Here is a 112,286-nt window from a genome sequence, read left to right as displayed (position 1 = left end):
AAATCGTCCTGCAATTCACCCCATTCGCCGAGAAAAGCACCGCAATTGCTGCAATAAATTGGCGTCGACTCCGTGGCGTCGTCGGGAATGTCCATCTGGATCGTCCCACAAGTCTTGCAATCGAGTTTGTCGTCCAATTTGCGTGCCATTTTCCAATGATCGCGCATTTTCACACAGGAGCCAATTGTCGATTTCGTACAGAGCGGTGCCTGCGATCACCCTCTGCTTCGTCTTGATCCGGTCCAAGATGCGGATCAAGCGATGGCACGTTTCCGTGCGAGCGGCTCAGACGGCAAGCTGACGTCGGTCCGATGTTTTTCGCGTTCAGGGCTTCCGGGCCGGCAGTGGTGGAGAGGGTTGGATTCGAACCAACGTAAGCTAAGCTAACGGATTTACAGTCCGTCCCCTTTAACCACTCGGGCACCTCTCCAATCTGCCGCCGCAGCCATGCAACGAGGCATTCGCGCCAATTTCGGACCCGAGTTGTGTCTTCTCCGAAACCAGCGAAGCGCCTTATGGCGGCAAGGCCAGTGGGTGTCAACCGCGCAGGAAGGTTTTTCGATGTTGTTCGCCGGCTGCGGCGACAGGGCATATCCTTGGCGGGAGGAGACGGCTATAGAAGCCGGCCATGAGCAACAATTCCAATACCCCGAAAGACACCCACTACGCCAAGCTGCGCCGCGCCTTTCGCGACGAGAAAAGCGGCGGCGCGCCGGCGTTCAAGCCCCGGCAACCCGTGCCACCAGGCGAAAACGCGGCCGACGGGCTGGTGCGGCTCTACGGCCTGCATACGGTGCGTGCGGCACTCGACAATCCGCGCCGCCGGATCAAGAAAATGCTGGTGACGCGCAATGCGGCCGAGCGCCTTGAGATAGCCGATCTCGCCGCCTTGCCCTTCAAGGCGGAACTGGTCGAACCCAGGGACATCGACAAAGTCACCGGCTCGGACGCCGTGCATCAGGGCGTACTGATCGAGGCGGAGCCGCTGAAGCCCAAGCGCCTCGACGCACTCGGCGACACCAGGCTGGTGCTGGTGCTCGACCAGGTCACCGATCCGCACAATGTCGGCGCCATCCTGCGTTCGGCGGTGGCTTTCGGCGCCGGCGCGTTGATCACCACGGCCCGCCATAGTCCGCAGGAATCCGGCGTGCTGGCAAAATCCGCCTCCGGCGCGCTGGAGCATATCGATCAGATCGAGGTCAAGAACCTCGCCGATGCGCTGGGCCAGTTGCACGAGGCCGGCTTCCAGACCATCGGGCTTGATTCGGACGGGCCGGCGGAACTCGAAATCAGCTTTGCCGGAGACCGGATAGCGCTGGTGCTCGGCGCCGAAGGCAAGGGCCTGCGCCAGAAGACGCGCGAGACCGTGACGACGTTGGCCCGCCTCGACATGCCCGGCGCTATCCGCTCGCTCAACGTGTCGAACGCAGCGGCGGTCAGCCTTTATGCAGCGCGGGCATTTCTGAAGCGCGGCTGACTGGGAGCGGCAAGCCTCTCGCCAGGAACCAAAACGGGTTCCGGCGACGCTTGCCGGAACCCGTTCCTGGGTGAGGACAAAAGGTGACGGCTTGGGAACGTTATGCCGCCCTCTCCCGACCTATGCCGCTTTGCCTTTCACTTCGGCTGGCTCGCCACCGATCTCGAAATTCGCCATCCGCTCCAGCGCCCTCACCAGCGCGGAATGATCTTCCTTCGCGCCGCCATTGGCCGCACAGGAATTGAACAGCTGCTGGGTGGTCGAGGTGTTGGGCAGTGACACACCGAGCGCCTTCGCACCCTCCAGTGCCAAGTTGAGATCCTTCTGGTGCAGTTCGATGCGGAAACCCGGAGCGAAGGTGCGCTTGACCATGCGCTCGCCATGCACTTCGAGGATGCGTGACGCTGCCAGCCCGCCCATCAGCGCCTGCCTGACTTTGGCCGGATCGGCGCCCGCTTTCGATGCAAAAACAAGTGCTTCGGCGACGGCTTCAATGGTTAGCGCGACGACGATCTGGTTGGCGACCTTGGTGGTCTGGCCGACACCGTTCGGCCCGACCAGCGTGATGTTCTTGCCCATCTTTTCGAAAACCGGTTTCGCACGCTCGAAGATCTTTTCGTCGCCGCCGACCATGATGCTGAGGGATGCTGCCTTGGCGCCGGCCTCACCGCCCGAAACCGGCGCATCGAGATAGGCGCAACCGAGATCGTTGATCCTTTTTGCGAATTCCTTTGTCTCGATCGGCGAGATCGAACTCATGTCGATGACGAGTTTGCCCTTGGTCAGGCCGGACGCGACGCCGTTCTTACCGAACAGCACCTCGGCCACCTGTGGGGTATCCGGCACCATGGTGATGATGATCTCGGCGGCCTTGGCCACGGCGGCATGGCCGGCAACCGTCTTCAGGCCCTTGGCAATGAGATCGGCCGGCGGCTTGGAGCGATGGTCGCTGGCGATGACGCTGTAGCCGGCGTCGAGCAGATGCCCCGCCATAGGCGCGCCCATGATGCCGAGGCCGATAAAGCCGATAATTTCCATTGTTTCTCTCCGTCTCTGTCAGGGCAGCGTGCCGTGGCGAAATTCCCACTACGCCGCCGCGCTTCCCCGCCCGGTCAGTTCCCTGAACCAACCCAGTCCGGCTTCCGTCCCCGCCTTCGGTTTGTATTCCGCCCCCACCCAGCCGGAATAGCCAATCCGATCGATATGGTCGTAAAGGAAAGGATAATTGATCTCGCCCGTCCCCGGCTCGTGACGGCCGGGATTGTCCGCAAGCTGGATATGCGCGATGCGGCCGAGGTTTGCCTCGATTTTACGGGCGAGATCCCCCTCCATGATCTGCATGTGATAGATGTCGTATTGCAGGTACAGGTTCTTCGAGCCGACGCGGTCGATCAGGGCCAGCGCCTGGTCGGAATAGTTCAGGAAGAAGCCGGGAATATCGCGCGTATTGATTGGTTCGATCAGCAGCTTGATGCCGGCGTGCTCCAGCTTCTCCGCCGCGAAGGCGAGATTTTCGGCAAAGACATTTCCAAGCGTATCCCGTGCAATGCCCTGCGGCGCGATGCCGGCGAGGCAGTTGACCTGCCCGCAGCCAAGCGCCTGCGCATAGGTGATCGCCTTGGCAATGCCCTGGCGGAATTCCGGCACGCGATCCGGCAGCACGGCGATGCCGCGCTCGCCCTTGGCCCAGTCACCCGCCGGCAGGTTGAACAGCACTTGCGTCAGGTCGTTCTTCTTCAGTCGTGCGGCCACCACATCGGGCGCGTGATCATAAGGGCCGACATATTCGACACCCTTGAAGCCGGCGCGGGCGGCGGCATCGAAACGGTCGAGGAAATCATGCTCGCCAAAGAGCATCGACAGATTGGCTGAAAACCGCGGCATTCTTTTTCTCCCTGGGGCATCGGACCCAAAAGTGGAAACCGGTTTTGGGATAATCCGATGTTCAAACAAAAATTAGTCGAGCATCACGATCGCGGTCGGCGCGTCTTCCTGACGTTCGGCAAGGTCCTCGAATTCGGTGATCTTGTCGATCTCGGTGCCCATCGAGATGTTGGTGACCCGTTCGAGAATGAATTCGAGCACGACCGGAACCTGGTGTTCCCTCATCAATCGCTCCGCTTGTTTGAAAGCGCCGGCGAATTCCTCCGGCTTGCGCACCCTGACCGCCTTGCAGCCCATCGCCTCGGCGACGGCGACATGGTCGACGCCGTAGCCGGCCTCGGGATCGCCGGTACGGTTGATGTTCTCGAAGGCGAGGCTGACCTCATAATCCATCGAGAAACCGCGCTGGGCCTGGCGGATCAGGCCGAGATAAGCATTGTTCACGACGACGTGGATGTAGGGCAGCTTGTGCTGCGCGCCGACCGCCAGTTCCTCGATCATGAACTGGAAATCATAGTCGCCCGACAGCGCCACGATGGTGCGGTCTGGATCGGCGGCGCGGACGCCAAGTGCTGCCGGCAGCGTCCAGCCGAGCGGACCGGCCTGGCCGCAATTGATCCAGTTGCGCGGCTTGTAGACATGCAGGAACTGCGCCCCGGCAATCTGCGACAGGCCGATGGTGGTGACATAGGTAACGTCACGGCCGAACGCCTTGTTCATCTCCTCATAGACACGCTGCGGCTTCAGCGGCACCTGGTCGAAATGCGTCTTGCGCTTCATCGTCTTCTTGCGGCCCTGGCATTCCTTGGCCCAGTCCGACCAGTCGCGCAGCCTGCCCGCCGTCTTCCACTCGGTGGCGACGTCGAGCAGCATCTTCAGCGCCGCGCCCGCATCGGAGACGACGCCGAGATCGGGCGCGAAGACACGGCCTATTTGAGTGGGCTCGATGTCGACATGGATGAATTTCCTGCCGTTGGTGTAGACGTCGACCGAGCCGGTGTGGCGGTTGGCCCAGCGGTTGCCGATGCCGAAGACCAAATCGGCTTCCAGCATGGTGGCGTTGCCGTAGCGGTGCGAAGTCTGCAGCCCGCACATACCGGCCATCAGCCGGTGATCGTCGGGGATCGTGCCCCAGCCCATCAGCGTCGGGATCACCGGAACGCCCGTGATCTCGGCAAATTCGATCAGCAGGTCGGAGGCGTCGGCATTGATGATGCCGCCGCCGGCGACGATCAGCGGCTTCTCGGCCGCGTTGAGCATCGCCAGCGCCTTTTCGGCCTGGGCGCGTGTCATCGCCGGCTTGAATGGAGCCAGCGGCTCATAGGCATCGATGTCGAACTCGATCTCGGCCAGCTGGACGTCGACCGGCAGGTCGATCAGCACCGGACCCGGCCGCGACGAGCGCATCAGATGGAACGCCTTCTGCAGCGCCATCGGCACCAGATAGGGCTCCATGACCGTCACCGCCCATTTGGCGACGGGCGCGGCGATGGCGGCGATGTCGACAGCCTGGAAATCCTCCTTGTTGAGGCGCGCGCGCGGCGCCTGTCCGGTGATGCACAGGATCGGAATGGAATCGGCCGCGGCCGAATAGAGCCCGGTGATCATATCGGTGCCGGCCGGCCCCGAAGTGCCGATACAGAGACCGATATTGCCTGCCTTGGCGCGGGTATAGCCTTCGGCCATATGCGAGGCGCCCTCGACGTGGCGGGCAAGGACATGGCGGATGGTGCCCCTCGCCTTCATCGCCGAATACAGCGGATTGATCGCCGCGCCCGGCACGCCGAAGGCACAGGAAATGCCTTCCTTTTCGAGAACGAGAACAGCGGCATCGACAGCGCGCATCCTTGCCATTTCCAGCCTCCACGAGATGATTGTTGGATGGCTAAGGATGTCACCGGGCCGGCTATTTTTCAATTTTTCCAGAATATTTTTTCATTTTGAGAAAACGATGACTATTCACTGATTTCATTGACTTTTCTCTTTTCCAGGGATTTGCGCTCGGGAATTCCTGAAAAACTTTTTCATTGCATCTTGGAAGAAACGCCCGAGAATGCCGGCCATGGAAACGAACGAAAAACGTCAGCGCGGGCGTCCGCGCTCCTTCAATGGTCCGGCCGAAGCTGCCTCGGTGCAGTCGCTCGACCGTGCCTTGCGCATTCTGGCCATTGTCGCGGAAGGCAGCGGTCTGTCGCTGAGCGAGATATCGGCGCAAAGCGGGCTCGCCGCCTCCACCGCCTACCGCATGCTGACGACGCTCGAAAACCACGGCATGGTCGAGTTCGATACATCAGACCAGCTCTGGTCGATCGGTGTCGAGACCTACCGCATGGGCGCGGCGTTCCTGCGCCGCCGCAAGCTTGTGGATCGTGCCCGCATCGTCATGCAGGAACTGATGGAGAAGACCGGCGAGACCGCCAATCTCGGCGTCGCCGAGGACGACTGCGTGGTTTTCGTCAGCCAAGTAGAAACACACCAGGCGATCCGCGCCTTCTTTCGGCCGGGAACGCGCAGTCCCTTCCATGCCTCGGGCATCGGCAAGGCGGTGCTGGCGCATCTCGAACCGGAGCGCGTCGGAGCCATCCTGCGCAAGGTGGGCCTGCAGCGCTATACGGACAAGACCCTTTCCGACATCTCCTCCCTCGCCCATGATCTGGCGGCCACCAAGCATCGCGGCTGGTCGGTAGACGACGAGGAGCGCCACCCCGGCATGCGTTGTGTCGCCGCCGCCATTTTCAACGAGTATGGCGAACCGATCGGCGGCGTTTCCGTTTCCGGACCGACGGTGCGGGTCACGCCCGACCGACTGGCCGAGATCGGCCCGCTTGTGCGCGACGCCGCGATCCAGGTGACCAAGATGATAGGCGGCGTGACGGTCAGTTGATCACCAAGCGCATGGCAAGGTGTTTGGAGCCGCATGTCCGACATGGCGCGCGCTGAATAAAATTGGCCGTCTTGCCGTGGCGCCCGAATGCATGCGACAGGGCGCGAATGAGGAAAATGGTTCAGCTTCTGCTCGCCGCTTCGCTTTGCGGATGCGTGGCGACGACGCCACGACCCGATACCGGCGGCCAGCGGGTCAATCCCATCCCGATCTCACTCGCGCTGGAAGAGATCATCACGACCGGTATCCGCCAGCGCCTGCTGGATTCGGCTTCCGCCAGATTCGGGACCATGCTCGCCGGCGAGCGAACGCTTGACGGCCGCCAGGAGATCGTGGTCTGCGGCACCGTTAACGCCAAGACCTCGCCTGGCGTCGATGGCGGCGACAAGCCATTCATCGCCAAAGTCTATCCGCAAGCCGCAAGCAGCTTTGAACTGGTCGCGATGGGCGACGATACGGAGGCTGCCCGGCTTCAAATTGGCGGCTCCTGCCGCGCGGCCGGTTTGCCGATCCTCGACCCGAAGACGCACCTCTAGAAGACGGCCTCCAAACGACGAAGAGGGGCTGCCTCGCAACCCCTCTTTCCTGTCGCCCGCCTCCCCTCAGAGTCGGCAGTAATGGCTGTAGCCGTCATGGCCGATATAGGTATCGGAATCCGGGTCGTAGCTCGCGTAACGGTCGAAGCAGCGGCGGACGTGCCAGGAACCGCCATCTTCGTCGGTATAGACCGTACGCGGTTGCTGCTGGGCAAGCAGGCTGCCGAGGACGAAGCCGCCGACGCCGGCGGCGATGCCGATGCCGAGGTCGTGGTGATGCGAGTGAGCCGCCGATGGCTGGACGGTGCCGACCAAAGCAGTGGCGGCGACGGTGGTGGCGATGAGGCTGGAAACGAGTGTGCGCTTGAACATGATGATCTCCTTGCTTCGTTAACCGAGGCGATCCATCCGCCTCTTGATCATCTGTCGCCGCGGCATTGAAAAAGGTTCGACGGGGGTTTGATTTTTTTTCGAGGAAGCTGGGATCCGCTGCCTGAAGGCGCGGCGGCCCCGCCGGCGTTGATCATCCAGATTCCGGCGCTTCAGGCACCTTGCGCTCAATCGCGTCATCGGCCGTGACGGCGACAGATCGATGCAAAAAGGGCGGCCGAAGCCGCCCTTTTCTGGATTGGTTTTCAATCACGCCGTCAGGCTGCGCTCAGTAGATGATGATGCGGTGGTGGTGATGACGGTGATGATGATGGCCATAGATCCACCAGTAATCCGGGTAGTCCGGGTAATCCTGATAGTAGAGGTAGTCGTCGAAATGACGATGATGGTGATGCATGCCATGAGCCGACGAAGACTGGACGGTGCCGGCGAGCGCGCCGGATGCAACGACGATGGCGACGAGGCCGGAAACAAGACTGCGCTTAAGCATAATGATCTCCTGGATCCTTTGATCGAAGCGACCATTCGCCTCCAAGGATCAGTCGGCGCGCCGCGGCGAAAGGTTCGACAGTTCCGGAGATTTTTTTGAAACACGGTGGGCGTGTAGTGAGCAGGCAGTTCGCGCCATGACCACTTTACTCACCACGAGCTCAGCCCATGCCGGTGATATGGCGAAGCCAGAAGGCAAGCGCGATGAAACCGATGATCGTTGTGACGCCCGTCCAGTCGACATTGGCCTTCTTCACATCGCTGATGAGCTTCACCAGCAGCATCCACGCCACGATGACGATAGGGAGAATGATGACAAGCCTTATCATGCGACACTCCAATCCGAAGCGATTGCACCCTCATCCTCATGTAGGAAGCGCGTTTGCGGATTTCAGCACGGGCCATGGCGTCATCCACCACGGCCGACGCCCAAAAACGGAGTTTTGTCTTTACTGGCGCAACAAATATGCTAACCGGAGCGCCATGCCCTTGTAGCTCAGCTGGTAGAGCAGCGGTTTTGTAAACCGAAGGTCGGCGGTTCGATTCCGTCCGGGGGCACCAGCCTTCGCTCTTCGAGCTCCGGGTGGCGGGCCACCCCAAGCCCTTAGACGCAGGTCCTCCGAAACCCCGGTGTAGAGCGATTACGAGCGCCGCCACTCTCTATGAGGCGCTCGCGATTTGGGCCGACACGTTCGTCCTGGTGAACGTATTCCTCACCCTCACAGACTTGTAGACATAAGCAGCCCAGATGCCGACCCCCACGAAAGACGCGAGGGGTGCCACCAGCGCATCGCCTGCGAGCACCTGGTTCACCGGAACGCCCAGAATTGACGAAGTCCAGATCGTATCCAGGACAAAAACGACAGGGATCGCAAGGCACTGAAGCAGAAACAATTGCGGGAACCGGCGGCTTCGCCGCAGCATCGAAACCAGCACAACCAGCTGAAGCGCCAGAAATGCGAGATTGAGGGCAACCTCCCCATACACCGCCAGCGGCCCATTTGGGAGAGTCATGAGTTGCCGGTAGCCGTCGGCCGAATTGGCGAAGTCGGCGAGCGTGCGCAGCGGTGACAATGTCTGACCGATCGCCAGCAGCATCAGCCAGCCACCGAAGCCCACAAGAGCCTCAGGATTCTGTGACGGCTTCGCGGCTGACCGGACAGCAAAGAAAACAGGCACGCCGATCAGCAGCAGCACGATCACCCAATGCCAGATGGAAAACGTTCCCATTTATTCCCCCTTTTTAATACCCTTCTAAGTTGTACCAGATTTCAAGTTCAACTCAAGAGCTGAATTTTCGTAGACAACGATACCGAAGCGACGATTTCTCCTGCCTGCTCCCTCACACCCCGATCGCCGCCGCCAATATCCTGCTCTGTCCCGGAAGCGGCCGGCTGCCATCTGCGGGAACACTCCTGAGAAACCGCTAGCGCCGCCGGGCGTCGGCGAAGACTTGGTTGGTGCAGGATCGATGAGCCTATTTTGGCGGCCTACAGCGCTCTTTGCGGGCAAGGCATCCCGGCGGCATCACCGCAGCGTGAGGCCGTGGGGACCGGCCTGGCGCTCATTTGTTCCGACTGGCGCACCAGTTCGGCGAAGACAAGCGCAAAACTTCCCAACATGACAAAGACGATGATCAGGCGTGCTACCGGCAATATGTCGGCCTCGTCTGGCTGGCGCATGTCCCCCGGCATCAGGATCCGCGGGATCACGCGCACAAATCTAACGTGCCGCAGCGCCCTTGCGTCCCGAAGGATAAGGTAGATGCTGCGAGCGCCCCACGCCACCCATGCCGGCTAACATGATCGGTCCGGCTTTACGAGACCTTAAGCCTGGCATTAACCATCACATTCGGTCGCGCCACGACATCAACCGCGACCGCCCCATGCGGCGGCACTGCCGCACCGTCGCTCCGTGAACCGGCAGAGGCTCTCTTTGCAGACCCGCCCGCCTCATGCTACCCCGGCGCTGGCGCGGCCGGAACCTGCCGGCGCCAATCGGTCGCGATCGGGAAGCCATGAGCACAGCCGCCAACAGCATCGCTTTCGTCTCGTCCGAGACAACAGACGCCAAGGCGGCGCTGGAGAGCCTGTCGGCGCGCTATGGCCAATGTTCGGTCGCCGAGGCGACTGTTGTGGTGGCGCTGGGTGGCGACGGCTTCCTGTTGCAGACCTTGCGCGACACGATGGGTACGGGAAAAAAAGTCTACGGTATGAACCGTGGCACAATCGGCTTCCTGATGAATGAGTACCGGTCGGGAGGACTCACCGAGCGCATCGCGGCCGCTGTCGCCGAAACGATCCGCCCGCTGGAGATGCTGGCAACCACCTCGGATGGCGAACAAGTCACGGCGCTCGCGATCAACGAAGTTGCGCTGTGGCGTCAATCCTATCAGACGGCCAAGATCCGCATCAGCGTCGATGACCAGATACGGCTCGAGGAACTGAACTGCGATGGCGTCATGATCGCGACGCCAGCCGGATCGACCGCATATAATCTTTCCGCGCACGGCCCTATCCTTCCGCTCGACGCGCCCCTTTTGGCTCTCACGCCGGTCAGCCCGTTTCGTCCGCGACGCTGGCGCGGCGCATTGCTTTCCAACAAGGCGACCGTGCGCTTCGACATTCTGGAGTCGGAAAAGCGGCCGGTGAACGCAGCCGCCGACCACACGGAGGTCAAGGCGGTGACCTCGGTCACGGTACGGGAATCGCCGACTGCCACCGCGACTTTGCTATTCGATCCCAACCACTCCTGGAACGAACGCATCCTGGCCGAACAGTTCCGTTACTGAGCCGGCACAGAGACAAGCGGCCGGATTAAGCATCGCGATTAAGGTTACAACTTCACAATCGCGCCAATCCTGCCCGTTTCTGTTGACAAATCGTGGGCTTGCGCCTAATCGCAATACCAATCTTGCAGGCGCGTGGCGCTTGCCGCGACGAATGACGTTGCGCTTCCCCGAACCAGCCAAAGACAGCAACACTTGTCCTCAGACACGACGATCGCTCAAGAAGCGTTGACCTTTTCAGACCTCGGCCTATCGCCGAAGGTGCTTTCCGCAGTCACCGATGCCGGCTACACCCAGCCGACCCCGATCCAGGCTGGCGCGATCCCGCACGCCTTGCTCGGCAAGGACGTGCTGGGCATTGCCCAGACCGGCACCGGCAAGACCGCCTCCTTCGTGCTGCCGATGCTGACCCGGCTCGAAAAGGGCCGCGCCCGCGCCCGCATGCCGCGCACGCTGATCCTGGAGCCGACGCGTGAGCTTGCCGCGCAGGTCGAAGAGAACTTCGTCAAATACGGCAAGAACCACAAGCTCAACATCGCGCTGCTGATCGGCGGCGTGTCGTTTGACGAGCAGGACAAGAAGCTGGAGCGCGGCGCCGACGTGCTGATCGCTACGCCAGGCCGTCTGCTCGACCACCGCGAGCGCGGCAAGCTGTTGCTCAACGGTGTCGAGATCCTGGTCATAGACGAGGCCGACCGTATGCTCGACATGGGTTTCATTCCCGACATCGAGCGTATCTGCGAGATGATCCCTTTCACCCGGCAGACGCTGTTCTTCTCGGCGACCATGCCGCCAGAGATCACCAAGCTGACGGAAAAATTCCTGCATGCGCCGGTGCGCGTCGAGGTCTCCAAGGCCGCGTCGGCGGCTACCAACATCACCCAGCGGCTGGTCAAATCGGGCTCGAAGCCTTGGGACAAGCGCGAAACACTGCGCAACCTGATCAAGGCCGAGGACGCGGAGCTGAAGAACGCGATCATCTTCTGTAATCGCAAGATCGAGGTTTCGGAGCTGTTCCGCTCGCTGCTGAAATATGACTTCGACGCCGGTGCGCTGCATGGCGACATGGACCAGCGCGCGCGCATGCAGATGCTGGCCAATTTCCGCGACGGCAAGCTGCGCTATCTCGTCGCCTCGGACGTCGCCGCGCGCGGCCTCGACATTCCCGATGTCAGCCATGTCTTCAACTACGACGTGCCGATCCATGCCGAGGACTATGTCCACCGCATCGGCCGCACGGGCCGCGCCGGGCGCTCAGGCAAGTCCTTCACCATCGCGACCAAGTCCGACACCAAGTATATCGACGCCATCGAACGGCTGATCGGCACCAAGATCGAATGGCATGACGGCGACCTGTCGACGGTGGTTGCCAGCGAAGGCGAGGACGATGCTCCGCGCCGCGGCAAAGGCGCGCCGCGCCGCGCCGGCCGCAAGGACGAGGACCGCAGCGACAGGGGCGGACGCAAGAAGGGCGGCGAGCGTCGCGGCAGACACAGCGAGGAAGATGCCGCGACCGCGGTTGCTCAACCGCAGCCCGATGTGGCCGAGACGGCCGATATTGTCGAACGGCGCGCGCGCAAGGATGCAATCCGTTCGGAAAACACCGAACGCAAATCATCCGACCGCAATGAGCCGCGCGCACCTGAGCGTGGTGACACCAGGCCGCAGCGCAGCAACAACCGCCCTGCCCGCCACCATCAGGAAGACAACGACACCACAGTCGGCTTCGGCGACGACATGCCGGCCTTCATGCGCATCGTCGCCAAGGTCTGATTCCAACCAGCAAGCCGGCTACCCGGCTTGCCTCCTTTTTTGCCCTGCCGCCAAGAGCAATTCGAGGAAAAGCCGCCTAGCGCTTTTCCGTCCGGAATTGCGTGGAAACGAAGCATTGGCGCGGTTCGGCAATTCTATTGGACGCTGGTCCGCTCCAGGTCACATCGGTCCGGGCATCATCTTGGTCGGTTTCTCCAGCATCGGAAACTCGGCCTTGTTGCATTTCACCTTCGGATTCGTCGGACTGAACATGCCGTTTGGATTGTCATCGAGCCAGGCGTGAAGATCGTAGTGGACGAACTCCTTCGGGATGAGCGGATAGTGCCCCTCCATCGGGCCCATGAAGGTTTGACCAAACAGCTTTGGTGGCTCCTTGACGTCCGGGGTCAGCGGCACCAGCCACTCCACCCCAACCAAATGCAGGCCTTTTTTCGTTGGTTCGTAGATCAACACATTGGGATGCATCGGATCTAGTTTCTGGCCGACACTTGGAACGTTGACGAAATGGATGCCCATGGCGCCCTTCGGATAATCCATGGAGCCGGGTATCTTTTCTCCGCTGTAGTAGACGCAGCCGACTGTCGACAGGTAGAGATCGCGGACGGCGGCGGTGTAGTCCTGATATTTGGCGAGCGATTTCTTCAACGCGTCGATGTCGGCCTTGTTAGTGTCCTCGGCATGAGCCGTGGCGAGGCCTAACCATGCACCTACAACGCTTGTCAAAGCGAGGACGCCGCAGCGCCCAAGACTGGCTGTTCTTGTCATGCATTCCTCCCAGATTTCATGATCTGGCCGTGCAAGACCGAGGCGGCAAAGATGTTGATTGCGCGGCCGATTAAACCGCCCCATCCCCTCTGGAACAGCGTCGATGCTAATCCTTTCCACGGCTGCGGAAAAGAACTTATTAGATATTGCTAATTTTATTTGATCGCCGTCATGAAACCGGGCGCCAAAATACGCCTGGATAAAAAACGGCCCGTTGGGGGCCGTTTTTCGCATGAGACGCCATTCTGCTCAGGTGAGCGGCGACAGCTGGATCTCGACGCGTCGGTTCTGGGCCCGGCCCTCGGCAGTGGCATTGGAGGCGACGGGCCGCGTCTTGCCAAATCCGGTGACGGCGAAGCGGCGCTGATCGACGCCCTGGCCGGACAGATAATTCGCGACCGCCAGCGCACGGCGCTGCGACAGATCGAAATTGTGCTGGTCGCCACCGGTCGAATCGGTATGGCCGAAAACGTCGACCGTGGTCTGCTTGAACTTCTTCAGCACCAGCGCCACCGAATTCAGCACCTGGTAGAAGCCGGGCTTCACCGCGTCCTGGTCGGTGTTGAAGGTGATGTCGGACGGCATGTTGAGGATGATCTGGTCGCCGCTACGGGTGACACTGACGCCGGTGCCCTCGAGCTGCCGGCGCAATTCAGCCTCGTTCTGGTCCATGGTGGCGCCGATGGCGCCGCCTGCCAGCGCGCCGATGCCGGCGCCGATCAGCGCATTGCGGCGGTCATTGCCGCCGGCAAGCAGACCAAGGCTGGCGCCTGCCAGGGCGCCAAGACCCGCCCCTGCGGCCGTGTTGGAAATCTTCTGGTCGCCCGTATACGGATCGGTGGTGGTGCACGCGGTCACGAGCAGAGCCGTCGCCATAACGACGAGCACGGTCTTCTTCATAGAATGGTCCCTCTCCAAGTCACGCCTTACGATGGCGCCAAATCAGCCCTTGTCGCGACTTGTACCACGAAATGCGGCGAAAAACGGAACGGGAAAAGTGGCCGTCGCGGCTTTTCCCCCGGGGTCCGTTGCGCATCGAAGCACCTTGGCCGGCTACCAGAGATTCTTGCCGTCAATGACCACCACTTCGACCTTGTCGAGGTCGAAGTCATCGAACAGCCGCGAGTTGACGCTGATCTTCGGATTGTCGAAATCCGGCTCGCCGGTCGACCAGTCCGGCGTTTCGGTGAAGGTGCCGCAGCCGCAGGTTGCGCAAAAACCATGCTTTACGGTCTTCGAGCCCCATTGGTAGAAGGAAACGTTCTTCAGCGGCGTGATGAGCTTGAACTGGGACGGGGTGTAATAGGCCCAGAGCGAGCCGCGTTTCGAGCAGAACGAACAGGTGCATTGTGTCACCGTCCGCGGCGCCTCCGACACCTCGAATATCGTCGCCTTGCAGTGGCAGCTTCCCTTGATGGCCATGAACATCACCTCTCCATTGTCCGTCGCCCAAGCGGCAAGGCACCATAAAGAAGCGATCCTGACAACCGTCCGTCAGCAGACGCGTCTGCCGAATGGCGTTGGCCGCCGGCGCAGCATCAAAAAGAGCGCGGCGGCACGAACAGGCATATCGTCTTGCCGGCGTCGAGACCGGCCTGATGAGCGCACCAGTGAAACTCGCCGTCAGGGCTGTCCTTGATGCGCTTGTCCGTCATGGGAACCACCTCGCCGGTGCCGGCGATCACGTAGCCCTCGGGTTTCTCCAGCACCTCGCCGGTATGCGTGGCACGACAGTCATAGTTGGCGCAGCAGGCGAATGGATAGCTCCAACCCTGCGGCTTTGCCGCCGTGGGCGTGGCGTCATGAGCAAAGGCAGCTGGCGCGCACATCGCGATCACGCCGACGGCGAACAGGGAAAACATAAGTCGGCCGACCGGTTGAACGGCTCGGGCCGATCTGGGAGTGGCAGCGGACATAGGACGTTCCTTTCGAGCGTCAAGCATTTCGCCTGCCCGTTCCCGGAACGTTTCTTCCCAGTGGCCGGATCGTCAGGTCGCAGATATGCCGCGTCCGGCCATAAATGCTTTTTTGTTTCCCAGCGCTTGGATGCTGGGCTGATTCCTTGGTCGGCGCAAGAAGCCGCAGCGCCCGGATATGGGCGCAAGCGCATGACATACTGCTACCGCTGACGAGATTCAGGCCAGGTTTGTTCCCGGCAGGCGGGGCATGCAAACAACGGGATTGATCCGGAGTGGTTCCAGCCGGCCGATCGTCAGATGCGGGCAATCACATGCTCTTGATCACTGGTGACATTGCCGCAGATCGTCCGCGATGGAGAACCAGCCGCCCTGCAGCCACGAAGATGTGGGCAGCCGGACGAATGACAAACATGCGACGCGCCCGTTTTGGGGACAGGAAAAGACCCTCTTCCCGCACGAGAGCAATACGCCGAACCAGAAACCTTGCGATGGCCGGCGCGCTTGTTGCTGGCACCGGCGGAAGCGTGTGGTCAACCGCTCACCGCACGGCGATACGTCCGCTTTTGCGACGAGCTCGCCGTCATTGCCCGCATGAGCAGCCTAATCCAGGTCGGCTACCACTTCGCCCGCGCCGCCCTCGATGCGTTGCGACAGCGAAGCTTCCATGAAGTCGTCGAGGTCGCCATCGAGCACGCTAGACGGGTTGGTGCTTTCGACGCCGGTGCGCAGATCCTTCACCAACTGATAGGGCTGCAGCACGTAGGAACGGATCTGGTGGCCCCAGCCGATATCGCTCTTCGACGCCTCGGTCGCGTTGGCGACCGCTTCGCGCTTCTTAAGCTCTTCCTCGTAGAGTCGCGAGCGCAGCATTTCCCAAGCCTTGGCTTTGTTCTTGTGCTGCGAGCGTTCGGCCTGGCAGGCGACCGCGATGCCGGTGGCGATATGGGTGATGCGCACGGCCGAATCGGTGGTGTTGACGTGCTGGCCGCCCGAGCCGGACGAACGATAGGTATCGATGCGCACGTCGGATTCGGAGACGTCGATCTCTATCCTGTCGTCGACGACGGGATAGACCCAGACGCTGGAGAAGGACGTATGACGGCGCGCATTGCTGTCATAGGGTGAGATGCGCACCAGGCGGTGGACGCCGGATTCGGTCTTCATCCAGCCATAGGCATTGTGACCCTTGATCAGCAAGGTGGCGGACTTGATGCCGGCCTCTTCGCCGTCATGCACTTCCAGCACCTCGACTTTGAAGCGCCGGCGCTCGGCCCAGCGCGTGTACATGCGCAACAGCATCGAGGCCCAGTCCTGGCTTTCGGTACCGCCGGCGCCGGCATGGATTTCGAGATAGGTGTCGTTGGCGTCGGCCTCGCCCGAGAGCAACGTCTCGACCTGGCGGGCCTTTGCCTCCCCCTGCATCGAGCGGATCGCGGCCTCGGCCTCGGCGATGACGCCTTCGTCGCCCTCTTCCTCGCCAAGCTCGATCAGGCCGATATTGTCTTCCAGCGCCTGGGTCAGGCCCTTGACCGCCGCGATGCCTTCCTCGAGGCCCTGGCGTTCGCGCATCAGCTTCTGCGCTTCCAGCGGTTCGTTCCAGAGGCTTGCGTCCTCGGCCCGCACGTTCAGGTATTCAAGCCGCTTTATGGCCTGATCCCAGTCAAAGATGCCTCCTCAGCAGGGTAATCGCCTGCCTGATCTCATCGACAATATTCTGCGTTTCCGCGCGCATGGCCTGATATTTTGTCCTGTTGCTGAATGACGCTTCGGTCGGCGCGATACATAGGGACGGTGCCGCCATGTGTAAAGCGAAATGGGCCAGCCTCAGGCTGGCCCGTTCGGACGTTTGAATTCGTCAGTAAAGGCCGCCGCCGCCGTCCTGGATGGCCTGGTTGGCCTGCGGCGACAGTGCGCCGCCGGAAGCGTTGGAGCCATCGGCGCCCATGCCGATCACCCAGTAGCTGTCGGCGGGGCCGGTGCCCGGCTTGAAGGCCTCGATGATGGTGCCGGGATCGCCCGAGGAGGCGCGCATGCCGGTCTTGCGGTTGATGGCGATCAGATTCATGCCGTCGGGCACCTTGAAGTCGACATTGGGCGTGCCGTCCAGCGCCACGCGCATGAAATCCTTGAAGATCGGGGCGGCAAGACCGCCACCGGTGGCGCCATGGCCAAGGCCGCGCGGCGTGTCGTAGCCCATGTAGAGACCAACCACGAGGTTCGGCGTATAGCCGATGAACCAGGCGTCCTTCTCGTCATTGGTGGTGCCGGTCTTGCCGGCGATGTGGCGGCCAAGCTCGCCGATGGTGGCGCCTGTGCCGCGCTGGACGACACCTTCCATCATCGAGGTGATCTGGTAGGCGGTCATCGGATCGAGCACCTGCTCGGAATTGTCGACCAGTTCCGGCTCCGGCTGGTTTTTCCATTCAGGCGCGTTGCAGCCTTCGCAGCCACGCTCATCCTGCTTGAACACCGTCTTGCCGTAGCGGTCCTGGATGCGGTCGATCAGCGTCGGTTTGATCGACTTGCCGCCATTGGCCATGATCGAATAGGCCGAAACCATGCGCATGACGGTCGTCTCGCCCGAACCCAGCGCCATCGGCAGGTATGGCGCCAGATGATCATAGACGCCGAAGCGCTCGGCATATTCGACGACCAGTTTCATGCCCATGTCATTGGCAAGCCGCACCGTCATAAGATTGCGCGACTTCTCGATGCCGGAACGCAGCGTTGCCGGGCCGGCGACCGTGCCGTCATAGTTCTTCGGCGTCCAGGTTGTGTTGCCGCTCTGGATGGTGATCGGTCCGTCCATGATTACGGAGGCCGGGGTATAACCATTGTCGAGCGCGGCCGAATAGACGATCGGCTTGAACGACGAGCCCGGCTGGCGCATCGCCTGCGTGGCACGGTTGAATTCGGATTGCGAATAAGAGAAACCGCCGACCATGGCCAGCACGCGGCCGGTGTGCGGATCCATCGCGATCAGGCCGCCTGCCACCTCGGGAACCTGGCGCAAGCTGTAGGTATTGTCGGAACCGTCGTTCTTCTGGACGAAGATGACGTCGCCCGGCTTCAGCACGTCGGCCGGCGACCTGGCCTTGACCGTCTTGCCGTCGACCACATGGCGCATGGCAAAGCCCATGTCTTCCTTGCTGACGGTGCCTTCGACGCGTTCCTTCACGATATCGCCCGACGCCTGGCGTGCGGGCTGAAGGCCGATCGACAGCCCGGACGCCGAACTGTCGAGCACGACGGCCAGCGACCACTCGGGAACGTCTTCCAGTCCCTTGACGGCACCCAATGGCACACCCCAGTCGCCGGAGACGTCGATCGTCTTCACCGGCCCGCGATAGCCGCGCAAAGTATCGTATTTCATCAACCCATTCTGCATCGCCTTGCGGGCAATGAGCTGGACCTTCGGGTCAAGGGTGGTGCGAATCGACAGCCCGCCCTCATAGAGGGCGTTCTCGCCGTAGCGGGCGATGATCTGCCGACGAACCTCTTCCGTGAAATACTCGCCGGCGAAAAGGTAGGAGCCGGTGCGGCGCGGAGCAACGCCAAGCGGCTCGGCCTTCGCTTTCGCGCCCTCTTCGGGCGTAACGTAACCGTTTTCGACCATCTGGCCGATCACCCAGTTTCGCCGTTCGATTGCCCGGTCGGCGTGCTTGAAGGGATTGTAGTTGGCCGGACCTTTCGGGAGCGATGCCAGATAAGCGGCCTCGGCAACGGTCAGTTCGTTCACCGATTTATCGAAGTAGGTCAGTGCGGCACCGGCAACGCCATAGGCATTGAAGCCGAAGAAAATCTCATTGAGATAGAGCTCGAGGATACGATCCTTGGAATAGGCCTGCTCGATGCGGAACGAAAGGATGGCTTCCTTGACCTTGCGTTCCAGGGAGCGCTCGTTGGTCAGCAGGAAGTTCTTGGCAACCTGTTGGGTGATCGTCGAGCCGCCCTGCATGGGGCCACCCGAAACGTAAGTCATCACCGCTCTGCCCAACCCCGTTATGTCGACACCAGGGTGGCTGTAGAAGTTCTTGTCCTCCGCGGACAGGAAGGCCGCCTTGACGCGATCCGGGACGGCCTGGATCGGCAAATAAAGGCGCCGTTCCCGTGCATACTCCGCCATCAGCGCGCCATCCGAGGCATGGATACGGGTGGTCACCGGAGGCTCGTACTTGGCCAGCACTTCGTAGTCAGGCAGATCCTTTGCCACATGGCCGATGTAAAGGGCAACGCCCGCCGCGGCCAGGAGGGCCAGCGTCGTGCCGATGCCGAAGAAATAGCCAATGAGACGAATCATACCCGCTCCAGTCCTTGGTTCGGGAATTTCCTAAACGAAGCCGCCTTCCACGCAAGCTTTCGAGCCGGTCCCAACCCGTAATCGAAAACCCATGTCGCCACCATGTGGACAAAATACGGCAGGGCCGCGTTTCGCGGCCGCAAGCCGGAAATAAAAGCGGCGAGTGTTGTCATCCCGCAACGCCGCCTCTGGTTGCAGGCGCTGCCGGGCATTGTCAACCTCCGGTTCGGGCCCCGGCACGGGCGGAAGCGAACAAGGCGACGGCGTTGGTGATGCTTTGCGCTGCCTTGCCGCGCCACTCGGTGTCGAGCAGTTGCGCCTCGTCCTTGGCGTTGGAGAGATAGCCGAGCTCGACCAGCACGGACGGCACGTCCGGGGCCTTCAGCACCTTGAATCCGGCCGAACGCTGCGGATTGTTGATAAGGCCGACGCTGGTCGAGAGCTGACCGACCAAGGTGTGGGCAAAACTCATCGAGAAATTGTGCGTCTCGCGGCGGATCAGGTCGATCAGGATGTCGGTCACTTCCTTGTTGTCGTCCTTGATGACCATGCCGGCGAACTGGTCCGACAGGTTTTCACGGTCGGCAAGCGCCTGTGCTTGAGGGTCGGAAGCCTTGTCGGAGACCGTATAGACAGTGGCGCCGCGGATGCCCTTGACGCTGATCGTGTCGGCATGGATCGAAATAAGCAGATCGGCCTCATGCTGGCGCGCAATGCGGACGCGGTCGTCCAGGCGCAGATATTCATCGGTATCACGGGTCATGAAGACATCGTATCTGCCGACGGCCGCGAGCTTGTCGCGCAGCTCAGTGGCAAAGGCCAGTGTGACGTTCTTCTCGATGGTGCCGTTCAGGCCTTCGGCGCCGCCGTCCACGCCGCCATGGCCGGGGTCGATGACGACGGTGAACCTGTGGCCGGGATTGGAGACAGGTCCCGTGCCGACCCGGCCGCCTTTATCGGTCGAAACCGTGGAACCGGTGGTCAGCGCCTGATTGGCAAGGGCGGCGTCAAACTCACGTTCGGACGCCGCCGACATGTCGATGGCAATGCGGTAGCCGGTTCCGTCCTCGTTCTTGAGCACATCGAGCTTGTCGACGGCGAACGGTCCCTTACCTGTCAGGATCAGTCGCGAAACGCCCTCGCCGAGTTCGCCGAGCCGCACGCCCTTGACCAGGCCACGCGGCTTCAAATCCTTGGCATCGATGGCAAATCGGGTGTTCGCAAGATCGATGACAAGGCGGTTGGGTCCGCGCAGCAGGAACCATTTGATGTCAGGCTCGCGATCGAAATCCATGACGATGCGCATCTTGGTGGCATCGCCGGCCATTTTGTAGCCCTTCGCCACAAGCGGCGCGTCGGCGGCACTGGCAATCGTGGAAAAGGCGGACGAAAACACCACCAGCAACACGAGACAGAAGGCACGCAGAATCTGGCCGCCAACACGACATCCCTTGTCTGTGAAGTCCGCCAGTCCCATCTCTCTTCTAGTCGCTCCCGCTTTGGCGCCAGGCGCCGGCTCGTTTAGTCGAAGTGCCGGTTAGGGCCGCGAACTCGATTAACGATTGGTATCCAGAGAAGGTTAACCAAGCCTTTTCACGCAAGGATCGGAACCAGGCTTACGCTACGGAACTGCTTTTTGCCGGCATCGGAAATCGGGGTTGCCTTCCAACCCGCCAAATCATAAAAGCGATGGTGGATCACTGCAATCCTGGAACCGCCCTCCTCCGCAGCTTCCTGCTACAGGGTCAGATGAAAGGCGGCTCCTTTCGCTTCACGCGAAAAGGCTTCAGGTGATTGCGACGAATTTCGCAGGTGTGCTCCCGTGGCGGGGGAATCGCCTGCGTGAGGAAAACGGCCGGGTTTGTTCCCGCGCCGGCTCTGTATGAGCAAACAAGCTGGTCCGGTTTCCGGGCTTTGGTTCAAAAGGTTCTGCTGGTGACGATGGCTTCAAGCGCAATCATGGAAAGGTCCGCATCAAACCGCGCCAATATGGCTGCGGGCGGCACCGCCATGACACGCAGGCAGCGTCCGGCGGACGTTCAATTATCCGGCACCCACTCTCATCCAGACACACAGCAGCGGGCTTTGCCCCGCCAGCTGCGGCTGACGGCTGCCGGGGGGAAACGAAATAATGCCCAACAAAATGCTGATAGACGCCTCCCACCCGGAGGAAACACGCGTAGTCGTCGTACGCGGTAACCGTATCGAAGAATTCGACTTTGAATCCCAGGACAAGAAGCAGCTCAAAGGAAACATTTACCTCGCCCGCGTAACGCGCGTCGAACCCTCCCTTCAGGCAGCCTTTGTCGAATATGGCGGCAACCGTCACGGTTTTCTCGCCTTCAGTGAAATACACCCCGATTACTACCAGATTCCGGTCGCCGACCGTCAGGCACTGCTGCGCGCGGAAGCGCAGGAGGCCGAGGACGAGGAGAACGAGGACGGCGAAGGCGACGATCGCCAGAGCCGGGATCGTGGACGGCGCGGTCGCCGGCGCGGCGGCAAGACCCGCGACCGTGGTGAAAACAGACGCGATGCCGGCACGGCCGATTCCGGCGAGGCAAACGAAGCCGCCGGCGAAACAGACGAAAACAACGACAATGGCCCGGATGCCGTAACCGAGGACATGTCCGACGTTTCAGGGACCGCGGAATACGCGTCCGATGCCTCGGAAGACGCCGGCGCATCCGTACATGACGGGGGTTCTTCCGAACAGGATGAAAACGAGGCCAGCGAGGGAGGCCCCAAGTCGATCGCCGCCTCCGTCGAAGGCGATGTGATTTCCGAACCCGTCCCGCAGGCGGAACAGGGCAGCGAGGCCACTTCCTCCGACAATGATCGCGGGATGCTCGAGGAGGTATCCTCTTCCCATCCAGACGATCATGAGATCGAATCGGTCGGCGCCGAGGACGCGCTCGAGGAAGTGCGCAACCGCCGCAAGCCGGTGCGCCGCCAGTACAAGATCCAGGAAGTGATCAAGCGCCGGCAGATCCTGCTGGTGCAGGTCGTCAAGGAGGAGCGTGGCAACAAGGGGGCGGCGCTCACCACCTACCTGTCTCTTGCCGGCCGCTATTCGGTGTTGATGCCGAACACAGCGCGCGGCGGCGGAATTTCGCGCAAGATCACCAGCGCGGTCGACCGCAAGCGCCTCAAGGAAGTCGTTGCCGATCTCGAAGTGCCGCAAGGCATGGGCGTCATCCTGCGCACCGCCGGCGAGAGCCGCACCAAGGCCGAGATCAAGCGCGACTATGAATATCTGATGCGGCTGTGGGAGAACGTGCGCAGTCTCACGCTGCAGTCCACGGCCCCTGCCCTCGTCTATGAGGAAGGCAGCCTGATCAAGCGCTCGGTGCGCGATCTCTACAACAAGGACATCGACGAGATCCTGGTTTCCGGCGAAGAGGGCTATCGCGAAGCCAAGGACTTCATGCGCATGCTGATGCCGAGCCACGCCAAGGTGGTTCAGCCGTTCCGTGACACGACGCCGATCTTCGTGCGCAACGGTATCGAGGCGCAGCTCGACCGCATGCTGCAGCCGCAAGTGACGCTAAAGAGCGGCGGCTACATCATCATCAACCAGACCGAAGCGCTGGTCGCCATCGACGTCAATTCGGGACGCTCCACCAAGGAGCACTCGATCGAGGACACCGCGCTCCACACCAATCTGGAAGCGGCCGAGGAAGTCGCCCGCCAGCTCCGGCTGCGCGACCTCGCCGGCCTGATCGTCATCGACTTCATCGACATGGAGGAGAACCGCAACAACCGCTCCGTCGAAAAGCGGCTTAAGGATCACCTCAAGAACGACCGCGCCCGCATTCAGGTCGGCCGCATCTCGCATTTCGGCCTGATGGAGATGTCGCGTCAGCGCATCCGCGCCAGCGTGCTGGAATCGACCATGAAGCCGTGCCCGCATTGCGGCGGCACCGGCCATGTGCGCTCCGATTCGTCGGTGGCGCTGATGGTGGTGCGGGCGATCGAGGAGTTCCTGCTCAAGGATTCGCGCAGCCACATCACGGTGCGCACGCCGGCCGCGACCGCGCTCTACGTGCTTAACCACAAGCGCGGCACGCTGGTGGAACTGGAAAGCCGCTTCGGCCTGACCGTCACCATCGAGGCCGACGATGCGGTCGGTGCCCAGCACTACGCGATCTTCCGCGGCGCGCTGGCCGAAAAGCCGGAAGGCTTCGTCGAGGCGCGCAGCCTGCCGGCCTATGTCGAGCCGGAAGAGCCCGAGGACGAGATTGTCGTTGTCGAGGAAGATGACGAAGCACCGGTACCGGCCGAGCAACCACGGCACGCCCAGCCGTCACAGCATCAGCAGCCCAGATCCGGCGAGGAAGGCGAAGGCCGCGACCGCAAGCGCCGCAAGCGTCGCAGGCGGCGCGGCGGCAAGGATCGCGAACGCGAGCATGGCGCCCCGACGGACGGCGCGTCCCTCTCCACGTCGGATGACGGCTTCACCGCGTCGGAAGGCGCGGCGGACCATGACGATGCCGAGGCAGACGACGAGGCTGCGGTCGCCGCAAGCGAGACCGTCGAAACGGCGGAAGCATCCGACGATGGCCAGGGCAAGAAGCGCCGGCGCGGCAAGCGCGGTGGCAAGCGCAATCGTCGCGAAGACGGTGAAGGCGAGACTGAGGCGGCGGCAGGCGAAACGACCGAGCCTGCCGAAGCTGACGCTTCCCTGAGCGAGCCTGCGGCGATCGAGCCGGTGGCTGCCGCTGCCGTCGAAGAACCGGCGGCTCCAGTCAGCGATGAGGTGCCAAGCACCGAGAAGCCCAAGAAGCCACGCCGCGCAGCCAAGCCGAAGAAGGCAGCAGCCGAGGCCGTCGCCGGGGAGCCGACCGCGGAAGTGGCACTCGCCGAAACGCCAGCCACGGCATCGGACGAGGCGGCGGTCGCCGGAGAGACACCGAAAGCCCGGCCATCACGCCGCAAGCCGGCAGCCGCCGATACACCTGTCGTACCGGTGGTTTCCTCGACCGTCGCCGATGAGCCGGAAGCCAAGACCGAAGAAAAGCCCAAGCGTGCCGGCTGGTGGCAGCGGAAAGGCTTTTTCTAAGCTTTTCAAGTGCTTGAATTGGTTTTATAACAAAAAACAATCCCGCGCCGATCGAAACGAACGGCGCGGGATTTTTCATATCCGGCAGGTCGTGATCCTATGGCGCGAAGATCGACCAGTTCATCATCCTGGCGAGCTTTTCCAGCGCGAGCGAACCCAGCTTGGAATTGCCGTTGGCGTTGAGGCCGGGCGACCAGACGGCGAGCGAAGCGACACCCGGCACAATACCCAATATGCCGCCGCCGACGCCGCTCTTGCCGGGGATACCGACACGGAAGGCGAAATCGCCGGAGCCGTCATAGTGGCCGCAGGTCAGCATCATGGCGCCGATGCGCCGCGCCCGCTCCGCCGACACCACGGAATGTCCGGTTGCCGGGTTCTTGCCGCCATTGGCGAGAAAGCGGCCGGCCATCGCCAACTGTCGGCAGCTCATCGCGATGGCGCAATGGTGGAAATAGACACCCAGCGCCAGTTCCGGCGCATGATGAAGATTGCCGAAGGATTTCATATAATTGGCGAGCGCAAAGTTGCGGTAGCCGGTGGCGCGTTCCGACGCCGCGACCTCGCGGTCGATGATGATTGTCTCATCGTCGCAGAGGAACTGGATGAAGCGCAGGATCTCGCCGATCGCCTCGCGCGGCTGGTGGCCTGCAAGCAGGATGTCGGAAATGACGATGGCGCCGGCATTGATGAACGGGTTGCGCGGAATGCCGTTCTCATGCTCGAGCTGGACAATCGAGTTGAACGGGTTGCCGGAGGGCTCGCGCCCCACCCGCTTCCACAGTGCGTCGCCGACATTGCCGAGCGCCAGCGTCAGGGTGAACACCTTCGAGATGCTCTGGATCGAAAAAGCCTGGTCGGCATCGCCGGCCACCAGCGTGCGGCCGTCATTGGTAACGGCCGCGATGCCGAATTTCTTCGGATCGACCTTGCCCAATTGGGGAATATAGGTCGCGACATCGCCGCGATCGGTGCGTTCAGCCATTTCCGCCGCGACTTCCGCCAGCGCCTGTTCGAGCGGCATGGCGTTACCTCAACCAGCGTTCGATGCGCGCCATCGCCTCGACCATGTCGTCGTGGCTGCCGGCATAGGAAAACCGCATCGTGCGGTGCCCCGCCCGAGTGTCGAAGTCGCGGCCGGGCGTCGCCGCCACATGCGCCTCGGCCAGCATCTTGCGGGCAAAGGCCATGCTGTCATTGCTGTGCCGGGTGACATCGCAAAAGGCATAGAAGGCGCCATCCATGGGTGCCGCCAGGGGAAAACCCAGCTCCGGGAGCCGCTTCATCAAGAGCTCGCGATTCCAGGCATAGCGCCGTTTTACCGCCTCCAATTCCTCGGTTGCGGCAAAGGCCTCGATCGCCGCGATCTGCGACAGCTCCGGCGGCGAGATGTAGAGGCTCTGGCCGATGCGTTCGACGGGGCGCACGAGTTCCTCCGGCAACACCATCCAGCCGATGCGCCAGCCGGTCATGCAGTAGTATTTCGAGAAAGAGTTGATCACAGTCACGCTGTTGCTAAAGGCGAGAGCCGTGGTGTCGGGGGCGCTATAGGCCAGCCGATGGTAGATCTCATCGGAAATGACGGCGATACCGAGCGACTCCGCCGTGGTGACCAGGATCGCCAGCTCGTCGGCCGGTATGACGGCGCCGGTCGGATTGGCCGGACTTGCAAACAGCACGCCCTTCAGCGGCTTCTCGCGATGCGCGGCCTCCAGATGGCCGGCATGCAGATAAGCCGCGTCACCGAGCTCGATTTCGACCACGTCGATGCCGAGGGCTGCCATGATGTTGCGATAGGCGGGGTAGCCGGGAGCGGCGATGGCGACCCGATCGCCTGGATCGAACATCGCCAGGAAGGCAAGATTGAAGGCCGCCGACGATCCGGTGGTCACCGCGATCCGGCCGGGGTCGACATCGAGGCCATAATGATCCGCGCAGTGCCCGGCAATCGCCTTGCGCAGCGAGGCCAGACCCAAGGTGTCGGTATAGCCTATGCGTCCATCCTCCAGTGCCTTGGCCGCGGCGGCGCGAACCCGTACAGGCGCTGGATCGGATGGCTGGCCAACCGCCATGGAGATCACCGGTATGCCTAGGGCCTTCAGCCGGTTCGCTTCGGCCAGCACATCCATGGCGTGGAACGGCTCGACATTGCCGCGATGGGAGAGCGAAACGACCATTTTTACCCCTGTCCCGAGGATTGAGCGCGCCAGGTCCTGACGCATGCGCCGCACAAATGCCCGATTGATGTGAGGATCACAAGTTGAGGAAGTTTTTCAGGCGCCGACTTTTCATCTTTCGCCCGCTCGTCTACCAGTGGACACATTATGTTGAGCCGACCCAGATCGACGATTGCCAACGCGGCGCGTGTCTTCGCGACGATTTCGCTTGCCGCCGCAGTTGCCGTGGCCGGTTCGGTGGCCGCCTTCGCCCAGGGCGTGCCAGTCGTACGCGACGCCGAGATCGAAGCTCTGGTGCGCGATTATGCACGGCCGATCTTCAAGGCGGCCGGGCTCGCGAATGACGGCATCGACATCGTGCTGGTCAACGATTCCAGCTTCAACGCCTTCGTCACCGGGCGCCGGCTGTTCATCAACACCGGCGCACTGATGACGGCTGAGACGCCGAACGAAATCATCGGCGTCATCGCGCACGAAGCAGGCCATATCGCCGGCGGCCACCAGCAGAAACTGCGCGAACAGCTCGAACGCGCCAAGACAATGGCCATCATCGCCACCTTGCTCGGTGCCGGCGCCATGGTTGCCGGTGCGACCACCAACAGCCGCGGCCTTGCCGGCGCCGGCATGGGCGTGGCGGCTGGCGGCGGCGAGATGGCGCAGCGCAGCATCCTCGCCTATCAGCGCACCGAGGAAATCACGGCCGACCGCTCGGCCATCACCTATCTCAACGCCACCGGCCAGTCCGGCATGGGCATGCTGAAGACCTTCCACCGCTTCCAGACAGCGCTGTCGCTGTCGGGCGCGCAAGTCGATCCCTACCGGATCAGCCATCCCATGCCGCAGGACCGCATCGCCAACCTCGAAGTGCTGGTCAAGCAGAGCCCTAATGTCGACAAGCTCGACCCGCCGACGCTGCAGCAGCGCCACGACATGATGCGGGTGAAGATTGCCGTCTACATGGAGGGCCAGGCCGCCGCGGCGCGGCTGATGCAAAAGATGCGGGGCAGCATGGCGGCGCTCTATGGCGATGCCCAGTCGACCTATCTCTACGGCAATCTCGCCTCGGCGCTCGCCAAGACCGACGCCCTGATCAAGGCGCAGCCCAAGAATGCCTACTTCCAGGAACTGCGCGGCGATATATTGATGAAAGCGAACAAGCCCAAGGATGCGGCCGACGCCTACGCCAAGGCGGCCAGCCTCGATCCGGCACGGTCCGGCCTGCTGCCTGTCTCGCTTGGCCAGGCGCTGATGGCGGTCGGCACGCCCGACTCGCTCAAGAAAGCTGTCGTGCAGATCAACAACGGCCTGGGGCGCGACAAGGAAAATTCCACCGGCTATCGTTATCTGGCACAGGCTTACGGCGAGCTGGGAGACATACCGGGCGCCGAGCTTGCCACCGCCGAAGGCCATTTCTATTCCGGCGACTACAAGGATGCGAAGATCTTCGCCATGCGGGCGCAACAGCAGATGAAGCGCGGTGAGCCACGCTGGATACGCGCCCAGGACATCATAAACTACAAATCATCAGGCAAGAGCCAGTAATCTCATGAACCCTCCGGCCGCGTGCTGCGACAGACCGGAAAACAGGCAGAAGGAACGAGAACAATGAAAAAGGCACTGCTGCTGGGCACCACGGGGGTTGCGGTCGCCCTTGCCATGCTGGCTTTCGGTTTCGTGGCCGGCAGTCCGCAAATTGCAAAGGCCGGAACGGCACAGCCTGTCCAGACGGCTCAGCCTGTCCAGACGGCACAGCCTGTCCAGACGGCCGGGGCCGACACCAAAATCGACCGCACCGAGGTCGAGGGAATCATCCGCGACTATCTTCTGAAGAATCCGGAAGTGCTGCTCGAAGTGCAGGACGCGCTCGAGGCCAAGCAGAAGGAGGAACAGCGGCTCGCGGCGCTCGGCGTCATCAAGAACGCCAAGGACCAGATCTTCAACTCCACCTTCGACGGCGTCGTCGGCAACCCGAACGGCAAGGCCACGATCGTGGAGTTCTACGACTACAATTGCGGCTTCTGCAAACGCGCCATCGAGGACATGCGGGCCCTGACCAAGTCCGATCCGGATCTGCGTTTCGTGCTCAAGGAATTCCCGATCCTCGGCCCGGATTCGCAGAAGGCCAGCGTCGTTTCGATGGCGTTCCACCTGATGATGCCGGAGAAGTACGGCGAGTTCCACAATGCGCTGCTTGGCGGCCAGGGGCGCGCCACCGAGGCAACAGCGATCAAGATCGCGCTTTCGCTCGGCGCCGACGAGGCGACGCTGCGCGAGAAGATGAAGGACGCGTCGATCCCCGAGGCCTTCTCCAAGACCTACGATCTTGCCAATAAGCTGCAGATCACCGGAACCCCTTCCTACGTCGTCGGCAACGAGGTCGTGTTCGGGGCACTCGGGCAGGAAGTGCTCGCCGAAAAGATCAAGGCGGCGAAAGCCGCGCTTTGACCGGCGAGCGGTTTTCTTCACGGGCGCATTTCGGCCTGTTGTGGACAGTGAAAGAACGCACTTGCGCTCTTTCCGCAGGCGACTATGCCCGGTATAGAGGCCCAGCGCGCCGGCTTGACGCCGGCGCCGGAAAAGGTCGGCTTTCTTGAAAACGGTTTTCGTCCTGAACGGTCCCAATCTCAACGCGCTCGGCAAGCGCGAGCCGGGCATCTATGGCGGCAAGACGCTCGCGGCCATCGCGGACGACTGCAAGCAGGCAGGCAAATCGCTTGGGATCGAGATCGATTTCCGCCAGTCGAACCATGAAGGGGAGCTTGTCGACTGGATCCAGGAAGCCGGCGACAAGGCCGCCGGCATCGTCATCAACCCAGGCGCCTACAGCCATACCTCGATTGCCATCCACGACGCCATCCGCTCGATCGCGCCACTGCCGGTCGCTGAAGTTCACCTTTCCAACATTCACGCGCGGGAACCGTTCCGCCACGTCTCCATGGTCGCGCCGGTCGCTGTCGGCATGATCTGTGGCTTTGGGCCGCTCGGCTACACGCTGGCGCTGCAAGCGCTGGCCGCACGCCTATGACCGGCCAACAAACAGAAGGCTCGAAAATGTCGATAAAGAAGACCGGTGTTGACCAGCAACTGATCCGCGATCTGGCGGGCATACTGAACGACACCAACCTGACCGAGATCGAGGTTGAACTCGGCGACCTGAAGGTTCGGGTGTCACGGCAGGCGCCCACCGTCCATGCGATCGCCGCACCGCAACCGGCCTATGCGCCGGCAGCGGCCGCCCAATCTGCAACGGCGGCTGCCCCGGCCGCTGTCGACGTGTCGAAGAACGCCGTCCCTTCGCCCATGGTCGGCACCGCCTACCTGGCGCCGTCTCCTGACGCAAAGCCGTTCATCGAGATCGGCCAGAAGGTCAAGGAAGGCCAGACGCTGCTGATCATCGAGGCGATGAAGACAATGAACCAGATCCCCTCGCCGCGCGCCGGCACTGTCACGGCGATCCTGTTCGAGGACGCGACGCCGGTCGAATACGGCATGCCGCTCGTCGTGATCGAGTAGAGCGGACCTGATGTTCCAGAAGATCCTCATCGCCAATCGCGGCGAAATCGCGCTCCGGGTGCTGCGCGCCTGCAAGGAACTCGGCATCCAGACCGTGGTGGTGCATTCGACCGCCGACGCTGACGCCATGCATGTCAGGCTCGCCGACGAAAGCGTGTGCATCGGTCCGCCGCCGTCGCGCGACAGCTATCTCAACATTCACCAGATCGTCGCGGCATGCGAGATCACCGGCGCCGACGCCGTGCATCCTGGCTACGGCTTCCTGTCGGAGAACGCCAAGTTCGCCGACATCCTGGCGGCGCACAACATCACCTTCATCGGCCCGTCCGGCGACCATATCCGCATCATGGGCGACAAGATCGAGGCCAAACGCACGGCAAAGCGCCTCGGCATTCCGGTGGTGCCCGGCTCCGATGGCGCGGTGACCGAAGAAAAGGAAGCCAGGCGCATCGCCGCCGAGATCGGCTACCCCGTTATCATCAAGGCGTCGGCCGGCGGCGGCGGACGCGGCATGAAGGTGGCGCATACCGAGGCAGACCTCGAAATCGCCCTGCAGACGGCGCGCTCGGAAGCCGGCGCGGCCTTCGGCGACGACGCGGTCTACATCGAGAAGTATCTGGAGAAACCGCGCCACATCGAGGTGCAGGTGTTCGGCGACGGCTTCGGCGGCGGCGTGCATTTCGGCGAGCGCGACTGTTCGTTGCAACGGCGCCACCAGAAAGTCTGGGAAGAGGCCAATTCGCCGGCGCTCAACGCCGAGGAACGGTCGCGCATCGGCGGCATCTGCGCCAAGGCGATTGCCGATCTCGGCTATTCGGGCGCCGGCACCATCGAGTTCCTGTACGAGAATGGCGAGTTCTATTTCATCGAGATGAATACGCGCCTCCAGGTCGAGCATCCGGTGACGGAAGCGATCACCGGCATCGATCTGGTCCACGAACAGATCCGCGTCGCTTCCGGCGGCGGCCTTTCGGTCAAGCAGGAAGACATCAAGTTCAACGGCCACGCCATCGAATGCCGTATCAACGCCGAGGATCCGCGCACCTTCACCCCCTCGCCCGGCACGATCACCCATTTCCACACGCCCGGCGGCCTCGGCATCCGCGTCGATTCCGGTGTCTATTCCGGCTACAAGATCCCGCCCTACTATGACAGCCTGATCGGCAAGCTGATCGTGCATGGACGCAACCGCGTCGAATGCATGATGCGGCTGCGGCGGGCGCTCGATGAATTCGTCGTCGACGGGATCAAAACGACATTGCCGCTGTTTCGCGATCTCGTCGGCAATGCCGACATTGCCAATGGCGACTACGACATCCATTGGCTGGAAAAATATCTGGCCAAGGGCGAATAGCCCCAACTTAGCGCTATGATGACGCGATGACCCGACCCTACGCGCCAGGCTATCGCATTCCCACCGACCTTCTGCTCAAGGCATACGCCTCGGGCGTCTTTCCGATGGCCGAGAGTGCTGGTGATCCGGAGGTCTTCTGGGTGCGGCCGGAGACGCGCGGCATCATCCCGCTCGCAGGTTTTCACATACCCAGAAGCCTGAAGAAGACGATCCGCAAGCACGCATTCGAAATTCGTTTCGACTTCGATTTCGAGGCGACGATCGACGGTTGTGCCGAGAAGCGCGAAGAGCGCCGCTCGACCTGGATCAATGCGCCGATCCGCGAGGCCTACGTGCAGTTGCACCGCATGGGGCACTGCCATTCGGTCGAGGCCTGGCGCGAGGGGCGTCTGGTCGGCGGGCTCTATGGAGTCTCGCTGGGGCGGGTGTTTTTCGGCGAAAGCATGTTTTCCAAGGAGACGGACGCGTCGAAGACCTGCCTGGTGCATCTCGTCGAGCGCCTGAAGGCTCGGGGCTTCGCGCTGCTCGATACGCAGTTCACCACCGAACACCTCAAGCGCTTCGGCGCCGTCGACGTGCCGCGCGGCAAATACGAAAAGATGCTGGCCGACGCGCTGAAAGGTGAAGCGGTCTTTTTTCCGTAGGGATCAAGGCCTATTTGGCGGTGGCCGCCAGCGGCGTCTGCGCATGGAACATCATCTTCCAGCCGTTGGCGCGATGGACGTAGCCGGTGCTGACCAGCGCTGCATAGGGCTCGCCATTCTCCCTCGTCGCGCGCGCTTCGTAAGTCAGCATGACAATATCGCTACCGGGTTCGATTATTCCCTTGAGCTCGATGTCGAGGTCGCGCCAGCGGTTGGATTTGGTTGCGGTCTTGGCCAGATCGGCATTGTCCATCGCCTGTGCCATCTGCGGAAACGCTACCAGGCATTCGGTATCAACATTGGCAGCATAGTAGCTGGCGTCACCCGTCCAGAACCCTTTTTCGAGTTCCAGCAACTCGGCCTTGTTGGCCATGATCCGCTTGCTGTCCGACATTGGCGTGTCCTCCACGCGCGTGGTGATTGTCCAACGCGCGCCAGCCATGGCGGTTCCAAGAGATCAGTTGGTGTCCGTCGTATCCGGTTCCGCGGCGTCGTCGGGCTGTGCCGCGTCCGGACTGACCGTGGGCTTTGGCTTGGCCGAGGCAGACTGGGTTGCGGCTGGCTTCGAAGCGTCGGTTTTCGCCCCGTCGGCCTTGGTCGCACCACTCTTGCCAGCGTCGGGCGCCGGCACATCCGACTTCTGCTTGCACGCCTTCAACCAGACGTCATAGACGGCATGTTCGACGGCATTGAGACCCGGGCTTTCGGCGAACATCCAGCCAGTGAAGATGCGGCGGATCTTGCGGTCGAGCGTGATCTCGTCCACCTCGACGAAGGAGTCGGTCTTCGGCTCTTCGTTCTCCGGCCGGGAATAGCAGACGCGTGGCGTAACCTGCAGGGCGCCGAACTGCACAGTCTCATCGATATAGACATCGAAAGTAATGATGCGGCCGGTGATCTTGTCGATGCCAGCGAACTCGGCGACCGGGTTGGTGATGCGATCCGATCCCGCGGGCGCCGTCGGCGCCGGAGCGGCGGGTGCAGGTGCGGGTGAAGCCGAAAAGGCGACGGTGCTGACGGCGAGGCTGGCGGCTAGCGCCAGACCGCCTGTCGATATCAGGTTGAAAAAGCTCATGCAGGGGTACCGGTGGTTCGCGCCCAGGTGATTCCGTCGATCGCCAAGGCTAGTCGCCGTTTTCTGATCAGCAAGCAGCTAAACACCAATTGTGGCGATAAAGGACCGGCCTGCACCTTACCGTTACAACCCGCGCCGTTACGACCCCGGCGTCCATGCGTCGTAATCGCCGGTGACCTGCGGGCGATGTTGATTGGTCAGCAGCGAGCCCTTCGGACGATAGGCCGCTGGCGTGCCGGTCAGATTTGGTAGATGCGGCTTTTGCCATTCGCGCGGCCGGTAGTCATCGCTGGGGGGAGCGACATCGACCCGATGGTGAATCCAGCCGTGCCAGCCAGGCGGGATGGCCGAGGCTTCCGAATAGTTGCGGTAGATGACCCAGCGACGTGTGCGGCCTTCCGAATCGATGCCGCCTTCGTAATAGACATTGCCGGCCTCGTCCTGGCCGACTTCCTTGCCGTGCCGCCAGGTGTGCAGGCGCGTTCCCAGCGTCTGGCTGTTCCACCAGGTGAAAAACTGCGTCAGGAAAGTCTTCATTTCAGAACCCTCGCGCTGGCGGCGCCCGTTTCCTGCTTATGGCGTCAGGCCTTCGGGAAGGCAAGGGTTTTGCCACGGGGAGCGGCAAATGGCGCGCCAGGGCCCGACACAAGCCTGTGATCCCAAGGGGTGGCCGGATGCGCGCTTGCCAAGCCTTGCCGCTCTTTCTAAAGCTCTGCGCGCCCATGCGGAAATCTATCCGGCCGGGGGCAGAAGGAGGCGACGATTGGCCACGCAATTGCCGACCACCGATATCCGCATCGGCGCCGACCTGATTCGCCGCCGCAAGGGCGGCACGCCGATCGTCTGCCTCACCGCCTACACCTACCCGATCGCCCGCCTGCTCGATCCCTATGTCGACCTGCTCCTGGTCGGCGACAGCGTCGCCATGGTCCTGCATGGCCATGAGACGACGCTGGGCGCCTCGCTGGAGATGATGATCGCGCACGGCCAAGCCGTGATGCGGGGCTCGGCCAAGGCCTGCGTCGTCGTCGACATGCCGGCCGGTACTTATGAGGATTCAGCCGCGCAGGCCGTGGCCTCGGCGCGGCGCATCGTCGGCGAGTGCGGCTGCCAGGCAGTGAAACTCGAGGGAGGCGTCGACATGGCCGCTCAGATCGCGGCGATCGTGGCCGCCGATATCCCGGTCATGGGCCATATCGGCCTCCAGCCGCAATCGGTGGAAAAGGATGGCGGCTACAAGATCAAGGGTCGCACGGACGAGAATGTGGCCGCCCTGATCGCCGACGCGAGCGCGGTCGAGAAAGCCGGTGCGTTTTCCCTGGTCATCGAAGGAACGGTAGAGACGGTCGCCGCGGACATCACCCGCCGCATCGCCATTCCAACGATTGGCATCGGCGCCAGCGGCGAGTGCGACGGCCAGATCCTGGTCATCGACGACATGGTCGGGCTAACAGTCGATCGCGTGCCTAAATTCGTCAAGCAGTATGCCGACCTGCGCAGTGTGATCCAGCATGCCGCCGAGCGCTACGCATCGGAGGTGCGGGACCGCGATTTCCCCGGCCCCACCCACGTCTTCTCGAGAACAAATGGCAGGGATGAATCATGAGCCGGCCCGACGTCGTCGACAGCGTTGCCGCGCTTCGCGCGCGAATTAGCGACTGGCGGCGCGATGGGCTGCGCATCGCCTTGGTGCCGACCATGGGGGCATTGCATGACGGGCATCTTTCGCTGATCAAGATCGCGCTCGAAAGAGCGGATCGCTGCGTGGTGTCGATCTTCGTCAATCCGACGCAGTTCGCGCCGAGCGAGGATCTCGACAAGTACCCGCGCCAGTTGGCCCGCGACCTCGACATGCTGGCGACGGCCAAGGCAGATCTTGCCTTCACGCCTGATGTCAGCGAGATGTATCCCGCCGGTTTTGCCACGAGAATCTCGGTCGGCGGCCCGTCAGCCGGGCTCGAAACGGACTTTCGCCCCACCTTTTTCGACGGCGTCGCCACCGTGGTGGCCAAGCTTCTCCTGCAGGCTGCACCCGACGTCGCCATCTTTGGCGAAAAGGATTATCAGCAGCTTTGCGTCGTCAGGCAGCTTTGCCGCGACCTCGACCTGCCTGTCGAAGTCATCGGCGCGCCGACCATACGCGATGCGCATGGCCTCGCCATGTCGTCGCGCAACGCCTATCTCGATGAAGCCGAACTCCGGATCGCGCGCCAGCTCAACCTTATCCTGCGCAAGGCGGCGGCGGCGCTGGCGGCGGGCGCAGGTCAAGAGGAAACGATCGCAGACGCAAGCCGCGCCCTGATCGCGGCCGGCTTCCAGAAGGTCGATTACGTCAAGGCCCGCGAAAGCCTGACACTTACGCCATGGCGGCACGACCGAGCGGGCCGCGTTCTCGCTGCCGCCTGGCTGGGAAAAACCAGGCTGATCGACAATGTGGAAGTTCCCACCGCCTGATCGGCGCGCGCTGAAAGCTCCGGCCTGAGCCGCTGCCTGGCAGGATCCGGCTACGTTGCCTTCTTGTATTTTTCGAGAAGTTTATCGAGGTCATTGACGTCCAGAGGCAGATGTCCCGCCGCCGGATCGTCTGCCGGGTTGAATGTGACGACGATGTCGCGCCACAAATCATAGTGGGCGGCGACGGCGGGTGGGTCCCGCCAGGGCACGGCCGATCACTTATGCAATAACCGTAAGGTCAAAGCCCACGCTCAGGCCGCTTCGTCGGCGCGCTTCTTTTCGATCTGGCCGATGGCGTCGACCACGGCGTCGAAGGTCAGCATGGTTGACGCATGGCGCGCCTTATAGTCGCGCACCGGCTCCAAATAGCCGAGGTCGGCGAAGCGTCCTTCGGGTGGCGCGCCGTTCTCCTTCAGCATCTTCAGCATGGTCTCGCGCACCGCGCGCAATTCCTCGGCACTGGCGCCGACGACATGTTGCGCCATGATCGAGGACGATGCCTGTCCGAGCGCGCAGGCTTTCACGTCGTGGGCGAAGTCGGTGACCACGCCGTCCTCCATCTTGAGGTCGACGGTAACGGTCGACCCGCACAGCTTGGAATGCGCCTTCGCGGTCGCGTCGGGATGATCGAGCCGGCCGATGCGCGCGATGTTTCCGGCAAAACCGAGAATTTTCGCGTTGTAGACGTCGTTGATCATTATTTTCCAATCCGTCGCCGCCAAGCAAACAGCGATTGCCGTTGTTGCGTCTTTCATTCGCCCGGCACGACCATATATAATGCTGGCAGTCCGGTATCGACAAGGCGGCGAGAGCCACTGTCCTTGCCGGGAAGTTCACGCCGCTTACGGGGCTGGAAACGGGGCGAGTTTCCGACACCGAAAGGTCGTGGTCCGTTCAACTCGTTCCTCCTGAGAGAGGGACTACGGGAGACGCCTTTTATGGATGCCGTCATCAAGAAACTCATGCCCCAGTCGGCCTATATGGAAAAGCCGGTCACCGACCGCCCGAGCGAGGTCGAAGTCGAGGCCGCCGTGCGCACATTGCTGCGCTGGACCGGCGACAACCCGGATCGCGAGGGTTTGATCGATACCCCCAAGCGGGTGGCCAAGGCGTTCCGTGAAATGTTCGGCGGCTACGATATGTGCCCAGCCGAGGAGCTTGGCCGTACTTTCGAGGAGGTCGCCGGCTACGACGATCTCGTGATCGTCAAGGACATCCAGTTCCATTCGCATTGCGAGCACCACATGGTGCCGATCATCGGCAAGGCGCATGTCGGCTATCTGCCCGACGGCAAGGTCGTCGGCCTGTCCAAGATCGCGCGCGTCGTCGATATCTTCGCCCATCGCCTGCAGACGCAGGAAGCCCTGACCGCGCAGATTGCCGGGGTCATCCAGGACGTGCTCAACCCGCGCGGCGTCGCTGTCATGATCGAGGCCGAGCACATGTGCATGGCCATGCGCGGCATCCGCAAGCAGGGCTCAACCACGCTGACCTCCACCTTCACCGGCGTTTTCAAGGATACGCCCGAAGAGCAGGTTCGTTTTGTCACCATGGTGCGCGGCGGCAGGGCGTAAGCCCCTTGCCGACGTCACGGTCAACAGGAAAATGGACCGGCAATGTCGGCACTGGAATTTCCGGAAGCTCCCTCGGACAAGAAGATCCTGGAAGAAGGCACGGTGTTCTCGCCGCGCTTCGATGCCGCTGGTCTTGTCACCGTCGTCGTAACCGATGCCGCCGACGGCATGCTGCTGATGGTCGCGCATATGAATGCGCTGGCGCTGGCGCTGACGCTGGAGACCGGCATTGCCCATTACTGGTCGCGCTCGCGCAACGCACTCTGGAAGAAGGGCGAAACCTCGGGCAATTTCCAGCATGTCGTCGAGATGCTCACGGATTGTGACCAGGACGCCATATGGTTGCGCGTCAAAGTGTTGGGCCATGACGCAACTTGTCACACTGGCCGGCGTTCATGCTTTTATCGGACGGTGGGGCTGATCGACGGCAAGGGGACGCTTGCCGACGACGGCAGCAAGCCGCTGTTCGATGCGGAAAACACCTATCGAAAGCCATCAGCTTGAACCTTCTGCCTCACACCGATCACATAGATTCATCATTTCGATACGGCCCATCCGTATAGTAGCCTGGGACAAGGGAGATCATGATGCTCGAATGGGCGTCATTGCCTAACAGACCAGATGTCAGGGAGGCCAACGGCCTGTCCTCGGCCGGCGGCGCATCCGCGACAAAATCTCCAAAGAAAACCGGCATTTCGCTCGCGCTCGGCGGCGGTTGCGCCAGAGGCTGGGCTCATATCGGCGTGCTGCGGGCGCTCGATGAAGCCGGCATCGAAGTTTCCATGATCGCCGGCACCTCGATCGGTGCCCTGGTCGGCGGCTGTTATCTCGCCGGCAAACTGAATGAGCTGGAAGAGTTCGCCCGGAGCCTCACAAGGCGGCGCATCTTCGGCCTGCTCGATCTCAACCTGCGCGGCAGCGGCCTCTTCGGCGGCATGAAGCTGGACGCGCGCCTGCGCGAGCACGTGGCAGGTATCCGCTTCGACGATCTGCCCAAGCCATTTGTCTGCGTCGCGTCGGAAATCCGCACCGGCCACGAGATCTGGCTGTCGAGCGGCTCGCTGATCACGGCCATGCGCGCATCCTACGCGCTGCCGGGCGTGTTCGAGCCGGTCGATTGCAACGGCCGCGTGCTGGTCGACGGAGCGCTGGTCAATCCGGTGCCCGTTTCGGTCTGCCGCGCCTACGAGCAGCCGCTCGTCGTGGCGGTCAACCTCCACTACGACCTGTTCGGCCGCGCCGCCGTGATCAAACACAGTGCCGGCGAGCTGGTTATCGAAAAGGAAGCGCCAAGGCCCGGCCAGGTCAACTCCCAGCACCAATCGCACCAGACGCGTCTGGGCATCACCGGCGTGATGGTGGAAGCCTTCAACATCATCCAGGACCGCATTTCACGGGCGAGGCTTGCCGGCGATCCGCCCGACATGTCCCTGCAGCCCAAGCTCAGCCATATCGGCCTCACCGAGTTCCACCGGGCCGACGAGGCGATCCAGATCGGCTATCAAGCCACGATGGCGCAGATCAGCGAACTGACGCGGCTGCAGACGGTTCTCGCCTAGATCATCTCATCAAGCTCTATTCGCTTCGGCATAAACTGATTGCAAATGCAATTAGTTATGGTGATCTGGGCCGATCGAAGCGGAGATGCCGATGGCCAGGATTGTCTATTCCATGCTGACGTCGTTGGACGGCTATATCGCCCGATCGGACGAGGACATCGGCTTGCCGGTGCCCGAAGCGGAGCTGCACTAGCATTTCAACGACATGATGAGACAGGCCTCCGCCGTACTCGCGGGACGGTGCATGTACGAAACGATGCGCTTCTGGGACAGTCCTGAGCGCGAGACCGGTACCGACGAGGTCGAGCGGGATTTTGCCCAGGCATGGCGCGAAACGCCGAAGATCGTTTTCTCGACCACGCTTCGGCAAGTCGGGTTCAATGCCCGCTTGGTGGATGACGATGCCGAGAACACGGTACGAACCCTCAAGGCGCATGCCGATGGCCTCGTCATCCTCGGCGGTGCCGACCTTGCGGCCTCTCTGATGCGAGCCGGTCTCATCGACGAATACCGGCTCTATATGCATCCTGTGGTGCTGGGTGGCGGCAAGCCTTATTTCCAATCCGGCCTGTCGCTGGCGCTGAAACCGCTCGGTACGGAAAGTCTTACCCAGGGCGTGACGTTGCTGCGTTATGCGCCGGCCGGCTGAATTGCCCGGTTTCCGCCGCGCGCCTACGCCCGTGCGGCATCGATAATGCGAAATTGCATCGTACGGTTGCCGTTCCAGTGATTGCCCGACAGCGAGCCGGCGACATGCATCGTCTTGCCCCGGTTCTTGAACAGGAATTCGCCAAGCACCGTGTCGACGGCGCGAAAGGCGATCGCCTGGATGCGGCCGCCGCTCTCCGACTGTAAGTCGGCGCGAATATGATTGGTGCCGACCGGCCTGATATCGACGAGCCGATGGCGCGGCAAAGCGAAAACCGGCGCGATATGCCCAGCGCCGAAAGGGCCCGCCTTCTCCAGGGCGTCGAGCAGGCCTAGCGTCGCGCCTTCCGCGGCAAGCGCGCCATCGATGGCCAGGGTTTCCTCATCCTGCAACCGGAAAACGTCGGCGGCCGCCCGCTCCTCGAAGAAGGCCCTGAGCTCGCCCAGCCTTGCGCGCTCGACGGTGATGCCAGCAGCCATGCCATGGCCGCCGCCCTTGACGATGAGCCCGGCATTGGCGGCTTCGCGCACCAGCCGGCCAAGGTCGAAACCCGACACCGAACGGCCCGAGCCGGTGCCGGTGCCGTTGGCGTTGAAGGCGATGGCAAAGGCCGGCCGCCGAGCGTGATCCTTCAGTCGTGAGGCAAGCAGGCCGACAATGCCGGGGTGCCAGTTGTTGCTGGCGGTGACGACGATTGCCGGGCCGCTGCCGCCCGCGAGCTCGGCATCGGCCTCGGCGCGCGCGGCGGCGAGCATCTCCTGCTCCATCAGCTGCCGTTCCTGGTTCAGCCGGTCGAGCGTCTCGGCGATGGTCTGCGCCTCGACCGGATCGTCCGTTGCAAGCAGTCGGCTGCCGAGAGCCGCATCGCCGATGCGCCCGCCCGCATTGATGCGCGGGCCGATCAGATAGGCGAGATGGAAGGTGCTGATCGGCTCGCCAATGCGTGACACCCGCGCAAGGGCAGCCATCCCCTCATTCTTCTGCTGCCGCGCCACTTGCAGGCCCTTGACGACGAAGGCGCGATTGACGCCCGTGAGCGGCACCACGTCGCAGACGGTGGCAAGCGCGACGAGATCGAGCAGCGAAAGCAGATCCGGCGGCGTGGCGTCGGTCATCGCGCGCAGCACCTTCGCGGTTTGCACCAGAGCGAGAAAGACCACGCCGGCGGCGCAGAGATGACCCTGTCCGGAAAGGTCGTCGTCGCGGTTTGGATTGACGACGGCATGCGCCGCCGGCAGCGCGCCGCCAACCTGGTGGTGGTCCAGCACCACCACATCGGCGCCCGCCTCCTTGGCGGCCTCGACGGAGGCGGCGCTGTTGGTGCCGCAATCGACGGTGACGATCAGCGTCGCGCCGCGCGAGACCAGTTCGCGCATGGCGTCGGGATTGGGACCGTAGCCCTCGAAAATACGATCCGGGATATAGATTTCCGACGGCACCGAGAAATGCATGAGAAACCGCTTCAGCAAGGCCGACGAGGCCGCGCCATCGACGTCGTAATCGCCGAAGATCGCTATTTTCTCCCGGGCAACGACGGCGGCGGCGATGCGGATAGCAGCCTTGTCCATGTCGGTCAGCGAGGCCGGATTCGGCAACAGGTCACGGATCGTCGGGTCGAGAAACCGCTCGGTCTCATCGACGGCAACGCCGCGTCCGGCAAGAACGCGCGCGACGATGTCGGGCACGCCATGACCCTGCGCGATGGCAAGCGCGATCATGTCCTGCCGTTTGGTCAGCCGGTGCTCCCAGGAGAGACCGGTCGCCGACTGCCTGACATCGAGGAAGAGGCGCCTGTCGCCCATCATGCGCTTTGCCAACTCATGGTTGGCGGCAGGATAATGCATGTCGCCCAAAAGTGTGCAGCGGTTTTGGGATAACGACATGCAGGCGTCGCAGAAGGATTCAAGAAAAACTACGCTTTCCGCTTTTCAGCCTGGCGCCGGACCCACTCGTCGGCTGCATCTCCCATCGTCTTTTCCCGACCGTCCTTGAGCCATGCCATGAAGGGTCGATCGAACCTGAACGTGTCGCCGCATTCGCGGGTAAGAAAGCGGCGCACGTTCTGGGTGTTGCGGTAGGATTTCGTCACAGGAGTGGCACGCGAAATCGGATCCGCGTGCCAGTCGAACACCGTCATCGTTAGTCCTTGCGCGGCCAGGTTCAGATGCAGCCAATGGCTAACAACTGCGGCCCGGCTTCGCAAGCAGGTCTAGAACTTATCCAGATCCTGGTGCCGGGCCTTGATCTCCCGCACGGTACGCGACGAGGAGCGCAGCACGATCGTATGCGTGGTGATGTAGGTTCGGCCGAACTTGACGCCGGCCAGCATGTTGCCGTCGGTGACGCCGGTGGCCGCGAACAGCACATCGCCGCGCGCCATGTCCTCGGCCCGATAAACCCGCTTCGGATCGGCAATTCCCATATTGGCCGCGCGGGCGACCTTCTCGGGCGTATCGAGGATCAGCCGGCCCAGCATCTGGCCGCCGGTGCAGCGCAGGGCGGCCGCGGCCAGAACGCCTTCCGGTGCGCCTCCGGTGCCGAGATAGATGTCGATTCCGGTTTCTTCCGGGTCGGTGGTGTGGATGACGCCGGCGACGTCGCCGTCGCCGATCAGCCGGATCGCGGCGCCGGTGGCACGCACGGCGTCGATCAGCTTGGCGTGGCGCGGCCGGTCGAGGATGCAGGCCGTGATATCGGACACAGCGACGCCCTTCGCCCGGGCAAGGCTGGCGATGTTCTCGGCCGGCGTGGCATCGATGTCGATGACGTCTTCGGCGTAACCCGGACCGACCGCGATCTTGTCCATGTAGACGTCGGGCGCGAACAGCAGGCTGCCCTTCTCGGCGATCGCGATCACGGCAAGCGCGTTCGGCAGGTTCTTGGCGCAGATTGTCGTGCCTTCGAGCGGATCGAGCGCGATATCGACCGCCGGGCCTTTGCCGGTCCCGACCTCCTCGCCGATATAGAGCATCGGCGCCTCGTCTCGCTCGCCCTCGCCGATCACCACCGTGCCCTTGATGGCGAGGCGGTTGAGTTCCTCGCGCATGGCGTCGACGGCGACCTGGTCGGCAGCTTTTTCGTCGCCGCGGCCGCGCAGCCGGGCGGCCGCGACGGCGGCCCGTTCGGTGACGCGCACCAGTTCCATGGTGAGTATCCGGTCAAGGCCGGCGACGATGTTCTGGGCCACATTCATTTCGGCAAATCCTCGTTTGATGCCGCCTCCCGCCGGAGGCGCGCCTGTTTTGTCAAACGAGCATGACAACGGCAAGACCTACCGGAAGCTTTATCGAAAGGACAGCAATATCAATCGATTGAACCGCATTCCTGAAACAATGCCCACCGGTTCGAGACGACCCGGGCCAACACGAAACGGGAAATTCCCGTTCCTCGCAGCCTAGAAAACCGCGAGGTATTTGAGCAGCGAAACAATGCCGATGATGATGACGATGATCTGCACGATCTGTCTCATTCTGGCGTCGAGCGGCAGTCGCTGGACGAGATACAGAACCAGGATAATGACCAGGAATGTAATGAGAATGCCGATCAGCATGGACGACGCCATGATACCCTCCCCGAGACGGCCGTGTTGAAAAACGTAGCGAGATGGTGCGGCCGGCCAAGCTGGCCGCCCTTGCGGCTAATGGTACCAGCGGCGCGGCGTGTCGTTCATCGACTGGCCGATCGCGAGGCCGGCCAAGAAGCCAAGTAAGCCGATCACCCCAACCACTGCGGTCGTCGTGCCCGGATTTTCGCGCGCGGCTTCTGAAACGGACTGAGCCTGGCTGCGCAACTGCTGCGCTGTCCGCGAGGCGCGGGAAGCGGCTGTATCGTAGAAATCCGATGCCTGTTCGCTGGCGTCATCGAGCATTTCCGCGCTGCGCGCCGAAATGCTCTTGTTGATCTTGGTGATCTCCTTGCGCAGGTCGGCGATCTGCTTTTCCAGCGTCTTCTGGATGTCCTCGATGTCAGGAGGGCCGGATTTGTTGGTATCAGCCATGAAGCGGCTCCCTTGGTTGCTGACCAAGAGAACGGTGCCGACGCCAATTCGTTCCGGGCGGCAGTGGGATCCTCACAGAACGGAAATGCGCCGCCGGTGGTTATGCCCGCGACGACGAGGCCGCTGCTACCCTGCTCGCTCGATGCGGATGACCTGCGGCTTGTCGGTCAGATGGCCGTCTTTGGTGATGCCGTCGACGGCCTTGCGCACGGCGGCCTCGGTGGTCTCGTGGGTGACGAGGATCACCGTCTTCTGCGCCGCCGCCTCACCGCTGACCGCGTGCTGGACGATCGATTCCAGCGAAATATCATTGTCGGCCATGCGCTTGGCGATTGCTGCGAACACGCCGATGCGGTCATGCACGGTCAGCCGGATGAAGTAGCCGCCGGCGTGGCTGCGCATCTGCGCCTTCTTATAGGGTTTCAGCTCCTTCGCCGGCAGGCCGAAGACAGGACCATGCTGAAAGCCTGGCCGGCTCTTGGCGATGTCGGCGACGTCGCCGATGACCGCCGAGGCGGTGGCGTTGCCGCCGGCGCCGGGACCGGAGAGCAGCAATTCGCCCAAAATGTCGGTCTCGATCGCCACCGCATTGGTGACGCCATGCACCTGCGCGATGACGGAAGCCGTCGGCACCATGGTCGGATGCACGCGCTGCTCGATGCCGCTTTCGGTACGCTGGGCGACGCCGAGCAGCTTGATCCGGTAGCCAAGATCGCCTGCCGCACGGATGTCGGCCTGGGTGATGTTGGAAATGCCTTCCATGTAGATGTCGTTGGCGGCAATCCTGGTGCCGAAAGCAAGGCTGGTCAGGATCGACAGCTTGTGCGCGGTGTCATGGCCCTCGATGTCGAAGGTCGGATCGGCTTCGGCATAACCCAGCCGTTGCGCATCCTTCAGCACGACGTCGAAGGAAACGCCCTCGGCCTCCATGCGCGTCAGGATGTAGTTGCAGGTGCCGTTGAGAATGCCGAACACACGGCTGACCGAGTTGCCGGCCATCGCTTCGCGCATCGTCTTGATGACGGGAATGCCACCTGCCACCGCGGCCTCGTAGTTGAGCAGCACGCCCTTCTTCTCGGCGATTTCGGCAAGCGCCACGCCATGCTTGGCAAGCAGCGCCTTATTGGCGGTGACGACATGGCGGCCGGCTTCGAGCGCCGCCTTCACAGAGGCACGCGCCGGCCCCTCATCGCCGCCGATCAGCTCGACGAAAACGTCGATCTCAGCGGTCTGTGCCATCTTCACCGGATCGTCGAACCAGTTCGCGGAGCTCAGATCGGTGCCACGGTCGCGTTTCCGGTCGCGTGCCGAAACCGCCGACACGATGATGTCGCGCCCGCATTGGCGGGTCAACTCCGCCGCCTTGTCGCGCAACACGCGCGCCACCGATGCACCGACCGTGCCAAGTCCGGCAATTCCAACACGCAGTGCTTCAGCCATGGAAGGCGGCGCCCCTCAAATCAGATCGAATTTGTATTTACCGGTGGGCGGAAAGCGGCACCACATTGTTGGGCTGCTTGGCGCTGGCAGACAGGAAGCGCTTGATGTTGCGCGCCGCCTGGCGGATCCGGTGCTCGTTCTCGACCAGCGCCACGCGCACGAAATCGTCGCCATGCTCGCCGAAGCCGACACCGGGCGCCACCGCAACGTCGGCATGCTCGATGAGCAGCTTGGAGAATTCGAGGGATCCCAGATGCCGGAACGGCTCCGGGATCGGCGCCCAGGCGAACATCGAGGCCGCCGGTGCCGGAATGGTCCATCCGGCGCGGCCGAACGCATCGACCATCACGTCGCGGCGCTTGTGATAGATGTCACGCACTTCGGCGATGTCGGCGCCGTCGCCATTGAGCGCGTGCGCGGTCGCCACCTGGATCGGCGTGAAGGCACCGTAATCGAGATAGGATTTGACCCGGGTCAGCGCCGAGATCAGCCGTTCATTGCCCACGGCGAAGCCCATGCGCCAGCCGGGCATGGAAAAGGTTTTCGACATCGAGGTGAACTCGACGCAGACATCGATGGCGCCCGGCACCTGCAGTACCGAGGGTGGCGGATTGCCGTCGAAGTAGATTTCGGAATAGGCAAGGTCGGACAGGATGATAATGTCGTTCTTCTTGGCGAAGGCCACCACGTCCTTGTAGAAATCGAGCGAGGCGACCAGCGCCGTCGGGTTCGACGGATAGTTGAGGATCAGCGCCAGCGGCTTCGGGATCGAATGGCGGACGCCGCGCTCGAGCGCGGGAATGAAGCCATCATCGGGCTCGACCTGCAGCGAGCGGATGACACCGCCCGACATGATGAAGCCGAAAGCGTGGATCGGATAGGTCGGGTTGGGGCACAGGATCACGTCGCCCGGCGCGGTGATCGCCTGCGCCATGTTGGCGAAACCTTCCTTCGAGCCAAGCGTGGCGACCACCTGGGTGTCGGGGTTGAGCTTCACGCCGAAGCGGCGGGCATAGTAGTTTGCCTGGGCGCGGCGCAGGCCGGGAATGCCGCGCGATGAGGAATAGCGGTGCGTCCGCGGATCGCGCACCACCTCGCACAATTTGTCGACGATGGCCTTGGGCGTCGGCAGGTCCGGATTGCCCATGCCGAGGTCGACGATATCGGCACCGCGCGAACGGGCGCTGGCCTTGAGCCGGTTGACCTGCTCGAACACGTAAGGCGGAAGCCGGCGGACCTTGTGAAATTCTTCCATGGCAGTTCCAGACAGCAAGGGTGCGTTGGGCGCGCGCTATATACTCATTTGCAGGTAGGGTCGAGGGCGGGGTCGCATTTGCCTTCGATCTGCTTCAGCGTCTGCGGGCCATGTTTCTTGGCGAGATCGGTCAGCGCCGCCTGGTTGGTGACGGCCGCGCCGCCGCTCTTGGCGCCTTGCCCGTTCTCGTCGGCCTTCAGTTGGGCGAGCTTGGCGTTCTTCTCGGTCTCGGTGAATTGTTTCGCCGCCACTTGCGGCGGGATGTTCAGGTTCGGAAAGGTACCGGTGTCCTTCGGACCCGCGTCGGTGGCCATCGGCACCGGACCGCCGGTATTTGTGCTCGAGCATCCGGCAACGCCCAGGAGCATGATTGTCGCGCCAATGCGGCAAAAGTGGCCGGCACCGAAAAAAACAGTCTCGCCAAACTTAATCGTCATATTGTTTCCTTGGCAGCCGGGGTAGAGCGAGATTGGACCCTGTCGGATGTCCCATGTTAATATGTCAAGAAAACGCTTCCGGAGGAACCCCGCGAACCATGTCCAAAACACCCGATTCGGGCAAAGCGGAAGATGGCGGACCTTCGACGGTCGAGCAATATCTGGTGAAGGACCCGGAACGCTTTGCGCTGAACATGGCGCGGATGATCGAGCAGGCCGGCAAGGCGGCGTCCGCCTGGGCCGAACCGCGCGAAAAGGGTGAGGTGCGCGACCACGTCGCCGAGCCGGTCGTCGACATGGTCAAGACCTTCTCGAAGCTCAGCGAATACTGGCTTGCCGATCCGCAGCGTGCGCTCGAAGCGCAGACGCGGCTGTTCGCCGGCTATATGACGGTTTGGGCGAACGCCATCCAGCGCGTCAGCCCGAACGCCGAGGATGCCGACGATGCCGTCAAGCCGGAGCGCGGCGACAAGCGCTTCCAGGATCCGGAATGGGGCCGCAACGCCTTCTTCGATTTCCTCAAGCAGGCCTATCTCGTCACCTCGCGCTGGGCGTCCGAACTGGTCGAGCACGCCGAAGGCCTGGACGAGCATACCCGTCATAAGGCGAGCTTCTACGTCAAGCAGGTATCCAACGCCATCTCGCCATCCAATTTCATCCTGACCAATCCGGAATTGTTTCGCGAAACCGTCGCCTCCAACGGCGAAAACCTGGTGCGCGGCATGAAGATGCTGGCCGAGGACATCGCCGCCGGCAAGGGCGACCTGAAATTGCGCCAGGCCGATTATTCGCCCTTCGAGATCGGCAAGAACATCGCCACGACGCCCGGCAAGGTGGTCGGCCGCAGCGACGTCGCCGAGATTATCCAGTATGATCCGGCAACCGAGACAGTGTTGAAACGCCCGCTGCTGATCTGCCCGCCCTGGATCAACAAGTTCTACATCCTCGACCTCAACCCGCAGAAATCCTTCATCCGCTGGGCCATCGAGCAAGGCCACACCGTTTTCGTCATCTCCTGGATCAATCCGGACGAACGTCATGGCGCCAAGAACTGGGAAGCCTACATCCGGGAAGGCCTGCAATACGGCCTCGACACGATCGAGAAGGCGACCGGCGAGCGCGACGTCAACGCGATAGGTTACTGCGTCGGAGGCACGCTGCTGGCGGCGGCACTGGCGCTGATGGCTGGAGAAGGCGACGACCGCATCAAGTCGGCGACCTTCTTCACCACACAGGTCGACTTCACCCATGCCGGCGACCTGAAAGTGTTCGTCGACGAGGAACAGGTCGCGGCGGTGGAAAAGGCGATGAACGAAAAGGGCTATCTCGACGGCACAAAGATGGCCACCGCCTTCAACATGCTGCGCTCGGGCGACCTGATCTGGCCCTATGTCGTCAACAACTACATGCGCGGCAAGGATCCTCTGCCCTTCGACCTGCTCTACTGGAACGCTGATTCGACCCGCATGGCGGCGGCCAACCACTCGTTCTACCTGCGCAACTGCTATCTCGAGAACAACCTCTCGCGCGGCATGATGGAACTTGCGGGCCACACGGTCTCGCTCGGCGATGTCACCATCCCGGTCTACAACCTCGCCTCGCGGGAAGATCATATCGCGCCGGCGCTGTCCGTCTTCCTCGGCTCGAAATATTTCGGCGGCAAGGTCGAGTACGTGATGGCGGGATCGGGGCATATCGCGGGCGTCGTCAATCCGCCCGCATCCAACAAATATCAGTACTGGACTGGCGGCCCTCCGAAAGGCGACTTCGACCAGTGGATAGAAAGCGCCACGGACCATCCCGGGTCCTGGTGGCCACACTGGCAAAGTTGGATAGAGGCCAAGGACAACACCCGCGTACCTGCCCGCAAACCCGGCAAGCATATGAAAACCTTGGGCGATGCTCCCGGCACCTATGTCAAGGTACGTGTGTAACGGACTGTAATGTCTGGTGAGTTGACGCCCCCGCAAAAGCGGGCGAAATGGTGTCGTCAACCATTAAGCAGCCGCAATTCGGCATTCGCTGCAAAAATACTTACAGGCTTGCTGATTTGACACAGGTCTCGTTTCCGGATCGGAGACAAGGGTCACCTTGACGCAGACATACCAGTCAGCGCCAAGGATACACCGACCGGACATCGAGGGGGAATTTGACTTTGAAATCAGCAGGATGGAGCCTCGCAAAGGGAGAACGCCGCGTCATCGTGGCAGCATTCTGCTCGATGCTTCTGGCCTCCTGCACATCAGCTGGCGATCCGACAATGTCGGTCGGAATGCCCGGCTACAATGCTTCCGCATCCGACATCCACGCCGCCTCCACGGGCAAGCCCCTGGCCGCCGATTCGTCGTCGCAGGTAGCGACGGAGCAGACGACGGTGATGAGCGAAAGCGACACGGCACTCCCCGAAAAGGTTGCCTACCTACCGATGGCCAAGCCTGGGGCCACTTTCCCGCTCACCATACCAGCCAGCGCGGAAACGATCGCGGGTCAGACGCCGCAGTCATTGCAGCAGCAGGTACAGACGGCGCAGCAGACCGACGCGGTCGCCCAGAAGATCGCCGCCGCCGATGCTGCCGCGACGGCGCCGAAGCCGGCCGCGGCACCGGTAATGAACAATCCGGTTTATGTGACCGCTGGCGAGGCGCCGCAAGCCGAGGCGCCGAAGAAAAAAGGCTTCCTGGCCTCGATGTTTGGCGCCACCCCCGCTTCGGCAACACCCGCTCCGCTGGTCAACACACGATCGGGCGAACAGCCTGCCGCGCAGGCCAAGCCTGCCCCGGCGGCAGCAAAGCCGATCATCACACTGGCCTCGGCCGATTCCACGGCAAAGCCGATACAGTTGGCTTCGACCGGGGACTATGCCGGTCACATTACGGGTAGCGATGCCCTGCCTGGCGTGCGCCAGACAGCCCTGTTCGAGATCAAACGCAAATCCGGCCTCGACGACGAAAGCGACGTCGACCTCAATGAGGACGAAGGCTCGGGCGGCAGCTATCAGGTTGCGTCTGCGGCCGGCATGGCGCGCCTGGCGCCCAACGGACTGCTGAAGCAGAATGAGAGCGTGGACGTCGCCTGCCTGAAGCCATCGCTGGTGCGCGTGCTGAAGACGATCGAAGGCCACTACGGCCGCAAGATGATGGTGACCTCGGGCTATCGCGACCCGGCCCGCAACCGCCGTGCCAACGGCGCCAAGAATTCGTTGCACATGTATTGCGCCGCCGCCGACATCCAGGTGCCCGGCGTCTCCAAATGGGAGCTTGCGAGCTACATCAGGACCATGCCCGGCCGCGGCGGCGTCGGCACCTACTGCCACACCGAATCGGTCCATGTCGATGTCGGCCCCGAGCGCGACTGGAACTGGCGCTGCCGCCGGCGCAGCGGCGGTGACGACGGCTAGCAGCGATTTGACGGACCGGAACCTCAGCAGGCCCGAGTCGTTCCCATGTCGTCACCCTTGGCTAAGCAGGAGCGAAGCTCCGTCGCGAAGACCCGAAATCCATGCCGTGACCCTGGCAAAGATCGCAACGGGAGCAGAATTCTGCACCACGGCAACGCGTTGAAGTCGCGGCATGATTCTCGGGTCTGCGCCGCTTCGCTACGCTCCTTGCTCCGCCCGTGGATGGCGAAGCGACTAATGTCACCGCTGATCGCCAAGCCCTGCCGACCCCTCGCGAAATCGCTGATTTGGCAGGCTGGAAAAAAGTTGTCCAAGGCGGCACCTAACGGGTTGCCGGTTACGCGCAACGCCAGTATAAGCCGCTTCGTCTGAGCGCGCCCATCGTCTAGCGGTTAGGACACCGCCCTTTCACGGCGGTAACAGGGGTTCGATTCCCCTTGGGCGTACCAGATCTTCCGGACCTCCAGTCCCTCTTCCGATTCTACGCAGCGAACGCCTGGCCGATGCAATTTGGCAGGGGCGCATCGCGTCGACAACATTGCGGGTTACGGCATCCGTTGCAGCCGATACCCCATGCCTTTCGCGCTAGTCTAGCGCCCGGCTCCTCTGTCTTGTCGATCAGACGGGCCAGTGATTAAATGGAATACGAAGGGAGCGCTCATATGGCAGTTCACCTTTCGGCGGATATACGCGCTCCCGTGGCAACGCCACCAAGATATCTCTTTGGTCGCTCGCGGACTTTCTGATGCTCGGCGGCGGCGCATTCCTGATCTTGCCGGCGCTGTACTTCGTGCCACTGAGATACGAAGGTCTCGTGGCGGCGACGATGCTTTTCCTGGCTTATCTGATCAACTATCCGCACTTCGCCCACTCATACCAACTCTTCTACCGCAATTTTGGGCGGAAGCTGCGCGGCGACGGCTACGACAGGAACCTCCAGATCCGCTACATCGTCGCCGGCATCATCGTTCCCCTACTCATGGGTGCATTTTTTGCCTACGGCTCGATAACGGCGAACGCCCGGCTGCTGGGCAACGCAACCAACGCGATGTTCTTTTTCGTGGGCTGGCACTATGTCAAGCAAGGCTACGGTATGTTGATGGTGGATGCCGTCCTGAAGCGCAGGTTCTTCACCGATCCGGACAAGAAAATCCTGCTGATCAACAGCTATGCCGTTTGGCTGTTCGCATGGCTTCAGACGAACACGGCGGTCAGCCAGGGAAAATACCTGGGGCTGGAATATTATACGTTTGCCACCCCTGCATGGCTCAACGCGATTGCGGTGGCGGCCGCGGCCGCTTCCACGGCCGCCACTGCCGTGATGCTGATCAATCGTTGGAGCAGGAATGGCGGCAGCCTGCCGTATAACGGCGTCATCGCCTACATCGCATCCCTATATCTCTGGATTCTGATCGTAAGGACAAATCCGCTCTGGCTGCTTGTGGTGCCGGCGCTCCATTCCTTGCAGTACCTGGCGGTGGTCTGGCGTTACCAGAGCAATGTCGAGCGTGACGGGCGCGATGCCGAGAAAGTTCCGCCATCCAGAATCCTGTCCGTCCTTGGTCCGGCTTACAGGGTGCGGCTTCTGGAGTTCATCAGTGCTGGCCTTCTCCTCGGCGGTCTGGGTTTCTGGCTGGTGCCGACCGTGCTGACGGCCCTTGTCCCCTATGACCGGGAAGTCCTGGGATCGTCGCTGTTCTTCTTCATCGTGTTGATCTTCATCAACGTGCACCATTACTTCCTCGACAATGTGATGTGGCGCCGCGGCAACCCCGAAGTGTCGAAATATCTGTTCCGTTAGAACTTTTTTTGCGCTCAAGCGGAAACGCTTGGCGTAATGCGGAAATGGAGCAGGGATGGATCCACTCCCGCCCGATCCACCAGTCCATCAGCTTCGGAATTTTGGAGGCCTCGCCTCGGAATCGAACCGAGGCTTCCGAGATTTGCAGTCTCTAGCGTAGCCGCTCCGCCACGAGGCCATACGTGCTCTGGTAACGGGCAGAAGTTTAAAGATCCTTGATGTCTTGGATAAAATTCGGCTACGCCCCACTGTGAAAAAGAGCCCGTCACGCCAGAAAGCGCGACCCATGACTCCTTTGCCAGACTTGAATTGCATGCTCGTCAACGAGGGGAACTCATACAGCCCGGCCGCAGGGCTCGAGGCCAGCAGATTCGCGGTCTGGCGGACTACGTGGCTAACCGCCGACCAGCGGCACGGCAACGGTCGTCGCGTAATTGATCGGGTAGGCGTTGAAATATGGGAAATCTATGACGAACGCATAGGCAGCGGTCAGGTGCGCCATGCGAAAGCCGCCGGTCGCCGGGTCGGTGGCGATCGTGACGTTCACATTCTTCAGACCCAGCGCAAGCAGTTTCTGCGTCGCGATCGCCTGGATGTCGGCCTGGGTCAGCGTGTTGTTAAGCTGCAGGGACCGTGCGGACGCCTCCAGCGTGTAGCGAACGCTGGAGGCCGTATTCATCGACCAGCCGAAGGCGAAGATTCCGAATAGCAGCATGATAAGGAACGGTGCGATCAGCGCGAATTCGAGCGCGGCTCCGCCCGATCGATTGTCCCTGAAGCCTCCCGTATTACCGAACACGGATCAGCTCCTGCTGGCCGATCGCGCTGGGGGCGGAAAACACGCCGAACGTAAAGGGCGGAGTCCACGTCGCCGATGCGTCGATCTGGACAAAGACCGACGGTGCCTTCGGCCCGCTGCACAAGGTCGAAGCGTCGACCACGGTCGTGCCGCATTTGTAGATCCGGCTCAGCGTGACCTGACCGTCGTCCGGCATCCTCTCCCAGTTCGCCATTGCCGCGGCCCGTGTCGCGCTGTCGTCGGCGGAGCCCGCCAAGACCATGTTCGCCGCCGTCTTCACGCCGGCGCGCATAGACAGCGAACTCGTGACGTATGACCAGCCGTCGGCGATGCCGAGCAGTACCAGGCAAAGGATGGGCAGGACCATCGCGAACTCAACCGCGGCTGCACCCGCGTCTTCGCGAATGGCTGGGATCAATCGATAGGCCACGCGCTTCATTCGACAATCGCGACCGACGCCGCCGCGGGGATGTCCTTCATTCCCAGGCTCGAGCAGTCCTGGTTGATCGTGGAATTGCCGGACCACTGGATAGTGTCGGCCACAATCTGCGTGCAGCCATTGTTGCCTGAGAAGTTGCCCAGGTAGTTCACTTGCTGCTTGGAGAAATAGATGGCGCCGGTCAGCAAGGATGTTGCCGTACCGTTGAAGGTACTCTGCGCCGCCGTGCCTGTCCTGTCACCGTAGAACAGCATGCCGGAATAGGTGCCCGACTGCGGCGCGCTGAGCGTCACGGTCGCGTTCCCGTTCATGCTGACGGTGCTGCTGCCCGCCATGAAGATGGTCACGCCGTCGCCCTGGATGACCGCGCCCGCGTTGATTTTCAAATTGCCCTGGACAACATAGACGCCGGGAGAAAGCGTGACATTGCCGTTGAGGCTCATGCCACTGCAATAGGTCCCGGGCTGGATCGTTTGGGTCGACTTGCCTCCGTTGACATTCTGGCATGGGTTGCTGGCGGCGGGCGCCGGCACGCTGGCGAAAGGATCGGGTACGGGCAAGGCCTGGGTGATCGGCGCCTTGCAGATCGTGGTCACCGGATTGTTCAGCACGACGCCGCCCGCCGAGATCAGGCAGTCGGCCGTGAGAGCCGCCGATCCCTGCACCTTGATGGCGTCGCTGGCGATCGAATTCGTCATGATGACGCAGCCGTTGAGCGTCATGCTGGTGCTGCCGGAGAAGAGCACCGACTGCGGTGCCGACGGATTGAGCGCCCGGAGGCAAGCCTTGGAGGCGTCGGTGATGAGCGCCACCGCCCTCGCCTTTTCTGGAACCTGGCTCTGAGTGAAGATCAAGGTGAACATCCGGTCGAGATTCTGGCCGAGGACCACCTCGACGGCCTTTTTGGCAATGTTCGGCCCTGACGTCGGCGGCGTATTGACGACGATGGTGCCGTTCCCGAGGCCGTTGTCGGTCGCCGACTGGGTCGCGGCCGCGACGATCGTCGGCGTGTCGGAACCCGCGATCTTCTCCAGCGCGCCGGCATAGGCCGCGGCATCCGCCGTGGCCTGCAATCTCAAGCTGTTGTAGTACCAATAGGAGGTTTCAACGCCAAAACCCGCCGCACCGACAACGATCGGCAGGGTAAGGGCAAAGATGGTGGCGACGTTCGCAGCTCTGCTGCGGCGCATACCGGCCGCCACGAGCCGAATCCGGGTGAAGCAGTTGAACAGCATGATCAATTAGAAAGCACGCATGTATGAATGAACGGCTAAAAAGTTCGATTCACTTTCTACGAGACAACCATTGGCCAGCAGCCATTGGCTCCAACAGCCGGCCTCGGTACGCGCACCTTCTCGGCATGCCATGGAGGGCAAATGACGCATTTCCGGCGTCGCCAAGCGTGCAGCCTGCTTGCGGGCAGGATTTACTTCAGGCGGTAAGGATCGGGACCTCTTCCACGGTCGCACCAGCCAATAACTCTCTTTGAACGGCAAGGAAGAACCTGCGCACTTCGTCACCGGCTGCCGTTCTGTCTCTGCCCGTCCCGACAATGAGATCGAGCAATTCCGCCGCCTTTGTCTTCCAGAACGAGGTGGCGGTCTCGCCATGCAGATTGCCGAGCTTGGCGGCAACTTCCCTGACCAAGAACAGCTGACGATCGATCGGGAACGCACGGACTTTTTCTGAGGACATCTTCCGACCCATGAAACTGACGCAACGAATCAACCATTGCCGAACAATCAATGGCTAACCGCGAAGGTGGAAACGGAAGCTTAACAGCGCCGGCCAATGCATCGCCGCAGGCGAATCGTCATGCACACTCAAGCTGAACGCAGGCGAATCGTCATGCACACTCAAGCTGAACTGGTTCCCCCCACTCGATGACGCCCTCAGGCCTGCAGCGCTCTCGCCTCGCCGCCGCGCTTGCGCGGCGCCATCATGTCGCCGGCCATCAGTCCGGCGACGCGGCAGAACGCCATGAACGCCCGGCAGGCGTCTTCGGTCTCGACCACATCGACCGTGGCACCGAAACAGGCATTGAAGGCTTTCTGATACACCGGTCCCTGCCGGCGCGCCGGCCAGTCCTGCAGAAAATCGAGCGCCTGCTCGACGCTGTAGATTTCCTCGACGGGCAAGCCGGGGCCTGGTGCGATGCGCACCGGCACCTCGAATTGCAATCTGTCCATCCGACACCTCCCGACCGGCATCGCCCAAGCAACGCCGCTCATCGTCAAAAGTTGCTTTGTGCGGTGTGCCATGGAAATGTGTCGTCACTGCGGAAAACTGTCTCCTTTGCTGCATCTGGCAAGGGAAGGTCTGCCGGCTTCGAGCGGCCGGCAGACCTTGCCGGCGGCGGCGATTACTGGTTGGCCGGGTCGGTCTCCGCGTCGAAGGCCGTGCGCCTGACCGGCGGGGCAAGCGAATATCCGGGCCGTAGGGGCCGCATCAGGCAGTTCGTCCTTGAACCTTTCGCCCTCAGGTGCCAAATCTGGTGACATCTCCGCGCCCGCGCTCCTGCGGCGCGCCACCTTCTATATGGGCAAAATGGTCACCTATCTCGACGCCGCCACGGCACCGCTCAGAAACACCGGCCAAATCCGCCTTTATGGCGAGGAAGGCTTTGCCGGCATGCGCAAGGCATGCGACCTCACCGCGCGCTGCCTGGACGAGCTGGTGCCGATGGTCGGTCCCGGCGTCACCACCGACACCATCGACCGTTTCGTCTTCGAGTTCGGCATGGACCACGGCGCACTGCCGGCCACGCTCAACTATCGCGGCTACACGAAATCGTCCTGCACCTCGATCAACCATGTCGTCTGTCACGGCATTCCCGACAACAAGCCGCTGAAGGATGGCGATATCGTCAACATCGATGTGACCTACATCCTCGACGGCTGGCACGGCGATTCCTCGCGCATGTATCCGGTCGGCACGATCAAGCGGGCAGCCGAACGCCTGCTCGAGGTCACCCACGAATGCCTGATGCGCGGCATCGCCGCCGTCAGGCCGGGCGCGCGCACCGGTGTCATCGGCGCCGCCATCCAGACCTACGCCGAAGCCGAGCGCTGCTCGGTGGTGCGCGATTTCTGCGGCCACGGCGTCGGCCAGCTTTTCCACGACGCCCCCAACATCCTGCACTACGGCAATGCCAATGAAGGCGTGGAAATGCGCCCCGGCATGATCTTCACCATCGAGCCGATGATCAATCTCGGCCGGCCGCATGTGAAGGTGCTGTCGGATGGCTGGACGGCGGTAACACGCGACCGCTCGCTGTCGGCGCAATACGAGCACACGATCGGCGTGACCGACACCGGCTGCGAGATTTTCACGCTGTCGCCCAAAAAGCTCGACCGCCCTGGCTTGCCGGTTTAGGAGGCCGTGGTGAGGTCTTGGATGGCGGCCTATTTCCAGTGTTTGCGTGGCCGCCAGTCTTCGTCCTCGTCCTGGTCTCGTAACCAGCGCATTATTTCGCGGCAACTGCGCGGACGGCCATCGCTGACCCTGCCATCGGTGCATGGATCGTAGCGTTCGCGCGGGTACGGGTAATAGTCGTGCCTTTCCCGATAACGCTCCCGGCGATCCAGCATGCGCAGGATCTCGCGGCAATTGTGCGGCCTCCGGTCGCTGTAACGGCCGTCCGTGCAAGGATCATCATATTGGATGAAATGGATCGGGTTCTGATCAGCGCGCCACCGGCCGGGTACGGCATCGATCACCGGGGCAGCCATTGCAGGACTGAAGCTCAGAAGCAGCCCGGCGGGCAGCAGGATACGAATGGGCCTGGGCATCTTGGTTGTCTCCGAATGGGGCGTCATCGATGATGACACCGAGAGCCTGCGCGACTGCCATTGCCGCAACATTGCGTAGAAGTCGGAGGCTTACTCATTCCTTGCCGCCGAAAAAACCTCGACCGCCCCTGCCCGCCGTCCTAGTATTTCGCGGGGATCAGCGATCATTGCTCAGCTGCGACTGGATATGGGCGGCACATGGCGACACAAGGCGACGACGACGAACGGAGCTTCTTCTCCGAGGTGCCGGTGCGGCCGGCGGCGAGAGCCAAGGCGGCAGTCGATGAAAAGCCGCATTATCTCGGCCATCGCGATCGTCTGCGCGAGCGCTTTGCCTCGGCCGGTCCGGATGCCTTGCCCGACTATGAACTTCTGGAACTCCTGCTCTTCCGCCTGATCCCGCGCGCCGACACCAAGCCGGCCGCCAAGGCGCTGCTGGCCCGCTTCGGCACCTTGGCCGAAGTGCTCGGCGCGCCCATCGGCCTGTTGCAGGAGGTCAAGGGCATCGGCCCGGCCGTGGCGCTCGAGCTGAAGGTCGTCGCGGCGACCGCGCAGCGCATGGCGCGCGGCGAGGTCCATGGCCGCGAAGTCCTGGCCTCATGGCAACAGCTTCTCGACTATTGCCGCTCGGCCATGGCGTTCGAAGCGCGCGAGCAGTTCCGCATCCTGTTCCTCGACAAGAAGAACGCGCTGATCGCCGACGAAGTGCAGCAGACCGGAACGGTCGACCACACGCCGGTCTATCCCAGGGAAGTGGTCAAGCGCGCGCTCGAACTGTCGGCCACCGCGATCATCCTGGTGCATAACCACCCCTCGGGCGACCCAACACCGTCGCGCGCCGATATCGAGATGACGAAGGAGATCATCGAAGCGGCCAAGCGGCTGGCCATTTCCGTGCACGACCACATCATCATCGGGCGGAAAGGATACGCCAGCATGAAAGGCCTGCTGCTGATCTAGGTCCAAAATCCCGCGAGGCAGCACCGCCACTGCGCTGGCGATTATCCTGGCCGGAATTTGAAATCATTCAATCGTGGAAAGAATGATGCTGATACCACGCAGTTCGCGGATCAATCTTCCAGGTGACGACAGCCCAAACGACCGCCACTTTTCGAAATCAAGGCGGATCGGTCTTGCAGTTGCCGGCAATCTGGCTGACCGCCTCACCGAAGCCGGCCAGGTCGAAATCGGCCTGACCGCGCCCGGACAGCAGCCCGAAGCGCCACGACAGCAGCAGGCGGTTTGCCGGAACGAGGCGCTTGATGCCATCGGCCCCGTCGCGCATCAGCAGCCTGCCGCGCGTGCCGACGGACCAGCTCTCATCGAATTTGCTGTCGCCGTCGATGGTGACCGACATGGTGATTTTCCGGCTGGCGGAGACGGCGTCGTTCAATTGCAGCCATTCGGTCCAGACCGGCTCGCCGTCTGCCCGGCAGGCAATGGTCAGCACCGGGCTGTAGCTCAACGCGCCGCCCCCGGTGATTAGCTTGTTGGTGGCATAGACCGATGCGGTGACGAGGCCGTCATTGCCGGTGTCGAAACGCCAATTGTCCGTGCCGGCCCCGGCAGCGCCGCAGGCCAAGGCCAGGAAAAACACCGTGGCGGCAGCGCGCCTCATTTCCACCCCCAGCGACATCACCAATTACCTCTGGTCTTCCAACCAATCAGATAATGATCAAGGCTTCGTATCGCCACTGGCGCCCATCACGAGCCAATTCGATGTTGCAGTTTCGCAACGAAAAAGGCCGCCCGAAGGCGGCCTTTCGGAATTCGTCGGAACGTGCGCTCTACTCGGCGTCCTTGGCCGCTTTTTTCTTCGGTGCGGCCTTCTTCTTCGGCTCTTCCGCGTCGTCGGCTTTCTTGTCGTCAGCCTTCTTCGCGGCGGCCTTCTTCGCCGGCTTCGCCTTGGTCGCGGTTTCGGCCTCCTCGTCGTCGGCCATCAGCTCTTCCTTGCTGACCTTGACGTCGGTGACCGAGATCTGTTCGAGCAGGTGGTCGACAACCTTCTCCTCGAACATCGGCGCCCTGAGCGCGTTCAGCGCCTCGGGGTTGCTGCGGTAGAACTCGAAGGCTTCCTGCTGCTGGTTGGCCGGGAAGCGGCGAACCTGCTCGAACAGGCCGCGCTGGAGTTCCTCGTCCGACACGGTGACACCGGCCTTCTCGCCGATCTCGGCCAGCACCAGGCCAAGGCGCACGCGGCGCTCGGCAAGGCGCATGTATTCGGCGCGTGCCTCTTCCTCGGTCGTCTCTTCGTCGGCGAAGGTGCGACCGGCGGCTTCCAGGTCGCGGTTGACCTGTGCCCAGATGTTGTTGAATTCCGCCTCGACGAGCTTCGACGGCGCTTCGAACGAATAGGCTGCATCGAGTTGATCCAGCAGCTGGCGCTTCACCTTCTGGCGCGTCATCGAGCCGAACTGGTTCTCGATCTGGCCGCGCACGATGTCACGCAGGCGCTCGAGCGACTCCAGGCCAAGGTTCTTGGCGGTCTCGTCGTTGATTTCCAGTTCGCCGGGCTTCGACACTTCCTTGACAGTGACGTCGAAGGTCGCTTCCTTGCCAGCCAGATGCGCTGCCTGGTAGTTGTCCGGGAAGGTCACGGTGACCTGCTTCTCGTCGCCGGCCTTGGTGCCGATCAGCTGTTCCTCGAAGCCCGGAATGAACTCCTTGGAGCCCAGCACCAGCGGCTGATCATTGCCGGCGCCGCCTGCGAAAGCCTCACCGGCGATCTTGCCGACATAGTCGATCGAGACGCGGTCACCTTCGGCGGCCTTGCCGGTCTTCGGCTCGTAGCTGCGCGCCGATTCAGCGACGCGCTTGACCTGGTCGTCGATCTCCGAATCCGGAACGTCGAACACCTGGCGCGTTACCTTGATGTCGGAGAAATCCTTGATCTCGATCGCCGGAATGACCTCATAGTTGAGGCGGAATTCGAAGTCGGCGCCGCCGGCCAGGATCTTCTCGGCTTCCTTCTCGTCCTCGGTCATGATGACCTCGGGCTGCATGGCGGCCTTTTCGCCGCGCCCGGTGATGATCGAACGGGTCGAGTCGTTGAGGATCTCGTTGACCACCTCGGCCATGAACGACTTGCCATAAACCTTGCGCAGGTGCTGCACCGGCACCTTGCCCGGACGGAAGCCGTTGATGCGAACCTTGTCGCGGGCGTCCGACAGCCGCGCCATCAGCTTGGCTTCCATATCACCGGCCGGCACGGTGATCTTGATCTCGCGCTTGAGACCGGAATTGAGTGTTTCGGTGACCTGCATCGTAAAACCTTTGTTTTCACCAATGAGGCTGCCAAACGGCTCCCTGCCGTTCACAGCCTGCCGGTAATTCTTGCCGGGAATGGCTTTTGGTACGGAACCTGGCGATTTGACCGGAAATACGGCTCAAACTCTCCCAAACTGCGTTCCAAAATGTGAATAAGTTCTTGTTTTTCCTACTTCTTATCACATCTTGTAGAAGCGGATCGTCGCGTCCCGTCACATTTGACACGCCTTTTGTCACAGGCGAGCCTAATTTTCAACAGTCTTCGCGTTTAGGCGAATAACCAACATTTCGGCCCTGACCCGATATCTTGTCTCCGACATTGACAGAATGATGGCTACATGGGATTGCCGGGTCATGCGGATGTGGCGGAACTGGTAGACGCCCTGGATTTAGGTTCCAGTGCCGAAAGGCGTGGGGGTTCGAGTCCCTTCATCCGCACCAACCCCACGTGACCGTTTGGCTCCGCCTCATCCCGGATCTGTTGCCATCGTTCCGCGGCCGAAACCCTGTGAAAAGTCCTACCGATCGATCGCTTGAGAGATTGCCGATAATGAGGTCAACTCATTGTCGGGAATGGCGGAACAATGATGATGCTTGAATACTGGAACAAGGCCCACATCTGTGGGCTGCTCTCGGTGCGCTTCGGGCTCACGAGTTACCTGGAGATCAACACGAGCACTACTGGCTTCAGGTATATAGAAGCGGCACAATTGGGTTTTCAGCCCTGCATGCGCCTAGTGTATCGGGCAACTGAGCCGCCAGTCGATGGCCTCCCCGTAGATTTCACCTCCACAGACGAGGATATTGCGGCATGTCTCAATGACGTGCGCCTAAAGGGGCAGACATTCGACATTGTGTTCGTTGATCCGCACCACACATACGAATGCTCGGCGCGCGATATCCGGGAAGCCTTCCGCATGGTCTCGCCCGGGGGTGCCGTGGTGGTGCATGACTGCCTGCCCCCAAACCGGACCGCAGCCAATCCCTCCTTTTTCCGCGGTGAGTGGTGCGGCGTGACCTACAAGGCATTTATTGATTTCGTTCTGGGCAATCCGGATCTCGACTATTTCACTGTGGATGCCGACTACGGCTGCGGCGTTATCCTGAAACCCAAGGGGGCCGTCGCCAAGGTAAAGAACTGGCTGCGCGCACGGCGCGTTCGCGCGTTGAGAGACGAATGGCGAGCGATCGGGAATGATTTCGACGCGGCATTCGACAGATTCGTGACCGACAAAATCAGACTCCTCCGCATTGTCGACTTTCGACTGCTTCGCCGAAAGCTTCTCTGAAATCACATTATGGGCGCGATGGACATCAATAAAGCGGCTCCTCGAACAGCGTCTTGTCGCCGTCGACCAGTGCCTTGATCTGCGCGGTGCCGTCGCTGGCGAGCGCAAGCCTTATCCCGAACGGGCGCACCCGCATGTCGCTCTGGATCGCCATCCCCTCGCCTTCCGGCAGGTAGAACCGCTCGATGCCGTAGTCCGGCGCGATGGTCATGCCCTCGCTGCGCAGATCCCAGCCTTCGGCGACATGGCCTGCAATATCAGCCTCGTCGGCAGCGGCTAGCGCCGGCGCCTTGCCGAGCCAGGCGGTGGTCGGCGTCCAATAGCCGTCAGCACCCTTTTTCAGGCGGACCACGATCGACGTATCGTCGCTGGAGAATTTGCCGGCGGGAATGTTGGCGATCATTTTCACCGGAATGCGCGAAATCGCGTAGCCGAGGATGATGTAGTCGCCGCGCAAGAGATCGCGCGGATCGACGGGTTCGATCTTCAGCAGCACTTCCTTGCCGTTGCGCAGGATCGCCGCCCGGCCGGCGATGATCCAGCTCAGGAACCCGATCTGGACGAGCGCCAGCACCAGCGCCGAGATAACAAGCCTCTTTCCGGTCATCATGCGGTGGCTCCCCCCGTTGCCGGACCCTTCATGCGTTTTTCGACGCGGATGATGATGATCGCCAGGATGCCGAGCAGCACCGCGGCGGCAAGGAAGAAGCCGGCCGTGTCGAGCATCGACTGCAAGGTCACGACATAGATCATGGCGAGTTCGAAGGCGAAGCCGAGATAGGCAAGCCAGCGCAGGCCACGGCTCTCCCGTCCCGCCAGCACGATTGCCGCGACGATGCCCGCCAGTGCGACGACCGAAGCGATGGCGAAACCGCTGTTGTAGGTACTTTCGTCGGCCAGTTCGAACTGGATGATGGCCAGGCCGGCGAGGAAGCCAAGCAACGCGTGCAGCGGCAAGCGGCCGCCAAGCCGCACGATCCTGTCGACCGGTTCCGGTGCAAAGACGGCAACAGCGAAAAGCACCACAGAGACAATGACCAGCGGGATCGCCACTGGCAGGGTCGCACGGTCCATCGCCAGCAATACGAGATAGAAGAGCAGCGACAGGATGATCAGGTGCCGCGCCGGCTGGCTGCGGGTCCAGAACGAGACGGCAAACAGCACGATGGCCATGACGACGAAGGCATGCGGAAACTCACTGCGGCTGTAATAGTCGAACCCCTTCAGGAATAGCCAGGCGTCGGCGATGCCGACCGAAGCGACGGTCAGCGGGTTCGACCGCAGCGCGACCGCCGCCAGCGCCGTTCCGGCGCCCCAGGTGACCAGCGCGGAAGCCTCGTCGCCGGACAGATGGTACATCTGGCCGATCAGCGCGATCGAACCGCCAAAGGCAGCCGCCGCCACGATCCACAGGGCTTCGGCGATCGCCGCGTGGTCGCGCGTCTTCAGCACCGCGCCGCCGACATAGCCGCCAAGGATGATGGCAAAAAGCGCGGCCACCCGCGCCAGCCGCGGGATCGTTTCCCAATTGGCGGCGACGAAGATAAGGACGGCCGCTCCAAAGAGCAGGGCTGCCATCATCGCCAGTATCGAGCCGAAGCTGAGCGACTGGCGTGCGTTGATGTCGACGTCGCGCCTGAGCACATCAGCCGTCGAGGCGTCGATCAGTCCGGCCTGCCGCCATCGCTCGATGTCGGCCCTGACCAGTGTCGAATACCCCGCCATGTCCTCACTCCCCACCCGGTCGTCGTTTTAGCCGACGCAGCCAAATCCTTGACGCCACGGCACTTTCTGATTCCAGCTTCTTTGTGTCAGGTCCGTGAAGCCGCGTTAATGTTGCATTGCACAATTTGCATTGCTGCCATGCAGTCATAGCGCTTTTAAATCGATGTGGGCCCCCTATTTATGGTTCGTACACAAACGGAATGATCCGCGAAAAAGACGAAACGAGAACTACCATGAACCTGATCCGCAACTACCGCAACTGGCGCCGCTACAGGGACACCGTGTCCGAGCTGAGCCGCCTGAGCAACCGCGAACTGACCGACCTCGGCATCAGCCGCAGCGACATTCCTTACGTCGCTCGCAAGGCGGTCTAATTCTTCGGACCGCGAATGGTCCGAACAAGTTTCTGAAAAGAGAACGACAATGAACCTGATCCGCAACTCTCGTAACTGGCGCGTATATCGCGAGACGGTTACCGAGCTGGGTCGCCTTTCGAACCGCCAGCTGCATGATCTCGGTATCGTCCGTGACGAAATCAAGATCGTCGCCCGCAAGGCGATCTAACCAAGGAATTTCGCTGGGGTCGACCTCCTCCCCGACCCAAGCGAAGACGGTCAGCCCTTATCCTCCTCCCAAGGGTTGACCACCAAAACGGCGCCCGCCGCACCTCCTCCCGCGGCGGGCGTTGTTTCCCAGGCAAAACGAGTTTTGCCCAGAGGCTTTGCCCCTCTTTAAAGTGGCGAAAAGAATTTCGTCAAAGCCGACCTCCTCCCCGGCGATGACGAATAGGCCCAACCTTCACCTCCTCCCGAGGGTTGGCCACCCAAACGGCGCCCGCCGCACCTCCTCCCGCGGCGGGCGTTGTTTCCCGGGGCAAAACGAATTTTGCTCCAGAGGCTTCGCCCTCGCTAAAAATGCGAAAAGAATTTCGTCTGAGCCGACCTCCTCCCCGGCTACGACGAATACGGTCGGCCTTCACCTCTTCCCGAGGGTCTACCCCAAAAACGACACCCGCCGGACCTCCTCCCCCGGCGGGTGTTGTTGTTTTCAGGGGCAGGCTTTCCCGACCAGGCGTTTCGCGCGCGCGACAATTGCAATCGCCGCGGCAAGCGATTATTCCGGCGCCATGAGCAAAAATCCAATCCATATCATCGGCGGCGGCCTCGCCGGTTCCGAAGCGGCATGGCAGGCGGCTGAGGCCGGCGTCCCCGTCGTCCTGCATGAAATGCGCCCGGTTCGCGGCACCGACGCCCACAAGACCGATGGCCTGGCCGAACTCGTCTGTTCGAACTCCTTCCGCTCCGACGACGCCGAAAACAACGCCGTTGGCCTTTTGCATGCCGAAATGCGGCTCGCGGGCTCACTGATCATGAGCGCCGGCGACGCCAACCAGGTGCCGGCCGGCGGCGCGCTGGCAGTCGACCGCGACGGTTTTTCCGACGCGGTGACGAAAAAACTCGAAGCACACCCGCTAATCACCATCGAGCGCGAGGAAGTTCCCGGCCTGCCGCCGGCGGAGTGGGACCAGGCGATCATCGCCACCGGGCCGCTGACCGCACCATCGCTTGCCCAATCGATCGCCGAGGCGACCGGCGCCGATGCGCTGGCCTTCTTCGACGCCATCGCGCCGATCGTCCATTTCGATACGATCGACATGGACACCTGCTGGTTCCAGTCGCGCTATGACAAGGTCGGACCGGGTGGCACCGGCAAGGACTATATCAACTGTCCGATGGACAAGGATCAGTACCTCGCCTTCGTGCAGGCGCTGGTCGACGGCCAGAAGACCGAATTCAAGCAGTGGGAAGGCACGCCCTATTTCGACGGTTGCCTGCCGATCGAGATCATGGCCGAACGCGGCGTGGAGACGCTGCGCTACGGACCGATGAAGCCGATGGGCCTGACCAACGCGCACAACCCGACGGTGAAGGCCTATGCGGTCGTCCAGCTGCGCCAGGACAACGCGCTGGGCACGCTCTACAACATGGTCGGTTTCCAGACCAAATTGAAGCACGCCGAGCAGGTGCGCGTGTTCCGCACCATTCCGGGCCTGGAAAACGCCGACTTCGCCCGCCTGGGCGGCCTGCACCGCAACACCTACATGAATTCTCCGATCTTGCTCGACGGCTCGCTGCAGCTGAAATCGCGTCCCGGCCTGCGCTTTGCCGGCCAGATCACCGGCTGCGAAGGTTATGTCGAGAGCGCCGCGATCGGCCTGCTCGCCGGACGCTTCGCCGCCGCCGAGCGACTTGGCCATGCGCCATCGCTGCCGCCGCTCACCACCGCCTTCGGTGCGCTGCTCAACCACATCACCGGCGGCCATATCGTCTCCGACGACGAGCCCGGCAAACGCTCGTTCCAGCCGATGAATGTCAATTTTGGCCTGTTCCCGCCGGTGGAAGCGGTGAAGATCGAAGGCAAGCGTCTGCGCGGCAAAGATAAGACGGTTGCCAAGCGCCATGCCATCACATCGCGCGCGCGGGGCGATTGCCGGCAATGGCTGGGTTTGCCGGCACAAACGGCCGAAGCAGCAGAATAATTTATGGCTGACAGGCTGCCCCAAGTCTTGCCGCCGGTTTTGCCGACAAGCGATGAAGCTTTCACCGGCGACTATGAGGTTATCTGGAGCATCTACATCAGATGCAACAACCTGCAAAAGCTACGGTTCACATACCGGCGCTCGAGGCGCTGATCGGCCAACCCCATGGCGGCGAAGGTTGGTTGTACGAAAATGCGCGCGGCGCTCCGCGCCTTCCAGCGCGAAGAGGAAGAGCATGCAAAGCTGATGGCATCGATCCGGGCACTGGTGAGGGCGTCGATGGGGGATACGAGGCCTGCCGTTCCGCTCGACGAAGCAATCGACCGGGTAAAGAGCCGGATTTCGCAGCTGGCACAAGACAATGATCCAGCATCTCGTCGTCGTTCTTAGCGAAAAACCACACTGGCTCTACTTCATGGCGGAGGCTCCAATGGGCATCAGGTGACGGGAGATCGCTTTCCAACTTGAACCGGATATCGCGCAGGCGGCAGCGAGAGCGTGGTCATGGCTTTTGCCAGAGCCGGACCCCGCTTGTCTGCTCAATGGTGGGAGGCATGTTTGTCGAGCGACCGAACAACGCGGTTCATTGCCTGGACACGGGAAGGGGCTTGGCCGAGCAGGTAGCTCACAGCAGGACGGACTTTGAGGAGATGATCAGGACTGCTCCTGATCTGGTTAATGAGTGGTTCCTTCCGCCGCTTGTCGAACGCCTCCACGCCGCAGGCAAGAAGCCGAAGGTGGGAGAATGCTACGGCTTCACCATCTTGCCCGCCTTTGCCGAGGGCAAATTCGATGTCGAAAACATGTTTGTGGTCCCCGTGAGTGAGCAGTTCGTAGGGATGGCCGATATTCATCGCCGGCTGAGCGAATTGTCCGACGGCTCAAGGGTACGGCTCAAGGGTACGGCTCAAGGTGATCGATTAGGCGCGTAACGCTACTCGGCAGGGTCGGCACCTACCCTCGGCAATCCCGGCTTCCCCCTTCGCTGGGATTCCGCCTGACATAGGCGGCCTTCAGGCTTTCCGAAGTTTCACGGGAGCCGTCATGGCTCCAGCCGGGCGGCTTGATCAGGTAGTTCAGGCGATCGCTGAGTGTAAGCCCCGGTGCAAACGCATCCCTGAACATGCCGATCCACTCGTGGAACGCCACTTTCAGCGGATTGAAGGTGCCGAGATTCCTGACGATGCCGTAGGGCGGCCGGTCCTCCTCCAGCTCTTCGACGAAGGTGCCGAACATGCGGTCCCAGATGATCAGCGTGCCGGCATAGTTGGCGTCGAGATAGCGCGGATTGGTGGCGTGATGGACGCGGTGGTGCGAGGGCGTGTTGAAGACGAATTCAAACCAGCCCCACATCTTGTCGATCGTCTCGGTGTGGATCCAGAACTGCCAGACCAGGTTGAAGCCGAAGGTGAAGGCAATCACCGCCGGGTGAAAGCCGAGCAGCACCAGCGGCGCCTGCAGCACGAACATGAAGGTGAACAGCCCGGTCCAACTCTGCCTGAGCGCCGTCGACAAATTGTAGTGCTGGCTGGAATGGTGATTGACGTGCTCCGCCCACACCCAGCGCACCCGGTGCGCAATACGGTGATAGACGTAGTAGCGCAGGTCATCGAGCAGGAAGGAGGCCAAGAATACCCAGACCGATAGGCCGAGATTGAAGATACGGAACTGCCAGAGCCAGAGCAGCGCCCAGTAGGAGACGACGCCAAGCAGCAGCCCGGCAACGACATTGCCGGTGCCCATCATCAGGCTGGTCAACGTGTCGCGCGTCTCGAACGAGCCCTTCGCGCGACCTGTGCGCACCAGCCATAGCTCGATCAGGATCGCGGCGACGAAAAACGGAATAGCCAGTTGGGTGACCTGCGGAAAATCGTAGCTGTCGATCACGCGGCCTCCCTGGCGGAACTCGTGTCTCGCGGATCGAGGGCGTTCAGCAAGGCCCGCGCGTCGGCGGTATTGGCGAAGCGGAAGCGGCCGCCCTTCCAGGTGAAGTCCGTCAGCCGCATCAGAATTGTGTTCGTCTCGTCAGGTTCGGACACCGCGGCGTCCGCAGCAGTGACGATACGCGTCAAGAAACAGTCGCCGATGCCATGAACGATACCGATGCGCCCTCGCCCCATATCCAGAAACGCCGTCTTGGCATCTGTCGTTAGGCAGACTGTGACGGCCATCTCGTCCGGAAAATCTTCCGCGAAACGGCCCAACACCTGGTCCGCGCCAGCCAGCGTTGCTTCCTTGCTGCCGCCGGTGAAATGCACGGCGGCAACCGACAGCGCAATGCCTAGCACGACGATCGCGACCAGCACGGCAAGCTCATGGATTTCCTCCTGGCCAGCCTGTCGTCTTCGGCAACAGTTCTCGGCAGGCCGACTCCTTAACACGATTTACGTCAAAGTTTCGGCCAGCCCTTGCCTGCACGACGCAGCAGCAACCAATGCCGGCGCAATGCCGACAGCCGTGCCACGCCGCCGAGCGGTGCGTGGCGCGGGCCTTCCATCTTGTCGAGATAGGCGCGTGACAGCGCCAGCGGCAGGAATGCCGGACGCAATGACCCCGGCAGCGCGGCGGCACCCCGCTCGAAGGCCGAAAGATGTTCGCGCGCCAGCGCGATCATCGCGGCCACCGCACGCTGGGCGCCAGACCCGCCGTCACCGGCAACAAATTCTTCCGGCGACGAGCCCGCCGCCGCCAGGATGTCAGCCGGGATAAAACACTGCCCGCGCCTGCGGTGCAGCGGCAGCAGAAGCAACAGCCCCGTCATTGTCTGGGCGCAGCCCGCCCTGCCCGCCAGTTCGGCAAATCCTGGCGCCTCGGCGGAATCGAGCACCATCGCCGCGAGTTGAATGAGCGCGGCCGCCGTCTCGCCGCAATAGCCCTCCAGATCGGTGCGCGATGGCATCGGGTCATCATAGAGATCGAAGATACGTGCCTCGAGCATGTTCTCGAAGGCCAGTTTCTGCAGCTTGAATGCTGCAATGGTGGCGTTCAAGGCTTCGGCAACCGGATGACCAGCGCCCGCCTCGCCGCCGGCGTCAATGACATCGCGCCACCACTGCAGCCGCACCTCGCCGGGCAACGCCTCATGGATGCGGTCACGGATGCCGGCGATCTCGGCATTGAAAGCGTAAAGCGAAAACAGCGCGTCGCGCTTGTCGGCAGGCGCGTAGAGGCCGGTGAGATACCGGTCATGGTCGGCGGCGCGCACCGCCTCCATGACGATTTTGGCATTCTGCGACATATCAGTCGACGGCGATGAGCGCGGCAGCCACGGCGCGGTTTTCCGCCAGAAGGACGTTGTAGGTCCGCACTGCTGCCCCGGTCGACATCGGGTCGAAGGCTATGCCTGCATCCTTCAATGCCCCCCGCAGTGCCGCCGGCAACGGCCGCAGATCCCTGCCCATGCCCACCAGCAGGATCTCGACCTTGCCGGCCTCGGCCAGAAGCCGGTCGAAATCCGCAACCGTCAGCGCCAGGGGGTTTGCCGGCTCCCAGCCGTGGATGCCGGACGGCAGGCACATGAGCGAGCCGCGATGCGACATGTCGGCAAAGCGGAAGCCGCCATTCCCATAAGCCTCGATTGGGGCGCGGCCAGGGAAATGCGCCTCGCGGATGACGATGCCTTTGCCGGTCACCACTCTGTCACCCCTTCGGGCCCGCGCGTCAGGTCGCGACCGCCTTGCCACCGTTGACCGGCTTTTCCTCATCGGCTGAAGCCTGCGGCCGCAGCTTGAACAGGATCAGCAGCGGCGCCGCGATGAAGATCGACGAATACGTGCCGAACACGACGCCGAACAGCATCGCAAGCGTGAAGGAGCGGATCACTTCGCCGCCGAACAGCACCAGCGCCAGCAGCGCCAAGCTGGTCGTCACGGACGTCAGCGTCGTTCTCGACAACGTCTCGTTGATGGCGTTGTTCAACAGTTGCGGCAACGGCATTCGCTTGTATTTTCGCAGATCCTCGCGGACGCGGTCATAGACGACGATCGTGTCGTTCAGCGAATACCCGATGATGGTCAGGATCGCCGCAAGGGACGACTGGTTGAATTCGAGCCCGCTGATGACGAAGAACCCGAGCGTCATGACCACATCGTGCACCGTCGCGACAATGGCGCCGACCGCGAACTGCCATTCGAACCGGAACCAGACATAGACCAGGATGCCGACCAGCGCGACGATCATGGCTATCGTTCCTTGCTTGGCCAGTTCGCCCGAAACCGTCGGGCCAACCACTTCGACGCGGCGGAAATTATACTGGTCCTGCAACTCGCCGCGCACCTTGTCGATCACGGTCTGCTCGGCATTTTCACCCGCGTCTTGCGTGCCGACGCGGATCAACACGTCGTTGGGTGCACCGAACTGCTGCACCTGCACTTCGCCGATGTTCAGTTCCGTCAATCTGCCGCGGATGTCGGCGAGATCGGCAGTGCCCGACTTGGATTGTACCTCGATCAGCGAGCCGCCCTTGAAATCGATGCCGTAATTGATGCCGACACTCATGAACAGCACCACGGACAGTATCGACAATGTGCTCGACAGCCCGAACGTCCACCGGCGGATACCCATGAACGGAATTTTCGTGCCCGGTGGAACGAAGGTCACCGGTGCTTTCGGCAATTCCTTCGGACGGGCACGCCGCAGCCAGATCGAGACCAGCAGGCGGGTGAAGGTGAAAGCGGTGAAGACCGTGGTCAGGATGCCGATGGCATAGGTGATGGCAAAGCCCTTCACCGGTCCGGTTCCGAGATAGAACAGCACCACGGTCGCAATCAGCGACGTGACGTTGGAATCGACGATGGTCGCCAGCGCCTTCGAGAAGCCGGTGTCGATCGCCTGGATTACCGAGCGACCGGCGCGTCGCTCCTCGCGGATACGCTCGTAGATCAGCACGTTGGAATCGACCGCCATACCGATGGTCAGCACGATACCGGCAATACCCGGCAAGGTCAGTGTCGCGCCAAGCAGCGACAGCAGCCCGACGATCATCGCCACGTGCACCGCCAGGGCGATGTTGGCGAGGAAGCCGAGGAAACCGTAGGCGACGAACATGAACGCCACGACGAGGATCGAACCGATGATGCCGGCGACCTTGCCTGCATGGATCGAATCCTGGCCAAGGCCCGGACCCACGGTGCGTTCCTCGATGACGGTCAGCGTCGCCGGCAGCGCACCGGCGCGCAAAAGCACGGCCAGATCATTGGCGCTCTGGGCGGTGAAATTGCCGGAGATCTGACCCGTGCCGCCGAGGATCGGCTCGCGGATCTGGGGCGCCGAGATCACCTGGTTGTCGAGGATGATGGCAAACAGCTTGCCGACGTTCTGCGCGGTGGCCTGGCCGAAGCGTGCGGCGCCCTTCGAATCGAAGCGGAACGAAACCACCGGCTCGTTGTTCTGCGAATTGTATGTCGCCTGTGCGTCGACGAGGTTTTCACCCGATACGATGACGCGGTTCTCGATCAGGTAGGGAACCGGCGGATCGTCCTGCGAATAGAGCACCGAAGAGCCGGCGGGCGGGCGCCCCTTGAGCGCGTCCTGCACCGGCATCGACTGGTCGACCATCTGGAAGGTCAGCTTCGCGGTCTGGCCGAGGATTTCCTTCAGCCGCTGCGGATCCTGCAAGCCAGGCACCTGGACGAGGATGCGGTCGTCGCCTTGCCGCTGCACGATAGGCTCGGTCGTGCCGAGTTCGTTGACGCGGCGCTCGACCACTTCGATCGACTGCGCCAATGCGGTCGAAGTGCGGTATTTAATGCCGGCATCGGTGACGGTGAACTTGAGCAGGCCCGGCTCGGAATCGTCGAGCGACATTTCCTGGATGGAACCGCCGGTGAACAGGCCGGCAGCCACAGGATCGGTCAGGGTCTTCAACGCTTTCTTGGCGGCTTCGAGCTGAGCAGGATCGGTGATGCGGACCTGCAAGGTGCGTCCCGTGCCGCCCAAGCCGGTATAGCCGATCTTGGCATCGCGTAGCAGTGTACGGATTTCATCGCGCGTCGTCTCGAGCCGATCCTTGATCAGATCGTTCTGATTCATCTCCAGCAGGATGTGCGAACCGCCCTGCAGATCGAGGCCGAGTGTCATCTGCCGCTTCGGCACCCAGCTGGGGAGTTGGGCCAGCGTGCTGGCGGGGAACAGATTGGGCGCGGCGAGGATCACTGTGGCGGCCACGGCCAGCCAGATCAGGATCATCTTGAAGCGCGAAAAATAAAGCATATGGCGTCGTCCGTCAGAGCGTGTCCGCGGATCGCTCCGCCTGGAATTTGGTTATTTCTTGGCGTTCTGGTTAGCGACCGGTTCGCCCTTGACGCGCACGTCGGCGATCGTCGAGCGCAGTGCCGTCACCTTGGTGCCGCCGCCAAGATCGATCTCGAGCTCGTTGTCGTCGATCACCTTCGTCACCTTGCCGACGAAACCGCCGCCGGTGACGACGGTGTCGCCGCGACGAACCGCCGCCAGCATCTCGCCGCGCTTCTTCAGCTGCGTGCGCTGCGGGCGGATGATCAGAAAATACATGATCACGAAAATCAGGACAAACGGCAAAATGCTGATGAACATATCGGGAGAGGCGCCGCCGATGCCTTGGGCGTATGCCGGTGTCACGAACATCGAGGTACTCCTGAATTTTGAAAAGCAGCCGCCAAACAGTTAAGCGAGATTTGGCGGCCCCGCGAAATTTGGCCGGAATATAGTCGGTAAAGTTGCCAATGCAACTGCGCGGCCGGGCAAATCCGCTGCTTTTCCGGCCTGTTTAGCCGTGTTAGAGCAGGATCACGAAAACCGACACCCGGTTTTCGGAAAAGATCACGTTCGAACAAATGGTTGCAACCGGTTTCGAAACCGCCGGAATCGAACCGGGTCCGCCTGCCATCGCAAGAACCAAAGCAAAAGACCTGATATGACCGATACCAGCATCGACGCCCTGAACCAGAAACTGGACCGCCTGATCGAGGCCGTCAGCCGCCTCGCTCCGCCGCCCGTGCCTGAAACCGACCTCAACGTAGCCGATTGCTTCGTCTGGCAGGCCGATCCCGGTTATCTGGAGCCGGTGGGCAAGGTAAACCGCGTCGACATTGGCCTGATCCGCGGCGTCGACCGCGTCCGCGACATCCTCGTCGACAATACCGAGCGCTTCGCCGCAGGCTTCGCTGCCAACAACGTCCTGTTGTGGGGCGCGCGCGGCATGGGCAAATCGTCGCTGGTCAAGGCCGTGCATGCGCAAATCAATGCCAAGACCCACTCCGGCCTGCCGCTGAAGCTGATCGAAATCCACCGCGAGGATATCGATACGCTGCCCAAGCTGATGAGCCTGCTGAAGACGGCTCCCTTCCGTGTCATCCTGTTTTGCGACGACCTCTCCTTCGATCATGACGACACGTCCTACAAGTCGCTGAAGGCAGCGCTCGAAGGCGGCGTCGAGGGCCGCCCGGCCAACGTCATCTTCTACGCCACCTCGAACCGCCGCCACCTGTTGCCGCGCGACATGATCGACAATGAGCGCTCGACTGCCATCAACCCGTCCGAAGCGGTCGAGGAAAAGGTCTCGCTGTCCGATCGTTTCGGCCTGTGGCTCGGCTTCCACAAATGTTCGCAGGACGAATATCTCGACATGATCAATGGCTATGCCAGCCACCACGGCCTCGACATCGACCCCGAGCAGCTACGGGCAGAGGCGCTGGAATGGGCAACGACGCGCGGCAGCCGCTCCGGCCGCGTCGCCTGGCAGTTCACGCAGGACCTGGCCGGCCGGCTTGGCAAGCCATTGAAGGATTGAGGCGTTTGATCGCGTCGCCAACGCGATCAAACGCCAATGTCATTTGGGCGGCTGCGCCCGTCGCAGGTCGCGCGGCGTTTGGCCGATCTCGCGGCGCATCCAGTGCGCCAGATGTGACTGGTGCGCGAAGCCCGTCATTTCAGCCACTTCGCTTGTGCTGAGATCGCCTCGCTGCAGCAGAACACGTGCGCGTTCGACGCGACGTCGCAACACATAGCGGTGCAGGGTGACGCCCGTCGCCACCTTGAACCATATCCGCAAATGCGAGCTGCTCGCGCCGGCAACACGGCTTAGTTGATGGATCGAAAGCGGCTCGTGGAGAGCCGCCTCGATGTGTTCCAGCACGCGCTGGAGCTGGGCATTCGACAATCGGTTCGTTCGATCGATATCAGGTTCACCGAGGCCAAGCAGCCGCACCGCCAGTGCGGCGCCAATACTGTCGGCAAACAAAGGATCGCTCGGCGAATTTGCGTTCAGCTCACTCTCGAGCGCTCGAGCGAGATGTTCGATGCGCTGGTCACGAAGCAGGTGACGCGTGTCGAGCCGCAATGCCTGCGCCTTGCCGCCAAGCTCCGCCGCCACCCTTTCCATCAAGGCTGGCTGCAACGCGATCTCGATCGTGTCGAACGAGGTTTCGGCCTCGAAGCCGCCCTCCTGACCGGCCGGCACCAGATCAATATCGCCGGCGCGCCTGACGAAATATCGTCCGACCTGATTGCAGTAGGAGCGCGTCGCAGCGCTGGCATGCACCATGATGCGATGGTGTGGCGCCCGGGACAGGCGGTGGACGCCGGCTTCGATATGCCGGGAGGCTATTGTTACGTCGGACGCGACTTGGGCCGGAGCGTATTGCGAACGCATGTCTCTCGATTCATAGCAAAACCTGTTCAAGATTTGGCAATTCCCGCGCGATTTTCAATGCCTTGGACCTGTACTCACGCCTCTCCTTCAAACTTGGACGAGAGGTTATGCCATGAGTTTTTATGTTGTTGTCGGAGCCGGCCCGGTCGGTCGCGAAACCGCTCGCCTTCTTGGCGAGGAAAGAGATGATGTCGTCCTCACCAGCCGGAGTGTCGGTTCGAACGCATTGCGGAATGTACGGGTCGTGCAGGCCGACGCCACCGATGCGTCGGAACTCGCGCGTGTCTGCCAAGGCGCCGATGCCATCTTCATGTGCGCCATGGCCGCCTATCACAGGTGGCCGACCGATTTTTTCCCCATCATCGACGGCACCGTGCGCGCGGCGGAAGCGGTCGGCGCGAAGCTCATCGTGCTGGGAAACCTGTATGGCTATGGGGAAAATGCCGACAGCCCGCTTCGCTCCGACCTTCCTCTGGACCCGACTTCAAAGAAAGGAACCGCGAGGACAATCATGTGGCAGCGGGCGGTCCGTGCCGACGTACCGGCGATCGAAGTGCGGTCGAGCGACTATCTCGGGCATGGCGCCATCAGCTACTTCTCGCTGGTCGCTCTGCCCTCCATCATCGAGGGAAAGCCCACCGCTTTCATTGGAGACCTCGATGCGACGCATGCGTGGACCTTCACCAAGGACGTCGCCAGGACGCTTGTCGCGGCCTCCCGTTACGCGGGCGAATGGGGGCGCGCGTTTCACGTCCCCTCGCAATACGCCTCACCCAGGCAGCTCATCCAGAAAACCGCTGCGATGCTTCGACGAGAGGTTTCAGAAATCCGATCCTATTCCACTGCCGAGATGGAGGCATCGGGCATGCATGAACTCATCGAGATGAGCTATCTTTTCGAGAACCCCTTGCTGGTCGATTCTTCCGACGCCGAGATGCTTCTCGGTATCAAGGCCAGCAGCCTTGAGGTTATGATCGCCGACACGCTACGCGATCATCTTTGAGCCTTGAGAAGAAGGCATCCGACAAAACTGAAAAAGCCCGCTCCTTTCGGGGCGGGCCTGAGCCGGCGGGCCGGACTGGAGGTCAGACGGCCCGCAAATCGCTTTTTTATTCTATTCGAGATAGCCTGACGGATCGACCGGAGCCGAGTTCTTGCGCACTTCGAAGTGCAGCTTCGGCGAATCCGTCGTGCCGCTCATACCCGAGAGTGCGATTTCCTGACCGCGCTTGACCTTCTGGCCGCGCTGCACCTCGATCGAGCTGGCATGCCCATAGACGGTGACCAGACCATTCTCGTGACGCACCAGCACCGTGTTGCCGAATTCCTTCAGCCCGTCGCCGGCATAGATGACGACGCCGTTCTCGGCCGCCTTGACCGGCGTTCCTGCCGGCACGGCGATGTCGACGCCGTCCTTGCCGGATCCGAAACCGGAAATCACCCGGCCGCGAACCGGCCAGCGCATCTTGCCGATCCCAGTGGCACCCGGCGCCACCGCGTCGTCGTCCTCGGCCTGCTGGATGACCTTCGCGTCCTTCTTCGGCGGCGTGTAGGATGCCAGCGTTTCCGACGGCGTGGTCTTTGCCGGAGCTTGCGTGGTTGCCGTGGTCACCGGATCGACCTTGGCCGGCTTGGCGCTGGCTACTGTCGCTGTTCCGCCCGCCGGCACCTTCAGGGTCTGGCCGATTTTGAGCAAGCCATCCTTCATGCCATTGGCCTGCTTCAGCGCGACGACGCCGACGCCGGTCTTCCTGGCAATCGAGGACATCGTGTCTCCCGACTGGACCGTATAGGTGCCCGCGGAGCCGGTTGCCTTGGCCGGCTGCGCCGGCTTGGGCTCCTTGGGCTGGCTCGCGGCGGCCGACGCGTCGACCTGAGCCGCGGACTTACCCTCCTTGAGCTTAGGCTGCTGCGGCAGCACGGCGACCTTGTCCGGCGCGGTGGCCGGCAGATCGTGCTTGCCGTCTTTCGCCGGCTTTGCGTCGACAACCTTCGGCTCGCCCTTGCTTGAATAGCCATAGGCCGGGATGACGATCTTCTGGCCGGTCTTCAGCCCCTTGGTTGGGCTCAGGCCGTTCACCTTCATGATGACATCGGCCGGCACCTTGTAATGCGCAGCCAGGCCGGAAATGGTCTCGCCGTCCCTGACGACGATTTCTGTCGCGTGCGGTGTGCCTGCCTGGGCCATCCTCGGCTCGTCGGGCTGGGCATTCTTGAAAGGCTTGGCGGCCGGCGCGACAGCACCGGTCGTCGTCCTGTCGACATGAGGAGCGGGCCGAACCAGGGCCGGCGCCGATGCGACGCGCACCGGATTGGCGGCGGGCGCGAGCGCTGGAGCCGGCTGCGCCTGCGCGGAAGCCGGCGGCGGCAATGGCCGGCTGGAAACCGGTTCGAGACTGGAGCGACTGACCGACTGCGTATGGCTGCCGTCGAGCGGAGCTGCCGAGACATCGCCCGGATAGGGCTGCACCGCATCCTGCTTGTTGATGATGGCGCGCTGATTGTTTGTCGAGGAGGTGAAGACGTCATCGACACTGTTGAACCGCGAAGCCTGGGAACTGCACCCGGCCGCCGCGCCCGCAATCATCAGAACAGCGCAGCCCCGCGCCAGATTGCGACTATTTGCCTTCAAAACACTGAGTTGCATCGCACTAACCCGCACAAACGCTGCACCAACTGGACAGGATTAAAGCGCGTTAATGTTACTGGCCGGTTAACCCATTAGAATCCGACGAAAATTTTCTTAAAACATTTGAGGATGGTCAGCGATGCCGATAGCCGGGCCCGAAAGGGATCTGGCAGCCGGCCTGAAACTAGATAACCGCTGCCAGGCTGCGCAGAATTGGTTGCAGCCGCACCATGCCGATATCCTCGCGTTCGAAACGGCTGCCGACCTTGGTGAGCTTGGCCAGCACCTGCTCGCCCTCCTCCGGCCCGATCGGCGCGATGACGATGCCGCCGCTCGACAACTGGTCGAGCAGGAAACGCGGCAGGCTGTCGAACGCCGCCCAGGCCACGATGCGGTCAAACGGCCCCTCATTGGGCAATCCGTTGGAACCGTCGGCCTGGCGCACGATGGCATTGCCGATGCCGAGCGCCTCGAATCGCTGCCGGGCTTGCTCGACCAGCGTTTTGTAGCGATCGACGGTCACGACGCGCGCCGCCAGCCGCGACATGACAGCCGCCGTGTAACCTGAGCCGGTGCCGATTTCGAGCACGCGGTTTCCCGCTTCGATGGCGAGTGCGGCGATCACCGCCGCCTGCATGTCAGCCCCTTCGATCGCTTCGCCGCATTCGATCGGCAGCATGCGATCCGACCAGGCGATCGGGTGGAACTGCGCCGCCAGGAAGCCGCGCCGCGGTGTCGCCTCGAAAGCCGCGACCAGCGCCTTCGGCACCGTTCCCCTGCCGCGCAGGCGCAGCAAGAAAGCGGCAAATCCTTCGCGATCGTCGATTGGAAAGCCTTGGTTCATGCAAGCGCCTTGCTCAATTGGTCACGGGTCTCATGCGCGGTAAGGTCAAGCTGCAACGGCGTCACCGACACCAGCCGGTTGCGCAGGGCAAAGAGATCGGTTCCCTGCTTGCCTTCGACCGGCTCGCGGCCGAAGCGCAGCCAGTAATAAGGCAGGCCACGGCCGTCGCGGCGCTCGTCGACCCACAGGCTGTGCACCAGCTTGCCCTGCGTGGTGACCACAGTGCCGGCCACCTCCTCGGGAAGGCAGTTGGGGAAATTGACGTTGAGCAGGACGCCATCGGGCAGCGGCGCCGCGACGAGCTTCTTCAGCAGCGCCGGCGCCAGCGCTTCGGTCGTCTCGTAAGGGACGACACGGTCCTCGCCGACATAGCTGTAGCCCTGGCTGAGAGCGATCGACCTGATGCCGAGCAGCGCGCCTTCCATGGCACCGGCGACGGTGCCCGAATAGGTCACATCATCGGCGATGTTGGCGCCCGAATTGATGCCGGACAGGATCAGGTCGGGGGCATCGGGCAGGATCTTTCTGACGCCCATGATGACGCAATCGGTCGGCGTGCCGCGCACGGCAAAATGCTTCTCGCCGATTTTTCGCAACCGCAGCGGCTCCGAGATCGACAGCGAATGGGCATAACCCGACTGGTCCTGCTCCGGCGCCACCACCCAGACATCGTCGGACAGTGTGCGGGCGACGCGCTCGAGCGACGCCAGGCCCTCGGCATGAATGCCGTCGTCGTTGGTCAGAAGAATGCGCATTATTTCGATTCGATCTTTTCCAGACCGCCCATGTAAGGCCGCAGCACTTCAGGAATGGTTACGCTGCCATCCTCATTCTGGTAGTTTTCGATGACAGCAATAAGCGCGCGGCCGACAGCGGTGCCCGAACCGTTGAGCGTATGGACGAAGCGGTTGCCCTTGCCGTCCTTGTCCTTGTAGCGGGCGTCCATGCGGCGCGCCTGGAAATCGCCGCAGACCGAACAGGACGAGATTTCGCGATAGGCGTTCTGGCCGGGCAGCCAGACCTCGATGTCATAGGTCTTGCGCGCGCCAAAGCCCATGTCGCCGGTGCACAGCACCATGGTGCGGAACGGCAGGCCGAGCCGCTTCAAGACCTCCTCGGCGCATTGCGTCATCCGCTCGTGCTCGGCCAGCGAGGATTCCTGGTCGGTGATCGACACCAGCTCGACCTTGTAGAACTGATGCTGACGCAGCATGCCCCGCGTGTCGCGGCCGGCCGAGCCTGCCTCCGAACGGAAGCAGGGCGTAAGCGCGGTGTAGCGCAGCGGCAGTTTCTCATGCGCGGTGATCTCCTCGCGCACGAGGTTGGTGAGCGGCACTTCGGCGGTTGGGATCAGGCCAAGCCTGCCCTCCCCGTGCGGCGTGAAGAACAGATCCTCCTCGAATTTTGGCAACTGGTTGGTGCCGAACAGAACGTCGTCCTTCACCATCAGCGGCGGGATGATCTCCTCATAGCCGTGCTCGGTCGTGTGCAGGTCGAGCATGAATTGGCCGATCGCGCGTTCCATCCGCGCCAGGCCGCTCTTGAGCACGGTGAAGCGCGAGCCCGACAGCTTTGCCGCGCGCTCGAAATCCATCATGCCGAGCGCTTCGCCGATCTCGAAATGCTCCTTCACCCAGTTGGGCCGCGTCGGCGCCTTGCCAACGACATGCCTGACGACATTGTCATGCTCGTCCTTGCCGACCGGCACATCGTCGAACGGCACATTGGGCAGCACCGCCAGCGCGTCGTTCAGCGCCTTGTCGAGCTCGCGCTCGCGCGCCTCGCCGTTCTGGATGAAGGTCTTGATCTCGCCGACTTCGGCCTTGAGTTTTTCAGCGAGTGCGGCATCGCCCGAACGCATGGCGTTGCCGATCTCCTTCGAGGCGGCGTTGCGGCGCTCCTGCTTGGTCTGCAGTTCAGTGACGTGCTCCCGCCGCGCCTCGTCCTTGGCGATTAGCTCGTCGACCGTGGACTGCGCCTCCTCGGGCGACCACGAGCGCTTGACCAGCGCCTCGACAAGGGCCTTCGGGTTGTCGCGAATCCATTTTATGTCAAGCATGGTCTATCCGTCCTCAAACTAGGCTTGAGGGGCGTAAACCGCATCCTTGATCGATGCAAGATGGGCTGATTGCTGTTTTCCGCTGCTGTCGCAGCCCCTGTTGTCCTACGAAGCAGCTGGCGCTGGCGGCTCGTCCGGCGCCTTGTCCGCCACGGTCTGGCCGGCTTCCTGCTTCTCGCGGGCAAGCCGCTGTTTTTCCTGATCCCGCTCGATCCATCGCGCGGCCCAGATGGAGACCTCGTAGAGAAGGATGGTCGGAATGGCCAGACCGATCTGGCTCATCGGATCTGGAGGTGTCAGCACCGCGGCCACGATGAAGGCGATGACGATCGCCCATTTGCGCTTTTCCGCCAGCGCTTTGGACGACAGCATGCCGACACGCGTCATCAAGCTGGTCACCACCGGCAGCTGGAACACCAGGCCGAAGGAGAAGATCAGCGTCATGATGAGGCTGAGATATTCCGACACTTTCGGCAGCAGGGAAATCTGTACCTGGTCGTCCGTGCCGACCTGCTGCATGGCGAGGAAGAACCACATCACCATCGGCGTGAAGAAGAAATAGACCAGCGAGGCGCCCATCAGGAACAGGATGGGCGATGCGATCAGGAACGGCAGGAAGGCATTGCGCTCGTTCTTGTAGAGGCCGGGCGCGATGAATTTGTAGATCTGCGTGGCGATCAACGGAAAGGCGATGACCATGCCGCCGAACATGGCGAGCTTGACCTGGGTGAAGAAAAACTCTTGCGGCGCGGTGTAGATCAACTCGACCTTGTGCGGGTCGAGCCCCGCCCATTTCGTCGCCCATTTGAAGGGGACGACCAAAATGTTGAACAGCCTCTTGGCGAAAAAGAAGCAGACCAGGAAGGCTACGAAGAAGCCACCGAGCGACCAGATCAACCGCCTGCGCAACTCGATCAGGTGCTCCATCAGCGGCGCCGACGATTTTTCGATCTCGTCCTTTTCCTTGTCCGAAACGCTCACTTGGCGGCTCCAGCCGTCTTTTTGGTCGCCTGCTTCTTCGCCGGAGCAGGCTTCGGTTCGGCTTTCGTCCCAGCCTTGGCGGCGGTCGACTTGGCGGCAGGCTTCGTCACGGCCGCGGCTGCAGGCGTTGCCGCTGTCGTGGCCTTCGTCGGCGCCTTGGGCGGGGGTACGGCTTTTGCCGTCGGCGCGGGTGCGGCTTTTGCCGTCACGGCCTTCGCGGACGTCGAGGCCTTGGACGGCGCCTTCGCAGCCGGTGCCGTCTTCGCGGTTTTCTTAGCTGCCTTCGGCGCAACGGCAGATTCCGTGGATACCGCCACCACCGATTCATCGGTCATCGCCGGCAAAATCGGGGCTGGTGTCGTGGCTTCAGGCCCGTTGACGCCAGGCATGGTCGTTGCACCGTTCTTCAACGGCTCGGCCGCCTGTGGCGTCGAAGCGGCGGGGGCCGACGGATCGGCCGCTGGTTTCGGCTTCATCACGGCGTCGACGCCGGCGCGCACATCGGCCGCAGCCTGCTCGAACGGATTAAGCTGCTTCTTGATCTCGGCAACCGGGCTCAGGCCCCTGAGCTCGTCGACCGACTTCTTGACGTCGTCGAGCTCGGCTTCCTTCAACGCCTCGTTGAACTGCTTCTGGAAGTCGCCCGCCATGGCGCGCAGCTTCGCCGCCGTGCGGCCAAAGGTGCGCAGCATGTTGGGCAAATCCTTTGGCCCGACGACCACGATCATGACGATCGCGATCACCAGCATTTCGGTCCAGCCGACTTCAAACATGGCAATCTGTTCCGACTAGAACTCTTTGGCTCAGCTCTTGCTGGCCTTTTCCTTCGCGGCCGAAACGGTCTCATCGGCACGGTGTTCGACGGTGCGCTTGTCGTCGGCGACGTCGTCGTCGGCCATGCCCTTCTTGAAGCTCTTGATGCCCTTGGCCATGTCGCCCATCAGCTCGGGGATCTTGCCGCGGCCGAACACCAGAAGCACGATGACCAGCACGATCATCCAGTGCCAAATCGAAAATGAACCCATAGCAAATCTCTCTCGAATGGTTTCCCTGGCGATGATCTATGCGTTTTCGCGTTGGGATTCAAACACAACCGCGACAGAGTTTATGAAAGGGTGTCGGATGTCACGCATTTTCAGCGAAGCGGCCCGCTACCAAACGGCGCATGTAAAGGCGTAAAGCGGCTTTTGATAGGCGCTCGTGGTCAATCTTCCGTGACGCGCGGCGTCAGCAGACCGAGCTCCTCGAGATCGATGTCGGTCAACGGATCCTCGTCTTCCGTCAGCACGTCGGGATCGGCGGGCGGCTGCGGTATGGAGAAGTTCGATGGCATGCGGCCTGAGAGCAGACCAGCGCCCTTCAGTTCCTCCATACCCGGAAGATCGCGGATCTCCTCGAGCGCGAAATGGTCGAGGAAGGTTTCGGTGGTGCCATAGGTGACGGGACGGCCGGGCGTTTTGCGCCGGCCGCGCATGCGCACCCATTCCGTCTCGAGCAGCGTATCCAGCGTCCCCTTCGAGGTCTCGACGCCTCTGATGTCCTCGATCTCGGCGCGCGTCACCGGCTGGTGATAGGCAATGATCGCCAGCACCTCGAGCGCCGCCCGCGACAGTTTTCGCTGCTGCACCGTATCGCGGCTCATCAGGAAGGCCAGGTCGCCGGCGGTGCGGAACGCCCAGGCGTCGCCGACCCGCACCAGATTGACGCCGCGCCGGGCGTAGATCTGCTGCAGCTCTGTCATGGCGAGGGCGACGTTGATGCCATCGGGAAGCCGTGCGGCGAGCTGCTTATCGCTGACGGGCTCGGCGCTGGCGAACACGATCGCCTCGGCCATGCGCACGGCTTCCGCCATATGCAGCCGCTCGGCCGGATTCTGTACCGAAGCCTGGTCGATCTCACCCACTTCCGGCTCATCGTCCATCTTGAAAGGAATGACCGAAGCGTTGGCGCGTTCGCTCATGATGCCACCTCGACTGCCTTGATTGTCTGTGCGCGGTGGTCGCGCAGATAGATCGGTGCGAACACCTCGTCCTGCCGCATATCCATCTTGCGCTCGCGCACCAGTTCCAGTGTGGCCGCGAACGAACTGGCGATCGCGGTGCGCCGCTCTTGCGGGCTGGTCAGATATTGGATGAGGAAGCTGTCGAGCGTCGTCCAGTCGCGCAACGAGCCGATCAGCCGGGTCAGGATGTCGCGAGCATCCTTGAGTGACCAGACACCGCGCCTGGCGATCGTCACATTGGTGATCGCCTGCTTCTGCCGCTGCTGGGCATAGGCGGTCAAGAGATCGTAGAGCGAAGCCGAATAAGTGTTGCGCTTCTCGATGATGACCATTTCCGGCATGCCGCGCGCGAACACGTCGCGGCCGAGCCGGTTGCGGTTGACCAGCCGCGCCGACGCGTCGCGCATAGCTTCGAGCCGCTTCAACCGGAATTGCAGCACCGCCGCCAGTTCCTCGCCGCTTTCGCCTTCTTCGCCCGGCTGCTTGGGGATCAGGAGCTTCGATTTGAGAAACGCCAGCCACGCCGCCATCACCAGATAATCGGCGGCAAGTTCGAGCCGCAGCGCCCTCGCTGTCTCGACAAAGGTCAAATATTGCTCGACCAGCGCCAGGATCGAAATGCGCGCCAGGTCGACCTTCTGGGTGCGGGCAAGATGCAAGAGAAGATCCAGCGGGCCTTCGAAGCCGGCCACGTCGACGACCAGCGCCGGGTCGCCCGTCAACCGTGACTCATCGTTCTCGGCCCACAGACGGTCCATCGGTGCAGCCTTCGCGGCCTTGCTTTCCAATGCTTCCGCCACTGCCTGTCACGTCCTCTTGCTAAGCCACCGCGTCGAAATAGGTGGCGAATTCGGCACGGATCTCGGTTTCTTCGGCCGCGTCGCGCTTGCTTATATAGGTCATCGCCCGCTTGGCGCGCTCCAGCGACGTGCCTTCAAGCCCCGTGGTGCGCGATGCGATGCCAGCCATCTCCTCAAAAACACCGTTGCAGTGAAGGACCAGATCGCAGCCCGCCGCAAGGATCGAGGCCGCCTTTGTCGGGAAATCCCCAGAAAGTGCCTTCATCGATGTGTCGTCGCTCATCAGCAGTCCATCGAAGCCGATCTCGCGTCGAATGATCTCGTCGATGACCTTGCCGGAAGTCGTCGCCGGGTTCTTGGGGTCTATCGCGCTGTAGACGACATGCGCGGTCATTGCCATCGGCAGATGGTTGAGCTCGCGGAACGGAGCAAAGTCGTGCCGCTGCAGATCGCTGAGCGAGGCGTCGACGACAGGCAGTTCGAAATGCGTGTCGGCAAAGGCCCGGCCGTGCCCCGGAATATGCTTCATCACGGGCAGCACGCCACCCGACATCAGGCCCTCGGCCGCGGCGCGGCCGAGTTCGATGACCGGACGCGGATCCTTGCCATAGGCGCGCGCGCCGATGACATCGCTGGCCCCTTCGATCGGCACGTCGAGCACCGGCAGGCAATCCGCCGATATGCCGTAGCGCAGCAGGTCGAAGGCATGCAGCCGCGCCATCAGCCAGGCGGCGCGGGCACCGGCGTCGTGGTCATCGCGCCACAGCGCCCCAAGCGCGCCACCGGCCGGATAGTTCGGCGCCAGCGGCGGCCGCAGGCGTTGTACCCTGCCGCCTTCCTGGTCGATGAACACCAGCGCGTCGGCGCGTCCGATACAGTCGCGCATTTCGGCGACCAGATCGCGGATCTGCTCGGCCTCGCCGATATTGCGGGCAAACAGGATGAAGGCCCACGGGCATTCGTTGCGATAGAAATTGATTTCTTCGCGGGTGAGCGATTTCCCGGCACAGCCGAGGATCATGGATTTTGATTCGGTCATTTCAGAAGTCTAGGGCTTCGCGCGATCAAAGGGAATCATGCCTGACCGCATGCGGCGGACTGCAAGACATGCTTCCACATGAAAAAGTCAGGCATATGAATGTCGCCATATGAAAAAGCCGGCGTGGCCTTGGGCCGCGCCGGCTTTGGGAGATGGATCGAGGTCTAGCGCGAGACGAAGCAGTTGCCGCCCGCAGCCTTGTAGCTGGTGCACAAATTGATGGCATCGTTGCGCGACTGGGCCGGAACGCGGACGCGGTAGAACGTGCCCTTGCCGGCAATCTCGGCCTTGACGATGTTGGCGGTGCGGCCGGAAAGCACGCTGCCATAGCGGCGCTGCAGATCCTGGTAGGTCGATTGGGCGCTGTCCACCGTCGGCTGCGAAGCGATCTGTATCGACCACGAACCGCTGCCGGTCGCGGTCGAGGCCGGATCGATGGAAGCGACCTGATCGGGCTTGACCTCGCCGACCACGTCGACCGGCTGGTCGGACGGACGCTGCGGCGCGATCGCAACCTTGGCTGGCGTATTGGCCGACTGCGTCTTGGCTTCAGCCTTGGCAGGCTTGGCGGCGGGCTTCAGAGCCGGCTCATCGTCGGCCCGCGCGGCGGCGGGCGCCACGGTGCCGGTCTGGTCGGTGCCGGTCTGGTTAGTGCCAGTCTGGTCAGTGCCAGTCTGGTCAGTGCCAGTCTGGTCGGCCTCGGCCTGACCGGCAGGCGCCACATGCTGTGGCGCCGGATCGGTCGGCTCCGCCGCGGCCACCTGAGGTGCCGCCGGTGCCGGGTCTTCGCGCGCCACCAGTGAGCCGTCGGATTTGACCACCATGGTCCTGACCTTGCGCGGCGCAACGGCAACGACATTATTGTTGGTGCCCATGTCGGCGTCCTGCAGGACCTGGGCGATGCGATCCTCCGACTTCGGCGAGGGCGTCGCATTGTCGGCCGAGGCCGCGCCGGCGGTCGAAACATCGCCACCACTATCCGTGCCGGCGGCGGCGTTCTGGTCGGGGGAAAGATCGACGGCGCGGGCCGCGTCCTTCGCCTGCACGTTCACCGGTTCCTCGACGTTGGTGACAAGCTTCTGCTGGACCGGCTCGGCGGGCTTCGCACCCTTGACCACCGCGTCATAGACCTTGTTGTCCTGGTTCGGCACCACGGTGCCGCCCGGATTTTCCGGCTTGATCTTGATCGGCGAATTGTCGGCCTTGACGATCACCGGAGCTTCGCTGCCGCCCTTGCCGCCAAAAGACAGCGCGAAGGCGCCAAGACCGCCAGCGACCGCCACGGCACCGACAATCGCGGCAATGAACAGGCCGCGCCGGCCCGACGACCTGGCGGCTTCCCGCTCGCCGAGGCCCGGAACCGACATCGCTTCGTCCAGTTCGGGATCGTAGTCGAGTTCATCGACGGTAAAATCGTCCGCCTGCGAGACCGGCTGGCTGCCGGGCAGATTGTCGAGATCGAAGCCTTCGGCAGCATCGGCATAGGCCGAAGCCGCCGACGCGCGGGCAGCCATTTCCGCCGGCCGTGCCGCATAGGTCCGCGCCTCCGGCTGATAGGCTTGCCTGGGCTCTTCGGATCCCGGATTGGCTGCGCCATATCCCGGATTGGCCGCGCCATATCCCGGATTGGCCGCGCCATATCTGGGATTGACGCTGTCATAGCCCGGATTGACCCTGTCATATCCCAGATTGACGCCGTCATATCCCGGATTGTACCCGGCATTGTAGGATTCGTCGGCATAAGCGGCGGCGCTGGCGTCGGCAGGCGCGACCTCCACGGAATTCATCTCAGTCAGAAGACTGGCGAATTCGGCGTCGAGATCGTCATAACCGGACGCTGCCGGCTGATCTTCCTCGAAATGCAACTCTGGAATGTCTAGATCGTCAGCCAGCGCCACGACACGCTCCGGCACATCGACCGTCTCGACATCGGGCATCTCTTCATAGCTTGAGGACTGCGGCGCCTGCGGTGCCGACACCGGAGCCATATAGGGAGCAGCTGCAGCCGGCTCGGCCGAACGGTAGGAAGGCACCGTGGCCACTTCCGGCGCTGCCGTCCTGGCCGCCGTCGAGGCGACAGGCTGCGCGGCAAATGCCGGCTGTTGGGGGACCGGTGTCACGCGGCTCCAAGAACGGGCAGGCTCCGACTGTGCGGAGCGATCCGCCAGCCAATCAAGCGAATCGGCCTGATCCCGCCGGGACGCTGTTTCGTCATGCGAATCGATGCTTTTGGCCAGGGCGGCATCCAAGGCATCATTGTCGAGATCGACATCGCCCAGTTCAGCGCCATCCGAACCGAAATCCTGGTCCTGAAGTTCATCGAGCAACAGGTCGTCGAGGTTGGCGCCGGCGGCCTGGGCGGATCCGGCGTGATGCACATCCTCGGATACTGCTTCATCGAGATCCCAGTCGAGATCACCAACAAGATCGGCGGGTTCCTCCGCGACCTTTGCTGTCGCGCCGAGAGGCGGCTGAACGGGTACCGCGGCCGGCTGGTTCACGACAGGCTGAGCCATGACCGGCTCCTTGGCCGATGGCGGCGTGCGCGCGGTCATGGCGCCAAGAAGCGCGTTCAACTCGTCTTCGAGGCTTCGTTCGTCCGCGATGGGGGCTTGCACTGGCGGCACAATGGTTGCCACGGGCGCTGCCGACTGCGCCGGAGCCGCGGCGATTTCAGCGACGGGCTCTTCGCCAGGTAGGGCAAACGCCTCGTCCAAATTCAGGTCGAAAGAGTGGCCCGAAATGGCTTCAACACCTGGAATCTCGTCCGTCGTGTCGACGGCATCGGCAAGCAACTGGTGCGCTTGCGTGTCGTCAAAAGCCTCTGGCTCATCCGCCTGAACATCCACGTCGACATCTGCCATGGCGTCTTCGAAGTGACCCACGAAATCCTCTTCGGAGATCGCCTGGGTCTCACTCGCGGCGGCCAGTACAGGTTCTGGATATTCGACAGCAGCCTCTTGGCGCTGATGGTCGTCGAGCATCAGCTCGTCTTCGAGCGAGATGGCGACCGCATCGTCGACTTCATGATTGGAGGCCGGCTCGACGGCCACCGGCACTTCGGCAACCGGCGATTCAACGGCATACCGGGTCTCGGCTGCCTCGTCCTCGATATGGAAATCCTGGTCGAGCGAGGCGGCAAGCTCGTCCTCTATTGGCAGATCGTCGTCGAAGGACGAAACGTCTTCGAGAGAACTGGCGACGGCACTGTCGAAAGCGGCGTCCAAGGCAGGCTCGACGGACAGCACGGCTTCCGAGGCGCCAGGGTTCGCATGGCTGGCGGCGACCGCCTGGTCATCGACTTCAGCCATGTCCAGGTGGAAATCGTCATCGAGCGACAGCGCAAGATCGTCGTCCGCCACATCGACGGCCATCGGCTCGAATGCCGGCTCACGAGCTTCGACAACTGGAGCAGCAACGCTATCGAGAGCGTCGAACTCGCCCATCAGTTCCTTCTCGAGATCGATGTCGAAATCGCTCTCTCGCGCAGCCCCATCGGCGACAGCGGCTTTCGGCTCGGCCGGCTTGACCGGCTGGCGTGGGTCAAATCCCATGATCCTGGTCAGTTCCGCGAACGGATCATCCTCGCCGATATCGTTGTTGTCGGCTACTCTCAGCTGGGTTCTGTCTGCCATTATTGTTCCCGAACTCGCACTCATTCGGACGCCTTGGACGTCGCGCAGGGTTGGCCCTTACCAGCGCAATGTGGGCAAAAGGTGACAGGTTTTTTAGTCAAACCTAACGCATTTCGGTGGGCGCGGCGGCTCCGATCAACGTCAGGCCGGACGTCAGAACATCCGAAACAGCCTGCACCAGCCCTAGTCTGGCATGCGTCAATTGTCGGTTGTTAACCTTAACAAAACGTAAGTCCGGATTATCCGTGCCACGGTTCCAGTGTCCATGGAAACTGGAAGCCAGATCATAGAGATAAAATGCCAGCCGATGCGGCTCGAGCGCAAGAGAGGCGGACTCGATCAGACGCGGATATTCAGCGAGTTTTCGGATCAGGCCGATTTCACCTTCGTCGGTCAGCGACGTTACCGCGGCCGCCAGGCCGTTGCGATCGAAATTCGCCTCCCCCAACTGTTCGCTCGCTTGCCGGAACACCGAATGGCAGCGCGCCGAGGCATACTGCACGTAGAACACCGGATTGTCCTTGGACTGCTCGGTCACCTTGGCGAAGTCGAAATCGAGCGGCGCATCGTTCTTGCGATAGAGCATCATGAAGCGGATCGGATCGCGTCCGACTTCCTCCACCACCTCGCGCAGCGTCACGAAGTCGCCGGACCGCTTCGACATACGCACCGGCTCGCCATCGCGAAACAGCTTGACCAGGTTGCACAAGAGGACGGTGAGCTTGACGTCGTCGCCGGCAATCGCCCGCGCCAAGGCTTCCAGGCGCTTGACGTAGCCGCCATGGTCGGCACCGAGAACATAGATCAGGTCGACGAAGCCGCGATCGACCTTGTCCTTCAGATACGCCACATCGGCGGCGAAATAGGTGAACGAGCCATCGGACTTGACCAGCGCCCGGTCCATGTCGTCGCCGACGGCGGTCGAGCGGAACAGCGTCTGTTCGCGGTCTTCCCAGTCGTCCGGCTTCTCGCCCTTGGGCGGCGGCAGCTTGCCCTTGTAGATATGGCCCTTCAGCGTCAGGTCGTTGATCGCAGAGCGGATCTTCCGGGCATTGTCTGCATGCAGCGTGCGTTCGGAGAAAAACACGTCGTGGTGGACGTTGAGCAGCGCCAAGTCCTCGCGGATCATCGCCATCATCGCATCGATGGCGCGATCCTTGACGATAGCCAGCGCCTCCTCGTCCGGCATCTGCAGCAGGCCCCGGCCAAATTCCTTGGCTAGCGCCTGGCCAAGAGGGACGAGATAGTCGCCCGGATAAAGCCCTGGTGGTATCTCGCCGATGTCGTCACCGAGCGCCTCGCGGTAGCGCAGTATGACCGAGCGGCCAAGCACGTCGATCTGCCCACCGGCGTCGTTGATGACATATTCCTTGGTCACGTCGTAGCCGGCGAACGCCATCAGGTTGGCGAGCGCATCACCGACGACGGCACCCCGGCAATGGCCGACATGCATCGGCCCGGTCGGGTTGGCCGAGACATATTCGACGTTGGTTTTGTGGCCGGCGCCGATCGTCGAACGGCCATAATTGCGCCCCTCGCCCAGAAGCGCCGACAAATGCGCCTGCCAGAAACCGTCCTTGAGCCGCAGATTGACGAAACCCGGACCGGCGACCTCGGCGGCGGCGACGTCCCTGTCGGCCCGTAGCGCTTCCGCCAGTTTCTCGGCCAGCGCGCGCGGGTTTTGTCCGGTCGGCTTGGCCAGCACCATTGCCGCGTTGGTCGCGAGATCGCCGTGTGTGGCGTCGCGCGGCGGCTCGACGGCGATACGCGACAGATCAGGCGAAACGCCGTCCTTGTCTTTCAGGTCAAGCGCTTCGACAGCTTTTACGACTCGCGCGGTGAAATCGGCGAAGATGTTCATGGTGTATGCTCTGGCGGCTTTGTGACGAATCCGGCCCGTTGGCCGGCAAATCGAGCCCGCCCTAGCTCAAATCCGGGGTGCGGTCAAACAAACGCCTGTGTTCCTTGAGCGCGTAGGTGTCGGTCATGCCGGCCAGGAAATCGGCGACGCTGCGCGCCTTGATGCGATCCTGCGCGCGGTCCAGCCCTTCGCGCCAGCCGTCCGGCATGGCGCGCGGATCGGCAAAATAGACATCGAACAGGTCCCTGACGATCTGCTCGGCGTCCGCGCGCACCCGCATGACCTCCTCGTGCCGGTAGAGGTGCTTGTAGAGGAAGGCCTTCAGTTCCTTCTCGGCTTCCGCCATCTCGGCCGAAAAGGTCACCATCGTCTCGCCCGCCGCCCTTACCGCGTCGGCACTCGGCGGCCTGATCCGCTCCAGATTGGCGGTCGTCGACTTGATCACATCCTCGACCATGGCCGTGATCTGCCGCCGCATCAATTCGTGGCCGGTGCGCACGTCATCAAGCCTGGGATAGCGCTCACGCACACTCTTCAGGATCGTTCCGGGCAGCGAAACGGCCTTCAGCATGTCCAGCGTCAAAAGCCCTGACCGCAGCCCATCGTCGATATCATGCGTGTTGTAGGCGATGTCATCGGCAATCGCCGCGCACTGCGCTTCGATGCCGGCGAACCGGTCAAGTTCGAGATCCTGCAATTGCGAGTAGTCGCGGATCGCCTGCGGTACCGGCCCTTTCAGGCCCTGGCCGCTGCTGTCGGTGAGCGGACCATTGTGCTTGACCAGGCCTTCCAGCGTTTCCCAGCTCAGATTGAGCCCATCGAATTCGGCGTAGCGAGCCTCCAGCCTGGTCACGATGCGCAGCGATTGTGCGTTGTGGTCGAAGCCGCCCCAAGCCGCCATCTTTTCGTTCAGCGCGTCCTCGCCTGTGTGGCCAAAGGGCGTGTGGCCGAAATCATGCACCAGCGCCACCGCCTCGGCGAGATCCTCGTCGCCGCGCAGCGCCCGCGCCAGCGCACGCGCGATCTGCGCCACTTCGATCGAATGCGTCAGCCTTGTGCGGTAGTGGTCGCCTTCATGGGCGATGAAGACCTGCGTCTTGTGTTTGAGCCGCCGAAACGCCGTCGAATGGATGATTCGGTCGCGGTCGCGCTGGAACGGCGTGCGGGTCGGACTTTCCACCTCATCGAACAGCCGGCCGCGCGAGCGGGCCGGATCCGTGGCATAGGCCGCGCGTGGCCGATAGCCGAATCCGATGTCGCCAAGCTCATTTGTCATGGCTGATGCTGCCGCAGTTGACTTGCCCCGTCGCGCTTCATACCTATCATGTGAAACCGAAAGCAAGGTGACGCCTATGGGCGCAGATGCCAAGACCGCCATGAAAGTCGAGATGACCGAGGCTGCCGCCAAGCGGATCGCCAGGATTGTTTCGGCCGAAGCCGGCAAGACAGCGCTGCGCGTTTCAGTCGAAGGCGGCGGCTGCTCCGGCTTTTCCTACAAGTTCGACCTGGTCGACACACGCAACGACGACGACGTCGCTATCGAAAAGGACGGTGCCACGGTGCTGATCGACGATCTGTCCCTGGTCTATATGGGCGGTTCGGTCATCGACTTCGTCGACGATTTGATGGGCCAGTCGTTCCAGATCAGGAACCCGAATGCGGTCGCCTCCTGCGGCTGCGGCACCAGCTTCTCCATCTAGGACCGAGATGCCCGCAACCGGCGCGGTTCGTCAGGTTGCGCTCTCCGCCGGTCGCGACCTCGACGCGACGTTGGCCTTTTGGCGCGATGTCCTCGGCATGAGCGTTCATGCCCGCTACGATCCGCCCGGCATCGCCTTCATCATGGCCGGCGATGTCAGGCTGTTGTTCACCGATGGCATCCCGGCCGGCACCATCTATCTCGATAGTGTTGGCCTCGAAGCCTTCCACGCCGAGGCAAGGGCAGCCGGTATTCCCTTCACCGCGCCCCCGATGCTGGTCCATCGCGACACCGAGGGGCAGTTCGGTCCGGCGGGGGAAAGCGAATGGATGGCCTTTCTAAAGGACCCGGCAGGCAATACGATCGGACTCGTCGAACGCCTTCCGTCGCAGGAACAATGAGACCGTCATGAAAATCGTCACCTGGAACATCAATGGCGTGCGCGCCCGCATCGGCAACCTGACCCATTGGCTGACCGAAAGCGCGCCCGACATCGTCTGCCTGCAGGAGATCAAGACGGTCGACGAGCAGTTCCCGCGCGCCGAGATCGAGGCGCTTGGCTACAATGTCGAAATCCACGGCCAGAAGGGCTTCAACGGTGTCGCGCTGCTGTCGAAGCTGCGCTTCGACGAAGTTATCAAAGGCCTGCCGGGCGACGATGCCGACGAACAGGCGCGTTTCATCGAAGGCGTGTTCTCGACCGACAAGGGGGCGCTTCGCGTCGCCTCGCTCTATCTGCCGAACGGCAACCCGATCGATGACGAGAAGAAGTTTCCCTATAAGCTGTCCTGGATGGCGCGGCTGGAGCTCTGGGCGCAGGAGCGCCTGAGGCTGGAAGAGGCGCTGGTGCTGGCCGGGGACTATAACGTCATCCCCGAGCCGGTCGACGCGCGATTTCCCGAGAACTGGCTGAGCGACGCGCTGTTCCAGCCGCAGACGCGGCAAGCCTTCCGGCGGCTTTTGAACCTCGGCTTCACCGAGGCGGTGCGCGCGGTCACCGATGCCTCGGACACCTACACCTTCTGGGACTATCAGGCCGGCGCCTGGCAGAAGAACAACGGCATCCGCATCGACCATCTGCTGTTGTCGCCGGAAGCCGCGAACAGGTTCTCATCGGCCTCGATCGAAAAGCATGTGCGCGCCTGGGAAAAACCGTCCGATCACGTCCCGGTTGCCATCGACCTCGCCTTGCTGCCGGCCTGACCTGGGGCCTGCCGCTGCGGGCTAGTGCCGGGCGCGCCGATACCGGAGGACCTCATATCGCCACATTCCGACGCATGATGGGAGATCATCATGGCGGCCGGGGTTCCCATGACCATTCGATTTGCTCTTTGTCCGATCGGCTTGGCATTCGCCACGGTCGCGATCGTGCCGGCTCTCGCCGCGCAGGAATGTCTTGCCAATGGAAAATCCTATCCGGTCGGCCAGGTCGCCTGCCTGACGGTCGCCGATCAGAGTCATTTGGCTCGCTGCGACATGGTGCTCAACAACACATCCTGGACCAAGGTTGGCGATAGCTGCCCCGCAAACACCATGGCGCCGCACGTGCAAGTCACGCCGATCTCGACACCCGCGCCAAGCATGGTGCCGACGGAACCGACCGAAAACTGATTTTCTTCTGGATTGCCTCGCCTTCAGGTCGAGATGAGCCTTGATAGGCCGACGCTGCCCCTCGGTGCCTTGCTGGCGTTTGTTGCTCGAAAAGCCAAGCAGTTGGCTTTTCGTCCACTACACGGATCGCTCCTCCGCTCGTCGCATAGTAACGGGAGAAAAGCCTACTGATCGGTGTTGTTGCCCTTGGTCAGGATATCGTCCGCCAGCGAGATCGCGGTGCGGCGGTCGGCTTCGCCGGCCGCGGCGAACGCCTCTTCCTGCATGCCGCGGATCCAGGGCTGATCGGCCGGCGACGCACGCTCGAGGGCCGCGGTCATCATCGCCAGGCCACGCACGATCTTGCCGCTCTGGAACAACAGGTGGCCAAGCGTCGCCTGTGCGCCGGCATGGCCCTTCTCGGCGGCGAGCTGGAACCAGCGCCCGGCCTGCTTGACGCTGGCCTTCACGCCGCCCTCGCCCTTCAGGAACATCTGGCCCATCTCGAACTGGGCGTTCGGATTGCGGTAGTTGGCGGCGGCGCGCATGTAGTATTCCTGCGCCGCCACCTCGTTCTCGGTGACCGGGCTGCCGGGAATGCCCGTGCGCAGATAGTCACCGAGCGCCACCAGAGCGTCGGAGACGTAGCTTTCTTCCGGAGAGCCGGGCTCGACGTCCTGGTCGACGATCTCCGAGAAGAACTTGAACGCCTCATAATCGTCGCGGGCCACGCCGTCGCCTTCGGCATACATGCGGGCAAGCTTCCAGGTGGCGCCGATCTGGCCGTTTTCGGCGGCGTATTTATAGGCCTCGGCGGCCTGCTCCTTGTGGCCACTCTTGTAGGCGGAGAAACCGAACTGGAACACCGCCCAGGGGCTCGACTGCGGCTTCACGCCGGTCTTGTCGTCGAACACCTTGTCGTCGAAGGCCATGGCCTGGCCCACGGCGCCAAAGATCGCAACCGCGACCAGTGCCGAAAGGACGGATGACCTCAACAACTCTGGTGTTGACTTCAACAACTCAGATATCCGCATAGCAGTGTGTTTCTTTCGCACCGCCCGGATGGGTGACCGCGCCATCCCTGGCGGACCCTACCGTTTGTGCGTATTTCCATATCGCGCCAGACTGATAGTCGGTCGTGCGCGTCTTCCAAGTCTTCGCTCGCGCCGCCAGCTCGCTCTCGGACAGCGCCACCTCGATCGTGCCGTTCACCGCGTCGATCGTGATCACGTCGCCATCCCTGATGAGACCGATCGGGCCGCCCACCGCCGCTTCCGGCCCGACATGGCCGATGCAGAAGCCGCGTGTCGCGCCCGAGAAGCGGCCATCGGTGATCAGCGCCACCTTGCCGCCCATGCCCTGGCCGTAGAGTGCCGCCGTCGTCGACAGCATCTCGCGCATGCCCGGGCCGCCGCGCGGTCCTTCATAGCGGATGACCAGAACCTCGCCTTCCTGATAGGCGCGGTTCGTCACCGCCTCAAAACATTCCTCTTCCGAATCGAAGCAGTGCGCCGGGCCGGAGAATTTCAACTCCGCCATGCCCGCGACCTTCACGATCGCGCCTTCGGGGGCAAGGTTTCCCTTCAACCCCACGACACCGCCGGTTTGGGTAATAGGTCTGTTGGCCGGGCGGACCACATCCTGGTGTTCATTCCAGGCAACGTGCTCCATATTTTCGGCCAAAGTACGGCCAGTGACCGTCAGGCAATCGCCATGCAGATAGCCGTGGTCAAGCAGCGTCTTCATCAGCAGCGGGATGCCGCCTGCCTCGAACATGTCCTTGGCGACATATTTGCCGCCTGGCTTGAGGTCGGCGATGTAGGGCGTCTTCTCGAAGATTTTCGCCACGTCGAACAGGTCGAACTTGATCCCCGCCTCATGCGCGATCGCCGGCAGATGCAGTGCCGCATTGGTCGAGCCGCCGGTGGCCGAAACCACGGTCGCCGCGTTTTCCAGCGCCTTCAGCGTGACGATGTCGCGCGGGCGGATGTTTTTCGCGATCAGCTCCATGATCTTTTCGCCCGAGGCGAAATTGAAACGGTCGCGCATTTCGTAGGGCGCCGGTGCGCCGCAGGAATAGGGCAGCGCGAGGCCAATTGCCTCCGCGACGGTGGCCATGGTGTTGGCGGTGAACTGGGCGCCGCAGGAACCGGCCGACGGACAGGCGGCCTGCTCGATTTCAAGCAGCTCGGCATCGTCGATCGTGCCGACCGAGTGCTGGCCGACCGCCTCGAACACATCCTGCACGGTGATCTGGCGGCCGCGATAGCTGCCGGGCAGGATCGAACCGCCATAGATGAAGATCGACGGCACGTTGAGCCGCACCATGGCCATCATCATGCCGGGCAGCGACTTGTCGCAGCCGGCGAGGCCGACCAGCGCATCGTAGCAATGGCCGCGCATCGTGAGCTCGACCGAATCGGCGATGACCTCGCGCGACACCAGGGACGACTTCATGCCTTGGTGGCCCATGGCGATGCCATCGGTGACGGTGATGGTGCAGAACTCGCGCGGCGTGCCGTTGGCGGCTGCGACGCCCTTCTTGACCACCTGCGCCTGGCGCATCAGCGAGATGTTGCAGGGTGCTGCTTCGTTCCAGCAGGACGCGACGCCGACCAGCGGCTGCGCGATCTCGGCCGCCGACAGGCCCATGGCATAGAGATAGGACCGGTGCGGCGCACGCGCCGGACCGACAGTCACATGGCGGCTAGGGAGCTTAGCCTTTGAAATGACCTTGGCGTCCATTCTCATCCTTGCCGCGGGCGGTGCGGCCTGTCCCATCGCCGAGCCTTTTGGAGCATGTCCCGGGACAAGATCGAGGTGCGCCGGGTTTATGGCGGGAAATAGGCAATTTCCCCGGCCTGCCCCTTAGCGGAGGGGTTGTTCAGAAAGTGTTGCTGAAACGTCACAATTGCGCGAGGCGGCCGGGAGTGCGGCTTATATGCAACGCCGCTTGGATACCGGACATACCAGTGATGTCGGCTTAAATGAAAAAGGCCGGGCAACGCCCGGCCTTTTCCAATACATTCAATAGTTTAGAACTTTATCTTTACGCCACCGGAAATTGCCGTGACCAGATCATTGCCGAAGTCGTAGCTGGCATCCTCGCCGGCAATATAGCCGTTTTCACCGGCCAATTCTCCTGAGTGACCGCTGGTCAACACGCCGACCGCTCCCGCCAAACGAATTTCGACGCTCGGCGACGGCGTATAGGCCACGCCACCACCCAGCGTCCATGTATCAGTCTGCGCGCCATAGCCATGCGAGGTGCCACGATCCCACGAAAGCTGGCCGGCGGCACTCCACTGATCGTTGAACTTGTGGCCCAGACCTCCTGTGACGGTCCAGCCGTCACGATACATCAGATCGAGCGAAGTCACCGCGGCCGGCGAACCGGTGAAGCATGACGAAGCGGGGAAACCCACCGGGCAGATCGGAACGCTTTGCAGCACGCTCCAGTTGACCCACTTGACCGAGCCAAAGGCGAGCCAGCCGGGCGCGATGCCTGACTGAAGTTTCAACTCCAGGGTATCAGGCATGTACTGCGTTGAGCCGTAGATGGGGGTAATACCCCTGCCGATACTGGTGAGATCCAGTGTTCCCTCGATATTGTCGAGCTTGACTTTCGAGTTGTAGACCAAGCTTGCGCGCAACGCGATGTCGGGGATTTCGTAAGCAATTCCCGCGCGCCAGCCCCAGCCGCTGGTTTTGAGGTCGACACGACCCGTCAGTGCCGGAAAAACATTCACCAGGCTTTCCTTAAAGCCCGAGATATCCTGGTAGAACAAACCGCCGATAAAGCGGAGTTGGCCCTTGCCGGCATCCATCTTGTAGGAGCAGGTACCTGCGTAGTTGTCGCTCCTGATATCGGTTTCGATATTGGAGAGCGCTCCGTTCCATATACCTGGCGCTGTGTGCGCGCCCCAGGGTTGCGAATAGTCGACCATGCAATCGACGCCTTGCACAACTTGGACCTTGGCCCCAATGCGCGGAACCCAATAACCCTCGGCACCATCGGCTGAGGTGCCCAAGCCGAGATTTGCTCCGCCCGGACCACGCGCATTCTCATACTTGCGATCTGGCATCACATAGGTCGCTTCAGCTTCCGTAGCGAATGGCGCCGGATCGAACAGCAGGTCAATATCGTAGCCGCCGCGCTCCAGACCGCCGGCATGCGCCGGATGAATAACCGAACCCATCAAGGCCAACGAAAAGCACCCTGCCCCCAGCAGTGCTTTCAGACGCAAATTGCTCATGGACATCCTCCCCGAATAACTAGTGGATCAAGCTAGAACCAATTCACGTTAACGGTGCAATAACGAATACATTGGGCGTACATGTACGGGTTCGCCCAACGTATTTCGGGCAAAATGCAGGCGGACGCCGCGACGCCAAAAAACGGTCTTTGGTGAGGTTCACCGCTCCAAAAAAAGGAAAAAGCGACCGGAAAGGCTCAAAAAGGGCCGATTTAAGCGGTCTGCGGCCCCATTGTTACATTATGGCAACAATGGGGCAAAAACTCCCGTTTACGTCAACATTAACGCAACGGAATGCCGGTTTTCGAGGCACGAGACCGCCCATTTTAGAGGGCGCTAAAATCTCCCGAATCTGCCCTTCAGCCGGCGTCACGAACCCTGGTCAGCGCCACCGAAAGCTTGTCCTGCGCGTCGCGATATTCTGCGAGCTTTTCTCGTTCGCCTTCGACGATCTCCGCCGGCGCGCTGGCGACGAATTTCTCATTCGACAGCTTCTTGTGCAGGCGCGCGATTTCCTCGGTCACCTTGACCAGTTCCTTTTGCAGCCGCACGGCCTCCGCAGTGAGGTCGATCAGGCTGCCAAGCGGCAGGCAGATCGTCGCCTCGTTGAGCACGATCTGCGCCGACCCCTTGGGTGCCGCATCGGCGAGCGAGATGTCGCCGACGCGCGCCAGCCGCTTGATAGCGGACTCCTCGCGAACCAGTCGTTCGCGCGTCACGTCGTTGGCGCCGACCACCACGAGCGGCGCAATGGCCGCCGGCGGCACGTTCATCTCAGAGCGAACCGAGCGGATGCCGGAGACGAGATCGACCAGCCAGTTGATGTCGGCGGCTGCTTCCGCGTCCTCGAAATCCGGCGACGGCCATGCGGCATGGCACAGCAGCGAGGCCCGTTCCCTGCCTTCGCCCGCCGTCTGCGCCCACAACTCTTCGGTCATGAACGGCATCATCGGATGAAGCAGCTTGTAGATCTCGTCGAGCACGAAGGCGACGCAGGCGCGGCTTTCAGCCTTGGCCGCCTCGTCCGTGCCCATGAACACCGGCTTCAGCAGTTCCAGATACCAGTCGCAGAACAGGTTCCAGACGAAGCGGTAGGCCGCTCCAGCCGCCTCGTTGAAGCGGTACGAGGTGATGCCGTCGGTGATCTCGCGCGCGGCGCGCGTCAACTCGGTCAGGATCCAGCGGTTGACCGCCAGCTTGGCGTCGTTCAGCCAGAAATCGTCATTGCGCGCGACTTCGTTCATCTCGGCAAAGCGCGTCGCGTTCCACAGCTTGGTGCCGAAATTGCGGTAGCCGGCGATGCGCGCCGGGTCGAGCTTCACGTCGCGCCCCTGCGCCGCCATCACGGTCAGGGTGAAGCGCAATGCGTCGGCGCCATATTCGTCGATGAGATCGAGCGGGTCGATGACGTTGCCTTTCGACTTCGACATCTTGGCGCCGTTCTTGTCGCGCACCAGCGCATGTACATAGACGGTGTGGAACGGTTCCTCGTCCATGAAGTGCAGGCCCATCATCATCATGCGGGCAACCCAGAAGAAGATGATGTCGAAGCCGGTGACCAGCACGTCGGTCTGGTAATAGGTTTTCAGTTCCGGTGTCTGGTCCGGCCAGCCAAGCGTCGAGAACGGCCACAACGCCGACGAAAACCAGGTGTCGAGCACATCCTCGTCGCGGATCAGTATCTCGCCCGGCTTGAAGTTCTCGAGCTTGTCCTCGACCCAGGCCTTCCATGGCCCTTCCAGAGCCAAATAATATTCGATCGCCGCACTCAGCGCCTCTTCCTCGGTCTTCTCGACGAACACGCGCCCGTCCGGCCCATACCAGGCCGGAATCTGATGTCCCCACCACAACTGGCGTGAAATGCACCAGGGCTGGATGTTCTCCATCCAGTCGAAATAGGTTTTTTCCCAATTTTTCGGGACGAAGTTGGTACGACCTTCGCGCACCGAGGCGATCGCCGGCTTGGCGAGCTCGGCCGCATCGGCATACCACTGTTCGGTGAGGAACGGTTCGATCGGCACGCCGCCGCGGTCGCCATGCGGCACCGCGTGGCGATGCGGCTCGACCTTGTCGAGGAAGCCGCCGGCCTCCATCAGTTCGACGATCTTCTTGCGCGCGACGAAACGGTCGAGGCCGTCGAGTTCGTCCCATACCGCCTGACGCTCCGGCGTCACCTCGAGGCCGGCGAGGAAGTCCTCATTATCCCTGAGCTTGATGGCGGCTTCGACGGTGAGGATGTTGATCGCCGGCAACTTGTGGCGCTTGCCGACCTCGAAGTCGTTGAAATCATGCGCCGGCGTGATCTTGACCGCTCCGGACCCCTTTTCCGGATCGGAATACTCGTCGGCCACGACAGGTATCTTGCGCCCGACGATCGGCAGGACGACATTCTTGCCGATGAGATGCTGGAACCGCTCGTCGTCGGGATTCACCGCGACAGCCGTGTCGCCCAGCATCGTCTCGGGACGAGTCGTCGCCACGATGATGAAGGTTTTCGGGTTTTCCGGATCGAAGGCCACGCCTTCGATCGGATAGCGGAAATGCCAGAGATTGCCGTTGACCTCCTGCTGCTCGACCTCGAGATCAGAGATTGCGGTCAGCAGTTTCGGGTCCCAGTTCACAAGGCGCTTGTCCTTGTAGATCAGCCCTTCCTTATAGAGCGTGACGAACACTTCGAGCACGGCCTTGGACAGGCCCTCGTCCATGGTGAAGCGTTCGCGCGACCAGTCGGCGGAGGCACCGAGACGTTTCAGCTGGTTGAAGATCAACCCACCCGATTCGGCCTTCCATTCCCACACCTTCTCGATGAATTCTTCGCGGGTGAGATCGCGGCGATGGATCTGGTTTTCCATCAGCCGGCGCTCGACCACCATCTGCGTGGCGATGCCGGCATGGTCCATGCCGGGCTGCCACAGGACGTTCTTGCCACGCATGCGCTCGAAGCGCACCAGGATGTCCTGCAGCGTGTTGTTGAGCGCATGGCCCATATGCAGCGAGCCAGTGACATTGGGCGGCGGAATGACGATGGTGAAGGCCTCGGTCCCCTCCTCCGCCCCAGCGCCGGCCCGAAACGCATCGGCTTCCTCCCACACCCTGGCGATCTTCGGCTCGACGGTTTTTGCGTCGTAGGTCTTTTCAAGCATGGGAAAACGGTCCGCGCTGTCGGGAATTTTGCTGGTTCGGTGTAAATCGGAAGGTCCTGGCCAAGTCAACCGCGAGGACGGCTGGCGGGCACTCGCCGGCCTAGAGATAGACGGCCTCCAGGTCGCGGGCAATGGCGTCAGCGGCTGCCGCGCATTTCGTTCAGGTGCGGCTGCGAGGAGCGGGGGCAACGGTGCCGGACATCATCCCGCGACGCGCGCCGTCGCTGGCCAATGCCCTTGCCAGCAGCGGCATCCGGCGCACCGCAGCTTGACCGCGTATGGCAGCGGCGCGTAAGTTGCCAGCGCTGCTGTAGAGCGCATCGGCTTCCGGCCGGAGGGGCATTGCCCGCCTACGCTACCCTCAACATCAACGCGCCCATGCCCACACTCGAGCACCATAAGAAACAGGCGAAACTCTACCTGAGATGGCATCGCCAGCGGTATTATCCCGTCGCCGATGCAATCGGCTCGCTGTTGCCGCGCTTCCGTCATCTGACCGACAGCCAGATCCTGGATCACAGCTTCAAGCTCACTGACGCCCAGGAACTGGTCGCTAAGAAGGCGGGTTTCGAGACTTGGCAGGCGCTGAAGAAAGGGCTTCAGACCATGATCGACAGCACCACAGCCGATGCCTCGCAGCCGTTTCTCGCCGTGGCCGAGCCTCAGCTTTTCGTTTCCGACATCAAAGCCGCCTGTTCGTTCTACGAACACAAACTCGGCTTCAAGACGCGCTTCACCTATGGCGAACCGCCCTTCTACGCGCAGGTGTTTCGGGACGGTGCGCGGCTCAACCTGCGCCATGTTGACCAGCCTCTTGTCGACGTGGGTCTACGAGCGAAGGAGGACCTGCTCTCGGCAACGATCGTCGTCGAGGCGATCAAACGGTTGTTTCTTGAGTATCAAGCGGCGGGCGCCAGCTTCCATCAAACGCTGCGCGCGGAGCCTTGGGGCGCCCGCACCTTCATTGTCGGCGATCCCGACGGCAATCTGCTCGCGTTCGCAACATCGGCGGAGAGCTGAGCCTGACAAAAGCGGGGGCTCAGGGCGGCACTTTGATCCCGACGCGAGCCTTACTGCGCCCCGCGTGCCACGCGCTCGATCTCTTCGCGCACCAGCCTTTCGACCAGCGTCGGCAGATTGTTGTCGAGCCAGTCCTGCAGCATCGGCCGCAGCATTTCTTCGGCCATCTCGTCGAATGTCTTCTTGCTGCGGCTTGCAAAGGCGTCGGACAGCTCGCCGAAGGCGGCAGCAACCTGCCGGCCCGTATGTTCGGAAAGAATCGCGGGACGCACCGCATGCGCTTCGTTTGCCGCCGCGCGCGCCTGAGCCGTGCCCGGAGCATCGCTCGACGAAGACCGCTCGGTCGCGGGGTCCACCGCCGTTTCGCTCGCCGCCACGTCCGGCCGTGCCGCTGGCTTGCGGATGCCCCGGTCCGGCATCGCCTTGGCTTGCTCGCCAACCGCCGCGATCTCGCGACGCCAATCGGCGATAATGGCTTCACTCGCCGCAAGCTCCGCGGGAGCCGCTGGCGCGTCGCGGCTGGGCACCGGCCCGGCGGCAACCCGGGCGCTGACCTCGGCCAATGTCGTCGGCGTCCTGCCAACAGCCGGATCGGCACGTGGCGGCGCTTCGGTGCGTGCGATCGCCGGCTGTACGGCTGGCGCCTGGACTTCCGCCATAGCGGCCGGTTTCCTGACCTCGGGGACGGCATGCAGTTCGGCGCGGAACGCGTCTATGTCGGCGGCCGCAACAGCACTCGGCGCGGGCTCCAAATCCTGCTGCAACTCATCGGCCTCGCCGGGCTGCTTGCGGCCGTTGTCGCTATCTTCGATGATCCTCCTGATGGAAGCCAGTATCTCTTCCATGGAGGGTTCGCGCTGTGCGCTGCTTGCCGTTGCCATCGTCACATCCGCCGCCCTTGTGACCCGTTGCAGGTTTCCGCTCCGGCAAAAGCCGGATTCGAATCATGACGACAGCGTAACCGACGGATCGCCGCACGAGAATCCCCAATCTGGGGACATGTGGGATTTCAACAGATTAGAGCGATTCCGCCAAAGCCGTGTGACGGTCCCCGTCAGCAACCCACCGAAGGACAACGACAGTCAGGCGTTTCCGATCGAACCGCTCAGCCCGGAAACGCCGTTCGAACGAAGGCCTAGCGGCCGTCCGGCGTGCGCAGGCCGATCCACTTGTCCTTGACGGCGTTGTAGTGCTCTTCGGGCTTGTACTTCGTCACCTGCAGCGCAAGCCGGTCGACCGACAGGTGGCCGATCGCGGAGAGGATGGCATAGCTCGCCACGACCACGTCGTGTTCGGAATTGGCCTGGTTGATCTTGGCGGTGATGAGGGTAGCTTGGGCATTGAGCACGTCGAGCGTCGTGCGCTGGCCGACATTGCGTTCTTCGATGACGCCGTTCAGTGCCAGTTGTGCGGCTTCGATCACCTGCCTGTTGGCGGATACGCTTTGCTGCGCGGCGGTGTATTGCGACCATGCCGTGGCGACAGCCTGGCGGACCTGGTCGCGGCTGACGTCGACCTGGATACGCGCTTGCCCGAGCGACTCCTTGTTCTGCCGCACGATCGCCGAAGTCCGGCCGCCTGAATAGATCGGGACGGTCAGCGTTGCGCCGATATTGGCCGAGGTCGAATTGCCGTTGGAACCCGCCACGTCGGGGATGGCTTTGCGGTAGTTTTCCGAAATACCGGCCGAGGCCGACAGCTGCGGCAACAGCGCGCCCTCGGACGATTTCACCGAGAAAGCCGCGGCGTCGACCAGATGCTGGGTGGCAAGGATGGCCGGATGTTCGGCCGAGCCGATGGCGATCGCGGCGTCGAGGCTCGACGGCAGCAACCGTCCCAATGGCGCGGCTGGCTTGAGCTTGCCCGGCTCGTCGCCGACAACCTGGTGATAGGTCGCGGCACTGGCCAATGCCTGCGCACGCGCAGCACTGAGCGAGGCCACCGCCGAGGCGCGCTGGGCATCGGCCTGCGCGACATCGGTGCGCGTACCTTCGCCGACGTCGAAGCGCGAGCGCGCGGCGCGCGCCTGCTCGGTCAGGAACTGCAGGTTCTGCTCGGTCAACACCGCGATCTGCCGGTCGCGAATCACGTCCATATAGGCGGTGGCCGCGCTGAACAGCGTGTTCTCCTCGGTGTTGCGCAGGCTTTCGACCGACGCCTTGACGTGGGATTCAGCCGCCGCCACGTTGTTTCTCGTCTGGAAACCGTCGAACAGCGACTGGTTGATCTGGATGCCGTAGCTGCCGCTTGTCAGCTTCGAATTGCCGCCGTCATTTGCCCGGCGCGTGTTCGTGTAGTCGATGTTGGCCGATCCGGTAACCGTCGGACGCCAGCCCGATTTGGCAATGGCCACGCTCTCGTCGGTCACACGCACGCCGGCACGCGACGCATTCAGTGTGGAATTGTACTGATAGGCTTTTGCAAGGGCACCGGTGATGGTCTCAGCCGATGCAGCCAGTGGGGATAGTGCGGTCGCCGAAACAAGGACGGCGGTGAAAAATGATTTGCGTACTGACGGCACGGTATATCCCTCATTCGTTTTCCATGGGAACCGCGCCGCGCCGGCTTCTCCTTCTGGAGCAGCCGGCGTGGCGTGTTTCATGTTCCCTGTCGCTCCGCCCAAAGTGCCCCCAGTCTGGGATCAGCAACGATCGTTCAAATGCAAGCGACCATGACAAAGCCTTTGCTGCAAGGCCAAATCATTCAGAATTCGAAAGCATGCTCACGTTCGAAGCCGGGTAGTGGCTTAATTGCCGCATTAAATGCCCTTCTCCCGGTTACAACCCCTCCAGCCTTGACAAAAAGCCGCGCCACGCCGGAATTGCCCTGTCCTTCGACCGCGACCAGGCGTCCGCCCTCGGCGAGCTGGTCGAGCAGCGACGCCGGCACTTTGCCGACACTGCCGCCGAGGAAGATGACATCGTAAGGTGCCTTTGCCGCATGGCCTTGCGCCAGTGCGCCCTGAACCACGGTCACATTGCCGCAGCCCAGGCCAGACAGGGTCGACGCGGCGGTTTGCGCCAAGGCCGAATCGCTTTCGAGCGCCACGACGAATCTCGCCAGGCGCGACAGGATCGCCGAGGCGTAGCCGGTGCCGCAGCCGACATCGAGCGCCGAATCGGTGACGCTGATCTCGGCCAGTTGCATCAGCTTGGCCAGCGGCGAAGCTTCCATCAGGTAGCGCGGGCCATCGGCGCTGCCGGTGATGCGGATGTCCTCGTCGATATAGGCCAGATCGCGCTGGCGATCGCCAACGAAAACCTCGCGCGGCACGGAAAGCATCGCGTCGAGCAACGGCGCGCTGGTCACGTCGGTGGTGCGAACCTGACCATCGACCATCTTGACGCGAAGTTCGGAAAAATCAGCGCTCATGCTCCAAGCCTCGCTTTCCGCGACACAATCGCGGTCCATTGGACAGGACGCTCAGGCTCCGGCGCTGACGCGCGGGAGCCTGGCCTGGAGATTGGAGGCCTCGCCCGGAATCGAACCGGGGTGCAAGGATTTGCAGTCCTCTGCGTAACCACTCCGCCACGAGGCCTCGTTGCTCCCGGCGTTCCACCCGGTTCCAATAGGTTGCGGCGAAAATGCCGTCAAGCGGCCACGACGTATTCCGAACGCTTTCCTCTGCGCCGGCTCCGCCCCTGTCAGATCGCCGTCACAACCGCCCTATTAGCAATCCGTTAAGCATGGCGGATGATCGAACGAAACGCCGCGCACCGGCTTGCGTTGAGAAACAGGGAGGACTGCGCCATGCCCACGGCAAAGCCAAGGGACGAAACGCACGAAACGGAAAGCGTGTCGCTGCTGGGATGCGAGGAATTGGTGCGCTATGCCATCGACTGCCTGAGAATTGAAGGCACCGGCAGCCTGTCGCCGCGTGATCGCGCGCGTCTGGCCTCGGCTTCCGCGGTCCTGAAGGAGATCAGCGAGGATTTGAAGGCAGGCGCACAACCCGATTCGGAGGAATCCGTCGGCGGCACGGAGAGACGGCGCCAGGATTGATTCTCTTTCGAAGGCCACCGCCGTGCGAGATGCGCCGCAAGGCCGCTCAGTCCGGCCGGCGTTGCCGCTCCCACCAGACGACCAAGCGGCGCCGCTGGCGACGGACCATGGCTATTTCGTAGGAGAGTACCAGCAGTCCGAGCGGCACCATCCAGAAGCCAAGGATCGGCAGGAACCCGAGAAGGCCGCCAATCGTCAAAAGCACGCCGATAGTGATTCTGAGACCGCGCGACTGCGGCATGGTGAATTCGCGCCCGAAAACCGAGATCTTTCGTTCTGGTATCCGGTTTTCGTCCGCTGCCGTCATTGCGAAAAACTGCCTGTCTGGGGGCTCGATAATGCCATCTTACGAAAGCCGCGACCGCCCTTTCGGTTCCGCGCCCGTCGCCAAGACGGCTAATATGTGGGTGGGCAAAGCCGATTGCGAGAAACCACCGCGCGAAAAAGTCTCGGCAAAATGCGAAATGCTGCTTTGCAAAGCCGAAACGGGTTTGCTATAGGCTGCGCCACTTGCTCAAAGAGCCTCCGTTCCCCGGTAGCTCAGTGGTAGAGCAACCGGCTGTTAACCGGTTGGTCGCTGGTTCGAATCCGGCCCGGGGAGCCAATCTTTTCAAGAACTTAGCCGAACTTGAAAATTTGCAAATAGCGGCTGATCTACAGCATATCTACAGAAACTGGTTTCGCTAGAGGACCGATCTCGCCCAGTGGTAGGCGAATCATCTACCTATCTTTGGGTGGCGACCCTTTCACACTAAGAGCAGCCGCCCTTCATGGCGGTAACCGTCAATACAGGGCCGCGACTGAATTTATTTGTCGCGCTTCCAAGCGACACAACAGGATGAATCACTCGTTGTCGCGATCCGATAATAGGCTTGCCAGACGCCATCCTCCAGAGTTTCGTTCATCTAAACGCTGAGTTCGAATCCGCGCTCCCGAAACCCATTGCAAAGGGCTTGAGCGATCCACTGCTACCCACAAGGTTACGAGCCCGGCCCTTGTGTCGACCATTTTAGGGTTTGCCTTTGCGACGGCGCGCGGCCATGGCATCATCGGATAATGGACTATCGCCACATCTGTACAGCCGCCACTGTTGCCCATCATGACTTACTGGCCGCTCACCAAGCACCTGAGGCGGGGCCGGACTCTATGAATCTCAGGCTGGTGCTCATGCGCCACCTCATAATGGAAATCGCCAACGTCGCTGATCTGGCAACGATTTCAGGCGCACTCTACAAGGAGCATCCTGAGCTTGGCGAACTGCACCGCCCGTTGCGTAGAGGGCTTGAGTTCTTCAAGTATCTTCGGAACGTGTATGTCGGCCACTTCGTCCCCGATCTTTGCGAAAAAACGTTCGAATGGGTACCACAAACGTATGCGGCGATCGGAAGCGTCGAACCTGCCAAGATGTGGATAGTGAGTTGGTTTGCACTCGAAACTGCCATCAACACATACGCCGATCCAGAAACGGGCCATAAGATTTTTCCATCCGAGACCGATTTGCAATATCCACCCGACTACACCCGTTTTCTCAACTTCCTTGGCGAAACAGTGCTCGGCTCAATCGCATACGCCTCATGTCTCATTAGTACGGCCCGATCTCATGTTGACGTTCCTGACATCGAGCAAGACATGATGGAGTTGGCCTTCGCGGCAGGCCGTACGAGCTTCGGTGTCCTTAAAAAGGGAAAGCGATAGGGAGCGCACACGAGTCGATCCGCCCACCTCCGGCTGCGTGCAAGTCACCGGAATAACTGGCGGCGCCGAATCAGATATAATTACCATCCGTATTCCGGAGGCGCTCATGGTCAAAGTCATTAATTTAGGTACGGAGGAAAATGCACCTGCGGAGCGACATGTTGTCGTTGTTGTTCACCAGGAGACATTGAACGACCGCGTACGAGAAAAAGCCTATTTCTACGACAGTGCAAGGGGCGATTATGGCGGCAGTGGGCCATTCAATTTTTTGCTGGACGAAGCTATGAGGCGCGCGCAGCGCTTCGCATCCGACAACACCATCGCAAAGATCGTTGTGCGGGCGCAGCACCCGTGAACGAATCTGTTGTCGTTCGCACGATAGGCTCAATTTGGCGCGGCCACCATTTCATCTGGAAGAAACCGGAAAGCTGGATGCCGCTTCTGGGATCATGGCTGGCGCCGCGGCTGCGCAAAGACGGCATTCACCGCCTCAAGCCCGGCGTCTATCGTGACGTTTCCTGGGACGATCCGGAATGGTCCGACATACTCGGCAGATCCCTGCGCGGCGATTTTGACGGCCATGCGGAAGAACTCGCCGACTCGCTGGAACATGCCATCATGCGCACTTTTCATGGCTGCAGGACAGAGGATGCCGGGATCTACTTCCGGGAAGGACTTCGCCTTCACGACCGGCGCGAGATGACCGACAGGCTGCGTTCAATTATCGCGCAAAATACCGAACTTCACTGGATGAGGGATCGCGTTGATGAGTTGGTCCGGGACGTCAACAACACGCTCGATGAGGGGCGGTCATTTGTGGTCGCCGACGACACAGCGCTTCTGAAACGTTGCGCGCACTACCTCATATATGGCAGCGAATGGATTGTGGCCGTTCTCGGTCACTCGGGGCATAGGGTGCTAAGAAACATCGGCACTCCCACCTTGCTGGAGATCGATCTACCCCTTTCGATGAGCAGTTTCCAGACGCGGAAGGAACTTGCGATCAAGCTCCTTGATGAGTGGACGCGGTTCACCTGCAATACGCCAGATTGGTCAGCCCCTATCGACTTCTCATTTCGCCTTCGCTCCGCCATTCCCCCTTCGTGCATTGTTGGTCATTCACATCCGGCAGAACTAAACGATCCATTGAACGGAAAAACTCTCTATCGGTCCCCCACAAACACATGCGCCTTTTGTGCTCAAGGCTGACCCGATTCGATCATCGACGGCGCTTGACGGACACAATGTCTTTATCGGGGGGAAACGTCACTCATGCCAAAAGTCTCGAAGCTAGTTCAAAAAATTCATTTCGAGGATTTCGGCGGAGCCGAATTCGAGCGGCTGGTCTTTGCCTATCATGTCAGGGCCGGGTGGACCGATCTCGCATGGTATGGGCAAGCCGGAGGCGATCATGGGCGCGATATCATCGGACTCGAACGGCTGGACGATGGCCCGCCGCGCCGGAGCGTCATCCAATGCGTCAATCGCGGTAGCCTCACTCAGGCCAAGGCCGAGCATGACATTCAAAGACTCCTATCTTCTCCAACAAAGTTCGATGCCCTCAAATTCGTGACCCGGAGCACCGTGTCCGCCACCCGGCGAGATGCCATTCAAAAATTTGCCAGCGCGAACGGTATCGACAATCTGTCAATCTGGGGCGGCGCAGAACTGGAGGAACATCTGCGCCTGATCGGTGAAGACCTGCTAAAGCGATTTTGCGAGGGCGAGGAATTTCCTGACAAGGCCGGCGAACTGACCCGGTTCGCCGATGACTTTGCCGGCCTGTCGGATGGAGACGCTCTCGCCCAGATGGCCGCCGTATTTGATCGCCCGGCGTTTCGCACACCTTTTCAGCAGGAGTGCTCGCTACATGCGTTTAAGCAGGCCATCGATGACACCATCTCCGCTCTGAATACTGGCGTTTGGCGAACGCGTGAGGGCGATGAGATAAGGCGCATCCCTTCTCTCCATCACCTACGGGATCGGCATATCAAGACGAGCGTGAGTCGTTCCGCACAATTGGTCGATCAATTACGGCGCGCTTTTGCGTCCGGTTTGCGCGACAAGACCATCAGGCCCTGTGGGTGCGGGAATCCGGACTGCCCGGTATTTACGATGAACCCTGATGTTGCAGTCAGGTTGAACAAGATCCGATCCGATGCCCTCTCGGCATTCAGGGATGCCTATCCGAGGTTCCACATAGAGATGGAATAAGGGGCGCCGGTACGACGCCCCTTCCAATCACTCAGGCCGCGAGGGTCTGCTGGCGCATGGGCTCGTACAGTATGGCGAAAAATTCATCGGCCAGGTCGTAGGCAAGTTCCGGCAATAGTCGGTCCACGGAACCCACGAAGCTCGAGCCGAAAAATTCGGATTTACCCGGTATGCGGCGGGCGATGCCCTGATACGTTTTGAACATCGTCTTTCCAAGCGCGCTGCCGCTCTCACCCATCACATGGGTCTCGCTGCGCCCATCCAGAGAGATGCAGTCCCAGTTCAATTTGACGTACTTGGTACGTCTCGAAATGCGCAGATTCGGAATGTCACGCTTCTGGCATTCCCGGTACCAGTAGTTGTTGGCGCCGATGTCACCGTTGCGGAATTCTACCCATATGCGTTGCGGTAATGCGGGTGAACGGACGGCAACTTTTGTGGAAACGGCACTGGAAGAATGGTTCCCGAGTGCGGTTAACCGAGAGGCGATCCTCTCGTCATTGATCTTCGCGAGAATTGGACGTTGCGGGGTAGAGGTCTTGATCGCCGCCTGCATGGCTGCATGCGTGTTGTATCCAGCCCCGAAAGCCAAGGCTTCGGTAAAATGTGCCGATTTCGCTTCAGGCATTGCCTTGCGCAGCTCGGACTTCACAAAATCGATATTGTCCAGGGTAAGCAGAATAGAGGCCATGTGACCGTTCCTTTTTGATGATCGTCTGTCGCCAATTACGAGACGACCCAAAGGATCGATTCACGTTGCCGGTAGTCTCTGTCCACTTTGACCTGGCGACAGGTCAGGCAGGAATCGCCTCTCCAAACGCTAGCCCGTCCGGCCGCTTTCCGCAATGTGAAACTGGTTTGTCGCTCAGCCGTGATCGCGACTTGAGGCCGCTCGAAAACGATCGTTTTCGAGCGAATTTGAATCCCCTTTCTGACTTTGGCTAAGATTTTCTTCGAAGCCGTCATTTCTTTAAGCATGAAGAAGGCGAGCCGCCGTCGCCGGGGGCCGCGCTCGAAAACGATCCATAATGAGGGCTCAACAAAAAGCATCAGCACCGAAACGCACCACGCAGCGGGGAGCCGTCTACTGGTACTTCGTGCCGGTCATGTGGTTCTGGAAGCCGTTCGAGGCGATGGGTAATCTGTGGCGTGGCTTTAAGGTGCCTGACAATGCAGGAACATGGCTCGGCTTATGGTGGCTGCTCTGGTGCGGAGGTTTCGCGAAGTCATAGCCGTCTCAATCGTCGGCGATTCCGTGACGCCCGATAACTTCTACCCTTACCGCTCCTGGGTCTACGTCACCAATCTTGTCTACCTCCTCTCCGCCCTCGCTGCGCAAGAGGTTGTCAACCGGGTCGCGAAGACGGAAGCGGACGCCGTGCAATCCTTTCAGGCCGTGACCTGCCACTGAGAATTTCCTCCATCTGAGATTAGATTCCAGCCCTTGATCGAAGGACGGACTGATGAAGAGAGCGGTTCACGGAAGAGCAGATCATTGCGGTTCTGCGCGAGCACGAGGCGGGAGCGAAGGCGGGCGATTTGGCTCGCAAGCACGGGGTCTCGGAGGCGACGCTATATAATTGGAAGGCGAAGTATGGCGGGATGGACGTGTCCGACGCCAAGCGCCTGAAGGCCTTGGAAGACGAGAATGCCAAGCTGAAGAAGCTGCTCGCAGACCAGATGCTCGAAGCCTCGGCGCTGCGTGAGCTTCTGTCAAAAAAATGGTAGGGCCCGCCGCCAAGCGCGAAGCCGTTGCGCATCTGCAGGCCGTCATGGGCCTGTCGGAGCGTCGGGCCTGTTCCTTTGTGGGCGCTGATCGCAAGATGATCCGCTACCAGTCCCGGCGTCCGCCCGAGACGGAGCTGCGTGGTCGGCTGCGTGACCTCGCCAACGAGCGCCGACGCTTCGGCTACCGGCGGCTGTTCATCCTGCTCAGGCGCGAGGGCGAGGCATCTGGGGTCAACCGCATCTATCGGCTCTACCGCGAGGAGGGCCTGACGGTGCGCAAGCGCCGGGCAAGGCGGCGAGCGGTCGGCACGCGGGCGCCGATCCTGGTCGAGGCAAAGCCGAACGCGCGCTGGTCGCTGGATTTCGTCCATGACCAGTTCGCCTGCGGCCGGCGGTTCCGGGTGCTCAACATCGTCGACGACGTGACGCGCGAATGCCTGGCGGCGATCCCGGACACGTCGATCTCCGGCCGCCGGGTGGCGCGTGAACTGACGGAACTGATCGCCCACCGCGGCAAGCCCGGCATGATCGTATCCGACCACGGCACCGAGTTCACCTCGAACGCCATTCTCGCCTGGTCGAAGGATCATCGGGTGGAATGGCACTACATCGCGCCGGGCAAGCCGATGCAGAACGGCTATGTCGAGTCATTCAATGGACGGATGCGCGATGAACTCCTGAACGAGAGCCTGTTCTTCGGCCTGGATCACGCCCGCAGTGCCATCGCCGAATGGAGGGAGGACTTCAACACCGCCAGGCCACATTCCTCGCTCGGCTACCAGACCCCGGCAGCCTATGCCGAGGTCATCACCGCAACCGGCTCCGACGCTGCGCTAATCGAAGGCTCCGCGCCTCCGCCGGTTGCTCAACCCGCGCCACAAGGCGCAACAAAAACGGTCGAGGCTCTAATCGCAGCTGGATGACAGTTCAGTGGCAGGCCAGAATGGCACTACATCGCGCCGGGCAAGCCGATGCAGAACGGCTATGTCGAGTCATTCAATGGACGGATGCGCGATGA

General features: G+C 62.0%; 112 protein-coding genes, 7 tRNA genes and 1 pseudogene (1 of these 120 running past the window's edge). 47 read left to right on the top strand and 73 right to left on the bottom strand.

What is annotated here, in order from left to right; translation table 11 throughout:
• Positions 1-149, bottom strand: the 5' portion of a protein-coding gene (locus FJ941_RS21970; protein ID WP_181166063.1) for a hypothetical protein. Its footprint begins 64 nt before the window's first position; only the first 149 of its 213 coding nucleotides appear in the window; its start codon is at positions 147-149; the stop codon falls past the left edge of the window.
• Positions 150-345: 196 nt separating this feature from the next.
• Positions 346-430: transfer RNA gene (locus tag FJ941_RS21965), tRNA-Tyr, on the bottom strand.
• A gap of 198 nt (positions 431-628) precedes the next feature.
• On the opposite strand from FJ941_RS21965, the gene FJ941_RS21960 reads away from it, so the two are divergent.
• Entirely contained in the window at positions 629-1,477 is an 849-nt protein-coding gene (locus tag FJ941_RS21960) for an RNA methyltransferase (RefSeq protein WP_140508841.1), read from the top strand.
• A gap of 120 nt (positions 1,478-1,597) precedes the next feature.
• Here FJ941_RS21960 and FJ941_RS21955 read toward each other — a convergent pair whose 3' ends face one another.
• The 3 genes from FJ941_RS21955 to gcl form a co-directional block, all read right to left on the bottom strand.
• Positions 1,598-2,515, bottom strand: a complete 918-nt coding sequence (locus FJ941_RS21955) for a 2-hydroxy-3-oxopropionate reductase (RefSeq protein ID WP_140508839.1) — start codon at positions 2,513-2,515, stop codon at positions 1,598-1,600.
• 48 nt (positions 2,516-2,563) lie between these two features.
• Positions 2,564-3,361 carry a 2-oxo-tetronate isomerase gene (gene otnI, locus FJ941_RS21950; protein WP_140508837.1) on the bottom strand — a complete coding sequence of 266 codons (798 nt, stop codon included), beginning with the start codon at positions 3,359-3,361 and terminating at the stop codon, positions 2,564-2,566.
• Positions 3,362-3,433: 72 nt separating this feature from the next.
• Positions 3,434-5,215, bottom strand: coding sequence for a glyoxylate carboligase (gene gcl / locus FJ941_RS21945; protein ID WP_140508835.1), 1,782 nt, complete (start codon positions 5,213-5,215; stop codon positions 3,434-3,436).
• 208 nt (positions 5,216-5,423) lie between these two features.
• Here gcl and bhcR point away from each other — a divergent pair, with 208 nt between their 5' ends.
• Both bhcR and FJ941_RS21935 read left to right on the top strand, forming a co-directional pair.
• A complete protein-coding gene (gene bhcR, locus FJ941_RS21940) occupies positions 5,424-6,245 on the top strand; it encodes an HTH-type transcriptional regulator BhcR (protein WP_140508833.1) in 822 nt (273 codons plus the stop codon).
• Between the two features lie 116 nt (positions 6,246-6,361).
• On the top strand, positions 6,362-6,781 hold the full coding sequence (locus FJ941_RS21935) for a hypothetical protein (protein WP_246672579.1): 420 nt from the start codon (positions 6,362-6,364) through the stop codon (positions 6,779-6,781).
• A 66-nt stretch (positions 6,782-6,847) separates the two neighbouring features.
• On the opposite strand, the gene FJ941_RS21930 is transcribed toward FJ941_RS21935, so the two are convergent.
• The 3 genes from FJ941_RS21930 to FJ941_RS21920 form a co-directional block, all read right to left on the bottom strand.
• Positions 6,848-7,153, bottom strand: coding sequence for a BA14K family protein (locus FJ941_RS21930; protein ID WP_140508829.1), 306 nt, complete (start codon positions 7,151-7,153; stop codon positions 6,848-6,850).
• Between the two features lie 286 nt (positions 7,154-7,439).
• Entirely contained in the window at positions 7,440-7,661 is a 222-nt protein-coding gene (locus FJ941_RS21925; protein WP_140508827.1) for a hypothetical protein, read from the bottom strand.
• A 160-nt stretch (positions 7,662-7,821) separates the two neighbouring features.
• Positions 7,822-7,989, bottom strand: coding sequence for a hypothetical protein (locus FJ941_RS21920; protein ID WP_140508825.1), 168 nt, complete (start codon positions 7,987-7,989; stop codon positions 7,822-7,824).
• Between the two features lie 156 nt (positions 7,990-8,145).
• Here FJ941_RS21920 and FJ941_RS21915 point away from each other — a divergent pair.
• A tRNA-Thr gene (locus tag FJ941_RS21915) sits at positions 8,146-8,221 on the top strand.
• Positions 8,222-8,320: 99 nt separating this feature from the next.
• Here FJ941_RS21915 and FJ941_RS21910 read toward each other — a convergent pair.
• Both FJ941_RS21910 and FJ941_RS29225 read right to left on the bottom strand, forming a co-directional pair.
• Positions 8,321-8,890, bottom strand: coding sequence for a DUF2569 family protein (locus FJ941_RS21910; protein ID WP_140508823.1), 570 nt, complete (start codon positions 8,888-8,890; stop codon positions 8,321-8,323).
• 260 nt (positions 8,891-9,150) lie between these two features.
• Entirely contained in the window at positions 9,151-9,372 is a 222-nt protein-coding gene (locus FJ941_RS29225; RefSeq protein WP_246672578.1) for a hypothetical protein, read from the bottom strand.
• Between the two features lie 305 nt (positions 9,373-9,677).
• Here FJ941_RS29225 and FJ941_RS21900 point away from each other — a divergent pair, with 305 nt between their 5' ends.
• Both FJ941_RS21900 and FJ941_RS21895 read left to right on the top strand, forming a co-directional pair.
• Positions 9,678-10,451, top strand: coding sequence for an NAD kinase (locus FJ941_RS21900; protein ID WP_027146866.1), 774 nt, complete (start codon positions 9,678-9,680; stop codon positions 10,449-10,451).
• 192 nt (positions 10,452-10,643) lie between these two features.
• A complete protein-coding gene (locus tag FJ941_RS21895; RefSeq protein WP_181166054.1) occupies positions 10,644-12,221 on the top strand; it encodes a DEAD/DEAH box helicase in 1,578 nt (525 codons plus the stop codon).
• Positions 12,222-12,380: 159 nt separating this feature from the next.
• Here the strand turns inward: FJ941_RS21895 and FJ941_RS21890 are convergent, their stop codons facing one another.
• The 7 genes from FJ941_RS21890 to FJ941_RS21860 all read right to left on the bottom strand — a co-directional run bounded on the left by FJ941_RS21890 (position 12,381) and on the right by FJ941_RS21860 (position 20,682).
• Positions 12,381-12,986 (bottom strand): hypothetical protein, encoded by a 606-nt coding sequence (locus FJ941_RS21890; protein WP_140508892.1) that lies wholly within the window; start codon positions 12,984-12,986, stop codon positions 12,381-12,383.
• Positions 12,987-13,235: 249 nt separating this feature from the next.
• Entirely contained in the window at positions 13,236-13,886 is a 651-nt protein-coding gene (locus FJ941_RS21885) for an OmpA family protein (RefSeq protein ID WP_015318025.1), read from the bottom strand.
• A 153-nt stretch (positions 13,887-14,039) separates the two neighbouring features.
• The gene (locus FJ941_RS21880; RefSeq protein WP_027146857.1) at positions 14,040-14,408 is read right to left on the bottom strand and encodes a GFA family protein; all 369 of its coding nucleotides are present in this window, start codon (positions 14,406-14,408) and stop codon (positions 14,040-14,042) included.
• 116 nt (positions 14,409-14,524) lie between these two features.
• Positions 14,525-14,902, bottom strand: coding sequence for a hypothetical protein (locus tag FJ941_RS21875; protein WP_140508820.1), 378 nt, complete (start codon positions 14,900-14,902; stop codon positions 14,525-14,527).
• Between the two features lie 603 nt (positions 14,903-15,505).
• Positions 15,506-16,637 (bottom strand): peptide chain release factor 2 gene (gene prfB / locus FJ941_RS21870; RefSeq protein ID WP_140508819.1). Its coding sequence is split into 2 segments (ribosomal slippage): positions 15,506-16,570 and positions 16,572-16,637, totalling 1,131 coding nucleotides; the frame shifts between segments, so codons are not numbered across the junction.
• 123 nt (positions 16,638-16,760) lie between these two features.
• The gene (locus FJ941_RS21865; protein WP_140508817.1) at positions 16,761-19,205 is read right to left on the bottom strand and encodes a penicillin-binding protein 1A; all 2,445 of its coding nucleotides are present in this window, start codon (positions 19,203-19,205) and stop codon (positions 16,761-16,763) included.
• Positions 19,206-19,419: 214 nt separating this feature from the next.
• The gene (locus FJ941_RS21860) at positions 19,420-20,682 is read right to left on the bottom strand and encodes an N-acetylmuramoyl-L-alanine amidase (protein ID WP_140508816.1); all 1,263 of its coding nucleotides are present in this window, start codon (positions 20,680-20,682) and stop codon (positions 19,420-19,422) included.
• A gap of 654 nt (positions 20,683-21,336) precedes the next feature.
• Here FJ941_RS21860 and FJ941_RS21855 point away from each other — a divergent pair.
• Positions 21,337-24,267 carry a ribonuclease E/G gene (locus FJ941_RS21855; protein WP_140508814.1) on the top strand — a complete coding sequence of 977 codons (2,931 nt, stop codon included), beginning with the start codon at positions 21,337-21,339 and terminating at the stop codon, positions 24,265-24,267.
• Between the two features lie 97 nt (positions 24,268-24,364).
• Here FJ941_RS21855 and FJ941_RS21850 read toward each other — a convergent pair whose 3' ends face one another.
• Positions 24,365-25,291, bottom strand: coding sequence for a glutaminase (locus FJ941_RS21850; RefSeq protein ID WP_140508812.1), 927 nt, complete (start codon positions 25,289-25,291; stop codon positions 24,365-24,367).
• Positions 25,292-25,295: 4 nt separating this feature from the next.
• Positions 25,296-26,444, bottom strand: coding sequence for an aminotransferase class I/II-fold pyridoxal phosphate-dependent enzyme (locus tag FJ941_RS21845; RefSeq protein WP_140508810.1), 1,149 nt, complete (start codon positions 26,442-26,444; stop codon positions 25,296-25,298).
• Between the two features lie 147 nt (positions 26,445-26,591).
• Between FJ941_RS21845 and FJ941_RS21840 the strand changes: the two genes are divergently transcribed.
• The 6 genes from FJ941_RS21840 (at position 26,592) to aat (ending at position 31,955) form a co-directional block, all read left to right on the top strand.
• A complete protein-coding gene (locus FJ941_RS21840; RefSeq protein ID WP_140508809.1) occupies positions 26,592-27,986 on the top strand; it encodes a M48 family metalloprotease in 1,395 nt (464 codons plus the stop codon).
• A 63-nt stretch (positions 27,987-28,049) separates the two neighbouring features.
• Positions 28,050-28,889, top strand: a complete 840-nt coding sequence (locus FJ941_RS21835; RefSeq protein WP_027146848.1) for a DsbA family protein — start codon at positions 28,050-28,052, stop codon at positions 28,887-28,889.
• Positions 28,890-29,034: 145 nt separating this feature from the next.
• A complete protein-coding gene (gene aroQ, locus FJ941_RS21830) occupies positions 29,035-29,469 on the top strand; it encodes a type II 3-dehydroquinate dehydratase (protein WP_140508807.1) in 435 nt (144 codons plus the stop codon).
• 26 nt (positions 29,470-29,495) lie between these two features.
• Positions 29,496-29,957: an acetyl-CoA carboxylase biotin carboxyl carrier protein gene (gene accB, locus FJ941_RS21825; protein WP_140508805.1), complete on the top strand. Its 462-nt coding sequence runs from the start codon at positions 29,496-29,498 to the stop codon at positions 29,955-29,957.
• Between the two features lie 10 nt (positions 29,958-29,967).
• Positions 29,968-31,311 (top strand): acetyl-CoA carboxylase biotin carboxylase subunit, encoded by a 1,344-nt coding sequence (gene accC / locus FJ941_RS21820; protein WP_015318039.1) that lies wholly within the window; start codon positions 29,968-29,970, stop codon positions 31,309-31,311.
• Positions 31,312-31,337: 26 nt separating this feature from the next.
• Positions 31,338-31,955, top strand: a complete 618-nt coding sequence (gene aat / locus FJ941_RS21815) for a leucyl/phenylalanyl-tRNA--protein transferase (protein ID WP_140508804.1) — start codon at positions 31,338-31,340, stop codon at positions 31,953-31,955.
• A 10-nt stretch (positions 31,956-31,965) separates the two neighbouring features.
• Here the strand turns inward: aat and FJ941_RS21810 are convergent, their stop codons facing one another.
• From FJ941_RS21810 to FJ941_RS21800, 3 genes are all read right to left on the bottom strand, one after another.
• On the bottom strand, positions 31,966-32,349 hold the full coding sequence (locus FJ941_RS21810) for a hypothetical protein (protein ID WP_140508890.1): 384 nt from the start codon (positions 32,347-32,349) through the stop codon (positions 31,966-31,968).
• 63 nt (positions 32,350-32,412) lie between these two features.
• Positions 32,413-33,030: a DUF2155 domain-containing protein gene (locus FJ941_RS21805; RefSeq protein ID WP_140508802.1), complete on the bottom strand. Its 618-nt coding sequence runs from the start codon at positions 33,028-33,030 to the stop codon at positions 32,413-32,415.
• 138 nt (positions 33,031-33,168) lie between these two features.
• Positions 33,169-33,567 carry an NADH:ubiquinone oxidoreductase subunit NDUFA12 gene (locus tag FJ941_RS21800; protein WP_140508800.1) on the bottom strand — a complete coding sequence of 133 codons (399 nt, stop codon included), beginning with the start codon at positions 33,565-33,567 and terminating at the stop codon, positions 33,169-33,171.
• A 226-nt stretch (positions 33,568-33,793) separates the two neighbouring features.
• Between FJ941_RS21800 and panB the strand changes: the two genes are divergently transcribed.
• On the top strand, positions 33,794-34,636 hold the full coding sequence (panB, locus tag FJ941_RS21795; protein ID WP_140508798.1) for a 3-methyl-2-oxobutanoate hydroxymethyltransferase: 843 nt from the start codon (positions 33,794-33,796) through the stop codon (positions 34,634-34,636).
• Entirely contained in the window at positions 34,633-35,484 is an 852-nt protein-coding gene (panC, locus tag FJ941_RS21790) for a pantoate--beta-alanine ligase (RefSeq protein WP_140508797.1), read from the top strand. Before panB ends, panC begins: the two co-directional genes overlap by 4 nt.
• 50 nt (positions 35,485-35,534) lie before the next feature.
• On the opposite strand, the gene FJ941_RS29055 is transcribed toward panC, so the two are convergent.
• Positions 35,535-35,693, bottom strand: a complete 159-nt coding sequence (locus FJ941_RS29055; RefSeq protein ID WP_181166555.1) for a hypothetical protein — start codon at positions 35,691-35,693, stop codon at positions 35,535-35,537.
• A gap of 42 nt (positions 35,694-35,735) precedes the next feature.
• Entirely contained in the window at positions 35,736-36,182 is a 447-nt protein-coding gene (locus tag FJ941_RS21785; protein ID WP_015317578.1) for an iron-sulfur cluster assembly scaffold protein, read from the bottom strand.
• Positions 36,183-36,422: 240 nt separating this feature from the next.
• Here FJ941_RS21785 and folE point away from each other — a divergent pair, with 240 nt between their 5' ends.
• From folE to FJ941_RS21765, 4 genes are all read left to right on the top strand, one after another.
• Entirely contained in the window at positions 36,423-37,058 is a 636-nt protein-coding gene (gene folE / locus FJ941_RS21780; RefSeq protein WP_140508795.1) for a GTP cyclohydrolase I FolE, read from the top strand.
• A 42-nt stretch (positions 37,059-37,100) separates the two neighbouring features.
• Positions 37,101-37,562 carry a phosphoribosyl-AMP cyclohydrolase gene (gene hisI / locus FJ941_RS21775; RefSeq protein WP_140508794.1) on the top strand — a complete coding sequence of 154 codons (462 nt, stop codon included), beginning with the start codon at positions 37,101-37,103 and terminating at the stop codon, positions 37,560-37,562.
• 83 nt (positions 37,563-37,645) lie between these two features.
• Positions 37,646-38,617: a patatin family protein gene (locus FJ941_RS21770; RefSeq protein WP_140508792.1), complete on the top strand. Its 972-nt coding sequence runs from the start codon at positions 37,646-37,648 to the stop codon at positions 38,615-38,617.
• A 205-nt stretch (positions 38,618-38,822) separates the two neighbouring features.
• A complete protein-coding gene (locus tag FJ941_RS21765; RefSeq protein ID WP_348640754.1) occupies positions 38,823-39,266 on the top strand; it encodes a dihydrofolate reductase family protein in 444 nt (147 codons plus the stop codon).
• A gap of 23 nt (positions 39,267-39,289) precedes the next feature.
• On the opposite strand, the gene recJ is transcribed toward FJ941_RS21765, so the two are convergent.
• The 8 genes from recJ to FJ941_RS21725 all read right to left on the bottom strand — a co-directional run bounded on the left by recJ (position 39,290) and on the right by FJ941_RS21725 (position 46,395).
• On the bottom strand, positions 39,290-41,071 hold the full coding sequence (gene recJ / locus FJ941_RS21760) for a single-stranded-DNA-specific exonuclease RecJ (RefSeq protein ID WP_140508888.1): 1,782 nt from the start codon (positions 41,069-41,071) through the stop codon (positions 39,290-39,292).
• Positions 41,072-41,178: 107 nt separating this feature from the next.
• Complete coding sequence (locus tag FJ941_RS21755) at positions 41,179-41,403, bottom strand: DUF6434 domain-containing protein (RefSeq protein WP_140508790.1); 225 nt, start codon at positions 41,401-41,403, stop codon at positions 41,179-41,181.
• A 72-nt stretch (positions 41,404-41,475) separates the two neighbouring features.
• A complete protein-coding gene (gene glpX / locus FJ941_RS21750) occupies positions 41,476-42,459 on the bottom strand; it encodes a class II fructose-bisphosphatase (RefSeq protein ID WP_140508788.1) in 984 nt (327 codons plus the stop codon).
• A 201-nt stretch (positions 42,460-42,660) separates the two neighbouring features.
• The gene (locus FJ941_RS21745; protein ID WP_084637105.1) at positions 42,661-42,828 is read right to left on the bottom strand and encodes a Thivi_2564 family membrane protein; all 168 of its coding nucleotides are present in this window, start codon (positions 42,826-42,828) and stop codon (positions 42,661-42,663) included.
• 75 nt (positions 42,829-42,903) lie between these two features.
• Positions 42,904-43,263 carry a hypothetical protein gene (locus FJ941_RS21740; protein ID WP_140508787.1) on the bottom strand — a complete coding sequence of 120 codons (360 nt, stop codon included), beginning with the start codon at positions 43,261-43,263 and terminating at the stop codon, positions 42,904-42,906.
• A 126-nt stretch (positions 43,264-43,389) separates the two neighbouring features.
• Positions 43,390-44,703 (bottom strand): homoserine dehydrogenase, encoded by a 1,314-nt coding sequence (locus FJ941_RS21735; protein ID WP_140508785.1) that lies wholly within the window; start codon positions 44,701-44,703, stop codon positions 43,390-43,392.
• A gap of 37 nt (positions 44,704-44,740) precedes the next feature.
• Positions 44,741-45,958, bottom strand: a complete 1,218-nt coding sequence (locus FJ941_RS21730; RefSeq protein ID WP_140508783.1) for an LL-diaminopimelate aminotransferase — start codon at positions 45,956-45,958, stop codon at positions 44,741-44,743.
• 44 nt (positions 45,959-46,002) lie between these two features.
• Positions 46,003-46,395, bottom strand: a complete 393-nt coding sequence (locus FJ941_RS21725) for a hypothetical protein (RefSeq protein ID WP_140508781.1) — start codon at positions 46,393-46,395, stop codon at positions 46,003-46,005.
• Between the two features lie 98 nt (positions 46,396-46,493).
• Between FJ941_RS21725 and phaC the strand changes: the two genes are divergently transcribed.
• From phaC to FJ941_RS21705, 4 genes are all read left to right on the top strand, one after another.
• On the top strand, positions 46,494-48,329 hold the full coding sequence (phaC, locus tag FJ941_RS21720; protein ID WP_140508780.1) for a class I poly(R)-hydroxyalkanoic acid synthase: 1,836 nt from the start codon (positions 46,494-46,496) through the stop codon (positions 48,327-48,329).
• A 215-nt stretch (positions 48,330-48,544) separates the two neighbouring features.
• On the top strand, positions 48,545-49,792 hold the full coding sequence (locus FJ941_RS21715; RefSeq protein WP_140508778.1) for a YcbK family protein: 1,248 nt from the start codon (positions 48,545-48,547) through the stop codon (positions 49,790-49,792).
• Between the two features lie 374 nt (positions 49,793-50,166).
• Positions 50,167-50,241, top strand: a tRNA-Glu gene (locus FJ941_RS21710).
• A 296-nt stretch (positions 50,242-50,537) separates the two neighbouring features.
• Positions 50,538-51,593 carry a hypothetical protein gene (locus tag FJ941_RS21705; RefSeq protein ID WP_246673927.1) on the top strand — a complete coding sequence of 352 codons (1,056 nt, stop codon included), beginning with the start codon at positions 50,538-50,540 and terminating at the stop codon, positions 51,591-51,593.
• A gap of 102 nt (positions 51,594-51,695) precedes the next feature.
• On the opposite strand, the gene FJ941_RS21700 is transcribed toward FJ941_RS21705, so the two are convergent.
• The 6 genes from FJ941_RS21700 to FJ941_RS21675 all read right to left on the bottom strand — a co-directional run bounded on the left by FJ941_RS21700 (position 51,696) and on the right by FJ941_RS21675 (position 55,020).
• Positions 51,696-51,771 (bottom strand) — tRNA-Cys (locus FJ941_RS21700).
• Positions 51,772-51,987: 216 nt separating this feature from the next.
• Complete coding sequence (locus FJ941_RS21695; protein WP_140508776.1) at positions 51,988-52,392, bottom strand: TadE/TadG family type IV pilus assembly protein; 405 nt, start codon at positions 52,390-52,392, stop codon at positions 51,988-51,990.
• On the bottom strand, positions 52,382-52,831 hold the full coding sequence (locus FJ941_RS21690; protein WP_140508775.1) for a TadE/TadG family type IV pilus assembly protein: 450 nt from the start codon (positions 52,829-52,831) through the stop codon (positions 52,382-52,384). The genes FJ941_RS21695 and FJ941_RS21690 overlap by 11 nt, the downstream gene beginning before the upstream one ends.
• Positions 52,828-54,066 carry a pilus assembly protein TadG-related protein gene (locus FJ941_RS21685; RefSeq protein ID WP_181166061.1) on the bottom strand — a complete coding sequence of 413 codons (1,239 nt, stop codon included), beginning with the start codon at positions 54,064-54,066 and terminating at the stop codon, positions 52,828-52,830. Before FJ941_RS21685 ends, FJ941_RS21690 begins: the two co-directional genes overlap by 4 nt.
• Before the next feature lie 196 nt (positions 54,067-54,262).
• Positions 54,263-54,538 carry a DUF6074 family protein gene (locus FJ941_RS21680; RefSeq protein WP_246673925.1) on the bottom strand — a complete coding sequence of 92 codons (276 nt, stop codon included), beginning with the start codon at positions 54,536-54,538 and terminating at the stop codon, positions 54,263-54,265.
• Between the two features lie 185 nt (positions 54,539-54,723).
• Positions 54,724-55,020, bottom strand: a complete 297-nt coding sequence (locus FJ941_RS21675) for a DUF982 domain-containing protein (RefSeq protein ID WP_140508771.1) — start codon at positions 55,018-55,020, stop codon at positions 54,724-54,726.
• A 358-nt stretch (positions 55,021-55,378) separates the two neighbouring features.
• On the opposite strand from FJ941_RS21675, the gene map reads away from it, so the two are divergent.
• Positions 55,379-56,206 (top strand): type I methionyl aminopeptidase, encoded by an 828-nt coding sequence (gene map / locus FJ941_RS21670; RefSeq protein WP_027146820.1) that lies wholly within the window; start codon positions 55,379-55,381, stop codon positions 56,204-56,206.
• Between the two features lie 29 nt (positions 56,207-56,235).
• On the opposite strand, the gene FJ941_RS21665 is transcribed toward map, so the two are convergent.
• A complete protein-coding gene (locus FJ941_RS21665; protein ID WP_140508769.1) occupies positions 56,236-56,622 on the bottom strand; it encodes a hypothetical protein in 387 nt (128 codons plus the stop codon).
• A gap of 198 nt (positions 56,623-56,820) precedes the next feature.
• Between FJ941_RS21665 and radC the strand changes: the two genes are divergently transcribed.
• Positions 56,821-57,582, top strand: coding sequence for a DNA repair protein RadC (gene radC, locus FJ941_RS21660; protein ID WP_140508767.1), 762 nt, complete (start codon positions 56,821-56,823; stop codon positions 57,580-57,582).
• A 157-nt stretch (positions 57,583-57,739) separates the two neighbouring features.
• Here radC and FJ941_RS21655 read toward each other — a convergent pair whose 3' ends face one another.
• Positions 57,740-58,240, bottom strand: a complete 501-nt coding sequence (locus tag FJ941_RS21655; RefSeq protein WP_246672574.1) for a hypothetical protein — start codon at positions 58,238-58,240, stop codon at positions 57,740-57,742.
• 169 nt (positions 58,241-58,409) lie between these two features.
• Positions 58,410-59,885 (bottom strand): trigger factor, encoded by a 1,476-nt coding sequence (tig, locus tag FJ941_RS21650; RefSeq protein ID WP_027146817.1) that lies wholly within the window; start codon positions 59,883-59,885, stop codon positions 58,410-58,412.
• A 360-nt stretch (positions 59,886-60,245) separates the two neighbouring features.
• On the opposite strand from tig, the gene FJ941_RS21645 reads away from it, so the two are divergent.
• A tRNA-Leu gene (locus FJ941_RS21645) sits at positions 60,246-60,330 on the top strand.
• Between the two features lie 143 nt (positions 60,331-60,473).
• Positions 60,474-61,178, top strand: a complete 705-nt coding sequence (locus FJ941_RS21640) for a class I SAM-dependent methyltransferase (RefSeq protein WP_140508764.1) — start codon at positions 60,474-60,476, stop codon at positions 61,176-61,178.
• Positions 61,179-61,203: 25 nt separating this feature from the next.
• Here FJ941_RS21640 and FJ941_RS21635 read toward each other — a convergent pair whose 3' ends face one another.
• Both FJ941_RS21635 and FJ941_RS21630 read right to left on the bottom strand, forming a co-directional pair.
• A complete protein-coding gene (locus tag FJ941_RS21635; protein WP_140508762.1) occupies positions 61,204-61,788 on the bottom strand; it encodes a GDYXXLXY domain-containing protein in 585 nt (194 codons plus the stop codon).
• The gene (locus FJ941_RS21630; RefSeq protein ID WP_140508761.1) at positions 61,785-62,903 is read right to left on the bottom strand and encodes a DUF2157 domain-containing protein; all 1,119 of its coding nucleotides are present in this window, start codon (positions 62,901-62,903) and stop codon (positions 61,785-61,787) included. Before FJ941_RS21630 ends, FJ941_RS21635 begins: the two co-directional genes overlap by 4 nt.
• Before the next feature lie 233 nt (positions 62,904-63,136).
• Here FJ941_RS21630 and FJ941_RS21625 point away from each other — a divergent pair, with 233 nt between their 5' ends.
• From FJ941_RS21625 to FJ941_RS21600, 5 genes are all read left to right on the top strand, one after another.
• Positions 63,137-63,277 carry a DUF1127 domain-containing protein gene (locus FJ941_RS21625; protein WP_013531315.1) on the top strand — a complete coding sequence of 47 codons (141 nt, stop codon included), beginning with the start codon at positions 63,137-63,139 and terminating at the stop codon, positions 63,275-63,277.
• A gap of 49 nt (positions 63,278-63,326) precedes the next feature.
• Positions 63,327-63,467 carry a DUF1127 domain-containing protein gene (locus tag FJ941_RS21620; protein ID WP_140508759.1) on the top strand — a complete coding sequence of 47 codons (141 nt, stop codon included), beginning with the start codon at positions 63,327-63,329 and terminating at the stop codon, positions 63,465-63,467.
• A gap of 562 nt (positions 63,468-64,029) precedes the next feature.
• Positions 64,030-65,442, top strand: coding sequence for a methylenetetrahydrofolate--tRNA-(uracil(54)-C(5))-methyltransferase (FADH(2)-oxidizing) TrmFO (trmFO, locus tag FJ941_RS21615; protein ID WP_140508757.1), 1,413 nt, complete (start codon positions 64,030-64,032; stop codon positions 65,440-65,442).
• A 165-nt stretch (positions 65,443-65,607) separates the two neighbouring features.
• Positions 65,608-65,832 carry a hypothetical protein gene (locus FJ941_RS21605; RefSeq protein ID WP_246672572.1) on the top strand — a complete coding sequence of 75 codons (225 nt, stop codon included), beginning with the start codon at positions 65,608-65,610 and terminating at the stop codon, positions 65,830-65,832.
• 218 nt (positions 65,833-66,050) lie between these two features.
• Positions 66,051-66,374: a T6SS immunity protein Tdi1 domain-containing protein gene (locus FJ941_RS21600; protein WP_181169912.1), complete on the top strand. Its 324-nt coding sequence runs from the start codon at positions 66,051-66,053 to the stop codon at positions 66,372-66,374.
• Between the two features lie 2 nt (positions 66,375-66,376).
• Here FJ941_RS21600 and FJ941_RS21595 read toward each other — a convergent pair.
• The 6 genes and pseudogenes from FJ941_RS21595 to yajC form a co-directional block, all read right to left on the bottom strand.
• A pseudogene (locus tag FJ941_RS21595) lies at positions 66,377-67,326 on the bottom strand (sterol desaturase family protein).
• Positions 67,326-67,748, bottom strand: a complete 423-nt coding sequence (locus FJ941_RS21590) for a hypothetical protein (RefSeq protein ID WP_246673923.1) — start codon at positions 67,746-67,748, stop codon at positions 67,326-67,328. Before FJ941_RS21590 ends, FJ941_RS21595 begins: the two are co-directional and overlap by 1 nt.
• 83 nt (positions 67,749-67,831) lie before the next feature.
• Positions 67,832-68,680 carry a phytoene/squalene synthase family protein gene (locus FJ941_RS21585; protein ID WP_181169910.1) on the bottom strand — a complete coding sequence of 283 codons (849 nt, stop codon included), beginning with the start codon at positions 68,678-68,680 and terminating at the stop codon, positions 67,832-67,834.
• 1 nt (position 68,681) lies between these two features.
• Positions 68,682-69,077 (bottom strand): Mth938-like domain-containing protein, encoded by a 396-nt coding sequence (locus FJ941_RS21580; protein ID WP_181166058.1) that lies wholly within the window; start codon positions 69,075-69,077, stop codon positions 68,682-68,684.
• 25 nt (positions 69,078-69,102) lie between these two features.
• Positions 69,103-71,652 (bottom strand): protein translocase subunit SecDF, encoded by a 2,550-nt coding sequence (gene secDF / locus FJ941_RS21575; protein ID WP_140508752.1) that lies wholly within the window; start codon positions 71,650-71,652, stop codon positions 69,103-69,105.
• Positions 71,653-71,703: 51 nt separating this feature from the next.
• Complete coding sequence (yajC, locus tag FJ941_RS21570; RefSeq protein WP_010909882.1) at positions 71,704-72,045, bottom strand: preprotein translocase subunit YajC; 342 nt, start codon at positions 72,043-72,045, stop codon at positions 71,704-71,706.
• 289 nt (positions 72,046-72,334) lie between these two features.
• Here yajC and FJ941_RS21565 point away from each other — a divergent pair, with 289 nt between their 5' ends.
• Positions 72,335-73,210, top strand: a complete 876-nt coding sequence (locus FJ941_RS21565; protein WP_140508750.1) for an ATP-binding protein — start codon at positions 72,335-72,337, stop codon at positions 73,208-73,210.
• A gap of 39 nt (positions 73,211-73,249) precedes the next feature.
• Here FJ941_RS21565 and FJ941_RS21560 read toward each other — a convergent pair whose 3' ends face one another.
• Positions 73,250-74,071, bottom strand: coding sequence for an AraC family transcriptional regulator (locus tag FJ941_RS21560; protein ID WP_140508748.1), 822 nt, complete (start codon positions 74,069-74,071; stop codon positions 73,250-73,252).
• Between the two features lie 112 nt (positions 74,072-74,183).
• Here FJ941_RS21560 and FJ941_RS21555 point away from each other — a divergent pair, with 112 nt between their 5' ends.
• Positions 74,184-75,074, top strand: coding sequence for an NAD-dependent epimerase/dehydratase family protein (locus tag FJ941_RS21555; protein WP_140508747.1), 891 nt, complete (start codon positions 74,184-74,186; stop codon positions 75,072-75,074).
• 111 nt (positions 75,075-75,185) lie between these two features.
• Here the strand turns inward: FJ941_RS21555 and FJ941_RS21550 are convergent, their stop codons facing one another.
• From FJ941_RS21550 to FJ941_RS21490, 13 genes are all read right to left on the bottom strand, one after another.
• Complete coding sequence (locus FJ941_RS21550; protein ID WP_140508745.1) at positions 75,186-76,718, bottom strand: peptidoglycan DD-metalloendopeptidase family protein; 1,533 nt, start codon at positions 76,716-76,718, stop codon at positions 75,186-75,188.
• A gap of 166 nt (positions 76,719-76,884) precedes the next feature.
• Positions 76,885-77,544 carry a protein-L-isoaspartate(D-aspartate) O-methyltransferase gene (locus FJ941_RS21545; protein WP_140508743.1) on the bottom strand — a complete coding sequence of 220 codons (660 nt, stop codon included), beginning with the start codon at positions 77,542-77,544 and terminating at the stop codon, positions 76,885-76,887.
• Positions 77,541-78,299, bottom strand: coding sequence for a 5'/3'-nucleotidase SurE (gene surE, locus FJ941_RS21540; protein ID WP_140508741.1), 759 nt, complete (start codon positions 78,297-78,299; stop codon positions 77,541-77,543). The genes FJ941_RS21545 and surE overlap by 4 nt, the downstream gene beginning before the upstream one ends.
• Positions 78,299-79,603 carry a serine--tRNA ligase gene (serS, locus tag FJ941_RS21535; protein ID WP_140508740.1) on the bottom strand — a complete coding sequence of 435 codons (1,305 nt, stop codon included), beginning with the start codon at positions 79,601-79,603 and terminating at the stop codon, positions 78,299-78,301. Before serS ends, surE begins: the two co-directional genes overlap by 1 nt.
• Positions 79,604-79,708: 105 nt before the next feature.
• Positions 79,709-80,584, bottom strand: coding sequence for a twin-arginine translocase subunit TatC (gene tatC / locus FJ941_RS21530; protein ID WP_140508738.1), 876 nt, complete (start codon positions 80,582-80,584; stop codon positions 79,709-79,711).
• Complete coding sequence (gene tatB / locus FJ941_RS21525) at positions 80,581-81,357, bottom strand: Sec-independent protein translocase protein TatB (RefSeq protein WP_140508737.1); 777 nt, start codon at positions 81,355-81,357, stop codon at positions 80,581-80,583. The genes tatC and tatB overlap by 4 nt, the downstream gene beginning before the upstream one ends.
• A gap of 30 nt (positions 81,358-81,387) precedes the next feature.
• On the bottom strand, positions 81,388-81,609 hold the full coding sequence (locus FJ941_RS21520) for a twin-arginine translocase TatA/TatE family subunit (RefSeq protein ID WP_015317533.1): 222 nt from the start codon (positions 81,607-81,609) through the stop codon (positions 81,388-81,390).
• A 179-nt stretch (positions 81,610-81,788) separates the two neighbouring features.
• Positions 81,789-82,544, bottom strand: a complete 756-nt coding sequence (scpB, locus tag FJ941_RS21515) for an SMC-Scp complex subunit ScpB (RefSeq protein ID WP_140508735.1) — start codon at positions 82,542-82,544, stop codon at positions 81,789-81,791.
• Positions 82,541-83,344: a ScpA family protein gene (locus tag FJ941_RS21510; protein WP_140508733.1), complete on the bottom strand. Its 804-nt coding sequence runs from the start codon at positions 83,342-83,344 to the stop codon at positions 82,541-82,543. The genes scpB and FJ941_RS21510 overlap by 4 nt, the downstream gene beginning before the upstream one ends.
• A 61-nt stretch (positions 83,345-83,405) precedes the next feature.
• Positions 83,406-84,425, bottom strand: coding sequence for a beta-N-acetylhexosaminidase (gene nagZ, locus FJ941_RS21505; RefSeq protein WP_140508731.1), 1,020 nt, complete (start codon positions 84,423-84,425; stop codon positions 83,406-83,408).
• Between the two features lie 164 nt (positions 84,426-84,589).
• Positions 84,590-88,060, bottom strand: a complete 3,471-nt coding sequence (locus FJ941_RS21500) for an SPOR domain-containing protein (RefSeq protein ID WP_140508730.1) — start codon at positions 88,058-88,060, stop codon at positions 84,590-84,592.
• Between the two features lie 103 nt (positions 88,061-88,163).
• Positions 88,164-89,921 carry an arginine--tRNA ligase gene (gene argS / locus FJ941_RS21495; RefSeq protein ID WP_140508728.1) on the bottom strand — a complete coding sequence of 586 codons (1,758 nt, stop codon included), beginning with the start codon at positions 89,919-89,921 and terminating at the stop codon, positions 88,164-88,166.
• Positions 89,922-89,982: 61 nt separating this feature from the next.
• Positions 89,983-91,197, bottom strand: a complete 1,215-nt coding sequence (locus tag FJ941_RS21490) for a deoxyguanosinetriphosphate triphosphohydrolase (RefSeq protein ID WP_140508727.1) — start codon at positions 91,195-91,197, stop codon at positions 89,983-89,985.
• Positions 91,198-91,273: 76 nt separating this feature from the next.
• Between FJ941_RS21490 and erpA the strand changes: the two genes are divergently transcribed.
• The 4 genes from erpA (at position 91,274) to FJ941_RS21470 (ending at position 93,231) form a co-directional block, all read left to right on the top strand.
• Positions 91,274-91,621: an iron-sulfur cluster insertion protein ErpA gene (erpA, locus tag FJ941_RS21485; RefSeq protein WP_140508725.1), complete on the top strand. Its 348-nt coding sequence runs from the start codon at positions 91,274-91,276 to the stop codon at positions 91,619-91,621.
• 7 nt (positions 91,622-91,628) lie between these two features.
• On the top strand, positions 91,629-92,021 hold the full coding sequence (locus FJ941_RS21480; RefSeq protein ID WP_140508723.1) for a VOC family protein: 393 nt from the start codon (positions 91,629-91,631) through the stop codon (positions 92,019-92,021).
• 7 nt (positions 92,022-92,028) lie between these two features.
• Positions 92,029-92,823, top strand: a complete 795-nt coding sequence (xth, locus tag FJ941_RS21475) for an exodeoxyribonuclease III (RefSeq protein WP_140508721.1) — start codon at positions 92,029-92,031, stop codon at positions 92,821-92,823.
• A gap of 90 nt (positions 92,824-92,913) precedes the next feature.
• Positions 92,914-93,231 carry a hypothetical protein gene (locus tag FJ941_RS21470; RefSeq protein WP_181166059.1) on the top strand — a complete coding sequence of 106 codons (318 nt, stop codon included), beginning with the start codon at positions 92,914-92,916 and terminating at the stop codon, positions 93,229-93,231.
• 164 nt (positions 93,232-93,395) lie between these two features.
• Here FJ941_RS21470 and FJ941_RS21465 read toward each other — a convergent pair whose 3' ends face one another.
• The 4 genes from FJ941_RS21465 to FJ941_RS21450 form a co-directional block, all read right to left on the bottom strand.
• The gene (locus FJ941_RS21465) at positions 93,396-94,244 is read right to left on the bottom strand and encodes a tetratricopeptide repeat protein (protein ID WP_027146788.1); all 849 of its coding nucleotides are present in this window, start codon (positions 94,242-94,244) and stop codon (positions 93,396-93,398) included.
• On the bottom strand, positions 94,231-95,955 hold the full coding sequence (gene ilvD / locus FJ941_RS21460; RefSeq protein WP_140508717.1) for a dihydroxy-acid dehydratase: 1,725 nt from the start codon (positions 95,953-95,955) through the stop codon (positions 94,231-94,233). The genes FJ941_RS21465 and ilvD overlap by 14 nt, the downstream gene beginning before the upstream one ends.
• Before the next feature lie 290 nt (positions 95,956-96,245).
• A complete protein-coding gene (locus FJ941_RS21455) occupies positions 96,246-97,466 on the bottom strand; it encodes an OmpP1/FadL family transporter (RefSeq protein WP_140508715.1) in 1,221 nt (406 codons plus the stop codon).
• Between the two features lie 359 nt (positions 97,467-97,825).
• The gene (locus tag FJ941_RS21450; protein ID WP_140508713.1) at positions 97,826-100,609 is read right to left on the bottom strand and encodes a valine--tRNA ligase; all 2,784 of its coding nucleotides are present in this window, start codon (positions 100,607-100,609) and stop codon (positions 97,826-97,828) included.
• A 378-nt stretch (positions 100,610-100,987) separates the two neighbouring features.
• On the opposite strand from FJ941_RS21450, the gene FJ941_RS21445 reads away from it, so the two are divergent.
• Positions 100,988-101,629: a VOC family protein gene (locus FJ941_RS21445; protein ID WP_140508879.1), complete on the top strand. Its 642-nt coding sequence runs from the start codon at positions 100,988-100,990 to the stop codon at positions 101,627-101,629.
• A 50-nt stretch (positions 101,630-101,679) separates the two neighbouring features.
• Here the strand turns inward: FJ941_RS21445 and FJ941_RS21440 are convergent, their stop codons facing one another.
• The 4 genes from FJ941_RS21440 to FJ941_RS21425 all read right to left on the bottom strand — a co-directional run bounded on the left by FJ941_RS21440 (position 101,680) and on the right by FJ941_RS21425 (position 105,167).
• Entirely contained in the window at positions 101,680-102,510 is an 831-nt protein-coding gene (locus FJ941_RS21440; RefSeq protein ID WP_140508711.1) for a PopZ family protein, read from the bottom strand.
• Between the two features lie 254 nt (positions 102,511-102,764).
• The gene (locus FJ941_RS21435; RefSeq protein ID WP_140508710.1) at positions 102,765-104,150 is read right to left on the bottom strand and encodes a TolC family outer membrane protein; all 1,386 of its coding nucleotides are present in this window, start codon (positions 104,148-104,150) and stop codon (positions 102,765-102,767) included.
• 182 nt (positions 104,151-104,332) lie between these two features.
• Positions 104,333-105,001: a protein-L-isoaspartate O-methyltransferase gene (locus FJ941_RS21430; protein WP_140508708.1), complete on the bottom strand. Its 669-nt coding sequence runs from the start codon at positions 104,999-105,001 to the stop codon at positions 104,333-104,335.
• A gap of 92 nt (positions 105,002-105,093) precedes the next feature.
• A tRNA-Cys gene (locus FJ941_RS21425) sits at positions 105,094-105,167 on the bottom strand.
• 212 nt (positions 105,168-105,379) lie between these two features.
• On the opposite strand from FJ941_RS21425, the gene FJ941_RS21420 reads away from it, so the two are divergent.
• On the top strand, positions 105,380-105,631 hold the full coding sequence (locus FJ941_RS21420; protein WP_140508706.1) for a hypothetical protein: 252 nt from the start codon (positions 105,380-105,382) through the stop codon (positions 105,629-105,631).
• A 46-nt stretch (positions 105,632-105,677) separates the two neighbouring features.
• Here the strand turns inward: FJ941_RS21420 and FJ941_RS21415 are convergent, their stop codons facing one another.
• Complete coding sequence (locus FJ941_RS21415; RefSeq protein ID WP_140508704.1) at positions 105,678-105,938, bottom strand: hypothetical protein; 261 nt, start codon at positions 105,936-105,938, stop codon at positions 105,678-105,680.
• Between the two features lie 222 nt (positions 105,939-106,160).
• Between FJ941_RS21415 and FJ941_RS21410 the strand changes: the two genes are divergently transcribed.
• The 5 genes from FJ941_RS21410 to FJ941_RS21390 all read left to right on the top strand — a co-directional run bounded on the left by FJ941_RS21410 (position 106,161) and on the right by FJ941_RS21390 (position 109,540).
• Positions 106,161-106,235, top strand: a tRNA-Asn gene (locus FJ941_RS21410).
• Positions 106,236-106,687: 452 nt separating this feature from the next.
• Positions 106,688-107,326 (top strand): hypothetical protein, encoded by a 639-nt coding sequence (locus tag FJ941_RS21405; RefSeq protein WP_140508703.1) that lies wholly within the window; start codon positions 106,688-106,690, stop codon positions 107,324-107,326.
• 106 nt (positions 107,327-107,432) lie between these two features.
• Positions 107,433-107,681 (top strand): hypothetical protein, encoded by a 249-nt coding sequence (locus FJ941_RS21400; protein WP_140508701.1) that lies wholly within the window; start codon positions 107,433-107,435, stop codon positions 107,679-107,681.
• Positions 107,678-108,535 carry a hypothetical protein gene (locus tag FJ941_RS21395; protein ID WP_140508699.1) on the top strand — a complete coding sequence of 286 codons (858 nt, stop codon included), beginning with the start codon at positions 107,678-107,680 and terminating at the stop codon, positions 108,533-108,535. The genes FJ941_RS21400 and FJ941_RS21395 overlap by 4 nt, the downstream gene beginning before the upstream one ends.
• 63 nt (positions 108,536-108,598) lie before the next feature.
• Positions 108,599-109,540, top strand: a complete 942-nt coding sequence (locus tag FJ941_RS21390; protein ID WP_140508698.1) for a restriction endonuclease — start codon at positions 108,599-108,601, stop codon at positions 109,538-109,540.
• Positions 109,541-109,571: 31 nt separating this feature from the next.
• On the opposite strand, the gene FJ941_RS21385 is transcribed toward FJ941_RS21390, so the two are convergent.
• Entirely contained in the window at positions 109,572-110,231 is a 660-nt protein-coding gene (locus tag FJ941_RS21385; protein ID WP_140508696.1) for a hypothetical protein, read from the bottom strand.
• Positions 110,232-110,732: 501 nt separating this feature from the next.
• Between FJ941_RS21385 and FJ941_RS29050 the strand changes: the two genes are divergently transcribed.
• Positions 110,733-110,951: a hypothetical protein gene (locus FJ941_RS29050; RefSeq protein WP_181169916.1), complete on the top strand. Its 219-nt coding sequence runs from the start codon at positions 110,733-110,735 to the stop codon at positions 110,949-110,951.
• An 80-nt stretch (positions 110,952-111,031) separates the two neighbouring features.
• A protein-coding gene (locus FJ941_RS21375) for an IS3 family transposase (RefSeq protein ID WP_140508692.1) occupies positions 111,032-112,191 on the top strand; the annotation gives its coding sequence in 2 pieces (ribosomal slippage) (positions 111,032-111,254 and positions 111,254-112,191; 1,161 coding nt in all).
• Positions 112,192-112,286: the final 95 nt, after the last annotated feature.

This window comes from Mesorhizobium sp. B2-3-13, from assembly GCF_006442195.1.
Lineage (GTDB): Bacteria > Pseudomonadota > Alphaproteobacteria > Rhizobiales > Rhizobiaceae > Mesorhizobium > Mesorhizobium salmacidum.
This window is presented reverse-complemented; position numbering and strand designations above follow the sequence as displayed.

Excerpts from the sequence above, each read along its gene's own strand:
- FJ941_RS21900 (WP_027146866.1), top strand. The coding sequence starts at position 9,678 with ATGAGCACAGCCGCCAACAGCATCGCTTTCGTCTCGTCCGAGACAACA.
- FJ941_RS21655 (WP_246672574.1), bottom strand. The coding sequence starts at position 58,240 with ATGAGGCGCGCTGCCGCCACGGTGTTTTTCCTGGCCTTGGCCTGCGGC.
- glpX (WP_140508788.1), bottom strand. The coding sequence starts at position 42,459 with ATGAATGTGGCCCAGAACATCGTCGCCGGCCTTGACCGGATACTCACC.
- recJ (WP_140508888.1), bottom strand. The coding sequence starts at position 41,071 with ATGATGGGCGACAGGCGCCTCTTCCTCGATGTCAGGCAGTCGGCGACC.
- FJ941_RS21855 (WP_140508814.1), top strand. The coding sequence starts at position 21,337 with ATGCCCAACAAAATGCTGATAGACGCCTCCCACCCGGAGGAAACACGC.
- FJ941_RS21440 (WP_140508711.1), bottom strand. The coding sequence starts at position 102,510 with ATGGCAACGGCAAGCAGCGCACAGCGCGAACCCTCCATGGAAGAGATA.
- FJ941_RS21465 (WP_027146788.1), bottom strand. The coding sequence starts at position 94,244 with ATGCGGATATCTGAGTTGTTGAAGTCAACACCAGAGTTGTTGAGGTCA.
- FJ941_RS21705 (WP_246673927.1), top strand. The coding sequence starts at position 50,538 with ATGCTCGGCGGCGGCGCATTCCTGATCTTGCCGGCGCTGTACTTCGTG.
- FJ941_RS21730 (WP_140508783.1), bottom strand. The coding sequence starts at position 45,958 with ATGGAAGAATTTCACAAGGTCCGCCGGCTTCCGCCTTACGTGTTCGAG.
- FJ941_RS21890 (WP_140508892.1), bottom strand. The coding sequence starts at position 12,986 with ATGACAAGAACAGCCAGTCTTGGGCGCTGCGGCGTCCTCGCTTTGACA.
- FJ941_RS21430 (WP_140508708.1), bottom strand. The coding sequence starts at position 105,001 with ATGAGCGCTGATTTTTCCGAACTTCGCGTCAAGATGGTCGATGGTCAG.
- FJ941_RS21620 (WP_140508759.1), top strand. The coding sequence starts at position 63,327 with ATGAACCTGATCCGCAACTCTCGTAACTGGCGCGTATATCGCGAGACG.
- FJ941_RS21800 (WP_140508800.1), bottom strand. The coding sequence starts at position 33,567 with ATGAAGACTTTCCTGACGCAGTTTTTCACCTGGTGGAACAGCCAGACG.
- FJ941_RS21845 (WP_140508810.1), bottom strand. The coding sequence starts at position 26,444 with ATGGTCGTTTCGCTCTCCCATCGCGGCAATGTCGAGCCGTTCCACGCC.
- trmFO (WP_140508757.1), top strand. The coding sequence starts at position 64,030 with ATGAGCAAAAATCCAATCCATATCATCGGCGGCGGCCTCGCCGGTTCC.
- FJ941_RS21665 (WP_140508769.1), bottom strand. The coding sequence starts at position 56,622 with ATGCCCAGGCCCATTCGTATCCTGCTGCCCGCCGGGCTGCTTCTGAGC.
- FJ941_RS21420 (WP_140508706.1), top strand. The coding sequence starts at position 105,380 with ATGCCCACGGCAAAGCCAAGGGACGAAACGCACGAAACGGAAAGCGTG.
- folE (WP_140508795.1), top strand. The coding sequence starts at position 36,423 with ATGGATGCCGTCATCAAGAAACTCATGCCCCAGTCGGCCTATATGGAA.
- FJ941_RS21880 (WP_027146857.1), bottom strand. The coding sequence starts at position 14,408 with ATGGCCATCAAGGGAAGCTGCCACTGCAAGGCGACGATATTCGAGGTG.
- FJ941_RS21625 (WP_013531315.1), top strand. The coding sequence starts at position 63,137 with ATGAACCTGATCCGCAACTACCGCAACTGGCGCCGCTACAGGGACACC.
- FJ941_RS21605 (WP_246672572.1), top strand. The coding sequence starts at position 65,608 with ATGGCGGCGAAGGTTGGTTGTACGAAAATGCGCGCGGCGCTCCGCGCC.
- FJ941_RS21450 (WP_140508713.1), bottom strand. The coding sequence starts at position 100,609 with ATGCTTGAAAAGACCTACGACGCAAAAACCGTCGAGCCGAAGATCGCC.
- surE (WP_140508741.1), bottom strand. The coding sequence starts at position 78,299 with ATGCGCATTCTTCTGACCAACGACGACGGCATTCATGCCGAGGGCCTG.
- FJ941_RS29050 (WP_181169916.1), top strand. The coding sequence starts at position 110,733 with ATGGTGGCTGCTCTGGTGCGGAGGTTTCGCGAAGTCATAGCCGTCTCA.
- FJ941_RS21490 (WP_140508727.1), bottom strand. The coding sequence starts at position 91,197 with ATGACAAATGAGCTTGGCGACATCGGATTCGGCTATCGGCCACGCGCG.
- aat (WP_140508804.1), top strand. The coding sequence starts at position 31,338 with ATGACCCGACCCTACGCGCCAGGCTATCGCATTCCCACCGACCTTCTG.
- phaC (WP_140508780.1), top strand. The coding sequence starts at position 46,494 with ATGTCCAAAACACCCGATTCGGGCAAAGCGGAAGATGGCGGACCTTCG.
- accB (WP_140508805.1), top strand. The coding sequence starts at position 29,496 with ATGTCGATAAAGAAGACCGGTGTTGACCAGCAACTGATCCGCGATCTG.
- FJ941_RS21770 (WP_140508792.1), top strand. The coding sequence starts at position 37,646 with ATGCTCGAATGGGCGTCATTGCCTAACAGACCAGATGTCAGGGAGGCC.
- otnI (WP_140508837.1), bottom strand. The coding sequence starts at position 3,361 with ATGCCGCGGTTTTCAGCCAATCTGTCGATGCTCTTTGGCGAGCATGAT.
- FJ941_RS21415 (WP_140508704.1), bottom strand. The coding sequence starts at position 105,938 with ATGACGGCAGCGGACGAAAACCGGATACCAGAACGAAAGATCTCGGTT.
- hisI (WP_140508794.1), top strand. The coding sequence starts at position 37,101 with ATGTCGGCACTGGAATTTCCGGAAGCTCCCTCGGACAAGAAGATCCTG.
- FJ941_RS21630 (WP_140508761.1), bottom strand. The coding sequence starts at position 62,903 with ATGGCGGGGTATTCGACACTGGTCAGGGCCGACATCGAGCGATGGCGG.
- gcl (WP_140508835.1), bottom strand. The coding sequence starts at position 5,215 with ATGGCAAGGATGCGCGCTGTCGATGCCGCTGTTCTCGTTCTCGAAAAG.
- FJ941_RS21865 (WP_140508817.1), bottom strand. The coding sequence starts at position 19,205 with ATGATTCGTCTCATTGGCTATTTCTTCGGCATCGGCACGACGCTGGCC.
- FJ941_RS21510 (WP_140508733.1), bottom strand. The coding sequence starts at position 83,344 with ATGGACCGTCTGTGGGCCGAGAACGATGAGTCACGGTTGACGGGCGAC.
- FJ941_RS21925 (WP_140508827.1), bottom strand. The coding sequence starts at position 7,661 with ATGCTTAAGCGCAGTCTTGTTTCCGGCCTCGTCGCCATCGTCGTTGCA.
- FJ941_RS21840 (WP_140508809.1), top strand. The coding sequence starts at position 26,592 with ATGTTGAGCCGACCCAGATCGACGATTGCCAACGCGGCGCGTGTCTTC.
- tatB (WP_140508737.1), bottom strand. The coding sequence starts at position 81,357 with ATGTTTGAAGTCGGCTGGACCGAAATGCTGGTGATCGCGATCGTCATG.
- erpA (WP_140508725.1), top strand. The coding sequence starts at position 91,274 with ATGGGCGCAGATGCCAAGACCGCCATGAAAGTCGAGATGACCGAGGCT.
- nagZ (WP_140508731.1), bottom strand. The coding sequence starts at position 84,425 with ATGACCGAATCAAAATCCATGATCCTCGGCTGTGCCGGGAAATCGCTC.
- FJ941_RS21455 (WP_140508715.1), bottom strand. The coding sequence starts at position 97,466 with ATGAGCAATTTGCGTCTGAAAGCACTGCTGGGGGCAGGGTGCTTTTCG.
- tig (WP_027146817.1), bottom strand. The coding sequence starts at position 59,885 with ATGCAGGTCACCGAAACACTCAATTCCGGTCTCAAGCGCGAGATCAAG.
- FJ941_RS21725 (WP_140508781.1), bottom strand. The coding sequence starts at position 46,395 with ATGACGATTAAGTTTGGCGAGACTGTTTTTTTCGGTGCCGGCCACTTT.
- FJ941_RS21550 (WP_140508745.1), bottom strand. The coding sequence starts at position 76,718 with ATGCAACTCAGTGTTTTGAAGGCAAATAGTCGCAATCTGGCGCGGGGC.
- FJ941_RS21745 (WP_084637105.1), bottom strand. The coding sequence starts at position 42,828 with ATGGCGTCGTCCATGCTGATCGGCATTCTCATTACATTCCTGGTCATT.
- accC (WP_015318039.1), top strand. The coding sequence starts at position 29,968 with ATGTTCCAGAAGATCCTCATCGCCAATCGCGGCGAAATCGCGCTCCGG.
- FJ941_RS21385 (WP_140508696.1), bottom strand. The coding sequence starts at position 110,231 with ATGGCCTCTATTCTGCTTACCCTGGACAATATCGATTTTGTGAAGTCC.
- FJ941_RS21390 (WP_140508698.1), top strand. The coding sequence starts at position 108,599 with ATGCCAAAAGTCTCGAAGCTAGTTCAAAAAATTCATTTCGAGGATTTC.
- FJ941_RS21875 (WP_140508820.1), bottom strand. The coding sequence starts at position 14,902 with ATGTCCGCTGCCACTCCCAGATCGGCCCGAGCCGTTCAACCGGTCGGC.
- FJ941_RS21480 (WP_140508723.1), top strand. The coding sequence starts at position 91,629 with ATGCCCGCAACCGGCGCGGTTCGTCAGGTTGCGCTCTCCGCCGGTCGC.
- map (WP_027146820.1), top strand. The coding sequence starts at position 55,379 with ATGGTCACCTATCTCGACGCCGCCACGGCACCGCTCAGAAACACCGGC.
- yajC (WP_010909882.1), bottom strand. The coding sequence starts at position 72,045 with ATGTTCGTGACACCGGCATACGCCCAAGGCATCGGCGGCGCCTCTCCC.
- scpB (WP_140508735.1), bottom strand. The coding sequence starts at position 82,544 with ATGAGCGAACGCGCCAACGCTTCGGTCATTCCTTTCAAGATGGACGAT.
- FJ941_RS21560 (WP_140508748.1), bottom strand. The coding sequence starts at position 74,071 with ATGCGTTCGCAATACGCTCCGGCCCAAGTCGCGTCCGACGTAACAATA.
- FJ941_RS21735 (WP_140508785.1), bottom strand. The coding sequence starts at position 44,703 with ATGGCTGAAGCACTGCGTGTTGGAATTGCCGGACTTGGCACGGTCGGT.
- radC (WP_140508767.1), top strand. The coding sequence starts at position 56,821 with ATGGCGACACAAGGCGACGACGACGAACGGAGCTTCTTCTCCGAGGTG.
- panC (WP_140508797.1), top strand. The coding sequence starts at position 34,633 with ATGAGCCGGCCCGACGTCGTCGACAGCGTTGCCGCGCTTCGCGCGCGA.
- argS (WP_140508728.1), bottom strand. The coding sequence starts at position 89,921 with ATGAACATCTTCGCCGATTTCACCGCGCGAGTCGTAAAAGCTGTCGAA.
- FJ941_RS21805 (WP_140508802.1), bottom strand. The coding sequence starts at position 33,030 with ATGAGCTTTTTCAACCTGATATCGACAGGCGGTCTGGCGCTAGCCGCC.
- FJ941_RS21955 (WP_140508839.1), bottom strand. The coding sequence starts at position 2,515 with ATGGAAATTATCGGCTTTATCGGCCTCGGCATCATGGGCGCGCCTATG.
- ilvD (WP_140508717.1), bottom strand. The coding sequence starts at position 95,955 with ATGGACGCCAAGGTCATTTCAAAGGCTAAGCTCCCTAGCCGCCATGTG.
- FJ941_RS21400 (WP_140508701.1), top strand. The coding sequence starts at position 107,433 with ATGGTCAAAGTCATTAATTTAGGTACGGAGGAAAATGCACCTGCGGAG.
- FJ941_RS21640 (WP_140508764.1), top strand. The coding sequence starts at position 60,474 with ATGATGATGCTTGAATACTGGAACAAGGCCCACATCTGTGGGCTGCTC.
- FJ941_RS21520 (WP_015317533.1), bottom strand. The coding sequence starts at position 81,609 with ATGGGTTCATTTTCGATTTGGCACTGGATGATCGTGCTGGTCATCGTG.
- FJ941_RS21445 (WP_140508879.1), top strand. The coding sequence starts at position 100,988 with ATGCCCACACTCGAGCACCATAAGAAACAGGCGAAACTCTACCTGAGA.
- FJ941_RS21885 (WP_015318025.1), bottom strand. The coding sequence starts at position 13,886 with ATGAAGAAGACCGTGCTCGTCGTTATGGCGACGGCTCTGCTCGTGACC.
- FJ941_RS21635 (WP_140508762.1), bottom strand. The coding sequence starts at position 61,788 with ATGATGACCGGAAAGAGGCTTGTTATCTCGGCGCTGGTGCTGGCGCTC.
- FJ941_RS21470 (WP_181166059.1), top strand. The coding sequence starts at position 92,914 with ATGGCGGCCGGGGTTCCCATGACCATTCGATTTGCTCTTTGTCCGATC.
- FJ941_RS21675 (WP_140508771.1), bottom strand. The coding sequence starts at position 55,020 with ATGGACAGATTGCAATTCGAGGTGCCGGTGCGCATCGCACCAGGCCCC.
- FJ941_RS21545 (WP_140508743.1), bottom strand. The coding sequence starts at position 77,544 with ATGAACCAAGGCTTTCCAATCGACGATCGCGAAGGATTTGCCGCTTTC.
- FJ941_RS21785 (WP_015317578.1), bottom strand. The coding sequence starts at position 36,182 with ATGATCAACGACGTCTACAACGCGAAAATTCTCGGTTTTGCCGGAAAC.
- serS (WP_140508740.1), bottom strand. The coding sequence starts at position 79,603 with ATGCTTGACATAAAATGGATTCGCGACAACCCGAAGGCCCTTGTCGAG.
- FJ941_RS21920 (WP_140508825.1), bottom strand. The coding sequence starts at position 7,989 with ATGATAAGGCTTGTCATCATTCTCCCTATCGTCATCGTGGCGTGGATG.
- FJ941_RS21835 (WP_027146848.1), top strand. The coding sequence starts at position 28,050 with ATGAAAAAGGCACTGCTGCTGGGCACCACGGGGGTTGCGGTCGCCCTT.
- FJ941_RS21680 (WP_246673925.1), bottom strand. The coding sequence starts at position 54,538 with ATGGGTCGGAAGATGTCCTCAGAAAAAGTCCGTGCGTTCCCGATCGAT.
- secDF (WP_140508752.1), bottom strand. The coding sequence starts at position 71,652 with ATGCTTTATTTTTCGCGCTTCAAGATGATCCTGATCTGGCTGGCCGTG.
- FJ941_RS21755 (WP_140508790.1), bottom strand. The coding sequence starts at position 41,403 with ATGACGGTGTTCGACTGGCACGCGGATCCGATTTCGCGTGCCACTCCT.
- FJ941_RS21565 (WP_140508750.1), top strand. The coding sequence starts at position 72,335 with ATGACCGATACCAGCATCGACGCCCTGAACCAGAAACTGGACCGCCTG.
- FJ941_RS21405 (WP_140508703.1), top strand. The coding sequence starts at position 106,688 with ATGGACTATCGCCACATCTGTACAGCCGCCACTGTTGCCCATCATGAC.
- FJ941_RS21935 (WP_246672579.1), top strand. The coding sequence starts at position 6,362 with ATGGTTCAGCTTCTGCTCGCCGCTTCGCTTTGCGGATGCGTGGCGACG.
- FJ941_RS21685 (WP_181166061.1), bottom strand. The coding sequence starts at position 54,066 with ATGCTGTTCAACTGCTTCACCCGGATTCGGCTCGTGGCGGCCGGTATG.
- FJ941_RS21555 (WP_140508747.1), top strand. The coding sequence starts at position 74,184 with ATGAGTTTTTATGTTGTTGTCGGAGCCGGCCCGGTCGGTCGCGAAACC.
- xth (WP_140508721.1), top strand. The coding sequence starts at position 92,029 with ATGAAAATCGTCACCTGGAACATCAATGGCGTGCGCGCCCGCATCGGC.
- FJ941_RS21765 (WP_348640754.1), top strand. The coding sequence starts at position 38,823 with ATGATGAGACAGGCCTCCGCCGTACTCGCGGGACGGTGCATGTACGAA.
- FJ941_RS21585 (WP_181169910.1), bottom strand. The coding sequence starts at position 68,680 with ATGTCGCAGAATGCCAAAATCGTCATGGAGGCGGTGCGCGCCGCCGAC.
- FJ941_RS21910 (WP_140508823.1), bottom strand. The coding sequence starts at position 8,890 with ATGGGAACGTTTTCCATCTGGCATTGGGTGATCGTGCTGCTGCTGATC.
- FJ941_RS21960 (WP_140508841.1), top strand. The coding sequence starts at position 629 with ATGAGCAACAATTCCAATACCCCGAAAGACACCCACTACGCCAAGCTG.
- FJ941_RS21740 (WP_140508787.1), bottom strand. The coding sequence starts at position 43,263 with ATGGCTGATACCAACAAATCCGGCCCTCCTGACATCGAGGACATCCAG.
- FJ941_RS21500 (WP_140508730.1), bottom strand. The coding sequence starts at position 88,060 with ATGGCAGACAGAACCCAGCTGAGAGTAGCCGACAACAACGATATCGGC.
- FJ941_RS21810 (WP_140508890.1), bottom strand. The coding sequence starts at position 32,349 with ATGTCGGACAGCAAGCGGATCATGGCCAACAAGGCCGAGTTGCTGGAA.
- FJ941_RS21860 (WP_140508816.1), bottom strand. The coding sequence starts at position 20,682 with ATGGGACTGGCGGACTTCACAGACAAGGGATGTCGTGTTGGCGGCCAG.
- FJ941_RS21930 (WP_140508829.1), bottom strand. The coding sequence starts at position 7,153 with ATGTTCAAGCGCACACTCGTTTCCAGCCTCATCGCCACCACCGTCGCC.
- FJ941_RS21850 (WP_140508812.1), bottom strand. The coding sequence starts at position 25,291 with ATGCCGCTCGAACAGGCGCTGGCGGAAGTCGCGGCGGAAATGGCTGAA.
- FJ941_RS21690 (WP_140508775.1), bottom strand. The coding sequence starts at position 52,831 with ATGAAGCGCGTGGCCTATCGATTGATCCCAGCCATTCGCGAAGACGCG.
- bhcR (WP_140508833.1), top strand. The coding sequence starts at position 5,424 with ATGGAAACGAACGAAAAACGTCAGCGCGGGCGTCCGCGCTCCTTCAAT.